This window comes from Sedimentitalea nanhaiensis DSM 24252 (assembly GCF_000473225.1).
Classification (GTDB): Bacteria; Pseudomonadota; Alphaproteobacteria; order Rhodobacterales; family Rhodobacteraceae; genus Sedimentitalea; species Sedimentitalea nanhaiensis.
This window is the reverse complement of the sequence record NZ_KI421509.1, coordinates 2320730-2433752: the sequence shown is the minus strand read 5'-3', so window position 1 is coordinate 2433752 and position 113023 is coordinate 2320730. Positions and strand designations below refer to the sequence as shown.

Annotated in this window: 109 protein-coding genes and 1 pseudogene (2 of these 110 cut by a window edge); 66 read left to right on the top strand and 44 right to left on the bottom strand. The window is 61.1% G+C overall.

From position 1 onward, the window contains the following. Positions 1-610, top strand: partial view of a M20 family metallopeptidase gene (locus NANH_RS0113755; RefSeq protein ID WP_027262560.1) — the final stretch only. The gene continues 776 nt to the left of window position 1, outside the view; only the last 610 of its 1386 coding nucleotides appear in the window; its start codon lies off the left edge, out of view; the stop codon is at positions 608-610. 131 nt (positions 611-741) lie between these two features. On the opposite strand, the gene NANH_RS26230 is transcribed toward NANH_RS0113755, so the two are convergent. Together NANH_RS26230 and bhcR are read right to left on the bottom strand one after the other, a co-directional pair. Next, positions 742-3144 (bottom strand): mechanosensitive ion channel family protein, encoded by a 2403-nt coding sequence (locus tag NANH_RS26230; protein WP_051372420.1) that lies wholly within the window; start codon positions 3142-3144, stop codon positions 742-744. 157 nt (positions 3145-3301) lie between these two features. Then, positions 3302-4120, bottom strand: a complete 819-nt coding sequence (gene bhcR / locus NANH_RS0113745) for an HTH-type transcriptional regulator BhcR (protein ID WP_027262559.1) — start codon at positions 4118-4120, stop codon at positions 3302-3304. Between the two features lie 194 nt (positions 4121-4314). On the opposite strand from bhcR, the gene bhcA reads away from it, so the two are divergent. From bhcA to bhcD, 4 genes are all read left to right on the top strand, one after another. Next, positions 4315-5505, top strand: coding sequence for an L-aspartate--glyoxylate aminotransferase BhcA (gene bhcA / locus NANH_RS0113740; protein ID WP_027262558.1), 1191 nt, complete (start codon positions 4315-4317; stop codon positions 5503-5505). Further along, a complete protein-coding gene (gene bhcB, locus NANH_RS0113735; protein ID WP_027262557.1) occupies positions 5505-6476 on the top strand; it encodes a beta-hydroxyaspartate dehydratase BhcB in 972 nt (323 codons plus the stop codon). Before bhcA ends, bhcB begins: the two co-directional genes overlap by 1 nt. A 16-nt stretch (positions 6477-6492) precedes the next feature. Beyond that, entirely contained in the window at positions 6493-7656 is a 1164-nt protein-coding gene (gene bhcC / locus NANH_RS0113730) for a 3-hydroxy-D-aspartate aldolase BhcC (protein ID WP_027262556.1), read from the top strand. Between the two features lie 67 nt (positions 7657-7723). Then, entirely contained in the window at positions 7724-8689 is a 966-nt protein-coding gene (gene bhcD, locus NANH_RS0113725; RefSeq protein ID WP_027262555.1) for an iminosuccinate reductase BhcD, read from the top strand. A gap of 212 nt (positions 8690-8901) precedes the next feature. Here the strand turns inward: bhcD and NANH_RS29585 are convergent, their stop codons facing one another. From NANH_RS29585 to NANH_RS0113710, 3 genes are all read right to left on the bottom strand, one after another. Continuing rightward, a complete protein-coding gene (locus tag NANH_RS29585; RefSeq protein ID WP_322786810.1) occupies positions 8902-9141 on the bottom strand; it encodes a PhnD/SsuA/transferrin family substrate-binding protein in 240 nt (79 codons plus the stop codon). Beyond that, positions 9074-9724, bottom strand: coding sequence for a phosphoglycolate phosphatase (gene gph, locus NANH_RS0113715; protein ID WP_027262554.1), 651 nt, complete (start codon positions 9722-9724; stop codon positions 9074-9076). The genes NANH_RS29585 and gph overlap by 68 nt, the downstream gene beginning before the upstream one ends. Before the next feature lie 68 nt (positions 9725-9792). Further along, positions 9793-11352, bottom strand: coding sequence for a winged helix-turn-helix domain-containing tetratricopeptide repeat protein (locus NANH_RS0113710; RefSeq protein ID WP_027262553.1), 1560 nt, complete (start codon positions 11350-11352; stop codon positions 9793-9795). Positions 11353-11491: 139 nt separating this feature from the next. Here NANH_RS0113710 and NANH_RS0113705 point away from each other — a divergent pair, with 139 nt between their 5' ends. The 3 genes from NANH_RS0113705 to NANH_RS28595 all read left to right on the top strand — a co-directional run bounded on the left by NANH_RS0113705 (position 11492) and on the right by NANH_RS28595 (position 13109). After that, positions 11492-11707: a tautomerase family protein gene (locus NANH_RS0113705; RefSeq protein ID WP_027262552.1), complete on the top strand. Its 216-nt coding sequence runs from the start codon at positions 11492-11494 to the stop codon at positions 11705-11707. 125 nt (positions 11708-11832) lie between these two features. After that, positions 11833-12912: a cysteine synthase A gene (gene cysK / locus NANH_RS0113700; RefSeq protein WP_027262551.1), complete on the top strand. Its 1080-nt coding sequence runs from the start codon at positions 11833-11835 to the stop codon at positions 12910-12912. A gap of 53 nt (positions 12913-12965) precedes the next feature. Further along, positions 12966-13109 (top strand): hypothetical protein, encoded by a 144-nt coding sequence (locus tag NANH_RS28595; protein WP_154665579.1) that lies wholly within the window; start codon positions 12966-12968, stop codon positions 13107-13109. Between the two features lie 217 nt (positions 13110-13326). Here the strand turns inward: NANH_RS28595 and NANH_RS0113695 are convergent, their stop codons facing one another. Both NANH_RS0113695 and NANH_RS28590 read right to left on the bottom strand, forming a co-directional pair. Beyond that, positions 13327-18699: a CHAT domain-containing protein gene (locus NANH_RS0113695; RefSeq protein ID WP_027262550.1), complete on the bottom strand. Its 5373-nt coding sequence runs from the start codon at positions 18697-18699 to the stop codon at positions 13327-13329. Positions 18700-18782: 83 nt separating this feature from the next. After that, positions 18783-18980, bottom strand: a complete 198-nt coding sequence (locus NANH_RS28590; RefSeq protein ID WP_139236287.1) for a hypothetical protein — start codon at positions 18978-18980, stop codon at positions 18783-18785. Here NANH_RS28590 and NANH_RS26225 point away from each other — a divergent pair. The 13 genes from NANH_RS26225 (at position 18979) to pssA (ending at position 33631) form a co-directional block, all read left to right on the top strand. Beyond that, on the top strand, positions 18979-20121 hold the full coding sequence (locus NANH_RS26225) for an efflux RND transporter periplasmic adaptor subunit (protein ID WP_051372418.1): 1143 nt from the start codon (positions 18979-18981) through the stop codon (positions 20119-20121). The genes NANH_RS28590 and NANH_RS26225 overlap by 2 nt on opposite strands. A gap of 3 nt (positions 20122-20124) precedes the next feature. Beyond that, positions 20125-23256 carry an efflux RND transporter permease subunit gene (locus NANH_RS0113685; RefSeq protein ID WP_027262549.1) on the top strand — a complete coding sequence of 1044 codons (3132 nt, stop codon included), beginning with the start codon at positions 20125-20127 and terminating at the stop codon, positions 23254-23256. Between the two features lie 111 nt (positions 23257-23367). Continuing rightward, entirely contained in the window at positions 23368-24210 is an 843-nt protein-coding gene (locus tag NANH_RS0113680; RefSeq protein ID WP_027262548.1) for a flagellar motor protein MotB, read from the top strand. Positions 24211-24305: 95 nt separating this feature from the next. Continuing rightward, complete coding sequence (locus NANH_RS0113675) at positions 24306-25607, top strand: flagellar hook protein FlgE (RefSeq protein ID WP_245601456.1); 1302 nt, start codon at positions 24306-24308, stop codon at positions 25605-25607. Between the two features lie 47 nt (positions 25608-25654). Further along, positions 25655-27094: a flagellar hook-associated protein FlgK gene (gene flgK, locus NANH_RS0113670; protein ID WP_027262546.1), complete on the top strand. Its 1440-nt coding sequence runs from the start codon at positions 25655-25657 to the stop codon at positions 27092-27094. 3 nt (positions 27095-27097) lie between these two features. Beyond that, positions 27098-28105 carry a flagellin gene (locus NANH_RS0113665; RefSeq protein WP_027262545.1) on the top strand — a complete coding sequence of 336 codons (1008 nt, stop codon included), beginning with the start codon at positions 27098-27100 and terminating at the stop codon, positions 28103-28105. A gap of 2 nt (positions 28106-28107) precedes the next feature. Beyond that, entirely contained in the window at positions 28108-29202 is a 1095-nt protein-coding gene (locus tag NANH_RS0113660; RefSeq protein WP_027262544.1) for a flagellar basal body P-ring protein FlgI, read from the top strand. A 326-nt stretch (positions 29203-29528) separates the two neighbouring features. Beyond that, on the top strand, positions 29529-29846 hold the full coding sequence (locus NANH_RS0113655; RefSeq protein ID WP_139236285.1) for a hypothetical protein: 318 nt from the start codon (positions 29529-29531) through the stop codon (positions 29844-29846). Then, on the top strand, positions 29843-31192 hold the full coding sequence (locus NANH_RS0113650) for a DUF6638 family protein (protein ID WP_027262542.1): 1350 nt from the start codon (positions 29843-29845) through the stop codon (positions 31190-31192). Before NANH_RS0113655 ends, NANH_RS0113650 begins: the two co-directional genes overlap by 4 nt. Then, positions 31193-31459 carry a hypothetical protein gene (locus NANH_RS0113645; protein ID WP_027262541.1) on the top strand — a complete coding sequence of 89 codons (267 nt, stop codon included), beginning with the start codon at positions 31193-31195 and terminating at the stop codon, positions 31457-31459. Between the two features lie 11 nt (positions 31460-31470). After that, a complete protein-coding gene (locus tag NANH_RS0113640; protein WP_027262540.1) occupies positions 31471-32115 on the top strand; it encodes a DUF1523 family protein in 645 nt (214 codons plus the stop codon). A 73-nt stretch (positions 32116-32188) separates the two neighbouring features. Continuing rightward, positions 32189-32881, top strand: a complete 693-nt coding sequence (locus NANH_RS0113635) for a phosphatidylserine decarboxylase (RefSeq protein ID WP_027262539.1) — start codon at positions 32189-32191, stop codon at positions 32879-32881. Between the two features lie 3 nt (positions 32882-32884). Next, complete coding sequence (gene pssA, locus NANH_RS0113630) at positions 32885-33631, top strand: CDP-diacylglycerol--serine O-phosphatidyltransferase (protein WP_027262538.1); 747 nt, start codon at positions 32885-32887, stop codon at positions 33629-33631. A 21-nt stretch (positions 33632-33652) separates the two neighbouring features. On the opposite strand, the gene NANH_RS0113625 is transcribed toward pssA, so the two are convergent. Then, positions 33653-35230 (bottom strand): DUF5928 domain-containing protein, encoded by a 1578-nt coding sequence (locus NANH_RS0113625; protein WP_027262537.1) that lies wholly within the window; start codon positions 35228-35230, stop codon positions 33653-33655. Between the two features lie 143 nt (positions 35231-35373). Between NANH_RS0113625 and NANH_RS0113620 the strand changes: the two genes are divergently transcribed. Next, positions 35374-36192 (top strand): sulfotransferase family protein, encoded by an 819-nt coding sequence (locus NANH_RS0113620; protein WP_027262536.1) that lies wholly within the window; start codon positions 35374-35376, stop codon positions 36190-36192. Between the two features lie 5 nt (positions 36193-36197). Here NANH_RS0113620 and NANH_RS0113615 read toward each other — a convergent pair whose 3' ends face one another. Next, a complete protein-coding gene (locus NANH_RS0113615) occupies positions 36198-37334 on the bottom strand; it encodes a lytic murein transglycosylase (RefSeq protein WP_027262535.1) in 1137 nt (378 codons plus the stop codon). A 141-nt stretch (positions 37335-37475) separates the two neighbouring features. Between NANH_RS0113615 and smpB the strand changes: the two genes are divergently transcribed. The 3 genes from smpB (at position 37476) to NANH_RS0113600 (ending at position 40107) form a co-directional block, all read left to right on the top strand. Beyond that, positions 37476-37952: an SsrA-binding protein SmpB gene (smpB, locus tag NANH_RS0113610; protein ID WP_027262534.1), complete on the top strand. Its 477-nt coding sequence runs from the start codon at positions 37476-37478 to the stop codon at positions 37950-37952. 116 nt (positions 37953-38068) lie between these two features. Then, the gene (gene sseA / locus NANH_RS0113605) at positions 38069-38923 is read left to right on the top strand and encodes a 3-mercaptopyruvate sulfurtransferase (protein WP_027262533.1); all 855 of its coding nucleotides are present in this window, start codon (positions 38069-38071) and stop codon (positions 38921-38923) included. Then, the gene (locus NANH_RS0113600; RefSeq protein WP_027262532.1) at positions 38923-40107 is read left to right on the top strand and encodes an amino acid aminotransferase; all 1185 of its coding nucleotides are present in this window, start codon (positions 38923-38925) and stop codon (positions 40105-40107) included. The genes sseA and NANH_RS0113600 overlap by 1 nt, the downstream gene beginning before the upstream one ends. A gap of 74 nt (positions 40108-40181) precedes the next feature. Here NANH_RS0113600 and NANH_RS0113595 read toward each other — a convergent pair whose 3' ends face one another. From NANH_RS0113595 to NANH_RS0113585, 3 genes are all read right to left on the bottom strand, one after another. Next, positions 40182-40688, bottom strand: coding sequence for a hypothetical protein (locus tag NANH_RS0113595; protein WP_027262531.1), 507 nt, complete (start codon positions 40686-40688; stop codon positions 40182-40184). Between the two features lie 223 nt (positions 40689-40911). After that, complete coding sequence (locus NANH_RS0113590; RefSeq protein ID WP_027262530.1) at positions 40912-42237, bottom strand: ammonium transporter; 1326 nt, start codon at positions 42235-42237, stop codon at positions 40912-40914. A gap of 29 nt (positions 42238-42266) precedes the next feature. Next, entirely contained in the window at positions 42267-42605 is a 339-nt protein-coding gene (locus NANH_RS0113585) for a P-II family nitrogen regulator (RefSeq protein ID WP_027262529.1), read from the bottom strand. Here NANH_RS0113585 and NANH_RS28810 point away from each other — a divergent pair. Together NANH_RS28810 and NANH_RS0113575 are read left to right on the top strand one after the other, a co-directional pair. Then, on the top strand, positions 42592-42936 hold the full coding sequence (locus NANH_RS28810; RefSeq protein WP_161631371.1) for a hypothetical protein: 345 nt from the start codon (positions 42592-42594) through the stop codon (positions 42934-42936). The two genes, NANH_RS0113585 and NANH_RS28810, sit on opposite strands and share 14 nt — an antisense overlap. Next, positions 42860-45079, top strand: coding sequence for a transglycosylase domain-containing protein (locus NANH_RS0113575; RefSeq protein WP_027262527.1), 2220 nt, complete (start codon positions 42860-42862; stop codon positions 45077-45079). Before NANH_RS28810 ends, NANH_RS0113575 begins: the two co-directional genes overlap by 77 nt. Before the next feature lie 19 nt (positions 45080-45098). Here NANH_RS0113575 and NANH_RS0113570 read toward each other — a convergent pair whose 3' ends face one another. Both NANH_RS0113570 and NANH_RS0113565 read right to left on the bottom strand, forming a co-directional pair. Further along, positions 45099-45707 carry an MlaC/ttg2D family ABC transporter substrate-binding protein gene (locus NANH_RS0113570; protein ID WP_027262526.1) on the bottom strand — a complete coding sequence of 203 codons (609 nt, stop codon included), beginning with the start codon at positions 45705-45707 and terminating at the stop codon, positions 45099-45101. After that, the gene (locus NANH_RS0113565; RefSeq protein ID WP_051372416.1) at positions 45697-46479 is read right to left on the bottom strand and encodes an MlaA family lipoprotein; all 783 of its coding nucleotides are present in this window, start codon (positions 46477-46479) and stop codon (positions 45697-45699) included. The genes NANH_RS0113570 and NANH_RS0113565 overlap by 11 nt, the downstream gene beginning before the upstream one ends. Before the next feature lie 205 nt (positions 46480-46684). Here NANH_RS0113565 and NANH_RS0113560 point away from each other — a divergent pair, with 205 nt between their 5' ends. The 6 genes from NANH_RS0113560 to NANH_RS0113535 all read left to right on the top strand — a co-directional run bounded on the left by NANH_RS0113560 (position 46685) and on the right by NANH_RS0113535 (position 52531). After that, positions 46685-48412 (top strand): type I secretion system permease/ATPase, encoded by a 1728-nt coding sequence (locus NANH_RS0113560; protein WP_027262524.1) that lies wholly within the window; start codon positions 46685-46687, stop codon positions 48410-48412. Continuing rightward, entirely contained in the window at positions 48409-49710 is a 1302-nt protein-coding gene (locus tag NANH_RS0113555; RefSeq protein WP_027262523.1) for an HlyD family type I secretion periplasmic adaptor subunit, read from the top strand. Before NANH_RS0113560 ends, NANH_RS0113555 begins: the two co-directional genes overlap by 4 nt. A gap of 72 nt (positions 49711-49782) precedes the next feature. Beyond that, positions 49783-50241, top strand: a complete 459-nt coding sequence (locus NANH_RS0113550; protein ID WP_027262522.1) for a RidA family protein — start codon at positions 49783-49785, stop codon at positions 50239-50241. Then, positions 50238-51008: a glycerophosphodiester phosphodiesterase family protein gene (locus tag NANH_RS0113545; RefSeq protein WP_027262521.1), complete on the top strand. Its 771-nt coding sequence runs from the start codon at positions 50238-50240 to the stop codon at positions 51006-51008. The genes NANH_RS0113550 and NANH_RS0113545 overlap by 4 nt, the downstream gene beginning before the upstream one ends. Before the next feature lie 45 nt (positions 51009-51053). Next, positions 51054-52241, top strand: coding sequence for a GNAT family N-acetyltransferase (locus NANH_RS0113540; RefSeq protein WP_027262520.1), 1188 nt, complete (start codon positions 51054-51056; stop codon positions 52239-52241). Beyond that, entirely contained in the window at positions 52238-52531 is a 294-nt protein-coding gene (locus tag NANH_RS0113535; RefSeq protein ID WP_027262519.1) for a 4a-hydroxytetrahydrobiopterin dehydratase, read from the top strand. The genes NANH_RS0113540 and NANH_RS0113535 overlap by 4 nt, the downstream gene beginning before the upstream one ends. Before the next feature lie 283 nt (positions 52532-52814). Here the strand turns inward: NANH_RS0113535 and NANH_RS0113525 are convergent, their stop codons facing one another. Next, the gene (locus tag NANH_RS0113525) at positions 52815-53303 is read right to left on the bottom strand and encodes a peroxiredoxin (RefSeq protein WP_027262518.1); all 489 of its coding nucleotides are present in this window, start codon (positions 53301-53303) and stop codon (positions 52815-52817) included. A 93-nt stretch (positions 53304-53396) separates the two neighbouring features. On the opposite strand from NANH_RS0113525, the gene NANH_RS0113520 reads away from it, so the two are divergent. Together NANH_RS0113520 and rsmD are read left to right on the top strand one after the other, a co-directional pair. Next, complete coding sequence (locus NANH_RS0113520; protein ID WP_027262517.1) at positions 53397-54608, top strand: NAD(P)/FAD-dependent oxidoreductase; 1212 nt, start codon at positions 53397-53399, stop codon at positions 54606-54608. Then, a complete protein-coding gene (gene rsmD / locus NANH_RS0113515) occupies positions 54605-55165 on the top strand; it encodes a 16S rRNA (guanine(966)-N(2))-methyltransferase RsmD (protein WP_027262516.1) in 561 nt (186 codons plus the stop codon). Before NANH_RS0113520 ends, rsmD begins: the two co-directional genes overlap by 4 nt. Positions 55166-55359: 194 nt before the next feature. Here the strand turns inward: rsmD and map are convergent, their stop codons facing one another. Both map and sfsA read right to left on the bottom strand, forming a co-directional pair. Next, positions 55360-56172 (bottom strand): type I methionyl aminopeptidase, encoded by an 813-nt coding sequence (gene map, locus NANH_RS0113505; protein ID WP_027262515.1) that lies wholly within the window; start codon positions 56170-56172, stop codon positions 55360-55362. A 68-nt stretch (positions 56173-56240) separates the two neighbouring features. Further along, positions 56241-56945 carry a DNA/RNA nuclease SfsA gene (gene sfsA, locus NANH_RS0113500; protein ID WP_027262514.1) on the bottom strand — a complete coding sequence of 235 codons (705 nt, stop codon included), beginning with the start codon at positions 56943-56945 and terminating at the stop codon, positions 56241-56243. 48 nt (positions 56946-56993) lie between these two features. Between sfsA and NANH_RS0113495 the strand changes: the two genes are divergently transcribed. Genes NANH_RS0113495 through NANH_RS0113480 form a run of 4 tightly spaced genes read left to right on the top strand, consistent with a single transcriptional unit; the run spans position 56994 to position 59949 of the window. Further along, positions 56994-57716, top strand: coding sequence for a competence/damage-inducible protein A (locus NANH_RS0113495; protein ID WP_027262513.1), 723 nt, complete (start codon positions 56994-56996; stop codon positions 57714-57716). Beyond that, the gene (locus NANH_RS0113490) at positions 57713-58444 is read left to right on the top strand and encodes a GNAT family N-acetyltransferase (RefSeq protein WP_027262512.1); all 732 of its coding nucleotides are present in this window, start codon (positions 57713-57715) and stop codon (positions 58442-58444) included. Before NANH_RS0113495 ends, NANH_RS0113490 begins: the two co-directional genes overlap by 4 nt. Before the next feature lie 6 nt (positions 58445-58450). Then, a complete protein-coding gene (locus NANH_RS0113485) occupies positions 58451-59023 on the top strand; it encodes a peroxidase-related enzyme (protein WP_027262511.1) in 573 nt (190 codons plus the stop codon). After that, the gene (locus NANH_RS0113480; protein ID WP_027262510.1) at positions 59020-59949 is read left to right on the top strand and encodes an OmpA family protein; all 930 of its coding nucleotides are present in this window, start codon (positions 59020-59022) and stop codon (positions 59947-59949) included. The genes NANH_RS0113485 and NANH_RS0113480 overlap by 4 nt, the downstream gene beginning before the upstream one ends. 17 nt (positions 59950-59966) lie before the next feature. Here the strand turns inward: NANH_RS0113480 and NANH_RS0113475 are convergent, their stop codons facing one another. Then, positions 59967-60872 (bottom strand): LysR family transcriptional regulator, encoded by a 906-nt coding sequence (locus NANH_RS0113475; protein ID WP_027262509.1) that lies wholly within the window; start codon positions 60870-60872, stop codon positions 59967-59969. A 212-nt stretch (positions 60873-61084) separates the two neighbouring features. Between NANH_RS0113475 and NANH_RS0113470 the strand changes: the two genes are divergently transcribed. Together NANH_RS0113470 and NANH_RS0113465 are read left to right on the top strand one after the other, a co-directional pair. Beyond that, positions 61085-61525: a DUF4399 domain-containing protein gene (locus NANH_RS0113470; RefSeq protein ID WP_027262508.1), complete on the top strand. Its 441-nt coding sequence runs from the start codon at positions 61085-61087 to the stop codon at positions 61523-61525. Positions 61526-61583: 58 nt separating this feature from the next. Further along, positions 61584-61931 carry an antibiotic biosynthesis monooxygenase family protein gene (locus NANH_RS0113465; protein WP_027262507.1) on the top strand — a complete coding sequence of 116 codons (348 nt, stop codon included), beginning with the start codon at positions 61584-61586 and terminating at the stop codon, positions 61929-61931. Here the strand turns inward: NANH_RS0113465 and NANH_RS0113460 are convergent. Beyond that, positions 61928-63955: an NADPH-dependent 2,4-dienoyl-CoA reductase gene (locus NANH_RS0113460; RefSeq protein WP_027262506.1), complete on the bottom strand. Its 2028-nt coding sequence runs from the start codon at positions 63953-63955 to the stop codon at positions 61928-61930. The two genes, NANH_RS0113465 and NANH_RS0113460, sit on opposite strands and share 4 nt — an antisense overlap. 125 nt (positions 63956-64080) lie before the next feature. Here NANH_RS0113460 and NANH_RS0113455 point away from each other — a divergent pair, with 125 nt between their 5' ends. Further along, entirely contained in the window at positions 64081-64581 is a 501-nt protein-coding gene (locus NANH_RS0113455; protein ID WP_027262505.1) for an RNA pyrophosphohydrolase, read from the top strand. 385 nt (positions 64582-64966) lie between these two features. On the opposite strand, the gene NANH_RS0113450 is transcribed toward NANH_RS0113455, so the two are convergent. The 5 genes from NANH_RS0113450 to NANH_RS0113430 all read right to left on the bottom strand — a co-directional run bounded on the left by NANH_RS0113450 (position 64967) and on the right by NANH_RS0113430 (position 68437). Then, complete coding sequence (locus NANH_RS0113450) at positions 64967-65389, bottom strand: DUF1036 domain-containing protein (RefSeq protein WP_027262504.1); 423 nt, start codon at positions 65387-65389, stop codon at positions 64967-64969. A gap of 318 nt (positions 65390-65707) precedes the next feature. Beyond that, on the bottom strand, positions 65708-66304 hold the full coding sequence (locus NANH_RS0113445; protein ID WP_027262503.1) for a GNAT family N-acetyltransferase: 597 nt from the start codon (positions 66302-66304) through the stop codon (positions 65708-65710). After that, positions 66304-67293 carry an adenosine kinase gene (locus tag NANH_RS0113440; RefSeq protein ID WP_027262502.1) on the bottom strand — a complete coding sequence of 330 codons (990 nt, stop codon included), beginning with the start codon at positions 67291-67293 and terminating at the stop codon, positions 66304-66306. Before NANH_RS0113440 ends, NANH_RS0113445 begins: the two co-directional genes overlap by 1 nt. Beyond that, positions 67290-67934, bottom strand: coding sequence for an endonuclease III (gene nth, locus NANH_RS0113435; RefSeq protein ID WP_027262501.1), 645 nt, complete (start codon positions 67932-67934; stop codon positions 67290-67292). The genes NANH_RS0113440 and nth overlap by 4 nt, the downstream gene beginning before the upstream one ends. Before the next feature lie 71 nt (positions 67935-68005). Beyond that, positions 68006-68437, bottom strand: coding sequence for a hypothetical protein (locus NANH_RS0113430; RefSeq protein WP_027262500.1), 432 nt, complete (start codon positions 68435-68437; stop codon positions 68006-68008). Positions 68438-68604: 167 nt separating this feature from the next. Here NANH_RS0113430 and NANH_RS0113425 point away from each other — a divergent pair, with 167 nt between their 5' ends. From NANH_RS0113425 to NANH_RS0113415, 3 genes are all read left to right on the top strand, one after another. Continuing rightward, positions 68605-69456 (top strand): methylated-DNA--[protein]-cysteine S-methyltransferase, encoded by an 852-nt coding sequence (locus tag NANH_RS0113425; protein ID WP_027262499.1) that lies wholly within the window; start codon positions 68605-68607, stop codon positions 69454-69456. A gap of 123 nt (positions 69457-69579) precedes the next feature. After that, positions 69580-70239 carry an OmpA family protein gene (locus NANH_RS0113420; RefSeq protein WP_027262498.1) on the top strand — a complete coding sequence of 220 codons (660 nt, stop codon included), beginning with the start codon at positions 69580-69582 and terminating at the stop codon, positions 70237-70239. Positions 70240-70303: 64 nt separating this feature from the next. Beyond that, a complete protein-coding gene (locus tag NANH_RS0113415) occupies positions 70304-70846 on the top strand; it encodes an NADPH-dependent FMN reductase (RefSeq protein ID WP_027262497.1) in 543 nt (180 codons plus the stop codon). Positions 70847-70870: 24 nt separating this feature from the next. On the opposite strand, the gene NANH_RS0113410 is transcribed toward NANH_RS0113415, so the two are convergent. Beyond that, positions 70871-71446: a hypothetical protein gene (locus NANH_RS0113410; protein ID WP_027262496.1), complete on the bottom strand. Its 576-nt coding sequence runs from the start codon at positions 71444-71446 to the stop codon at positions 70871-70873. Continuing rightward, complete coding sequence (locus NANH_RS0113405; RefSeq protein WP_027262495.1) at positions 71443-72483, bottom strand: NAD(P)/FAD-dependent oxidoreductase; 1041 nt, start codon at positions 72481-72483, stop codon at positions 71443-71445. Before NANH_RS0113405 ends, NANH_RS0113410 begins: the two co-directional genes overlap by 4 nt. A gap of 59 nt (positions 72484-72542) precedes the next feature. On the opposite strand from NANH_RS0113405, the gene mnmD reads away from it, so the two are divergent. Next, the gene (gene mnmD / locus NANH_RS0113400) at positions 72543-73211 is read left to right on the top strand and encodes a tRNA (5-methylaminomethyl-2-thiouridine)(34)-methyltransferase MnmD (protein ID WP_027262494.1); all 669 of its coding nucleotides are present in this window, start codon (positions 72543-72545) and stop codon (positions 73209-73211) included. Next, on the top strand, positions 73208-74095 hold the full coding sequence (locus NANH_RS0113395) for a DMT family transporter (RefSeq protein ID WP_027262493.1): 888 nt from the start codon (positions 73208-73210) through the stop codon (positions 74093-74095). The genes mnmD and NANH_RS0113395 overlap by 4 nt, the downstream gene beginning before the upstream one ends. On the opposite strand, the gene NANH_RS0113390 is transcribed toward NANH_RS0113395, so the two are convergent. After that, on the bottom strand, positions 74069-76027 hold the full coding sequence (locus NANH_RS0113390; protein WP_027262492.1) for a lytic transglycosylase domain-containing protein: 1959 nt from the start codon (positions 76025-76027) through the stop codon (positions 74069-74071). The genes NANH_RS0113395 and NANH_RS0113390 overlap by 27 nt on opposite strands. A 138-nt stretch (positions 76028-76165) precedes the next feature. On the opposite strand from NANH_RS0113390, the gene dapA reads away from it, so the two are divergent. After that, positions 76166-77041, top strand: a complete 876-nt coding sequence (dapA, locus tag NANH_RS0113385) for a 4-hydroxy-tetrahydrodipicolinate synthase (protein WP_027262491.1) — start codon at positions 76166-76168, stop codon at positions 77039-77041. A gap of 639 nt (positions 77042-77680) precedes the next feature. On the opposite strand, the gene NANH_RS28585 is transcribed toward dapA, so the two are convergent. Further along, on the bottom strand, positions 77681-77947 hold the full coding sequence (locus NANH_RS28585) for a hypothetical protein (RefSeq protein WP_139236283.1): 267 nt from the start codon (positions 77945-77947) through the stop codon (positions 77681-77683). A 535-nt stretch (positions 77948-78482) separates the two neighbouring features. On the opposite strand from NANH_RS28585, the gene NANH_RS26220 reads away from it, so the two are divergent. Next, positions 78483-78956: a hypothetical protein gene (locus NANH_RS26220; RefSeq protein ID WP_036049841.1), complete on the top strand. Its 474-nt coding sequence runs from the start codon at positions 78483-78485 to the stop codon at positions 78954-78956. A gap of 125 nt (positions 78957-79081) precedes the next feature. Here the strand turns inward: NANH_RS26220 and NANH_RS0113365 are convergent, their stop codons facing one another. The 4 genes from NANH_RS0113365 to NANH_RS0113350 all read right to left on the bottom strand — a co-directional run bounded on the left by NANH_RS0113365 (position 79082) and on the right by NANH_RS0113350 (position 84871). After that, positions 79082-79954 (bottom strand): dimethyl sulfoxide reductase anchor subunit family protein, encoded by an 873-nt coding sequence (locus NANH_RS0113365; protein ID WP_027262487.1) that lies wholly within the window; start codon positions 79952-79954, stop codon positions 79082-79084. Continuing rightward, on the bottom strand, positions 79954-80703 hold the full coding sequence (locus NANH_RS0113360; protein ID WP_027262486.1) for a 4Fe-4S dicluster domain-containing protein: 750 nt from the start codon (positions 80701-80703) through the stop codon (positions 79954-79956). The genes NANH_RS0113365 and NANH_RS0113360 overlap by 1 nt, the downstream gene beginning before the upstream one ends. 94 nt (positions 80704-80797) lie before the next feature. Then, positions 80798-83608, bottom strand: coding sequence for a molybdopterin oxidoreductase family protein (locus NANH_RS0113355; RefSeq protein WP_027262485.1), 2811 nt, complete (start codon positions 83606-83608; stop codon positions 80798-80800). Positions 83609-83731: 123 nt separating this feature from the next. Next, positions 83732-84871, bottom strand: coding sequence for a citrate/2-methylcitrate synthase (locus NANH_RS0113350; RefSeq protein WP_027262484.1), 1140 nt, complete (start codon positions 84869-84871; stop codon positions 83732-83734). Positions 84872-84904: 33 nt separating this feature from the next. Here NANH_RS0113350 and NANH_RS0113345 point away from each other — a divergent pair, with 33 nt between their 5' ends. Continuing rightward, on the top strand, positions 84905-85756 hold the full coding sequence (locus NANH_RS0113345) for a phosphate acyltransferase (protein WP_027262483.1): 852 nt from the start codon (positions 84905-84907) through the stop codon (positions 85754-85756). Between the two features lie 294 nt (positions 85757-86050). On the opposite strand, the pseudogene NANH_RS29895 reads toward NANH_RS0113345, so the two are convergent. The 3 genes and pseudogenes from NANH_RS29895 to NANH_RS0113330 all read right to left on the bottom strand — a co-directional run. After that, positions 86051-86239 (bottom strand): annotated as a pseudogene (locus NANH_RS29895) (thiamine pyrophosphate-binding protein); the annotation flags it as partial. A gap of 106 nt (positions 86240-86345) precedes the next feature. Further along, positions 86346-87821, bottom strand: coding sequence for a MocR-like pyridoxine biosynthesis transcription factor PdxR (pdxR, locus tag NANH_RS0113335; protein ID WP_027262481.1), 1476 nt, complete (start codon positions 87819-87821; stop codon positions 86346-86348). A gap of 151 nt (positions 87822-87972) precedes the next feature. Beyond that, positions 87973-88935, bottom strand: a complete 963-nt coding sequence (locus tag NANH_RS0113330) for a class I SAM-dependent methyltransferase (protein WP_161631370.1) — start codon at positions 88933-88935, stop codon at positions 87973-87975. Between the two features lie 139 nt (positions 88936-89074). Here NANH_RS0113330 and NANH_RS0113325 point away from each other — a divergent pair, with 139 nt between their 5' ends. Next, a complete protein-coding gene (locus NANH_RS0113325; protein WP_027262479.1) occupies positions 89075-89383 on the top strand; it encodes an ArsR/SmtB family transcription factor in 309 nt (102 codons plus the stop codon). Next, positions 89376-90407 (top strand): permease, encoded by a 1032-nt coding sequence (locus NANH_RS0113320; RefSeq protein ID WP_027262478.1) that lies wholly within the window; start codon positions 89376-89378, stop codon positions 90405-90407. The genes NANH_RS0113325 and NANH_RS0113320 overlap by 8 nt, the downstream gene beginning before the upstream one ends. Before the next feature lie 71 nt (positions 90408-90478). Here NANH_RS0113320 and NANH_RS0113315 read toward each other — a convergent pair whose 3' ends face one another. Continuing rightward, complete coding sequence (locus tag NANH_RS0113315; RefSeq protein ID WP_027262477.1) at positions 90479-91876, bottom strand: aminotransferase family protein; 1398 nt, start codon at positions 91874-91876, stop codon at positions 90479-90481. 391 nt (positions 91877-92267) lie between these two features. On the opposite strand from NANH_RS0113315, the gene NANH_RS0113310 reads away from it, so the two are divergent. The 6 genes from NANH_RS0113310 (at position 92268) to NANH_RS0113285 (ending at position 97065) form a co-directional block, all read left to right on the top strand. Then, positions 92268-93269 carry a taurine ABC transporter substrate-binding protein gene (locus NANH_RS0113310; protein ID WP_027262476.1) on the top strand — a complete coding sequence of 334 codons (1002 nt, stop codon included), beginning with the start codon at positions 92268-92270 and terminating at the stop codon, positions 93267-93269. Positions 93270-93386: 117 nt separating this feature from the next. Continuing rightward, complete coding sequence (locus NANH_RS0113305; protein ID WP_027262475.1) at positions 93387-94196, top strand: taurine ABC transporter ATP-binding protein; 810 nt, start codon at positions 93387-93389, stop codon at positions 94194-94196. Further along, positions 94193-95461: an ABC transporter permease gene (locus NANH_RS0113300; protein ID WP_027262474.1), complete on the top strand. Its 1269-nt coding sequence runs from the start codon at positions 94193-94195 to the stop codon at positions 95459-95461. Before NANH_RS0113305 ends, NANH_RS0113300 begins: the two co-directional genes overlap by 4 nt. Before the next feature lie 214 nt (positions 95462-95675). Continuing rightward, positions 95676-95942 (top strand): PepSY domain-containing protein, encoded by a 267-nt coding sequence (locus NANH_RS0113295; RefSeq protein WP_027262473.1) that lies wholly within the window; start codon positions 95676-95678, stop codon positions 95940-95942. Positions 95943-96004: 62 nt separating this feature from the next. Then, positions 96005-96544 carry a cytochrome b/b6 domain-containing protein gene (locus NANH_RS0113290; RefSeq protein ID WP_027262472.1) on the top strand — a complete coding sequence of 180 codons (540 nt, stop codon included), beginning with the start codon at positions 96005-96007 and terminating at the stop codon, positions 96542-96544. Between the two features lie 8 nt (positions 96545-96552). Then, on the top strand, positions 96553-97065 hold the full coding sequence (locus tag NANH_RS0113285; RefSeq protein ID WP_027262471.1) for a helix-turn-helix transcriptional regulator: 513 nt from the start codon (positions 96553-96555) through the stop codon (positions 97063-97065). Between the two features lie 73 nt (positions 97066-97138). Here NANH_RS0113285 and NANH_RS0113280 read toward each other — a convergent pair whose 3' ends face one another. The 8 genes from NANH_RS0113280 to NANH_RS0113245 all read right to left on the bottom strand — a co-directional run bounded on the left by NANH_RS0113280 (position 97139) and on the right by NANH_RS0113245 (position 105201). Beyond that, entirely contained in the window at positions 97139-97339 is a 201-nt protein-coding gene (locus NANH_RS0113280) for a CsbD family protein (RefSeq protein WP_027262470.1), read from the bottom strand. Between the two features lie 95 nt (positions 97340-97434). After that, complete coding sequence (locus tag NANH_RS0113275; RefSeq protein ID WP_027262469.1) at positions 97435-98580, bottom strand: iron-containing alcohol dehydrogenase; 1146 nt, start codon at positions 98578-98580, stop codon at positions 97435-97437. After that, a complete protein-coding gene (locus tag NANH_RS0113270; RefSeq protein ID WP_027262468.1) occupies positions 98577-99959 on the bottom strand; it encodes an aldehyde dehydrogenase family protein in 1383 nt (460 codons plus the stop codon). The genes NANH_RS0113275 and NANH_RS0113270 overlap by 4 nt, the downstream gene beginning before the upstream one ends. A gap of 90 nt (positions 99960-100049) precedes the next feature. Next, positions 100050-101414 carry a glutamine synthetase family protein gene (locus NANH_RS0113265; RefSeq protein ID WP_036050798.1) on the bottom strand — a complete coding sequence of 455 codons (1365 nt, stop codon included), beginning with the start codon at positions 101412-101414 and terminating at the stop codon, positions 100050-100052. Between the two features lie 81 nt (positions 101415-101495). Next, positions 101496-102533 carry a TRAP transporter substrate-binding protein gene (locus tag NANH_RS0113260; RefSeq protein ID WP_027262466.1) on the bottom strand — a complete coding sequence of 346 codons (1038 nt, stop codon included), beginning with the start codon at positions 102531-102533 and terminating at the stop codon, positions 101496-101498. 57 nt (positions 102534-102590) lie between these two features. Further along, the gene (locus NANH_RS0113255; protein WP_027262465.1) at positions 102591-103916 is read right to left on the bottom strand and encodes a TRAP transporter large permease; all 1326 of its coding nucleotides are present in this window, start codon (positions 103914-103916) and stop codon (positions 102591-102593) included. Continuing rightward, the gene (locus NANH_RS0113250) at positions 103916-104425 is read right to left on the bottom strand and encodes a TRAP transporter small permease subunit (protein ID WP_027262464.1); all 510 of its coding nucleotides are present in this window, start codon (positions 104423-104425) and stop codon (positions 103916-103918) included. Before NANH_RS0113250 ends, NANH_RS0113255 begins: the two co-directional genes overlap by 1 nt. Then, the gene (locus NANH_RS0113245; protein ID WP_027262463.1) at positions 104422-105201 is read right to left on the bottom strand and encodes an N-formylglutamate amidohydrolase; all 780 of its coding nucleotides are present in this window, start codon (positions 105199-105201) and stop codon (positions 104422-104424) included. Before NANH_RS0113245 ends, NANH_RS0113250 begins: the two co-directional genes overlap by 4 nt. A gap of 131 nt (positions 105202-105332) precedes the next feature. Between NANH_RS0113245 and NANH_RS0113240 the strand changes: the two genes are divergently transcribed. From NANH_RS0113240 to NANH_RS0113200, 8 genes are all read left to right on the top strand, one after another. Beyond that, positions 105333-106205: a MurR/RpiR family transcriptional regulator gene (locus NANH_RS0113240; protein WP_027262462.1), complete on the top strand. Its 873-nt coding sequence runs from the start codon at positions 105333-105335 to the stop codon at positions 106203-106205. 175 nt (positions 106206-106380) lie between these two features. Next, the gene (locus NANH_RS0113235; protein ID WP_027262461.1) at positions 106381-107442 is read left to right on the top strand and encodes an extracellular solute-binding protein; all 1062 of its coding nucleotides are present in this window, start codon (positions 106381-106383) and stop codon (positions 107440-107442) included. A 68-nt stretch (positions 107443-107510) separates the two neighbouring features. Beyond that, positions 107511-108605 (top strand): ABC transporter ATP-binding protein, encoded by a 1095-nt coding sequence (locus tag NANH_RS0113230; RefSeq protein ID WP_027262460.1) that lies wholly within the window; start codon positions 107511-107513, stop codon positions 108603-108605. Positions 108606-108608: 3 nt separating this feature from the next. After that, positions 108609-109466, top strand: coding sequence for an ABC transporter permease (locus NANH_RS0113225; protein WP_027262459.1), 858 nt, complete (start codon positions 108609-108611; stop codon positions 109464-109466). A 3-nt stretch (positions 109467-109469) separates the two neighbouring features. Beyond that, positions 109470-110321, top strand: a complete 852-nt coding sequence (locus NANH_RS0113220) for an ABC transporter permease (protein WP_027262458.1) — start codon at positions 109470-109472, stop codon at positions 110319-110321. 128 nt (positions 110322-110449) lie between these two features. After that, positions 110450-111946: an ABC transporter substrate-binding protein gene (locus tag NANH_RS0113215; RefSeq protein ID WP_027262457.1), complete on the top strand. Its 1497-nt coding sequence runs from the start codon at positions 110450-110452 to the stop codon at positions 111944-111946. A 29-nt stretch (positions 111947-111975) separates the two neighbouring features. Continuing rightward, entirely contained in the window at positions 111976-112923 is a 948-nt protein-coding gene (locus NANH_RS26215) for an ABC transporter permease (protein ID WP_036049837.1), read from the top strand. Then, positions 112920-113023, top strand: partial view of an ABC transporter permease gene (locus NANH_RS0113200; RefSeq protein ID WP_027262455.1) — the start only. 724 nt of this gene lie beyond the right edge of the window; 104 of the gene's 828 nt are visible here — the first part of the coding sequence; its start codon is at positions 112920-112922; the stop codon falls past the right edge of the window. The genes NANH_RS26215 and NANH_RS0113200 overlap by 4 nt, the downstream gene beginning before the upstream one ends.

Here is a 113023-nt window from a genome sequence, read left to right as displayed (position 1 = left end):
CCTGACTGACACGGTGCGCGACGCATTGCGCGACCTGCCTGTCGCGGGCGGTGACGGCCCCAAAGTCGACGCGGATTGGGGCGAGGCAAGCCTGACGCCCGCCGAACGCGCCTATGGGTGGAACAGTTTTGCGGTGCTGGCGATGACCTCGGGTGTGCCGGATGCGCCGGTCAATGCGATTTCGGCCAGCGCCCGCGCGACCTGCCAGCTGCGCTATGTGGTTGGCACGGATCCCGACGATATCCTGCCCGCGCTGCGCCGCCATCTGGATGCGAACGGGTTTCGGATGGTGCGCATCGCTCCGCATGATCGGGGGTTTTTTCGCGCCACCCGCCTGGATCCGAACCATCCCTGGGTGGGTTTTGTGCGCGACAGCCTGACCCAAACGTCGGGCGTCGCCCCGCATGTCTTGCCCAACCTTGCTGGATCGCTGCCCAATGACAGTTTTTCCGACATTCTGGGTCTGCCCACCGTCTGGGTGCCACATTCCTATCGCGGCTGCTCGCAACACGCGCCGGACGAGCACGTGCTGAAACCGATCTGCCGGGATGCATTGCGGCTGATGGCGGGGCTGTTCTGGGATATCGGCACCGGGCCGGTGCCGCGCTGACAATCGGAGGTTGACGGCAGTGCGCCCGCCTAAAGCGTTTCGACTTGAACTGGATCACCTACCCCCACCTGAAATCAAAGATTTCAACGCGATAGGCGATACCCGATGTCTCAAGTTAAAGTCGAAACGCTCTAGGCGATTCGGGTGTCGTCGCCGTCTTCGCCCGATGCCTCGGGTTGGAGCAGGGGCTTGAGTTCCGAGAGCGAGGCGCCGCGCAGGTTCACGTCGCGTTGGGGGAACGGAATTTCGATCCCCGCCTTGTTCAGATCGGTATAGATTCGGAACAAGAGGTCGGATTGCGTGCCCAGCAGGTTGTCGACGTCATCAAGGTAACAGCGCAGCTCAAAGTCCAGCGAACTGTCGCCCAGCCCGCGAAACAGTACCGTCGGCGCGGGGTACTTGAGCAGGGTCGGCTGGTCTGCCGCTGCCTGCTCCAGGATCTCTTTGGTTTTTTCGAGATCGCTGCCATAGGCCACCCCCACCGGAACGATCAGACGCCCATGCCGTGAGGACAAGGTCATGTTCTTGACTGCACCAGCGATCAGGTCCTGGTTTGGCAAGATCACGTCGTGTTTGTCGAAGGTCGAAATCTGGGTCGAACGCACTGCGATTTTTTTGACGATGCCGGAATAGCCAGACACCTCGATCCAATCGCCCTCGGCGATGGGCCGTTCGATCAAAAGGATGATACCCGACACAAAATTGGAAACGATTGTCTGCAGTCCGAACCCGATGCCCAGCGACAGGGCACCGGCCACCACGGCCAGGCTGGACATGCTCAACCCGGCTGCAGAGGCCGCGATCAGCGCCGACAGTGTCAGCCCGGCGTAGCCGATACCCGTGACCAATGCATTGCGCGCCCCGGGATCCAGACGTGTGCGCGGCAGAACGGTTTCGCGTAGCCCGCGTTGGATCCAGCGGGTTGCGATGGCGCCCAGAAAAAATACGACCACCAGCGATACGACAATGCCCAAAGACAGCGTGACGCCGCCCACCTCGACTCCTTCGGTAACCAACCGCCAAGTCTCGGCCACGTCGGCGGTACGCGCGCCCCAGATGATCGCCAAAACCGGCAATATGCCCAGCGACAGCAGAAATCCGACAACAAAGGGCAGAAGTGGCAAGGGATCTTCGGCATCGGCTTCTGCTGCACCGCGTCTGGGTATACTGCGGATACCCACGACGATGATGGCATAGACAAACAGGACAAAGCCGAGGAGGGCGGTGGTCATGACCATCGCATCCGATATATGCCGTGCAAGATTGACATATCCCGCCAGTATCATTGGCACGATCACAATCGCAGTGGCGCGAAGCAGGAAGATCAGGAGATTCACCAGTCCCTTGCTTGTCGCCCCGACTCCATCGCTCTCGCTCTCGCTCTCGCTCTCGCTGGTCTGGGCCATCTCCGCGGCCTGGCGCTGTTTTATTCCGCGCCGCAACAAAGCTGCGAGTTGCCACAACAGAATCGAGACAAGCAGGATGATCGGAACGGCAATGACAGAGATTGTTTCCTGGTTCACGAGGAGTCCGATGGCAAGCGCTTCGGCAAACAATTCGGCCGCCTCGACCAGACCGAGCGCGCGGCACAGGTGCAGGCCGCGTTGGGACATCTGATCGTCCAACTGCACCAGTCGGCGGCTGGGTGCGGTGGGGGCGAACACAGTCTGCCCCAGCCAGTTTGCAATCACGATCACCACCAGAATGTGCAGAACGAACTGTCCTGAATACTCGACGATGCGCGACACAATCCCCAATAATGGCACAATCGAAGCCAGCGCAGCCATACCCAATAGCGGCAATACCAGACCGGCTAGAGAAGACAGGACCGCCCAGAACAGCCGCTTGCCCCGGGCCGTGCGCTCAAAGCTGCGGTCCAGGAACCGGGACTGTACCCAGCGGACTCCGAACACGAGGGCCAGCCCGATCACGGCCAGAATTGTCGCTCCGAACAGGATTTCGCGTTTGCGGGCGCGAAAGTCGTCAGTCTGAAAGCCAGAGGCGATGTCATCGGCCAGCTCGTCGCCCGCCTCGGCCAGTTCGACTGCGGCTTTTGTAAGCGTGCCGGGCATCAGGATGCTGGGAAACCGTTGTAGCATCTGGGTGGTGGTTTTGCGCCGGATCAAACTATCCAATTCGTGAATCAACAGTTCGACCTGATTCAGCTGTTCCTGCGCCTCGCGAATCGGCTGATTGGCTTCAGCCAGTTGGTTTGTCAGTTCCGTCCGACGTATGGCGATGGCATCCGGTTCGGATTCACCTTCGGCTGGTGCCGGCCCCAGAGCCTCGATCTGAGCTTCGATCGTTCGCGCTTCGACACTGCCCGCGGACACAATGTCAGAGGCGGATTCTCGGATTGCATCCAGATCGGAGCGCAGTGCATTCAGCGCATCCACCGAGGCGCGTCCGGCCTCGATGGCGTTTTCTGCACGGGCGATCACGGCGGCGGGCTGATCGATCGGCGCGCTTTCCTGTGCGTTCGCCAACGAGAACGGCAGAAGCAGAAAAGTCAGTATCAGGAGTGTTCTGCGCATTGTTTGCCCTCAGAGTTGGTGCCGAAAGCGGACCTGCCATCCTGCTCGCCTAACGTCAAACCTGCATTGTTCCATTGTGCAAAGTCCAGACTTCTATCCCGACTTGGGTTCTGGCGTTGGGAACACCCGAATTTCCAACTGTGTTTGCCGGCGAGGGTCAGGTGTCCTCGGGGGCGCCCAGCCCGCGCGAAACGGTGTTGGCTGCCTGCTGTACCAAGCGCCCGATTTCCCGGATCCGGTCGGCTGGCATACGGTGAGTCGGTCCGGAAACCGATATACCGGCAATGGCCTCGCCATAAAGATTCAGGATCGGGGCAGCGACACAGCGCATGCCAGCGGTGCGTTCCTCGTCGTCAAAGGCATAGCCCTGCTGGCGGATGGCCGTCAATTCGGCCTGCAATGCCGGTGCCGTGCCGATTGTCTTGTCGGTGAACCGATTCAGCGGGTATGTGCGCAGGAAACGCCCAAGGCTGTCCGCGTCACGTTGGCTGAGCAGGGCTTTGCCGATGCCGGAGGCGTGCATCGGTGACAGGGTGCCTGGCGGAAAGAATGCCCTGATGGTCTCGGTGGTTTCGACCTGACCGATGAACATCACTTCGCCGTCGCGTTCAATTCCCAGGTTCGATGTTTCGCCGGTCGCCTCCATCAGATCCCGCATCACCGGACGGCTGCGGTCGACCACGCCGCTGCGGCGCAAGAACGCCGACCCCAACCGAAATGCCATGGCGCCGATGTGCCATGTCTGTGCTGCAGCGTCGATTTCGACAAACCCCCGGGCCTGCAATGTGGACAGAACACGGTACATTGTCGCCGGAGATTGCTTGAGCCGATCAGAGACTTCGGTCAGCGTCATGCCGTTTTCCAGTGCCAGCGTGTCCAGCACCTCGAGCGCGCGATCCAGCGATTGGATCGTGGTTTGTGTGGGCTTGCTGTCAAATGCCTTGGGGCGGCCCTTGCGCCGGGCAGTGGGTTTCATCGCGCCATCTCCGGTCGGTGCAGTAAGGACTTTCTGGATAGTATTGAAAATGGATTCTGGCCAGTGAAAAAATCAACATCTTGAAACTATTTGATTATTTCAGCCAATCCGTAAATGAAAAAAGATTTCAAAAAAATTTTCAACCGCCCTTGGTTGGGCTACTGTGGGTGCAACCGCCATAGGAGGGCAATCGTATGAGCTTTCAGAATCCCGTCTTTATTCCCGGTCCGACCAACATGCCCGAGGCTGTGCGCCAGGCGTGCTACATGCCAACGATCGACCATCGTTCGCCGGTGTTTGGCAAGATCCTGCATCCCTGCCTTGAGGGGGTTCAGAAGGTTTTGAAATCGGACTCGGCCCGCATCTTCATCTTTCCGTCTACCGGCACCGGCGGTTGGGAAACGGCGTTGACCAATGCGCTCTCGGCAGGCGATGGCGTTCTGGCGGCCCGCAACGGCATGTTCAGCCACCGCTGGATCGACATGTGCCAACGCCACGGGCTGGACGTTACCATCGTCGAGACCCCCTGGGGGCACGGCCTGCCCGCCGACCGCTACGAAGAGATCCTGCGCGCCGATACCGGGCACCGGATCAAGGCGGTGCTGGCCACCCATAACGAGACCGCGACCGGGGTCCGCTCCGACATCGCCGCGGTGCGCCGGGCGCTGGATGCGGCCGGGCACCCGGCCATGCTGTTCGTCGATGGCGTCAGTTCCATCGGGTCGATGGATTTCCGGTTCGATGAATGGGGCGTGGACGTGGCCGTGACCGGCAGTCAGAAAGGGTTCATGCTGCCAGCCGGTCTTGCCATCGTCGGGTTCAGCGACAAGGCCATGGCGGCGGTCGAGACTACCACCCTGCCACGTACCTTCTTTGACATCCGTGACATGGCCAAGGGCTATGCCGCCAACGCATTCCCCTATACCCCCCCCGTCGGGTTGATGAACGGGCTTAAACTGTCGCTGGACATGCTGTTGTCCGAGGGGCTGGAAAATGTCTTTGCCCGCCACCACCGCATTGCCGAAGGTGTGCGCCGGGCTGTTGGCGCCTGGGGGCTCGATCTGTGCGCCGCCTCGCCGGACCTGTATTCCGACTCGGTCAGCGCAATCCGCACCCCCGAGGGGTTCAACGCGACCGATATCGTCACCCGCGCAGCGAATGAATATGGCATGGCTTTTGGCGTCGGGTTGGGCGAGGTCGCGGGCAAAGTGTTCAGAATCGGTCATTTGGGCAGCCTGACAGATGCCATGATGTTGTCCGGGCTTGGCGTTGCCGAAATGGTCATGGTCGACCTCGGACTGGAGGTCAGGCTGGGGTCGGGCGTTGCTGCGGCGCAGGATTATTATCGCCACGGTTCCGGCAAGACGAACAAAGCGGCCGCGTAATGAAGGATGCGAGCGATATGTATATCCCGACCCTTGATGACATGCTGGCCGCGCACGAGCGGATCAAACCGTATGTCCATCGCACACCGGTTCTGACTTCGAGTTTTCTGAACGAACTGACCGGGGCCGACCTGTTTTTCAAGTGCGAGAACTTCCAGAAAGCGGCGGCGTTCAAGGTCCGCGGAGCCTCCAATGCAGTATTTGGCCTGACGGAAGAACAAGCCAAGCACGGCGTTGCGACGCATTCGTCTGGCAATCACGCGCTGTCGCTGTCCTATGCGGCTGGCCAGCGGGGAATCCCGTGCCATGTGGTGATGCCGCACACCGCGCCGCAAGCCAAAAAGGATGCCGTGATCGGATACGGTGGCATGATCACCGAATGCGAACCCTCGACCAGCAGCCGCGAGACCGTGTTCGCCGAAGTCCAGGAAAGGACCGGTGCCGACTTTGTGCATCCCTATAACGATCCGCGCGTGATTGCCGGGCAAGGCACCTGTTCGCGCGAGTTGCTGGAACAGGTGAGGGACCTGGATGCCGTGATTGCGCCTATCGGCGGGGGCGGCATGATTTCCGGTACCTGCCTGACCCTGTCCAATCTGGCACCCGGTGTAAAAATCTATGCCGCCGAGCCGGAACAGGCCGACGATGCTGCGCGCAGCTTCAGGGCCGGGCACATCATCGCCGATGACGCGCCGGTGACGGTGGCGGACGGGCTGAAGGTGCCGCTGAAGGAATTGACATGGCATTTCGTGTCAAACCACGTGACCGACATCCTGACGGCCAGCGAGCAGGAAATTATCGACGCGATGCGGCTGATCTGGGCGCGCATGAAAATCGTGATGGAACCGTCCAGCGCCGTACCGCTGGCGACGATACTCAAGAACCGGGACGTTTTCGCGGGCAAACGCGTGGGCGTGATCGTAACCGGTGGCAATGTCGATCTCGACAAATTGCCGTGGATGAACAGCTGATCTGGGAGAGACAAAAATGAACGCACCGACAAACTTCGACGACCTTGAGGTCGGCTTTGACGTGCCCGCGTTGCCGGGGATGGACGAGGCCGACATCCAGACGCCCTGCCTGGTTCTGGACCTGGATGCGCTGGAGCGCAACATCAAGAAAATGGGCGATTTTGCGGCGGCGCACGGCATGCGCCACCGGGTGCATGGCAAGATGCACAAGTCTGTGGATGTGGCCAAGCTGCAAGAGCGGTTGGGCGGTGCCTGCGGCGTTTGCTGCCAGAAAGTGTCCGAGGCCGAGGTCTTTGCCCGTGGCGGCATCAAGGATGTAATGGTGTCCAATCAGGTCACCGATCTGGCCAAGATCGACCGGCTGGCGCGGATGCCCAAGCTGGGCGCGCGGGTTCTGGTCTGCGTCGATGACCCTGCGAACGTAGCCGACCTGTCAGCGGCGGCGGTCAGACATGGGACCCAAATCGAGGCGCTGGTGGAAATCGACTGTGGCGCGGGTCGTTGCGGTGTCACCACCACGCAGGATGTGGTCAATATCGCCAAGCTGATCGACGTGGCCGAGGGGCTGAAATTTGCCGGGATTCAGGCCTATCAGGGCGCGATGCAGCACATGGAGAGCTATGCGGATCGCAAGGCCAAGTTGGATTTGGCCATTGATCAGGTTGCGGATGCGGTCCAGGGGCTGAAAGCCGTCGGATTGGCTTGCGATATCGTTGGCGGCGGCGGCACCGGGTCGTACTATTTCGAAAGCGACTCGAACGTCTATAACGAGCTTCAGTGCGGGTCTTATGCCTTTATGGACGCCGACTATGGTCGCATTCTGGATAAGGACGGCAACCGTATCGACAAAGGGGAATGGGAGAATGCGCTGTTCATACTGACCACGGTGATGAGTCACGCCAAGCCCGACAAGGCCATCGTCGATGCGGGTCTCAAGGCACAGTCAGTCGACAGCGGATTGCCGACCGTGTTTGGCCGCAATGATGTCGAGTACCTTAAATGCTCGGACGAGCATGGTGTGGTTGCCGACCCCGGAGGGGTGCTGAAGGTCAATGACAAGCTGCGACTGGTGCCAGGCCACTGCGACCCAACTTGCAACGTGCATGACTGGTACGTTGGCGTGCGGGGGGGCAAAGTTGAAACCCTGTGGCCGGTATCGGCGCGCGGCAAGGCTTACTAGGTCACCTCCCTGAACTGGCGGAGAGGGGTTGCCCGCTCCGCCTTTTTTAATGCGAAAGAGATAGTCGATGATCATTGTACCCGAGCGCGAAATTGCCAATCTGATGACCCGAGAGGCGGCTTTCGTTGCCGTCGAACAGGTGTTTGCCGCCATGGCAGCACAAGACGCCTATAACTTTCCGGTGATCCGCGAAGCTATTGGCCACGAGGATGCACTGTATGGATTCAAGGGAGGGTTTGACCGGGCGGGAAAGACCCTGGGCCTGAAGGCGGGTGGCTATTGGCCCAACAACCTGGACAAACACCAGATCATCAATCACCAATCGACGGTATTTCTGTTTGATCCGGATACCGGCAAGGCCAAAGCGATGGTCGGTGGCAATCTGTTGACGGCTTTGCGCACGGCGGCGGCCTCATCTGTGTCGATCAAACATCTGGCACGCAAGGATGCCAGGGTAATCGGCATGATTGGTGCAGGGCATCAGGCGACCTTTCAGTTGCGCGCTGCTCTTGAACAGCGTCAGTTCGAAAAGGTTATCGGCTGGAATTTCCACCCCGAAATGCTGCCGAATCTGGAAAAGGTGGCTGATGAGGCGGGGTTGCCGTTTCAGGCGGTCGACCTCAACGGGCTGCGCGACGCAGACGTGCTGATCTCGATCACATCCTCCTTTGAGGCAATCCTCCAGGCGGATCAGGTCAGCCCCGGCACCCATATTGCCTGTATGGGCACCGATACCAAGGGTAAGCAAGAGGTTGATCCCGCCTTGCTGACCCGCGCCACGGTGTTCAGCGACGAGGTGGCCCAGTCGATCAGCATCGGCGAGGCGCAGCATGCCATTGCGATGGAGTTGATCACCGAGCATGACATTACCCAGATCGGGGCGGTGATCAACGGTACCCATCCAGGGCGCACATCGGATGACCAGATCACCTTGTTCGACGGAACCGGAGTCGGATTGCAGGATTTGGCGGTTGCGGCCAGCGTCGTCGATCTGGCGGTGGCCAATGGCGTCGCGATCGAGGTCGATTTCTAAGATTTTGGCCGGTCCAGAATGAAATCGGACGCACTGCCCGACATTTGAATTGGTCTGCCGATGTCCTGCCTCGCAGAGAGCCCGTATCCGGCGGTCAGTTTGGTGCCACCCGGATAGATCTTGCCCGATGTCGGTCCGGCCAGGCGGTTGATGCAACGGATCAGTATTGATGTGCCTGTGCCCGACGGCCTGTCCGGGCCATGATCCAGCCTTCAGGTCCCCAATACCGACTTGTCATGCTTGCCAGAGAAACCCGGTTCGAAATCGGTTTCCGGAACCATGCTGTCGTCTGTTTTCAAGACCGTCGGCGGTGCTTCGAAGCCGGAATTTGACCTGGGCGCGGTAAAGGTCAGAGTGCATGAATTTACGTCGGCGGCGCGACGATCAAGATGAACAGAATTCCGACCAATGGTCAAATACCTGCGCGGTTCTAAGATCGGGGACCGCAGCATTCAGATAACCGCCAGAGAACAGTCGGAAATCGACCCCGGCGTTAAGCGCTGTGGCATGGTCCACAGTGCTGTCACCGACGTACAGGATTTTTTTGCCCTGCATTTCAAGCTGTGCGATAGTATTCATCAGGGGAGTCGGATCGGGTTTTTTTGGCTGCCCGTCTTCGGCCCCGACGATGGCGTCGAAATACCGTGTCAAATCCAGCCCATCACAAACTGCGTCGGCCGCACCGCTTGGCTTGTTGGTGCAGATCCCCATCGCGATATCGGACTCGTGCAGCCGGGTCAGGCATGCGACAACACCCGGATAGGGTCGCGTCAGCGTGGTTATGTTGGCGTTATAACTGTCCATGAAAATGGCCAGAGCCGTGACCTGAATGTCAGGCGAGCAGGGGCCGGTGGCCTGCAGGCAGCGCTCAATCAGTTTTCCCACGCCATTGCCGACAAATGACGTGACCGTTTCCAGATCAAGCGACGCACGCCCAAGCGCGGTCAGCGCGACGTTGGCGGCGGCGTGCAGGTCGGGTGCGCTGTGCACCAACGTGCCGTCCAGATCGAAAATGATGGCACCATATCTGCGCATGCGAAAGTTCTAGCCCGTCGCGATGTATTGCGAAACCGCATTTTGTTCGAACGATCGAATTCAATCCGTCAGCTTTCGGGAAACCCAAGTTCGGCGAGGGCGTGGTGCAACGGCGTGCGCACGACGATGCTCTCGAACGGAAAGGCGGTAAAGAAAGTACGGATCGAGGCGTCGGGGCGGCGGTCTTGCACCGTTTGCGCCCAGTGTTGTGCCCGGCTGCCGTTGCCGCGCATCTGGTGCATCGCCGCAGCAATAGCGCCGATCAGGAAATGCGCCCCCGGTGCGTGTGCGCCCCTGTCAGCCCAGATTGCAGCGGCATCCAGATCCCCCTGCAGCATATGCGCCAACGCCCGCGTCGCGAGCATGGCATAAAGAAACGGATCCAGCGGGCTGAGCGAAATGGCGCGGTCGACCTGGTCCAGCGCGGATGCTCCGCGCCCGGCCATAACATCCGCCCACCCATGTGCATAAAAGCCCTGGGCAAAATTCGGACTGAGGCTTATGGCGCGGTCGATCCAGGGCAACCCGGCTTCGGGATCGCCCTGCAGCCAATGCGCCCGGCCTAACGTAAAGTTTCCAAATGGGTCCAGCGGGTCCAGTTCCAGACAGGATTCGGCAAAGCGGCGTGCATTCTCAACCTCCCGAGCGCGGTCCGGCGCGTATTTCAGAAACGCACTTTGAAAGCTGGTGAACGAGCGCGCCGCATAGGCCCGCGCAAAATTCGGATCCAGCCGGGAAGCGTGTTCAAAGTGAAGGGCGGCCTGAAGATTGTCGGCCCGGTTAAACCGGTACATATGCTGCAGTCCCAGATGATAGATGTCCCACGCATCCAGGGTCTCGGGCGGTTGCAGCCGGGCGCGCCGGGCCTCGTTCAGCGGGATGTGCAGTTCCAGCGCAGAGATCACCTGATCGCTGATGCCGGTGCGGATCTGGTGAATGTCGCCGATACCGCCCGAAAAGCGATCGCTCCAGATCACGGCGTGGCTGCGGGTGTCAGCAAGCTCGACGGTGACGGCAAGGCGGGTTTCCATGACCTCGACGAGGCCGGACAGGCAATAGCCGGCCCCCAGCGAGGTTCGGATCACCTGCATGTCCGGGTCCGGGCCGCGAAACCGAAAGGTCGAGCCGCGCGCCACCACCTTGAGCCAGCGCAACCGCGACAGGCCCGAGATCAGTTCGGCGGGGATCGCGTCCGCAATTGCCCCGTGGGACGTGGCTTGACCCAACAACCCAAAGGGCAGGATTGCAATCGAAGGACGTGGCGAATGAGCAACCCTGTCGTCCGGGCCATCGTGCAGCGGATTGGCGGTGGCACCAATAATGGGGCGGGCCGCCCCGGCAAAGCGGAATCCGCGGCCGCGCACAGTGCGAATGTACTTTTGTACCGCACCGTCGTCCTTCAGTGCCCGGCGGGTGGTTTTGACCACCGTTGAAATGGCAGCGTCCGAGATGATGCGCCCGTCCCAGACCTTTTCGACGATCTCGTCGCGCGACAGCACCCGGTCCTGATTGCGGACGAGCAGCGACAACAGATCATAGGCGCGGGGTTCCAGTGCGATCTCGGTGTCGCCGCGATACAGCGCCGCGTGGTCCAGCCTTAGTATGAAATCGTCAAACTGGTAATCCATGGCCTGACCTTAGGCAATCCACCGGCAATCCCCAAGAAAAACCCATGCCGTCCCCAAGCTTGGGTGCCCGGCGTGCGATATCGTTTCGGCAGGTCTCCGTGTTGATTGGGATCTTGCGATAATCAGGAAAGGATATTTCATGCCATTGGTAGACGTTCAATTGATCGAGGGCGTATTCACCGCCGAACAGAAACAACAAATGATTCAGAAGATCACCGACACAATGGTGGACATCGAAGGCGAGGCGATGCGCCCGGTTACATGGGTTCGGGTGCAGGAATTCGCCTCGGGCAATTGGGGTATTGGCGGGCAGGGAATGACCACCGCTGACGTTAAGGCTCTGGCCGCTAAATAATCGGATAGATTTCGAGGCCGTGCCGCACCGCCGCCCAATTTTCTGGGGCGGCGGTGCGGAATCTGTTATGACCCTTGCACCACCGGCGACATATTGATTTTCATATATTTCGAAAGGACACGGGTATGGGTCAGGACGGCATCAGAACCACACAGGGGCGTGGCCGCCTGTTTGACAGCGTATTGGACACGATCGGCGACACGCCGGTGATCCGGGTCAACAATCTGGGTCCCAAAGACGTAACGATCTATGTCAAAGCCGAATTCTTGAACCCTGCCAGTTCGGTCAAGGATCGGCTTGCGGTTAATATCATCGAGGCCGCCGAGCGGGCGGGTATTCTGAAGCCGGGCCAGACCGTGGTCGAGGCGACCAGCGGCAACACCGGAATCGGGCTGGCAATGGTCTGCGCGCAAAAGGGCTATCCGTTGGTTGTCACCATGGCCGACAGCTTTTCGGTCGAGCGTCGTCGCCTGATGCGGATGCTGGGGGCCAAGGTGATCCTGACCCCGCGCGCCGAAAAGGGGTTTGGCATGTACCGCAAGGCAGTAGAATTGGCCGAGGCGCATGGCTGGTTCTTGGCCAGCCAGTTTGAAACCCAGGCCAATGCAGATATCCACGCCTCGACCACTGCGCGCGAGATTCTGGCCGATTTTGACGGGCAGCGGTTGGATTACCTGGTCTCGGGCTATGGAACCGGCGGCACAGTGACCGGAATTGGGCGGGTGCTCCGCAAGGAACGTCCCGAAACCAGGATCATCCTGACGGAACCTGCCAATGCCCAGCTGCTGGGCAGCGGTCAGGCCCAGGAGCGCGGCGCGGGCAATGCCCCTGCGGCCAGCCACCCGGCGTTTGAGCCGCACCCGATACAGGGCTGGACCCCGGATTTCATTCCGGCGGTGCTGCAAGAGGCCATCGACGAGGCGTATTATGACCAGCTGATCCCGATTGCTGGGCAGGACGGTATCGACTGGTCACGGCAACTGGCCCGCAAAGAAGGGATCTTCACCGGCATTTCGGGCGGTGCCACCTTTGCCGTGGCGATCAAGATTGCCCAACAGGCCGATCCGGGTTCGGTTGTGCTGTGCATGTTGCCCGATACCGGCGAGCGGTACCTGTCCACGCCGCTGTTTGATGGCATTGCCGAAGACATGGATGACGAAGAGCAATCGATTTCACACTCCACCCCCGGCTATCGGATGGGCTGAACCGACCATATCGAATTTCGCCGGCGATTGGTGAAGACACGATACGATCTGCCATGAAGTCCGATCTTCAGGCGGTTCGACGGCTGTCGGCGGTTCTGTACCTGGATGTCGTCAGCTATGCGGCGTTGCAAGGTTACACTCAGTGCTACGGCGCAAGAACATGCGGTGGTCGGGTTGATGCGATGTCTCGGGTCTAACTCGCCGATGGCGCGCATCTGCGGGCCGAGAAACATGATGGCGTCAAAAGCGACATGTGCAATTTGCAGGAGGCCATCGTCCGATAGGCGACTGGCGTGATGCAGCCGTCGATCCAGAAGGCCGAGTTTAAGCGCGCCTTCGGTCCTTTCGACGCCTGGTGCGTTTCGCCAATATAATTGACGCAACACGCCATAGGCTGGGGGATCGGACTTCGCCCTACTGCTGGGTCAGATCGCATACATGACGCTCGACCTTGTCCAACCATTCGGACCGTCTGCGGTCGGCTCCCCCGGTCATCAGTTTGACAAAAGCAATTTGGTCGCGCAGCGCCTGGGCCTGGCGGAATGCGCCGCCGCGCCGCCAGGCCCCGTCTATCTGTTGGCGGATCCCATCCAGCTGCTCTTCGGTCGCGTAGAGCGGGTCATGCAAGGCGCGAAGAATGTCGATCTGGGGGGGGACGACTGCGGTCCAGAAACCGGGTGCGGCCCGGTTTTGGTTGTTGCCTTCGGTCGCCAGCCGGTCCAGCCAGACAGCCACAGTCGCGGCATCGATGTCGCCTGCGCCGCTGACGATGCTACCGGTCAGCCAGTTCAGCGCCGCATACAGCTCGATACGGTCCGGATGCGTTTCAAAGGCGATCTTCATGGCCGAGCCATAACATCTGGCCATATCCGTGAGGGCCGATTTGCGCCCGGCCCCGGTTTGCACCAAGGCGAGCCGCTTCAGCGCCGATCCCTTGAGGCATTCACGTTTGGGGGTGAGGGTTCCATTGGCAAGATCGTCCAGCTTGGTATAGCAGCTCAGTGCCGCCTCGACGGCATCGCGCAGGCGCCCGGCGGCGGCCTTGCGCGCGCCGCCATCCTTGCTGGACTGCCAGATGCCAACGGCCTGCCGGACTCTCAGGTCCTGCAGTTTCTGGATGATGTACAGCGATCCTGCCGAGTCCGGCTGTGCCAGAGACCGTTCCAGATGTGGAATCGCCAGATCGAACGCGTCGATGCGCGCATAGGCCAATCCCATCGAGGCACACCATTCGCTGTCGGTTTTCCAGCCGTCCTTGGCGCTGGATTCGATACCGATCAGCTTGGCCAGCAGCGCGTCGCCGCTGGCACGTCCGGAGGCCGCGCTTTCGGCGATGTTCTGCGCCGCCTTGGAGGCGTGGCGTACCGAGTAATAGCGCAGCGCGCGGGGCCGCCCGCTGGCGCGACCCGATGTTTCGCGGAAGCGATAGTCCGGGTCGCCATAGCATTGATAGGCCCCCCATGTATTGGTCTTGAAATGGGTCTGGAACACCTGCCGCCGCGCGATGTGGACCGCCCGGCCAAAGCTGTCTCCGGCCAACATGGAACTATAGAAATTGCGGGCAAACAGGTTGGCTGCGGTGTCGTCCACCTCCCATCCGGCAGCGACCACGGCCCGGGCCCCGCGCTTGATGAAGGCGACCGACAGGCTCGCCGCGATCTCGTTCACCGCGGTGCCCACATGGCCGAGGTGACAGCAGTTCAGAAACACCATTTCGGGCACATAGCGCATCTGTTCGATCTCGGGAACGCTCAGATACAGGTCTTCGCCCAGAACCATGCCGGTGCGCTTGTGATCGTCTGAGGCATAGACGCCATGCCCGGCCAGGTGGATCAGCTGTGCGGGGCGCAGCATCATCTCTTTGATTACGTCAAAGCCGTTTTCCGGGCGATTCTGGTGATGGGTATTCCACCCGGCCTTGGCAAGCAACTCGGCAACTTCGGCGGCTTCGGCCTGCGCCCCGGGCAGGGCGGCCAGGTTGCTGACCGGATCACCAACCACCAGGGCCACCTTTGTCGTCGCGCGCGGTATTTTCGGACCCGGCTGGATCAGCTTGCGGATCACCGGCGCGCGGGCCACCAGGGGTTCCAGATCGGTGTCTCCTTGATCGGCTCCGCTGCGCTTTGCACCTGCAAAGTCATAGGCCCGGACATCATCCTCCATCAGCTCCCAGGGATAGGAGGCCGTGTGTTCGTCCAGCTCCAGCAGGATGTTCTGGTTGTCCCGCGCAAAGGTCTTGAGCCCCTGCGGCACCAACAGTTCGAACAACAACCTGCCCACGTCGCGGCTGGTGGCGGTGCCGTCCTTGCGCTGTGTCAGCAGGTGTTGCAGCGCCTTTGGCTGTACCACCGACACCTGGAATTCGGACCGTGCGCTTTCGGTCACCGCGACGTAGTCCAGCTGCTCTGCGTTGGCTGCGTTCTGGGTTACACTGATCCGTTGCCACCAGTCTGTCTGCTTGCCGTATCGGGTGCGCACGCGGGCGTCCTGCATGCGGCGGATTTCGCCGTCGAACTGGAACGCCTTGCTCATGCGCCCCAACGCGCGCACGTTGTCCAGCGCGCTGGCGGCCTGGTACGCGGTGTCGTCGTACAGTTCGACAAATTGCAGGTGCGCGATAGGGGTGGTGTCGAGGATCTGGTTGGCCTCGGCCACCGCCTGCAGGATCGCCTCGACGCTTTGCTGCACGGTCATGTTGGTGCCCTGATGCCCGATCAACAGCGTCGACAGACCAAGGGATGTCTCAGCGTCGCCCGAACCGGCACCCGTCTTGTGCCGTTCCTGCCAGGCCAGACCGTACCGCAGGACCGCCTTATGAAAGGTGTCTTTCAAATCGCCCGGCGTCAGCGACCCGAATTGCCCCAGCCCGATGATAATCGCGCCTTGCGGCGAGCGGTCGTTGCGCAGGATCACCTCGCAGGTTTCCAGTTTGCCGGGATACAGACCCAGATCGCGCACGCGGGACAGGTCGTGATCCAGACATTGATCCAGCGCCGCTTCGGCCCCCATCATCGGATCGTCGGCGTAATGGCCAACCGCGACCGGATAGGAGGCGAACCGCAGGTTTCCGTGCAGTACCGATACCCTGGTGCGCGGGGTGGAAACCGGCGTGGCGGGCGCGTCGGTCTTGCTGGCGCCCATTAAGGACTCCAGGATGTCCTGCTGGTCGGGGTATAATTCGATCGGCCTGTCCACAACGGGGGTTTCGGCGGCGACCGCCGCGCGCGACAGGCGGGGAGGCTGCTGGCTGAGCTGCGTTGTGGTGCCGGTTTCCAACAGATCCAGATAGGCCGGAAAGGCGTCTTTTGCGCGGGGCATATCGCCGTGGATCGCATTCACGTACCACGTCGGAACGTCCTTGGGGATACCGCTTTTCCAAGTCACGGTACCATCGCCTTGTGGGGTGGCAAAGAACTGAATCCGGTTGGCACCGTTGGCGGTCGGGTCCAGCCGCACGGATGAAATCGTGTTGTCGGTTCCGACGCCGGCAACATAGCAGGTCAGGTCCGGGTCCAACCGGTGTGCGGCCAGTACCCGCTGTCCGTCGCGTGCGATTTGCAAGGCGGAGCGCGGGGGTTTGACCCAGTTCTCGCCATGCAGCGCGTGGAGTTCATCCCAGAATTGATCGCTGACGAACCGCCCGTTCTCGTCGTTGGGAAGCAATTGCAGACCGCCATACAGGCCCGATACGATGCCCATCAGTTCCTTCAGGTCATGTCTGGTATCCGCGATTTCCAGCTTGCGCACCGCCTCGGCCCGGCCCAGCAATGTGTGCATCATCGAAAACGCACCGCAGTTCGGCGTTCCAAGCATGACAAAGCGGCTTCCGTTGCGCAGCTTGACCCGGTTCCACAGGTCGGGCCGGGCATGAAACATCGCCCGCACCACCAGTCCGCCCATGGAGTGGGCAAGGAACCGGATTGGCCGGTCGCTGCGCTCCAATTCCGCCTCGACCAGCGCGCTCAGCTTGGCCCCCGGCGAGGCGTGTCCTTGGTCCAGGATCGACAGGCGCCAGTCATAGTCAAATGGAATGACCCGATGGGTGCGGGTCATAAACCGGCACAGATCCCAATAGTAGCTGCCGATGGGCTTGGTCGAATTTACATCGTCCCGCTCGATCCGGATGCGGTCCATGCCGCCGAACATGATCTGTAGCGGGTTGGTCCAAATCCAGGTGTTGTCCTGATGCAGGTGGCTGCCCAAGATACCTGGCAGAATGAAGCACACCGGATCGTTGGAACCGCCGCGCGACACCAGATCGGGGAAATCGTCGGGCTCGGTTGCGTCGAGCGCCGGCATCCCGCGCGAGGTCGGCAGGGTCAACAGGTTGGCATGTTCCTCAATGGCCGCGGCGACGATTTCGCGTTGGGTGGCCGGATTGTAGAAATAACTGAAATGCGAAACCTCGGATCCCTTGGCCAGAAAGGGCTTGGTGGGCCTGCTGCGCAGCCCACCGCGGATCATCGAGGCTGTATCGACGACAAAATCGTGATCCGCGCGATAAAACAGATCGGCCGCCAGAACCCCCAAACGGTGCAGAATGCCGCCGCCTTCGGTATCGCCGCCGATCACCCGCAACCCGTTTTCATAGATTACGTCCGGCCGGTTCAACATTCGTGTCAGCGGGCTGGCTGGCATCATCGCCTCGAGGCCGGGCAGGGTCTGGGGATCGGCCTTGGTGCGGATACAGGCCATCAGGAAGGATTTTAGCAGATCCGCCGCGCCGGTACGCCGCAGGATCGGGATCAGTTCGAATACGTTCAGCGCGACCGACAGGTAGCGATCCAGTCGTTCAGACGCCAGCGTCGTGCCGGCCAGCGGTCCGGCGACACGCACCACCCGGTCGACCCGGGGGGTCTTTTCGGCCAGGGCATCGCGCAATGTCTTCAACTCGTTGATCTGCGCCGTACGCCCCTTGACCTTGTTGAAAATCTGCAAATCGATGTCGTCGATGGCACCCTGTTTGGTGACATCCCGACGTGCGGCCCGGCATACCAGTTCGGCAATCATGCCGCCACGCGAATGGGACATCAGGCTGACATGGGCCCCCTTTGGCAGGGCATTGACCAGGTCGGCGGCGTTCTTCACCGGGCTTTCCGTGACCGAACGATGTTCGAGCGCATATATCCCACCGGGATAGGCCGCCTCAAGCGGCCCCCAGACGTCGCGCGACGGGGCAATGGCAAGCTCTCCAAAGCTGCCGTCGGTGCTGGAAAACGTGCCGTGCACAAGCACCAGAATGCGGTCGTCCGCCGGGATGTCCTGGGGTTTGGCTGCGGTCAGATCAAAGGTTCCGACGCCATCCTTGACCTTGCGTGTACACCGGTAAAAGCCGGGATTGATCGTGTCTTCGATCTTGCGGGCAAGACTGAGCGCGGCGTTTTTTCCCAGCTTGCCAACCGGGTCGCCGCGCATGATGCGTATCGCGTGCACCAGATGGCTGCCCAATCCGCGGCTTTGCGAACCGGCGCCGCCAAAGGTCAGTTGCCGGGGCAGCAACAGGGCCTGATCCGCACCGGATCTGCTGATCCCATGCTGAAAATCGGTCTCGGTGCTTTCGACCGATTGCCAGATTTTCAGCCCGTCTTCCAATTCGATCTCGACGATGTCAGTCGGCCGGGCATTTTCGACGGCAAACACGCCGGGCTGATCATCCGCACCGCGTCCGCGCGGCACCTGTCCGGCACCAATGACCTTGCCGGTCATCACCCCGGACAGTTGTGGCGGCCAGAATACCTCATCTTCGATTTGCACAACGGGATGACCCGGCAGAAAAATCTTTGCCATATGTTCTCTCCTCGCCGGACCACGGACCAGGTGCCGGAATGTATTAACCAATGGTTAATTCTACTCACGGTGGTGAGGGTGCGTCAAATGTCACCTTGACCCTGCTGTTTGGCCGTCTCTTGGTTGACACCTAGAAAACGTGCTGGATTGCAACGTTTTCCGTCTGGCGGGCGCGACAAAGTTTTGCGCTGTTTGCGCCCGGAGAAACTGCCGTTACAGTATTGAAAACCATAACGAATCATTTGCAACCCGGTTTGCGCAACGAGAGGTTCCAGGACCATGAGTTTTTTCCACAAGGCCCGTTCGTGCTGCGCTGGTATCGGCCTGGCTGCGGGCTTGATCTGCGGACCGGTCGCGGCGCAACAGGATGCGCCACCGCCAAAAGTTTCGATCGCGGCAGCCTACAGCGAGGAAATTACCGATGAAGCTTTGATGATCGGCAAGGGCGAGGCCATCGACCAAGTCGATATTGTCGCGCGGGTCAGCGGATTTGTCGAGGAAATACTGGTTGCCGACGGCGCCGAGGTTGCCAAGGGCGATTTGCTGTTTCGGATTGAAAGCGATAATTATCAGGCCACGCTGGAGGCGCGTCAGGCGGACCTGGGACAGGCCGAGGCGAGCCTGGAACTGGCCAAGATCGAATTGTCCCGCAAATCCGAACTTCTGACGCGCGGCGCGGCACCGGAATCCGAGCGCGATATCGCGCGGGCCAACGAGCTGAGTGCCGAGGCGTCGGTGAAATCCGCCAAGGCAGCGATTCGGCAGGCCGAACTGGAGCTGAGCTATACCGAAGTCCACGCCCCGTTTTCAGGGCGGATCGGCCAAACACCGGTAAGCGTTGGTGAGCTGGTCGGCCCCAACACGCCGGCCCTGGTTTCGCTGGTACGCCAGACTCCGATCAATGTACGCTTTTCGCTGAGTGAAAAACAGCTTTCAGATGTGCTCGAAACCCTCGATACGACTGTTGCCGAACTGGAGGCCCGCGAAAATTCACCCCAAGTGTACGTCACCTTGCCCAATGGAACCCAGCTGGAAGAGCCGGGACGGATTGTATTCCTGGACAATCGGATTTCTCCGACGACCGGTACCATCGCGGTGTTGGCCGAGTTCGCGAACAGTCGCAAGTTGATCCTGGACGGGGCGTTCCTGCAGGTTCGGATAAAGGCGCTGGAACCGACGCTTACCCTGTTGGTGCCGCAGGCGGCATTGCAACGGGATCAAAGGGGCGATTTTGTGTTGGTGGTGAATGCCCGGCAGATGGTCGAACAGCGCTATGTACAGACCGGAAAACCCGTCGGCACCGCGATCGTCATCACCGAGGGATTGCAAGAAGGCGAAGGCGTGATCGTAGAAGGATTGCAACGGGTGCGGCCCGGCGTTCAGGTCGATGCGATCCTCACCGGTCAGCAAGAGGGGCAATAGGCGGTGTTTTCCTCGATCTTCATCACCCGCCCCAAGATGGCGATCGTCATTTCGGTGGTTCTGACCATCATGGGCGCCATCGGTTACAGCGTTCTGCCGGTCGAACAGTTTCCAGATATCACCCCGCCTGTGGTCAATGTAAGCGCGACCTATACCGGTGCAAATTCGGAGACCGTGGAAAACACGGTCGCGGCCCCGATCGAGGCGCAGGTGAACGGTGTCGATGACATGATATATATGTCATCGGACAGTACCGACACCGGGTCTTATTCGCTGAACGTGACCTTCGAGGTCGGAACCGATGCCGACATCGCTTCGGTTAACGTGCAGAATCGGGTGGCGCAGGCCACTGCCAGCCTGCCCAGCGAAGTCACCTCCTCCGGCGTCGTGACCCAGAAGGCCAGCAACAGCATGCTGCTGGTGACGGTGCTGACCTCGCCGGAGGGCACTTATGACGAGGTGTTTTTGTCCAACTATGCCTCGATCAACATCAAGGACGCGTTGGCCCGTATCAAAGGCGTCGGCAAGGCCGAGGTTCTGACCAATTTCGAATACGCAATGCGCATGTGGATGGATCCGGACCGGATGGCCGGATTGGGTATCACGCCGGGCGATGTGATTCAGGCCATCCGAGAGCAGAACCTGGAAGTGTCCGCGGGTCAGATTGGTGCGCCGCCAGTTCCGGGCGACCAGCAATTCCAGTACACGATTACATCAAAGGGTCGACTGACATCGGCCACGGAATTCGGGGATATCGTCGTTCGGACCGGCGCGGCGGGCAGCATCTTGCGCATTCGCGACATTGCGCGGGTCGAATTGGGGGCGAATTATTACAATGCTTCGGGGCGCTATCGGGGGCTACCGGCCACGGTTTTGGCCGTCTATCAGGCACCGGGCGCAAATGCCCTGACGGTGTCCGAAAACGTGCTGGACGAGCTTGAGCGCCTCTCGAATAGCTTTCCGGATGATGTGGAATACGAGGTGCCCTTCAACACCACGGATTTCGTCGAGCAATCGCTCAATGACGTGATTTCGACCCTGATCCTGACCTTTGTGTTGGTTATCTCGGTTGTGTTCATCTTTTTGGGCAACTTGCGGGCAACAGTGATCCCGGCTGTGGCGATCCCGGTTTCATTGATTGGCACTTTTGCTTTCTTGCTGGCTTTTGGCATGTCGCTGAACACGATTTCCTTGTTTGCGCTGGTGCTGGCCATTGGTATCGTCGTGGACGACGCTATCGTGGTGGTTGAGAATGTCGAGCGCATCATCGCCGAAGATGGGCTGAACCCGCCCGAAGCGGCCCGCAAGGCGATGGGTCAAATCACGGGACCGGTCATTGCCACCACTCTGGTACTGTTGGCCGTTTTTGTTCCCGTCACCTTCATGCCTGGCATAACCGGACGGCTGTACTCGCAATTTGCGGTCACAATCTCGGTTGCCGTGGTCATTTCGTCGATCAACGCCCTGACCCTTTCCCCGGCTTTGTGCGCGCTGATCCTCAAGGCCCGGTCAGGCCCGCCAACCGGGTTGTTGGCCGTGTTTGAGCGTGGCATCGACGGTGCACGCGGGGCCTATGTCGGCGTCGTGCGTCGTTTGGTGCGCTTGCCGCTGATCGGCCTGGCCGTTCTGGCGGCGTTGATTCTGGGCGCTGGCGGATTGCTGAAATCCCTGCCAGCCGGATTTCTGCCCGGCGAAGACAACGGCTATCTCTTTGTCGATGTGCAACTGCCCGATGCAGCGGCTCTCGGGCGCACCGAGACCGTGACCGAGCGGGTCAATGGTAAGATCCTGCAAATTCCGGGGGTACAAAGCTCGGTTCTGGTCAACGGGTACAGCCTGTTGGGTGGGGCCGGCTCCAATGGCGCGATGATCATCGTCAATCTCGCGCCTTGGGATGACCGTACGGCACCGGAATTGAGCGCCCAAGGCATTCTGAAACAGATCCTGGGGATCGCCTATCAGGAGGCCAGCGCGACCGTCATCGCCTTTAATCCGCCGCCGATTTCCGGATTGGGGATGAGCGCGGGTGTCGAAATGAAGGTGCAGCAGACCGGAGGAGGCAGCGCACAGGACCTGTCCGCCGCCATCGGCTCGTTGGTTTATGCGGTCAACCAGCGTCCCGAGATCGCGCAGGCCTATTCAACCTTCCGGGCCAATGTGCCCAAAGTCTTTGTCGATCTGGACCGCGAAAAGGCCAAGTCTCTGAATGTGCCGGTCAGCGAGGTGTTCCAGACGCTGCAGGCTTATATGGGGTCGTATTACGTCAATGACTTCAATCTGTTCGGCCGCGTCTATCGAGTGATGATCCAGGCCGATGGATCCTATCGCGACAAGGTCGAGGATATCGAGGCGCTATATGTGCGCGCCCAAAGCGGCGAGATGGTGCCACTGGGCACTTTGCTGGATGTCGAAAACGTTCTGGGGCCGGTGTTGTTGAACCGCTACAACATGTTCCGTGCGGCGACTGTCACTGCGGTGCCCGCCGCGGGCCTGTCGACCGGGGATGCCATCCGGGTGTTGCAGGAAGAGGCAAGCACGGCCCTGCCGCCCGGCTATGCATATGAGTGGACCGGCACCGCGCAACAGCAGTTGGCGTCGTCGGGGCTTGTGATCGTGATCCTGGGGATGGCAGTTGTTTTTGGGTATCTGTTCCTGGTGGCGCAGTATGAAAGCTGGACCATGCCGGTGGGAATTCTGCTATCGGTCACGGTGGCGCTGTTTGGAGCGCTGGCAGCGGTGGCCGCAGTTGGCAGCGATATCAACCTTTACACGCAGATCGGGATGATCATGCTGATTGGGATGGCATCGAAAAACGCGATTTTGATCGTCGAATTCGCCATGGAACAGCGCGCGGCCGGTCTGTCCACTCGGGAGGCGGCCCTGATGGCGGCGCAACAGCGCTTCCGGGCCGTGATGATGACGGCGCTGTCTTTCCTGTTGGGTGTTGTGCCTTTGATTATCGCATCGGGTGCGGGAGCGGCCAGTCAGAAAGCCATTGGCGTTGCGGTTTTTGGCGGCATGTTGGCGGCGACGGTGATCGGGGTGGTCCTGATTCCGGTCCTGTATGTCGTGATGCAAACTCTGCGCGAAACGGTAAAGTCTTTTGGCCGAAAGCCTGCTGAAACCAGATCCTAGCTTGGCTATATTCGTATGGAACGCGACGAATTCCCGGACAAATTTACCTGTTAGGCCGGTCTTAACGCCCTGCCTGATATCCCGGTTATGGGTGAATAAAAGGTGGTGGAGATGAGTGCGTCGACAAATGTCGCGCCGGTCATCATCAAACGGAAAAAGGTTATTGTCGCAGACGGGCACCATGGTGGGGCCTGGAAGGTCGCTTATGCGGACTTCGTGACGGCGATGATGGCATTTTTCATGTTGATGTGGCTGTTGAATGCGACGACTGAAAAGCAACGCAAGGGATTGGCGGACTATTTTGCGCCGACCGTACCGATCAACCGGGTTTCGGGTGGCGGAGATGGTGCTTTTGGGGGCACCAGCATGTTTTCCGAGGATGAAAAGCCGCAGGATGGCACCGGAGCGGTCAACAAATACCCCGACAATGCCGACCGTTCGCGCGGTGCGACCGGTGTTCAGGATGATGGGCGCGAGGCCGCCGAACAAGAAGAACTCCGGATCGTCGAAGAGGCACTGTCGGGCCGCAGTGGCGAAAGCATGGTTTCGGACGATTTGCTTAAGCATATCGTGACGCGGGTCACCGACGAGGGATTGATCATCGAACTGTTCGCCGTGGATGGCGCGCCGCTGTTCGAAGAGGGCGGTAACACACCGACGCCGCTGTTGCGCGATCTGACGCAGATAGTTTCGCGCGTCAGCGGGTTGGTGTCCAACGGCATTGCCGTCACGGGTCATATTCGTGCCCATCCGGTGGTTTTGGCCGACAGTCCGGTGTGGGAACTTTCCACCGCCCGCGCCGATCGGGCCCGCCTTTTGCTCGAGGCTGCAGGAACCGCTCCAGACCGGCTGCGCCGCGTGACCGGGCTTGCCGACCGTCAACCGGCAGTACGCAACCCGATGGCCAACCGCAACAATCGCATCGAAGTGATCCTGCTGCGCAATCCAAACTGACAACATAGAAAGGATTTTACCTGTTAGCGCGATATTAAGAGCGCGTCCGCTAGCTGTTGCCTCGAGAATTACAGATGCAGCAGAAAGGCGTATCCATGTCCATTTCCTCCTCGCTTAACGCGGGAATCGCCGGGCTTTCCGCGAATTCCTCACGATTGGCGTCGATTTCCGACAACATTGCGAACTCATCTACCTATGGGTACAAGCGCGTCGAGACTGATTTCCATTCGATGGTGATTTCCGGGTCGGGAGGGTCCTATTCAGCGGGCGGGGTCAGGTCAACGACACAGCGGTTGATTGACGAAAGTGGCCCGCTGGTGCCGACTTCGAATGCCACCGATCTGGCTGTACGCGGTGGCGGCATGTTGCCGGTTGCGAAGTATTCCGATGTGAACAGCGGTGATGGCAATCAGCAGATGCTGCTGACCACTACCGGATCCTTTCGCGCCGACGCGGATGGCTATCTGACCACCGAATCCGGCTTGGTTTTGCTGGGCTGGCCCGCGTTGGCGGACGGCACAATTCCTAACTATCCGCGCGATACGGCCGGCGGTCTGGAACCAGTGCAGCTGCTGGTGAACGATGTTGTCGGCGAACCGACAACCGAGATTGAAGTCAGCCTGAACCTGCCAGCATCTGACACAAAGTCGACGTCAACTGGCGATGTTCAATCGCTGTCGATAGAATATTTTGATAATCTCGGGCTTTCCGAAGGCATTTCGATCGAGTTGACACCGACGGTTCCGGCTTCGGGGGCGTCCAACGAATGGACCATGGTTCTGACCGATTCCGCCTCGGGTGGCGGAGTGGTAGGTGAATATGTCCTTACTTTTGACAACAGCCGAGCCGATGGCGGCATGCTTGCCTCCGTTTCGACGGTTTCAGGCGGAGCGTATGACCCCGCCACGGGCAGCCTGATCGTGAACGTCGCCGGGGGACCGATCGAGATCAATATCGGTGGTCCCGGTCAGGAGAGTGGGCTGTCTCAGCTTTCCGATACTTTTGCTCCGATCTCGATTCAGAAGGACGGTTTTCCGGTGGGTAACATGCTCGGAGTGGAAGTCGACGCCAATGGCATGGTTCAGGCCTTTTTTGACAATGGTGCAATCCGGACGATCTTTCAGGTCCCACTGGTCGATCTGCCGAACCCGAACGGAATGATTTCGCTCGATAGCCAGACCTACAAGCCCTCGACGGATAGTGGCGCCTACTTCATGTGGGATGCCGGATCAGGCCCCACAGGTGAAATTGTCGGGTTTGCGCGCGAAGAGTCGGCCACGGACGTTGCCGGCGAATTGACTGACATGATCCGAACCCAGCGCGCCTATTCCTCGAACGCGAAGGTTATTCAGACCGTCGATGAGATGTTGCAGGAAACCACCAATATCAAACGGTGATCCACTCCACACCGGTCGTCTTGGCCGCAGGTACAGGAACCACAGCCATGAGCCTAACCACGGCACTCAACAGCGCAATGTCGGGCCTGACGGCGGCGAGCCGGGCCACCGACGTCGTGTCACAGAACATCGCCAATGCATTGACGCCAGGCTACGCGAGGCGATCCCTCGAAGTGACGTCGGCCACTTCGACCGGGTCCGGCGTTCGGATCGTCGGGGTCCAACGCCATTCGGATCCGGTGCTCGTCTCGGACCGGAGAGGCGCCGATGCGGAACATTCCAATGCCCAGACGATCGCAAATTTTCACTCCCGCTTCGAAGCTCTGGTAGGAACGGCTACAGATCCGACATCATACAGTATGCGTCTCGCTGAGTTTGAGAACAGCCTAATTGCAGCGGCAAGCTATTCCGACTCGGCACAACGGCTGGACGCGGTAGTATATGCGGCCAAGGGTCTCGTCGCTTCGATCAACGACACTTCAGAAGGGCTGCGCCAGATGCGCACCGAAGCGGACACGGCTATTGGCTTTCAGGTCGATAGATTGAATGTTGCCTTGGAAGAGGTAAAAAAGCTGAACACGCGGATCACATCAGCGCAAGCTACGGGTGGCGACGTGTCAGGGCTGTTGGATCAGCGTCAACTTCTGATTGACGGGATCAACCAGATCGTGCCGGTGAACCAGGTCGATCGCGACTATGGTCAGATCGCACTTTATACTGACGGTGGTGCAATTCTGCTTGACGGTTCCGCAGCGACGCTGGACTTTACTCCGGTCATGGATACCGTTCCGGAAATGACCATTGGGAACGGTGGGCTTTCGGGCCTGACAATTAATGGAATCCCTGTCAGTGCCGACAAGATTACCGGCGGGACACTCGCTGCGAATTTTGAAATTCGCGATGAATTGTCGGTTTCCGCTCAATCCGATCTGGACGCCGTGGCACGTGATCTTATCGAGCGTTTTGAAACAGCATCACTCGATTCGACTACTGCGGCGGGCGTTCCCGGATTGTTCACTGATGATGGGGCCGCATTCGATCCACTGCTTGAACTTGGTCTGGCAGGGCGACTCCGTGTGAACGGATTGGTCGATTCGGACCAGGGGGGCGAGAGCTGGCGCTTGCGGGCCGGATTGGGCGCCTTGGACCCGGGAATGCCGGGAGATTCGCGCTTGTTGCGCGCCTTTTCGGATGTTCTGGCCGAGGCCCGGACGCCGGGTTCAACCACATTCGGAACCGGATCAGCAACGGCAGCGGATATGGGATCCAGCTTGCTATCACGTGTGGCTCAGAACGGGGCCAATGCCGAGCAGAGGCTGGGGTTCGCCTCTGCCACCCAGACCGAACTCAGCCGAATTGAACTGACACAGGGCGTGGATACCGACGCTGAGTTACAAACACTGATGCTGGTTGAGCAGGCTTATGCGGCCAACGCGCGAATGATTCAGGCGGTCGACGAAATGATGGAAACAATTCTGGGGCTTTGAAGCATGAACATAACATCCATAGGCGACCTGGCGCAGTCCCTGATGTTGCGCAACCGCAGCCAAGAAATCAGGCAGTCGATTTCGACCCTGACCCAGGAACTGAGTAGCGGGCAAGTCAACGACGTGTCCGACCGTCTTGGTGGCGACTATTCCTACCTGACCGATATTGATCGGAACCTGGCGCGCCTGGGTGGATTTTCTGTGTCCGCCAGCGAGGCCGCGTTTTTCGCTGACGCATCCCAGAATAGCCTTGGGCGACTGCATGACCTATCCTCGTCACTTAGCAGTTCGCTGATTTCGCTTAACCCCTACAGTCTGGAGCCGGTTCGAAATAACCTCGGCCAGCAGGCGGTAAACGATATCGAGACCGCAATCTCGGCGTTGAATACAACGATAGGGGGGCGCAGTCTGTTCGGAGGAACAGCTACGGATCGTGTGCCGCTGGCTTCGGCCGATGTGCTGATGACCGAGTTGCAATCACTGGTTTCTGGCCTAGGCTCAGCGGCGGCAGTACAGGCGGCGGTGGACATTTGGTTCGATGATCCGGCGGGGTTCACATCTGTGATGTACAACGGCGCCGATCAGACACTTGCGCCCATCCAGATCGGACCTGGACAAGAGGTGTCGCTGACGCTCAAGGCGGATGATGCTACCTTCCGAGATACGTTGAAGAACATGGCGTTTGTGGCGCTTGCTGGCGATCCGACCATGGGATTTGACCGGGCGACTCAGTCGGATCTGTTCATGGCAGCCGGGGCTGGATTGTTGTCCAGCCAGGATCAGTTGGCAGGTGTTCGCGCTGATGTCGGATTTGCCCAAGCCCGGATCGAGGAGGCCCAGATCCGGAATGCCTCGGCACGCACCGGTCTGGAGTATACCCGGGGGGCGCTGCTTGCGGCCGATCCGTTTGAAACGGCCACGCGTCTGGAAGAGGCACAATTCCAGTTGGAAAGCCTGTACACCGTGACCGTGCGCTCGTCGCAACTGTCGCTCCTGAACTTCATGAGGTAGTTATGCTGAGAGCGCTGATTTTATGTCTGCTATTGCCGGTGACGGTCCAGGCCGGTGCGATCCGTCTTAAGGATCTGGTCGAATTTGACGGTGTGCGCGGGAACGATCTGGTCGGCTATGGTCTGGTTGTTGGCTTGAACGGCACCGGGGACGGGCTTCGGAACTCGCCTTTCACCGAAGAGCTCATGCAGAACATACTTGAACGGTTGGGTGTCAACGTGAACGGCGAACAGCTGAGACCAAAGAATGTTGCCTCGGTGATCGTGACCGCCAGTCTGCCGCCGTTTTCGCGCGTTGGAGGTCAGATTGATACAACGGTTTCGGCAATCGGAGATGCGGACAGCCTGTTGGGTGGCACGCTGATCATGACCCCGCTTAACGCAGCGGACGGACAAATCTATGCGGTTGCACAAGGCACGGTTCTTGCCGGCGGCGTCGTGGCGGAAGGTGAGGCAGCATCGGTGACGCAGGGCGTGCCGACATCGGGCGTTATTCCATCGGGTGCGCGGGTAGAGCGCGAAATCGAGTTTGACCTTTCCTCGCTGACCACGATGCGCTTGGCGCTGCGCGAGCCCGATTTTACCACGGCAGGTCGGATCGAGCGGGCTATAAACAGCGAATTCGGCCGCTCTGTTGCGGCGATGCGCGATTCCGGAACCATCGATCTGGACATCACCGCCACGCGGGCGGCGTCGACCGCACATGCGATTGGGCGCATTGAAAACATCCTGGTTGAACCCCAACTGAAAGCGCGTGTAGTCGTGGATCAGCGCTCTGGTACGATCGTGATGGGAGACGATGTGCGCCTCTCACGTGTGGCGGTTTCGCAAGGCAACCTGACATTGCGGATCGAGGAAACTCCGGCTGTGTCGCAACCCAATCCGTTTGCCAGCGGTAGAACTGTTGTCGTTCCGCGTACCGGTGCTTCGATTGACGACGAAGAGGGCGTGTCGCTTGCAGAAGTCCCCGAGAGCACCTCGCTGGCCGAGGTTGTCGCGGGATTGAATGCACTTGGTGTCTCGCCGCGCGATATGATCGATATTCTCAAAAGCCTGAAGGCTGCGGGCGCTTTGCACGCCGAATTTGTGGTGCGATAACCGGGTCTCGCTGCGCCCTGTAGCCGAGCCCATCGCTCTATCCTCAAGCGGTGCGGGCGGCAAGGCGGACCACGAACAATCTCGGCAACGACACTTTAGAACGACCAAGACCCGCGGTCGGCTTGGACTGGTGTGATTGCGGGGGAAGACAGAAGGCACAAATTCGGCTGTGCGGCGTGCTCGGTCGTCCGGTAAGAAAATTTCGTCTGGTGCAAGTCGTAATCTGTCAGATATGACTATTCTTGAGAGCGGACAGGAAATTTTTCAGGTACAGCCGGACGGCCTTTCGTTGCGGTTTGGGCCAGGTGGCAAGCGGAGCGCGGCATGTGACGGTACTTTTCTTCTTCGCACAGCTGCTTCTGGTTTCTATTTTCGTAAGCGTCGTGATGGCGCACTTATCCGCGCGCGCGCCGTTTCTCAACACGATCGGTGCGTTTTCGACCGGGCTGCTAGGTCTCGCAGGTGGTTTTGCAATAGCCTTTGTCTTATTCCTGCTGCTGAATCCTGACCCAACGCGTGATCTGGATGCTCAGGTTCCCCTGCTGCTTCGGACCCTGCCGATTACGGGTTTTTCCGTGTTCTTTTGGGCACCGGCATATGTCGTACTTTTCAATCGTCTGCGCCGTCGGAAAACAGTTGCATGAAACGCCTGATCGAACGTGGGCTGATGTATGGCAACCTTTTGCATGTAAGCGCGCCAGCCTTGGTCGAACGTTATAACCGTGCCTTGCGGCATCTAACGGGAAAGCAGACCGCGCTGGCGGATTTCCATGTTGATATCTCGGGCTATTCGCCCGAGATCGGGGATGAACTGGGCGATCACTATTATCTCAACCATAATGGTGTGAACCGGCAATTCATCCTGCTTTCGACAGAACAGAAACGGGCACCGCTGTTGAATGCCACTTTTTCCTCCAGCCGGAAGATCCTGCGCGGCTTTATCGATGCCAACGATTCCCAGTTGTTCGCTTTGACTGCGACAGACGCCGTCGCAGGCGAGTTGGTGAACTCGGTGCTTCAGATTGCGGAACCGGCGCGGTTGTTCGATCTTCACAAGGTAGAAATCGAAGCGGACACTCCCGGCGGCAGATTGCGTCACAGCGACGAATTGGCCGGTTTGGTCCACAGGTTCCGCACCAAAGAGGATGGCTGGTTCGACGACGATCTGATCACGCGCATGATTGCTGTTGCGGGCCGGTCCGGCGATATCACCCGCAACCCGGTGCAACTGAAAAGCACAGAGTTCGAGTTGGGCAATTTCTGGACGGCCCTGTTTGACGGTTTGTATTTGTTCAAAACCGTGACCTATCCGGCAGCCATCTCGATTCGGGATGCCTCGGCGCTAGGTCCGATCCCGATAGACAACGCATTTGACTTGGGTGATCGCAACAGCATCGCCAGGTTCTTGGAACGCAACGGTCTGGTCGAGGCGATCGTCAAGGCGCCCGGATTGGACGCTGTGGCGGTCCTGCGCCAAAAACTGGATTTTATCGTGATCGACACCGCCGCCGGATCGGGATTGGATCTGAGCGGTTTGAACCGGTCCGATATGCGCCGCCTTGCACGTCAATCCGCAGATCGCTTGCCGCTCGAATATCACGGACTCGCAGCCCTGTTGAACTGGGCTGCGAACGGGGGGGGATGGCCGCGCATCACCTCGGAACATCCGGCCTATTTCTATACATTGCGCGCGGCCGACACCGAAGATCGGGATCTGGTCAATATGCTTTTGGCCGAACTGAGCCCGCTGGATCTGCGACAGCTTTTCATTTGCCACAAGGATCTATTCTATCGCCAATATGCGGCCTGGCCAGATGCCAAAAAGGCCTTTGTTGTCGAGTTCCTGGTGCGCGAGTATCAGGTCGATAAAGCTGGCGCGCGGGCGTCTCTGTTTGGGCATGAACCCGACATGAGTGGTGAGACGCCGCCGGATCCTGCCGCCGAGATGGTCCGGCGGGTTGGCCCCTGGGGCGCGGTCAGGAGAGGCTAGATGTTACCATTTTTGCGCCTGATGTTTATTCTGTCCATCGTTCTGTCGATCATCTATGTCGGGATATCGATCTATTCCCGCAGGGTGCGGCGCGGCAAGCTTCTGGCCCACTGGGAGCGCAAGGGCATGACCGGCGATCGCGAGGCTTTTGTCCAGCGTGGCCTTAAAAAATACGACCGCTCGTTTCGTCGAAAATTGATCCTGGGGGTTTACATCGTGCCTCTGTCGCTGATCGCGATCTTGGTCTATGTAACGAACTTCAATTGAGGGGCAGACCGATGGTCTATGTCAAATGGGTGTTCATATTCCTGTTTTGGGGACTGCTTGCAGCGGTCCTGAACTATACTTTGCCGCAGCAGGATGTCGGGCGGATTACTGACACCTATGAAAAGCGCATCGATCCGGGCGAAAACAGCTGGTTTTGGGCCACCCATGATGTGGGTAGTAACGCGATGGCAGAAAACCGCGATGTGTTCTTCATCCAGACGCGGCTGAACAACGGGAAGGTCATGGTCTATCGCAACGAAGACACTGGCTGGAGCTGGCCGCCGTATTTCAAAGTCAACAGCTCTAATCTGCAAGCCGAGGCGGTCGATCTGAAATCGACATCGGACAATCCGAAGTGGGTTGTGATTCGTCACTATGGCTGGCGCAATGAATTCATTTCGATCTTTCCGAATGCGGTCAGCATCCGCCAGATTGAAGATCCGGACATGCGGTTGGTTCCGTGGTTCAACATTGTTTTCCTGACTATACTGGCCGCAATTTTCTGGGCGATCTGGGTGCGTTGGCGGCGTTTTCGGCAGGCCCGGGTCGATCCGGTCTTGCAGGATTGGGGCGACAGCATGGATGCGGCTGGCGAAGCGATGAGCGAACGACGCGGTCGATTTCGACGGTGGCTGGAGAGTTGGCGGCAAAAGTGACGCTACAAGTGCATTGTACAGGGCCGGTCGGCTGGGATAGGAAGTCGGGGCACCTCAAGCGACTGGATTTAACATGACAATGCTGGGAACCTTTCTGAAGCCGATGCACCGCGAGGGCATCCGGTTTGTCGCCATTTTTGCCGTCGTTTCCGCGCTGCTGTTTCTTGTCACGGATGTTCTAGGCTGGATCGGCGTCGGATTGACCGTTTGGTGCTACTATTTCTTCCGCGACCCGGTACGCACTACACCAATCCGCGAGGGCTTGATTGTAAGCCCGGCGGATGGGGTCGTGTCCTTGATCGAACCGGCCGTACCGCCTGCGGAACTGGGCATGGCGGATGTGCCCCTGACCCGGGTCAGCGTGTTCATGAACGTATTCAATTGCCACGTGAACCGCGCGCCGGTGGCTGGCGAAGTGACTGCTGTGGCGTATCGTCCCGGCAAGTTTTTCAATGCGTCGCTGGACAAGGCGAGCGCGGATAACGAGCGTAACAGCCTGTGCATCACAATGCCGGACGGACGCCAAATCGCCGTGGTACAGATCGCGGGGTTGGTGGCGCGGCGAATCGTCTGTTTTGTTTCCAAGGGGCAGCCTGTGATGACCGGAGAGCGTTTTGGCCTGATCCGGTTCGGGTCACGGCTGGATGTGTATCTGCCCGATGGGGTGGCGCCGCTGGTCAGTGTCGGGCAAACCATGGTTGCAGGTGAAACTGTTCTGGCCGATCTGATCTCGTCCGAAGGCGTCCGAGCGGGGCGAACGGGCTAGGAGATGAAACAAGACCGACCGCCGCAACGCTCTGACATGCCCGTTGTCATGTTGCTGCCCAATATCGTTACGATTGCCGCCATCTGCGCTGGCATGTCGGCCATCCGGTTCGGATTTCAGGATCAGTATCACGCGGCGGTTATTCTGATTTTGGTGGCCTGTGTACTGGACGGTCTGGATGGCAAGCTGGCGCGCCTGCTGAAATCGGAATCCCAGATCGGCGCCGAGCTGGATTCTCTTGCGGATTGCGTCAACTTCGGGGTGGCTCCTGCTTTGGTGATATATGCGTGGGCGTTGCAAGGCACCAATAGCGGCGGCTGGATTGCGGTGTTGGTCTTTGGTATCAGCTGTGTGATGCGTTTGGCGCGGTTTAACATCGACAGCAAATCGGAATTGAGCGGCAAGCAGAGCAGCCGTTTCGTCGGCGTTCCGGCTCCGGCAGGTGCGTTTCTGGTTCTGTTTCCCATGTTCCTGTCGTTTCTGTTCGACGATCCCGACTTGATTCCGGCGGGCGTGATTGGGTTCTATATGATTGGTGTCGGTTTGCTGATGATCAGTCGCATACCGACATATTCCTTCAAGCGGGCGAGGGTATCGCGAACCAATGTTAAATTTCTGTTGCTTGGCTTTGCATTTCTTGCAGCAGCGCTATTGACCCAAACTTGGGCAACGCTGGTTGTGCTTGATCTGGCCTATGCCGCCAGCGTGTTCTGGGCGTGGCTCAACCGGAATGCCGCGACCAAGAACTGACCGGTCGCCCAGACCAATGGCTTAATCCGCAAATAGCTGTTCGGTGGTGGCAAGCTCCAGCGCTACATCGTGCGGAATTGTCAGGAACTCGGCCAATTTCAAGGCATTGGTTTCCGGGGGGTCACGTTCCGATATCCGGCAAAGGTCGGAAAACCCTGCATCGTTGATCAGATCGCTTTCGTGTATGATATCATTACGCAGCGTTGGCAGCAGTTGCTGCAGGGTCTCTTTGCCGGTCTGCTCACCGGCCAAGCCCAGGCGCCGGGCATGACCGATCAGATCGGCGTCCGAGAACAGACACTCGACTTCAAGAATTCGGGTGATCGAACGGTCCGAAAAAAAATCCTGTAACAGCTCCAGATTCCGCGAATCCATGCAGACGATCAACCGGTCGGTGTCGAAATAGTCATACAGCATCCGCATCAGCGCACGCCGATGGCGCGTGCGCTTTGCCAGGCTATTCTGAAGTCCACCCAAATCCGGCAGGGCCGCGTTCTCTTCATCGAACAGGTACTCGATGGCCGGCACGCTGGTCAGAAGCCCGAGGTGCGCCGCCAGACGCTTGGCCACATGCCACTTCTTGCAAACCACGATCATCAGTTCGCGATCACGGCCCAGCGTGCTTTCGGCTTCCCAGACCCGCATCGTGAACCGGCGTCCCACGCGGCCACGTCCTGTCAGGAACCGGAACAGGTTCTGCCCCTCGTTCGAGATCTGAAACCCGACCTGCCGTTCCGCATACAGCCGACCCAGGCGGGCTTTCAATTCCTCTGCCTCGGGGCTGATCTTGCGGGCAAACAAGAAATCCTGCGCAAGCAGCAGGTCATAATGATCATTGTAGAAGGTTACCGGCAGACCGTAGTCAGAGAACATCAGAAACGTCAGCGTCCGGGCCTGGATTTCCGTTTCAGGCACCAGATGCCGGACCAGGGTTTGAAAAAAGGTTTCATCGGGGATCCACGAGGTACGAAAAAACTGCATTACATCCGGACGCCGCCGGGTGAATTCCAGGATCCATTCGATGGTGCGACGGCGCAGACACCACCACTGGCTGCCAATCTGCACCTGGATATCTGTCGGGATCGCGCGCCGCAGGCCCAGGCGGCGCTGTAGCCCCAATGCGGCATAGAACAGCCATTTGTGTCTGCGTTCGTTCACCAGATGGCGATAGATCAGCCGGTCTTCCTTGATCCCGGTCTTGATCCAGTCGCTTTCGAAGAAATCAAAGCTCTCTATGAAGTCGGCGTCGTTTCCATCGAGAAAGCGATGGGCAAACTCAGCCGTCTTGATCGCCATACAGTCGCCCGACAGCATGTAGAAATGGGTCGCGTCGGGAAAGGCATCGATTGCGGCCTGAACGGCGTTCAGCGTGCCCTGAACCAAGGACCACTCGCCCCAGCCGCACTTTACCCGCTTGTGCGCAAAGGTAACGTTGGGATTGCCCGCAAGCGCCGTGCGGATCGTGTGAAAATCTTGTGGATCCGCACGGCGGTCGAAGTGGATCGCCATGTAGTCGCCCGCGGCGGTCAGCCGCTCGGCTTGCTGGATGATCGCTTGGGGATTCTTGTGACACAGCAGGATGTAAGCAATTTTCGCCATATCGGGAAGGATACACCTATTATTCGCACATTGATTATCTTGATAAAGATGAAGAGTGATTGAATAAACCGGCTCAGTTTGTTTTTTTGCCGGGAAGATGCCCGCCCTTTTTGGGGATGGATCGAGCCAAGGAGGCAAAATGAATGGGGTATCCCGGAATCTGGATGACCGAATCCGAAAGCATGGTGTACCGGGTGGTCCCCAAATGCGCCTGTTCGACCATCGGGCAAATCATGTATTATTCCGATCACGGCAGCTTTTATGACGGTGACATACACGATGCCGAGACCGGGTTGCACAAATGGGCCATAGAGGCCAGCCAGGATCCGATCACGCGCAATGTGCAGGGCCACAATTCGTACAACTTCACCTGTGTGCGAAATCCCTACGGCCGCATTCTCAGTTCGTTTTTTGACAAGATTTGCGGAATCCAGCGCAACGGAAAACGCTACCGGGGCAATCTGGTACCTATGCTGATTGCCAATTATGGCATCGAGGTTGGCGGCGACGATGGTAAGGAAACGTTTGACCAGATTCGTTCGTTCCGCCGGTTTCTGCTGTTTGTGCGCGACACGATCAAGTGGCGCAAACCCATGGACCCGGATATCCACTGGTCTGCCGTTTCGGGTCATGTATCGACTTTTATCGTCAACGGTGGCACCTATGACAATATTTTCTGGATGGAAAAGTTCGAAGACGGCATGGGGCAGGTTCTGAAGTCGGTCGAGGTGCCGAATGCAATCGATCTGGCCGCAATGCCGCGCTTCAACGAGAGCGAGGGGCACGGCCCCAAACGGGCTCACCCGGTCGAGGACTACTTCGACGATCTATCGATGCATCTGATCTATGAAATCTACAAGCGCGATTTCGATTTGTTCAAATACGACTTCGAGAATCCCGCCGACAAGTTGCCAACCGGTCAGATAGATCTGGACGAGGTGCACGCCAAGCTGGGCGATTGACCGCCCTAGCGAAGCCTGTTCAACAGAGCCGCAGAAGGCTCGCCCGTGGCGGGCAGGCCCAAGCTGCGCTGATAGGCGCTGATCGCGGCCTGTGATTTGGACCCAATGACCCCGTCCGCGCCGTCGGTATCGAACCCGGCAGCCGTCAGGCGCTTCTGCAATTCCTTTCGATCCGCCAGTGTCAGACCGTTCGCATCCGGCCCAAAGGGTGTTCGCAGTGGTCCACCCCCGGCGATCCGGTCTGCCAGATGGCCGACGCCGATCGCGTAGCTGTCGGAATTGTTGTATCGCTTGATGACGGAAAAATTCTTGAACACGACGAATTTCGGTCCCGGCACCTGTGGCTGGATAACCGCGACCGGCGTACCGGACCGGGCGGCGGTCGAACCCTGTTCGCCGCCCCACGGCTGCCCTGTGACCCAGCCCGAGCGTTTCAGATAGGCGGCGGTCGAGGCCAGTGCATCGGTTGGATTGTCCGACCAGATGTCACGTCGCCCGTCACCGGTGAAATCCACCGCATAGGCCAGATACGAGGTCGGAATGAACTGGGTATGGCCCATCGCCCCGGCCCAGCTGCCGACCATCCGGTCCGGCGTGGTATCGCCCGCCTGCAGGATTTTCAGCGCCGCCATCAACTGACTTTCAAAGAACGAGCCGCGGCGCCCCTCATAGGCCAAAGTGCTGAGGGCCGAGACCACCTGAATGTCGCCGCGTCGCGCGCCATAGCGGCTTTCCAGCCCCCAGATCGCGACCACGACATGTTTGTCGACGCCGTATTTGGCTTCGATCTGGGACAGGGTGGCGTTGTGTTGGCGCAATTTGGCGCGGCCAGTTTCGATCCGGTCGTCCGAGGCGGCAATCGCCAGATAGTCTTCGAGGGATCGTTTGAATTCTGTCTGATTGCGGTCGCGCTCGATCACGCCGGGCAGGTACCCGGCACCCTGAAAGGCGCGGCCGATGGTGGTTTGGGAAATCCCATTTGCCGCCGCGCGGGTCTTGAACCCGGCCACCCAGGCATCATAGCCTCTGTTTGGCACTGTCTGCATCCGAGATCTGGCCGATTGGGTCACCGCACCACCCGAACAGGCGGTTAATGCCGTTGCCGCAATACCCAGCGTCGCCATCCGTCGTGAAATCCGCATGTCTTCTGCCCTTTGCCTCTGGTTTTTCCAATTCATAGCGCACCGTGTGGCACAGGCAAACCGGATCCATCGGCAGCGGCGTAAAAAGACCTGTCCGGCCATGCTTGCACCTGCGCATCCAAGCGCCTACATCTGGCCGTCATGGCACAGACAAAATCCGACCCCAATTACAAGGTTATCGCGGAAAACCGGCGGGCGCGGTTTGACTATGCCATCGAGGATGACCTGGAATGCGGTATCCTGCTGGAAGGTTCCGAAGTGAAATCGTTGCGCCAGGGCGGTGCCAATATCGCCGAAAGCTATGCGACGGTCGACGATGGCGAGTTGTGGCTGATCAACAGTTATGTCGCGCCCTACGATCAGGCAAAGACGTTTCGGCACGAAGAACGCCGCCGCCGCAAGCTGCTGGTATCGCGCAAAGAGTTGTCCAACCTGTGGAATGCGACCCAGCGCAAGGGTATGACCCTGGTGCCAATCGTGATGTATTTCAATCACAAGGGTCTGGCCAAGCTCAAGATCGGCATCGCAAAGGGCAAAAAGAACCACGACAAGCGCGAGACCGAGGCCAAGCGGGACTGGAGCCGCCAGAAGCAACGGCTGCTCAAGGACAACCGCTGACGGCGGGTCCGAACCTTGGATATCCTGATGGATCCCTGCAAACAGCGGTGCGCAGGCTTGCAACGTATGCAGGGGCCGCGTAGCAAGGAACGCGATTCAACAGGGGGCTGCCCGACATGCAGGATGATCCAAAAACTCTGGTTTCCACCGATTGGCTGGCGACGCATCTAAAGGATCCGGATCTGCGGATTCTGGACGGGTCGTGGTATCTGCCGGCAGCGGGGCGTGACGCCAAAGCCGAGTATCACGAGGCCCATATTCCGGGTGCGCGGTTTTTTGACATCGACGAGATTTCCGATCACCGCTCCGACCTGCCGCACATGGTGCCGCCGGTCGAGAAATTCATGTCGCGCCTGAGGGCCATGGGCGTTGGTGACGGGCATCAGGTGGTGGTTTATGACGGCGCGGGCCTGGTGTCGGCTGCACGGGTCTGGTGGCTGTTCCGGTTGATGGGGCAGACCAATGTTGCGGTTTTGGATGGTGGATTTCCGAAATGGCAAGCCGAGGGTCGTGTGACCGAGGATCTGCCGCCGATGGTGCGTGACCGTCATATGACCGTGCGGGTGCAGAACAGCCTGGTGCGCGACGTGACGCAGGTCAGCCAGGCCGCCAAGCTGGGCGACCACGAAATCATCGATGCGCGGTCCGCAGCCCGATTCCGCGGTGACGAACCCGAGCCGCGCGAAGGGCTGCGTGCGGGGCATATTCCGGGGTCGCGCAATGTACCCTTTACTCAACTGCTGAACGACGATGGCACGATGAAGCTGGTGGACGAGACGCGCGCCGTGTTTCAGGCGGCAGGCGTAGACCTGTCCAAACCGGCGATCACCACCTGTGGTTCTGGCGTGACGGCGGCAATCCTGTCCTTGGCTTTGGAACGTATGGGCAAGATCGATCACGCGCTTTACGACGGCTCGTGGGCCGAATGGGGTGCATTCCCGACCCTTCCCGTTGCAACCGGAGACGCATGATGTTTGACAAATTACAGGCGCAGCCCGCCGACAAGATTTTGGCCCTGATGAAAGCCTTTCGCGAAGATCCGCGCACTGACAAGATTGATCTGGGCGTGGGCGTTTACAAGAATGCCGAGGGCGTCACGCCTGTCATGCGCGCGGTCAAGGCCGCTGAGTATCGGTTGTGGCAAGAGCAGGACAGCAAGGCCTATGTCGGCTTGGTCGGTGACCCGGCTTTCTCGGATGCAATGATCGCGCTGATCCTTGGGGATGCTGTGCCGCGCGCCAATGTCGGCGCGGCGGCTACCCCCGGTGGCACCGGTGCTGTCCGTCAGGCGTTTGAGCTGATCCGCATGGCGAACCCACAAGCGCGGGTGTTCGTATCCGACCCGACGTGGCCCAACCACCTGTCGATCCTGAAATACCTTGGCATCGAAACCGTCGCCTATCGCTATTTCGACAGCGAAACGCGGGGTGTTGATTTCGCTGGGATGATCGAGGATCTGGGCAAGGCAAAGGCTGGCGACGTGGTGCTGTTGCACGGCTGCTGCCACAATCCCACCGGTGCGAATTTGAACAATGTCGAATGGCAGGCGGTCATCGATCTGATGAATGAGCGCGCGTTGATTCCGATGATCGACATTGCCTATCAGGGCTTTGGCGATGGGTTGGATGCGGACGCCATCGCGACCCGAATGGTTGCCAGCAATGTGCCGGAGTGTCTGATCGCGGCCAGCTGTTCAAAGAACTTCGGCATCTATCGTGAACGCACCGGGCTGTTGATGGCGGTAAGTCAGGATGCCAGCCAACGCGGATTGAATCAGGACACGCTGGCCTTTCTGAACCGGCAGAACTATTCCTTCCCGCCCGATCACGGAGCGCGATTGGTCACGATGATCCTGAACGACGACGCCCTGCGCGCGGACTGGGCCACGGAACTGGAGCAGGTACGCCTGTCGATGCTGGGGCTGCGTCAGGCGTTGGCCGATGAATTGCAGCGCCTCTCGGGCTCGGATCGCTTTGCCTTTATCGCCCAGCATCGCGGTATGTTTTCACGTTTGGGAACCAGCCCCGAGATGGTTGAAAAACTGCGCGCCAATTATGGCATCTACATGGTGGGCGACAGCCGCATGAATATTGCGGGTCTGAACGCCACCACAGTGCCGATCCTTGCCAAGGCGATCATCGACGCCGGCATTTGATACCGCCCCGATAGTACACCGGACCGACCGCTTCGTTCCGAGGCGGTCGGTCTTGGTGTATTTTCAGGGATGTCTTAGCCGTTCAGCTCGGCATTGCATTTTTTTACCATTTCGATGGCTTTATAAGTGCCGGCCAAGTTTACCGAGAACGCGTACTCCTTTTCGGGGAAAACGGTCATGATGTATTTTTTTGCAACGTCTTCGACGAATTTGGGATCATCCGACAGCACATATCCACCGGAATAACCCTTGGTGATATTGCCGCGCATGCCCGTGGCTTCGCCGACATAGAGATCGCCGTCTATATCAATGACAACAGCTTCCTTGTCGCCGGATTTGATATCGGTTTTGGCCTTGGTGAACACCCCGACATAGGCCGCGCTTTTGTCACTGGTCAGGCCCATTTGAACGACGTTTTCCGCGGCATCCACGGCTTCAATCAGGCAGGACTGTTTTTCATTGTCAGCAAAAACTTTCCAACCTTCGACTTCGCCATATTTTTCAAAGGTATCGGCACCCGCTGAAGACGCCAGAAAGATGGCGCCGACGGCACTCAGTGCAACAGATTTTAGAACAGACATCGTATATCCTTTTAAGGTTCTGGGAAGGCGGGTTCGCCACATCGAATCGCGCGCCTTGCAACACAGTTTTGCCGGGTTGTTCTCCGACGCTGGCACTATGCACCCGCTAGGGTTGATTGCAAGCAGGGCATCGGCGAAACGCTGCAAGGTGAAAGCGGGATGCAAACATGAAAGAGCCCCGGTGCCGGTGTACCGGGGCTTTCTCTTGATCTGCGTTGACGAGCTAGCCTTTTGAGAACTCGGGATAGGCCTCCATGCCCAATTCGGCCATGTCCAAGCCGTTGATCTCATCTTCTTCACCAACCCGGATGCCCATCGTGGTTTTGAGAATGAGCCAAACGATGCCCGAGGTCGCCACGACGAAGACACCAACAACCAGGATCGAATAGAGTTGGGTCATCAGATTCGCGTCGCTGTTGGTAAAGACTACCGCGATGGTGCCCCAGATCCCCGCGAACAGGTGAACCGGAATGGCACCGACCACGTCGTCCACCTTAAGCCGATCCAGAAACGGCACCGCGAAAACCACGATCGCACCACCCACGGCACCGATCAGGGTGGCCGAGATCAGCGAAGGCGTCAGCGGTTCGGCAGTAATCGAGACCAGCCCGGCCAATGCGCCGTTCAGGATCATCGTCAAGTCAGGTTTCTTGTAGAGCAACTGCGTCAGGATCAGCGCGGCGGCGGCACCCGCAGCGGCTGCGGTATTGGTGTTGACCAGGATGCGGCTGATGTCAGCGACGTTGGCGGCCGTATCCATATAGAGTTGCGAGCCGCCGTTGAACCCGAACCAGCCCATCCACAGAATGAAGGTGCCAATTGTCGCCAGTGCCAGATTTGAACCTGGAATCGGGATTACCCGGCCGTCCTTGCTGTATTTTCCAATGCGCGGACCCAGAATGATTGCGCCGGTCAGAGCGGCCCAGCCGCCGACCGAATGTACCACGGTCGAGCCTGCGAAATCCAGGAACCCGGCCTGGTCCAGAAATCCACCGCCCCATTTCCAGCTGGCCTGGATCGGGTAAATAACGGCTGTCAGCACGACAACAAAGATCAGGAATGGCCCCAGTTTGATCCGCTCGGCCACGGCACCCGACACGATCGAAGCAGTCGCCGCACAGAACATCAGTTGAAAGAAAAAATCCGATCCGACCGAGGCGTAGGTCAGGTCAGGTTCGGCACCGGCCAGCCCGACCGGTTCCAGCGTCGTGAGCGAGAACGCGCCCAGAATGCCGGGAATGGTCCAGCCGTCTCCCGGGTACATCAGGTTGTAACCCAGGATGAAATAGAACAGCGAGGCCAGCGAAAACAGCGCCATGTTCTTGGTTAACTGCATGGTCACGTTCTTGGACCGTACCAGCCCTGATTCGAGCATTGCGAAACCGGCGGCCATCCAGAACACTAGCACGCCCATGACGATGAACATGAATGTGTTCAGGATGAACCCGATTTCGGCATTGACCGGTGTCGTGTCTATTTCTTGCGCCAGTCCCAGCGACGGCAACGCGATCAGCGCGGCGGCGGCGGGCAGTGGTTTAAATCGTTGCATATTGTCATTTCCCCTTGCTGGCCGCGTCATCACAATGCGTCCTCGTTGGTTTCGCCGGTACGCACGCGCATGGCCTGGTTCACATCCAGGGCAAAGATCTTGCCGTCGCCGATCTTGCCGGTCTTGGCGGTACGGGCGATGGTTTCGATGATTTCGTCGGCCATGGCAGCGTTCACCACCAGTTCCAATTTGACTTTGGGTACGAAATTTACAGCGTATTCCGCGCCGCGGTAGATTTCGGTGTGGCCGGACTGTGATCCGAACCCCTTGATTTCCGTCACCATCATGCCGCGCACGCCGGCTTCGGTGAGCGCTTCGCGAACCTCCTCCAGCTTGAACGGCTTGATTGTCGCAATGATGAGTTTCACCACTATTCCTTTCCCTTGGCAGGTTTCCCCGCATTTTGCAGGTGCAGAAAAAACCTCTGAGGCTTGGTTTGAAAGCAATCTGGCGGCGTCTGGGGGGCAGATTTCAGGTCGGATTGCACAATTTTTGCACAAACCTGCGGTTTTGAGTAAAAAACGGGCAAAATGCAAAGCCGAAACAACAGCACTCTTCCCCTCTACAATCGCTGCCGGGCAGGGTAATGTCGCGAAAACTCAAGGGCCGGGCAGGGCTGAGCATGACCAGAAAAACACCACGCAAACCACCGCTGGTGGCAGACAAGCGCTATTCGCGGACCGCAGGCGGCACCGCTAAATCGGCCCGTTCCAACGCCAAACCCAAGCCGACGAAAAAGGCACCGGCCAGCTCCAGGGCTCGCAAACGCCGTACAACCGCCCGTCGCAAGGGAGGCGGTGGTATCGGCGGTTTCTTCCGTCGGCTGATCGGTGGAATCCTGCGGCTGATCTGGCGTATCACCTGGCGCGTCGGTGCGGTGGTCTGCCTGATCGTCGGGCTGTGGGTTGGATATGTCTATACCAGCCTACCTGAGGTCAGTGCCCAACTGGATGGCCGCGCCCAAGGGTCGGTGACGATGCTGGACCGCAATGGCGACGTTTTTGCCTGGCGCGGCGATCAGTTCGGCGGTGTGGTCACAACCGAAACGGTTTCCCCCAATATCAAGAACGCTATCGTTGCCACCGAGGACAAGCGGTTCTATCGCCATTTCGGCGTCAGCCCACGCGGCGTGGCCAGTGCGGTTCGCATCAACCTGAGCGAGGGTCGTGGTCCGTTATCCGGACATGGTGGTTCCACGATTACCCAGCAGACGGCCAAGCTGTTATGTCTGGGTGAGCCATTCGATCCCAAATCCGGAATGACCGAAAGCCAATACGAAGCGAAATGTCGACGCGGCACCCTGCAGCGCAAGATCGAAGAAGCCATCTATGCCATGGCGATGGAACTCAAATATACCAAGGACGAGATCCTGACGATCTATATGAACCGCGCCTTCCTGGGGGCCGGTGCGCGCGGGTTCGAAGCCGCCAGCCAGCGTTACTTTGGCAAGGCGTCATCTGATGTCACGCCCGCCGAGGCGGCGATGCTGGCGGGACTGCTGGTTGCGCCTTCGCGGTTTGCACCGACCAACAACTTGACCCGGTCGCAGAATCGGGCCGATGTTATCGTCGGGCTGATGGAGCAGCAGGGTTATCTGACAGCGGCCCAGGCGCAACAGGCGCGTGACAACCCAGCCCAGTTGTCCCAGGCGGCGGCGGAACGGGCCGGGGGCTATTTTGCCGACTGGGTGATGTCCAGCGGACCCGAGTATTTTACCCGCAATACCACCGAAGACGTGATCATCCGCACCACCCTGGACCGGCGGTTGCAGGCGGCAGCCGAAGAGGCGATGCAGTTCATCTTTCAGGAAAAGGTCCGCCCGGGGTCAAAGGCGCAGGCGGCAATTGTGGTCATGTCTGCCGATGGCGCGGTCCGGGCCATGGTCGGCGGGCGCGAAACCAAAGTGGCCGGAGCCTTCAACCGTGCCATTCAGGCCAAGCGCCAGACCGGGTCGGCATTCAAGCCCTTCGTCTATGCCACTGCGCTGGATTTGGGGGCGTCGCCGCTGGATGTCGTGGTGGACGAACCGTTCTGCATGACCATTCCCGGTTCGGGCCAATGGTGCCCCAACAACTATACCAACCGGCACTATGGTTCGGTCACATTGACCGATGCCTTGAAGGATTCGCTGAATATTCCGGCGGTCAAGGTGTCGGAAAAGGCTGGGCGTGATCTGGTGCGTCAGGTTGCAAGCCAGTTCGGCATCGAGAGCGATCTGGCGCTTGGGCCTGCCTTGGCATTGGGGGCGTCGGAGAGCACGCTGATCGAGATGACCGGGGCCTATGCGGGCATCCTGAATGGCGGATCGGCGGTGACCCCCTATGGTTTGACCGAATTGAAACTGTTGGGTGATCGCGATCCGCTGATGGGAGCGGATGGGGGCATCGGCGAGCGGGTGATACAGAAACAGGCAGCAGAGCAGTTGATCTGGATGATGGAAAAGGTGGTTTCCGAAGGATCGGGCAAGCGCGCCGCGTTGCCCGGTTGGCAGGCTGCCGGAAAGACGGGCACGACCCAAGCGGCGCGGGATGCCTGGTTCATTGGCTTTACCGCAGAATACGTGACCGGTGTTTGGATGGGCTATGACGACAACACACCCCTGACCGGTGTGACCGGAAGCGGATTGCCAGCTGAAATCTGGCACGAAACCATGGTGCGGGTGCACAAGGGATTGGACCCTGTGCCGCTGCCGATGCGTGCCCCGATTGCCCCGACTCAGCCGCAACCTGCACCAAGCGGCAGAGGAAAATCGCTCGGCGACGTCGTCGACAATGTGTTGCGCGACATCTTTGGAGGCGGCGGTGGCGGAAACAACCGGCCACCGCAGGTCAACAACCGATAGAAAGCGTGCGGGGCTGGTATCAGCCTGCGCGTTTCAGATCTGCGGTCAACTCGTTGATATTGCCTTTGCGCCGGTCCAGCATCGCGCCGATTTCCGTGCGTTCGGTCAACAACATATTCACGCCTTCAATGAACATGTTGAAAAATTTCAGCTTGCCCGATTTGTCCGATACCAGGAACGTCACTTCAAACGGCGCTTCGCCGCGCAGGTTTGCAGTGCTGCGGATTTCATAGCCGCTCTTGATCTTGCGGGCCGATTTGACCTCGATCGAAGCGCCGATAAACTCGCGGAATCGCTTGCCATATTTACGCGAGATGTAACCGGTGAACGCGGCGGTAAAGGCTCGCATCTGTTCGGATGTGGCACCTCGTGCGTCACTGCCTAAAGCATAGCGCGCCATGATCGGAACATCGGCGTATTTTATGAAAATCTTTTCGAAATCGCGGATCATCGCGTTTTCCGACTTGCCCGAAGCGATCACCCGGTTGATGTCGGCCACAAGCTGGTCGATCAGGGACCGGGCCTGGGCTTCGGACAGCGCCAATACCGGCATCGGAAGCGCGGCAACACCGGCGAATACGGCGGCGGACATCAGAAAATTGCGGCGGAACAGGAAATTACTGGGCATAGGGATCCTCGTACGGGTCAGAGAATGGGTCGGCGTAAGGGTCTACATAGGAGTCCGAACTGTCGCCTTCCAGTTCAAAGCGGCGATTTTGCAGGTAGATCAGGCGCGCAACGGCATAGCTGTCCGCGCTCTGGTAAAGGATTGAATCAACCGTATCCGAATACCGGCCACGGTCGCTGAGACGTTCGAGGACATTTGCATAGAAACCTACGTTCTCAATTGGCCTCGCCGGGGCGAAGGTCAGCGGATTAGTAAAGAAGTCGACGAAAACTCCGACCGAATCACGCTGTGTCGAAGGCCCGAAGAACGGCAGTTCGATATATGCCCCTTCGCTGAATCCCCAAACCGCCAGGGTTTCGCCGAAATCGGTGTCGGTTTCCGGAATGCCGAAATCGCTGGCCGGATTGGCCAGACCGGCAAAGCCGATGGTCGAGTTCATCAAAAACCGTCCCAGGGAGATCCCGGCCTGTTTGAAATCGCCTTGCAACAGGAAATTCGCCGCATCCCCGGGTTCAGAGAGGTTTGCCGAAAAACTGTTGAAACTGTCTTCGATGGGATCGGGAATGAGGTTGGTATAGCCCTTGGATGCCGGGCGGAAAAACACGCGGTCAACGGCAAGGTTGAAGCTGTGAACGTTCCGGTTGGAGGACTCGTAGGGATCAAACGGCGCGTCGTTCTGCCTTTGACCGGGTTCGCTGACAGCACAGGCGGCCAGCACCAGCGTTGAAAGCAGGCCGAAAACGGTATTCCGGGATGGATGCGTCGGTCTCATTCAATTCCAGTCCAATGCAAAGAAAGACGGGCGGTGTCGTTCTGCTATCTAGATCAAACAATGATTGTACACACTTGGTGCAGGTTCACTTAATGAATTTGTGGCAGTTATGAAACAGGCGACTTTTGGCTGCGCGTGATTGCGCCGTGGCCCGGATGCACCTAGTAACCTCATCAAACGGTCGGCGAACAGCAAGGTGGAAGCGATGATGACGCGAGAACCGGGTCGTGAGGAACTGCGCATTGCCAGGCGGCAAAGCCGTGCGCTGTACTGGACTGTGGGTATTTTCAGCTTTTTTGCTAACCTGTTGATGCTGACCGGACCACTATACATGCTGCAGGTTTACGACCGCGTGCTAGGCAGCCGGTCCGAGGAAACGCTTGTTGCGCTGTCCCTGCTGGTGGCGTTCCTGTACGGCGTCATGGGCATTCTGGATTATTCGCGCGGTCGAATCATGGCGCGGGCCGGAGCGCGGTTTCAGTCGGCGCTGGACCATCGCGTGTTCGATGCCATGGTGCGGCGTTCTGCGGTGGCCCCCGATGCGTCGGCCCAGACGGGATTGGCCGATCTCGAATCGGTGCAGCGCCTGATCTCCTCGCCCGTGCTGATGGCGGCATTTGATCTTCCATGGACACCGATCTTTTTGGCGGGGATAGCACTGTTTCATCCCTGGCTTGGCCTGCTGGCGCTGGCAGGGGGGGCGGTGCTGATCGTCATCACGTTGCTGAACCAGGCGTTTTCCCGAGGTCCGCAAATGCAGGCCAATGCCACGTCGCACCGCGCGTCGTTGCTGTCCGAGGAAATCCGCTCTGAAGCAGAAATGGTGCAGAGCATGGGGATGCGCGATGCGGCCTTTGATCGCTGGAAGCAGTCCCGGGATTCGTCTTTGGAAAAGGCCATGGGTGCAAACGATGTCGGCGGCACGTTCACGTCGATGACCAAGACGCTGCGCCTGTTCTTGCAATCGGCGATGCTGGGGTTGGGCGCCTATCTGGTGTTGCAGAATGAGGTGACGGCCGGAGCAATGATCGCCGCCTCGATTCTGTTGGGGCGTGCGCTGGCTCCGATCGAAATGGCAATTGGTCAATGGCCGCTGGTGCAGCGTGCGGTCAAGGGTTGGAACAGCCTGGCCAACCTGCTGGAAAAGGTGCCGCCGGAAATCCAGCGGACCGCGCTGCCCGATCCCGCCGCCAAACTGGACGTCCAGTCGCTGACCATTGTGCCGCCAGGCGACACGCGGGCGGCACTGAAAACCATCAGTTTTCGGGTCGAGCCAGGCCAGGCGGTCGGGATCATCGGGCCGTCGGGATCGGGAAAATCGACCTTGGCGCGGGCCTTGACCGGGGTCTGGCGTCCCGCCGGTGGCACCATCCGGCTGGATGGCGCATCGCTGGATCAGTACGCACCTTCGGTGCTGGGCCGGCATATCGGCTATCTGCCACAGAGAGTGCAATTGTTTGACGGCACCATCGCGCAGAATATCGCCCGTCTCAGCAGTCATCCCGACAGCGCCAAAGTGGTGGCCGCCGCCAAGAAGGCCGCTGCGCACGATATGATCGTGCAGCTGCCGGATGGCTATGACACGCGTGTTGCCGCCGGGGGGGGGCGTCTGTCGGGGGGGCAGATGCAGCGAATCGCGCTGGCACGGGCCTTGTATGACGATCCGGTGATCGTGATCCTGGACGAGCCGAACTCGAACCTCGACAACGACGGGTCAATGGCATTGAATGCGGCGATCCGCGACCAGAAGGCCGAGGGGAAATCGGTCCTGATCATGGCGCATCGTCCTGCGGCGATTCAAGAATGCGATACGCTTCTGGTGCTGGATCATGGCACCCGTGCCGCCTTTGGACCCAAGGAAAAGGTGCTGCGCGAGATGGTGGCAAACCACGAGCAATTGCAAAAGTCCGCCGCTATGGGAGGCGTGCAATGAGCGATCAACGCTGGTCGGCACGCAAGCCCATAGTCTTTGGTCTTTTTGGTTTGCTCATTTTGCTGGGTGGTTTCGGCACTTGGGCCGTCGTGACGAATATCGCCGGTGCGATCATCGCCTCGGGGCGGATCGAAGTTGACCGCAACCGCCAAGTGGTACAGCACCCGGATGGCGGCGTCGTGTCCGAGATTCTGGTGGACGAGGGCGACACCGTGGCGCTGGGTCAGGTTCTGATCCGGCTGGATGCCAACCTTCTGAAGTCCGAATTGGTGATCATCGAAGGCCAGCTGTTCGAGCTGATGGCGCGGCGCGGTCGGTTGGAAGCAGAGCGCGATGGCACGGAAACGATTGATTTCGATCCGATCCTGCGAGATGCGGCCAAAGGCCGCCCAGAGGTTGCAGACCTGATCGAGGGGCAGAGACGCCTGTTCCTTGCCCGGCGCGACTCGGTCGCGCGCGAAAGCGAACAACTGCAAAAGCGCCGTGGTCAGATCGGCAACCAGATCGACGGTATCGACGCGCAACAGGACTCGTTGCAGCGGCAGATTCAGCTGATTGGCAAGGAATTGGCCAACCAGCAATCGCTGTTGGATCGGGGCTTGGCACAAGCCGGTACGGTGCTGAATCTGGAACGTGCCGCTGCCGATCTGGATGGCTCTCTGGGTGAATTGATTGCCAGCGAGGCCCAGGCAGAGGGGCGGATCACCGAAATTGATATCGAGATCCTGAAACTGGGCACCCAGCGACGCGAAGAGGCGATTACACGGCTGCGCGATCTGCAATATCGCGAGTTGGAACTGGCGGAACAGCGCCGCTCACTGGTCGAGCGGCTGAACCGGCTGGACATCACCGCCCCGGTATCCGGCATCGTTTATGGCATGCAGATCCATACGCCCCGCTCGGTTATCCGCCCGGCAGATGCGGTGCTGTATCTGGTGCCACAGGATCGTCCTCTGGTCATCGCCGCGCGAGTCGAGCCGATTCATATCGACAAGATTTTTGTTGGCCAGTCGGTCACGTTGCGTTTCTCGGCGCTGGATCAACGGCAGACCCCGGAACTGTTCGGGAAGGTGGTGCAGATCTCGGCCGATGCCTTTGAAGATGCCAACAGCCAGGTGTCGTTCTACCGGGCCGAGATTGTCCTGAACGAAGGCGAGCAGGAAAAACTTCCCGATGGGACCGTGCTGATTCCGGGTATGCCGGTGGAAACCTACATTCGCACCGACGACCGCTCGCCGCTGGCCTATCTGATCAAACCGCTGGCGGACTATTTCACCAAAGCATTCCGCGAATCCTGACATCGGGGCTTTTCGCGGGGTGCGAACCGGTTTAGCGTCCGGCCCAAACCAGCTTTTGGAAGGGACGCAGAGATGAGCATTGAAAGCAAATTGGCCGAACTGGGCGTAACTTTGCCAGACGCTCCGGCGCCTGCCGCAAACTATGTGCCATTCGTGCAAGTCGGCGATATCGTCTATGTCTCCGGCCAGATTTCCACGGATGAGTCGGGCCTGATCCTGGGAAGGTTGGGTGACACGATGGAGGTCGAGGCTGGTGTGGGTGCCGCACGCCGCTGTGCCATCAATCTGTTGGCACAGGTCCGTGCCGCCTGTGGAGGCGATCTGGACCGATTGGTGCGGGTGATCAAGCTGACCGGCTTTGTCAATTCCACGGCCGAGTTCGCCGACCAGCCCAAAGTCATCAATGGAGCGTCTGATTTTATGGTCGAGGCCCTTGGTGACGCCGGTCGGCATTCGCGCTCGGCTGTATCGGCGGCGGCATTGCCGTTGGGCGTCGCAGTTGAGATCGAAGGTATTTTTCAGATCCGATGACCCCGCCTCTGCCCTTGGGGTTCACGACCACGCCGCTGACTCACCGCGGCCTGCACGACATCACGCAGGGCCGACCGGAAAACAGCCGCGCGGGCATTCTTGCGGCAATGGCGCGGGGCTATGGCGTCGAAATCGATCTGCAGCTGTCGTCCGACGGACAGGCCTTGGTGTTTCACGATTATGATCTGACTCGCTTGACTCATGAAACCGGGCCGATCCGGCGACGTACTGCGGCAGAGGCTCAGCAGATCGCGTTGCGGCATGGCGATGGCGAGACCATTCCGACGCTGGCGCAGGTTCTCAATCTGGTCGATGGACAGGTGCCCCTGTTAATCGAGATCAAGGACCAGGACGGCAATATGGGCTCCGATATCGGCCCTCTGGAAACTGCAGCGGTACGGGCATTACAGGGCTATGACGGGCCGGTTGCCCTGATGTCTTTCAATCCGCACAGCACTGCCAGGCTGGCACAGCTTGCTCCCCACGTGCCCTGTGGGCTGGTGACTTGCGGCTATGATCCGCAGGACTGGCCGTTGACCGTAAAAACCTGCGAGCAACTGCGCGACATTCCGGATTTCGAGACGGTTTCCGCCAGTTTCATCAGCCATGACAAGGCCGACCTGGCCCGCCCGCGGGTGCGCCAGTTGCGCGACGCGGGAGTGCCGGTCCTGTGCTGGACGATCCGTTCGCCCAAAGAAGAGGCAGAGGCCCGCCGATACGCGGACAATGTCACCTTTGAGGGGTATCTGGCCGACATTCCGGGTTGAACCGTCGCGCGGCGCGCCCAGATAGTGTTTAGGCACGGGGACGAAATGGATCAGGCGCAGATCGAAATTCAGGTCATCAGATCCCTGTCGCAGATTGCCGAGCAGGATTGGGACGGCTGCGCCTGCCCCGAGGCGGCGACGGGTGGTCGCCCCGCCGATCCATTCACCACCCATCGTTTCCTGATGGCGCTTGAGCAATCCGGATCTGTCGGCCCCGGCACTGGTTGGCAACCGCAATATCTGACGGCCTTTCTGGACGGGAAACTGATCGCCTGCGCGCCGATGTATGCCAAGTCACATTCGCAGGGCGAGTATATATTCGACCATAACTGGGCGCATGCCTATGAACGTGCAGGTGGGCAGTATTATCCGAAACTGCAGATTGCCGTGCCCTTTACCCCGGCAACCGGGCGCCGGTTGCTGGTGCGGCCCGGCTATGACGAAATCGGGATGTCGGCGCTGGTGCAGGGGGCGGTGCAACTGGCTGCGAACAACGATATCTCGTCTCTGCATATGACCTTTTGTACCGCGCCCGAGGCCGAGGCGGGCGCACGGATGGGCCTGATGGCGCGCAGGACGCAACAGTTTCATTGGGTCAACCAAGGGTATGCCGATTTCGATGCGTTCCTGGCGACGCTCTCTTCGCGCAAGCGCAAGAACATTCGCAAGGAGCGGGCGCAGGCGCAGGGTTTCGGTGGCACGATCCGGGTGTTGACCGGCGATGAAATCCTGCCGGAGCACTGGGAGGCATTCTGGATATTCTATCAGGACACCGGCGCCCGGAAGTGGGGATCGCCCTATCTGACCCGGCAATTCTTTGATCTGGCGCAGCAGACCCTGCGTGAGGATCTGGCCTTGGTCATGGCGGAACGTGACGGGCGCTGGGTGGCCGGGGCGCTGAACGTGATTGGGCGGTCAACCCTGTTTGGCCGCTATTGGGGCTGTATTGAACATCATCCCTGCCTGCATTTCGAATTGTGCTATTATCAGGCCATCGACATGGCGATCGCGCGTGGCATGCAACGAGTCGAGGCCGGCGCGCAAGGCGAGCACAAGCTGGCTCGGGGCTATCTGCCGTCCCCGACGCACAGTGTGCACTGGATCGCGGATCAGGGCTTTGCGAATGCGGTCGGCAGCTATCTGCAGGCCGAACGCGAAGCCGTTGCGGAAGAGATCGAGATTCTGACCGAATACGGTCCGTTCAAGAAGACGCATGTGGAGGAACAGGAATGACCGAGAAACTGTCTGACGAAGCCCGCGGCCCGTTACTGGGTCCATTGCTGAAATCCGGCTGGGCGATGGTCGAGGGACGTGACGCGCTGACCAAAACCTTTGAGTTCAAGAATTTCATCGACGCATTCGGGTGGATGACTCGTGTCGCGATCTGGGCCGAGAAATGGAACCACCATCCCGAGTGGAGCAACGTCTACAAAACCGTGACGGTGGTTCTGGTGACCCATGATGTCGGCGGGCTCAGCGCGCTGGATGCCAAGCTTGCGCGCAAGATGGACAGCCTAACCTAGCGGTGCTCCGACCCGCTGGCAAATGCCATGTTTGCATCGCGTAACATTGTCGCGAATGCGATACCGGCGACATGGCCGTCGCTGGGGCCGGTGATGGCGGCAATGCGCACGGCATGGGACCGGAACCCGGCAGGGTCCCGTCGGTCGAATTGCACCACAGGCAACGGTTTTCGTAACAGTTCCTGCCGCCCTTCGGTTGGATCTCGGTCACAGCCGGGGTGCTGGTGCGGGCCAAATATACGGCACGGCGCGCCAGGATCGACCGATCCTGGCGCGCCGTGTTTTACATCGCTTGCAGCAGGCTCTCGCCGGCGGAAACTTCGCAAACGCCAGGCGCTTCTTCTTCGTTCAGGATCGTGACGGTGCCATCCTCGACCAACATCGCATAGCGTTTGGAACGCGCCATCAGACCGGCAGGCGGAGCATCGAAATTCATCCCGATTGCCGTTGTGAATGCGCTTTGAGCGTCTGACAGCATGGTGATCCCGGCGGCTTCGGCACCGGTAGCTTCGCCCCAGGCCTTCATCACGAAGGGATCGTTGACCGAAACACAAATGACTTCGTCCACACCCTTGCCGTCAAACTGTTCCTTGGTGCGTATGAAACTGGGCACATGCGCGGAATGGCAGGTGGGGGTGAACGCGCCCGGAACAGCAAAGATCACGACCTTGCGATCTTTGGTCTTATCTGCCAGCGACACCGGTCCGGGGCCGTCTGCGCCCATTTCGGCCAGGGTTACATCCGGCAACTTGTCCCCTATCGAAATCGTCATGGTTCGGCCCTTTCATTGAGTTTAGTTTGCTCTTACGGGGCATATAGGATTATTGCTGGGGCGAGAAATGATTTCAAAGCAGGTGGGCGCAGGATGAGCCACATTATCGTGATCGGGGCCGGCCAGGCGGGAGCGTCTTTGGTCGCAAAACTGCGCAACGAGGGGTTTGAAGGTGAGATAACCCTGATCGGCGCAGAATCCGTTCCCCCTTATCAACGACCGCCCCTGAGCAAGGCATACCTGCTGGGCGATATGGCGCTGGAACGCCTGTTTCTGCGCCCCGAGAGTTTCTATGCGGACCAGAATATCGCCCTGCGGCTTGGCCAGGCGGTGACCGGGATCGACCCCGTAGCCAAGACCGTGACGCTGACGGATGAGGTGATCGGTTATGACCAGTTGGCGCTGACCACCGGGTCCGCGCCGCGCCGTCTGCCGTCTGCGATTGGCGGTGATATGGACGGCGTGTTTGTCGTGCGCACCCTCGCGGATGTCGATGCGATGGCGCATCTGGTCCGCGAAGGGGCACGTGCACTGATCGTTGGCGGCGGCTATATCGGACTCGAGGCGGCGGCGGTGGCGGCCAAGCGCGGGGTCAAGGTGACGCTGGTGGAGATGGCGGATCGTATCCTGCAGCGTGTGGCCTGCTCGCAAACCAGCGACTTTTTTCGCGCGTTGCACACGGGGCACGGAGTCGACATCCGCGAAGGCGTCGGACTTGAGCGACTGACGGGCGAGGGAGGGCGCGTGACCGGCGCCGTTCTCAGCGATGGCAGTCAACTGGAGCTGGATCTGGTTGTGGCTGGGGTCGGCATCATGCCGGATACCGCTTTGGCGGAACAGGCGGGTCTGACGCTGGACAACGGCATCGCGGTGAATGAATTGGGTCAAACATCGGACCCTGCGATTTGGGCGGCCGGGGATTGCGCAAGCTTTCCGCATCGGGGCACCCGTATCCGTCTGGAAAGCGTGCCCAACGCCATTGATCAGGCCGAATGCGTCGCGTCCAACATGATGGGCGCGCAACAGGATTATGTTCCAAAGCCGTGGTTCTGGTCTGATCAATACGATGTGAAATTGCAGATCGCGGGGCTGAACACCGGCTTTGACAGGGTAGTCCGTCGCCGGGGCGACAAAGGGGCGGTGTCCTTTTGGTATTTTCAGGATGATCGACTGTTGGCGGTGGACGCGATGAATGATCCGCGTGCTTATATGATCGGCAAGCGGTTGATTGATGCCGGTAAAACCGCGCCGCCCGAGTTGGTCGCGGACCCTGACGCCGACCTCAAGGCCTTGTTGCGCGGGTGAGGATCGTCGCCGGAACTTTCCGTGGCCGTACGCTGGCGTCGGTGGGCAAAGGAGATATGGGTGCGCATTTGCGGCCCACAACCGACCGGGTGCGCGAAAGCCTGTTCAACGTGCTGACGCAGACCGGTGCGATCCCTCAGGCGCGGGTGCTGGACCTGTTTGCGGGCACCGGGGCGCTGGGGCTGGAGGCACTGTCGCGTGGCGCGTCGCATGTCACGTTTGTCGAGACCGGTCGGGTCGCCATGGATCTGATCCGCAAGAATATCGCTTTGACGGGCAGTGCCGGGCAAACCGGGCTAAGCCGACGTGATGCGGTCCGGTTGGGACCAAATCCGGAAGCGCCCTACGATCTGGTCTTCCTTGATCCTCCCTATGGCAAGGGGATGGGCGAAAAGGCATTGGCCCTTGCCGCGCAGGGCGACTGGATCGCGCCGCGCGCCCTGATTGTCTGGGAAGAGAACGCCCCCATGCCGGCACCTGCCGGATTTCTGCTGCGGGATCGGCGAAAATATGGCGATACCCATGTCACCATCCTTGAGTGGACAGAGCCGGTCTGACCCGATGCAATGGCGATGATCTGCTGGCGCGGTATTGGCCATGGCCTCTGCGGCGGTCTGGCAATGTGCCGCGCTCAACAACTCCAAGTGCGCTTGGTCCGCAATGACGCAGCAGCATCGACCGGAAAGACCAAACCGCAACCCAAGCTGTCGGTGTCCGATCTGGTCGGCAAATAGATCTGCAACGCATGCGATCAGTCGTAGGTGGGATGAAACCGATCTGACGGAGACAGCGTGAAAATCTCGCAACCATCGGCTGTTACGCCGACCGAATGTTCGAACTGCGCGGACAGCGACTTGTCTCGGGTGACGGCAGTCCAGTCATCGGCCAGGGTCTTGGTCTCGGGGCGTCCCAGATTGACCATCGGTTCAATGGTAAAAAACATGCCCTCTTCCAGAACCGCGCCGGTGCCGGGCCGGCCATAATGCAGCACGTTGGGAGGGGCGTGAAACACCCGACCCAGACCATGGCCGCAAAAATCGCGCACAACGCTCATGCGGTGCGCTTCGACATAACTCTGAATTGCGTGGCCGATATCGCCGAACGTGTTGCCGGGCTTGACCGCTTCGATGCCCTTCATCAGGGACTCGTAGGTGACCTGAATCAGACGTTCGGCCTTGCGTGGCAATTTCCCGGCCACATACATCCGGCTGGTATCGCCGAACCAGCCATCGACGATCACGGTCACGTCGACATTCAGGATGTCGCCGTCCTTGAGTGTTTTGGAGCCGGGAATGCCGTGGCACACCACGTGGTTGACCGAAATGCAGCTGGCGTGCTGATAGCCTTTGTAACCGATCGTGGCGGATTTTGCGCCTGCCGCTTCGACCATCTGGTTGATAGCGGTATCGATGGCCTCGGTGGTTTGGCCAATCTCGACCATCGGCGCGACGTCATCGAGAATTTGGGCTGCCAAAGCGCCCGCAACGCGCATTCCGGCAAAGTCCGAAGGTTCGTAAATACGAATGCCGTCCTTGGTCAGGCGACCGCGAAGTTCGTTTTTCACCAATTTGGCTCCGTCTTCATCTCTTTTCCCGCTATCTAATACTCTTGCTCCAAAAGAACCAGAGGGGGTCATGCCAGGGTCCGGATGGCCGGCCCCAGTTCGATTCCCCGGGGCGAGATGCGGGTGCCGTAGCACAGGGTTTGTACCCCCTGCGCGCGTGCGATTTCAAAGGCGGTCGCATAGCCGGGATCGATGTCGCGCGCAAGGTCGAAGGCCGTACAATCGGTGCGTTGCACCAGATACAGCATGATTGCGCGACGCCCGGACCGCGCCATATCCGCCAGTTCGTTCAGATGTTTGGTGCCGCGTTTGGTGACCGAGTCGGGAAATTCGGCCAGGGTCGGGCGACGGCACAGCGTCACGCTTTTGACCTCGACATAGGCGTCGGGCAGGCCGGACCCGCTGAGCAAGAAGTCGATGCGGCTGGATTGGCCGTATTTCACCTCGGCGCGCACCGTGTCATAGGCGGCCAGTTCGGTGATTTGCCTGTCTTGCAGCGCTGCGCGCAGGGCGCGGTTGGGAACCGAGGTATCGACGCCGGTGAAATGCCCGTTTTCATGATCGACCAGCCGCCAGCCGAATTTCAGTTTGCGTTTGGGGTCATCATTGGGTTCCAGCCAGATTTTCATTCCCGGCTCTGCCAACCCCAACATCGAGCCGGGGTTTGCGCAATGGGCAGTGACCTCACGCCCGTCCGCCAGCGTGCAATCGGCCAGAAACCGTTTGTAGCGACGGATCAGGCGGGCGGGTACAAGAGGGGTTTCAAAGCGCATGGCCATGGGCCTATACCTGCGCAGACTGCCATTCAAGGGAGCGAGATCATGGCCAACCCAACCGCCGCGATGCTTGTGATCGGGGACGAGATCCTGTCCGGTCGCACCCGGGACGCGAACATGCACTATCTGGCGGGCGAGTTGACCAAGCACGGGATCGACCTGAAAGAGGTGCGCATCGTCAGTGACGATCACCCGGCCATCGTCACGGCGGTTCAGGCGCTGTCCAAAGCATATGACACGGTGTTCACCAGCGGTGGTATCGGTCCGACCCATGACGATATTACAGCCGACTGTATAGCCGAGGCCTTTGGCGCGCGAATAGATGTGCGTGACGATGCCCGCGAGATCCTGAAAGCGCATTATGCCAAGACCGGGTTCGATCTGAACGCCGCGCGGTTGCGCATGGCGCGGATCCCCGACGGTGCGGCCCTGATCGACAATCCGGTGTCGATGGCACCGGGTTTCACCATTGGCAACGTTCATGTGATGGCGGGTGTGCCTCAGGTTTTTCAGGCCATGGTCGCCAGCGTTCTGCCAACGCTGACGGGCGGTGCGCCGCTGTTGTCGCAGACGCTGCGGGTGTTTCGCGGCGAGGGCGACATCGCCGAAACCCTGGCGCAGCTGGCCGAACAATATTCCGATCTGTCCGTCGGGTGCTATCCGTTTCAGAAGGACGGGGCCTTTGGGGCCAATATCGTGGTGCGCGGTTCCGAGGGTACGCGTGTAGATGCCGCGATCACCCAGCTGTCGCGGGACCTAAAGCTGTGACGTCGCCAAGTTGGTATGATGTGATCGATGGCACATGGCCTGCGGCGCGCCGGTTCAACGATGGCATCTGGACGCTGCGTCAGGGACAGGATGGCGGAAGCCGGGTGTCCGCCACGACGCTTGGCGTCGAAGGCGCGACCATAACGGACACTGAAATCGGCAGAGCAGAAACGGGCATGCGTGCCATGGGGCAGCCATTGATCTTCATGATCCGTCAAGGTGACGATGCGCTTGATGCAAAACTGCGGGATCGCGGTTATGCGATCAAGGACCCGGTGACTGTCTATGCCTGCGCGTCCGCTCGGCTGACGGACGTACCTCTGCCGCGTGTCACGGTTCTGAACGTCTGGGAACCGCTGGCCATAATGCGCGAGATCTGGGCCGCAGGCGGAATCGGCCCGGCCCGGTTGGAGGTCATGCACCGGGCGCAGGGGGCCAAGATCGGACTTTTGGGGCGCAAGAACGACAAACCCGCCGGGGCCGCCTTTGTCGCCATCCATCGGGGTGTCGCCATGGTTCACGCGGTCGAGGTGCTGGCCCATCAGCGCCGCGCCGGGATGGGGAGCTGGTTCATGCGCGCTGCGGCCTTTTGGGCTGTCGATAATGGCGCGCAGACGCTCTCGGTGATGTGCACGCAGCAGAATGTCGCGGCCAATGCGCTCTACGCTTCCCTCGGTATGCTGCCTGTGGGACAGTACCACTATCGCCACCTTCCAGACGGAGATTGAAGCCCAGTGACGGATAACACACTGCCCACCGCGCTTGACCTGCCCATGGTCGATCCGCTGCCCGAAGCGACGCAGAAATATTTCGACATCTGCACCGAGAAACTGGGCATGATCCCGAACGTGCTGAAGGCCAACGCCTTCGATGTCGACAAGCTGAACGCGTTTACCGGCATGTACAACGATCTGATGCTGGCCGACAGCGGTCTGAGCAAGCTTGAACGCGAGATGATCGCTGTGGTGGTCAGTGCAATCAACCGCTGTTTCTATTGTCTGGTGGCACATGGCGCGGCGGTGCGGCAACTGTCAGGCGACCCGATACTGGGCGAAATGCTGGTGATGAATTACCGGGTGGCGCCGCTGGATGCACGGCAACGCGGGATGCTGGATTTTGCCGCCAAGATGACGACCGCCAGCGCCACGATTCAAGACGCTGACCGCCAGGCTTTGCGCGATGTCGGGTTCACGGATCGCGATATCTGGGACATTGCCAATGTCGCGGGTTTTTTCAACATGACCAACCGGGTGGCCAGCGCCACCGCGATGCGGCCCAACGACGAGTATCACGCTCAGTTCCGATGATCCGACGCTTTGTCCCAGGCTGTGTCGCCCTGCTGTTGCCGCTCTGCGCCGCAGCGCAGGACCTGTCGTTGCCAGCGACGGCCCGGCAGCTTGCCAATCGGGTCAGCCCGCTGGACAGCTATGCGTTGCCGGTTGGCCCCTATGACGGGAAATCGGTGCCGTCGCGCCAGTTCGAAGGCAGGATCGAGCGACAGACTTGGCGCATTGACGGAGCCGCCCAGACCACGCTGCAGCTTTTGCAGCCGTTGCGCGACCAGGTCACGGCAGCCGGTTTTGATCTGATGTTCGAATGTCGCGATCGCGACTGTGGCGGGTTCGATTTCCGGTTCGAAACCGAGGTCGTGCCGGCACCGGACATGCAGGTGGACATTCGCAATTTTCGCTTTCTTTCGGCGGTCCGGGATCCTGATCAGGCGATCAGCTTGCTGGTCAGCCGCAGCCGGACGGCGGCGTATATTCAAATCATCCGGGTTGTCCCGATAGGGGACACTCCGCTTGCGGTGGTGCCAGGAGAGGGCGTGGTATCTGCCCCGACGGGCACCGATCCGACGGACCCGATCGCGGGATTGATGGCACAGGGGCACGTGATTCTGCGGGATCTCGATTTTGCCACCGGGGCGGATGCGCTGGGGGCCGGACCCTATGCGTCGCTTGACCGCTTGGCCGAGCATCTGCGCGACAATCCCGGTTTGCGCATCGCCCTTGTGGGACATACCGACAGCGCCGGTGCGCTGGATACCAATATCACCCTGTCCAAACGCCGCGCCGAGGCGGTACGAGTGCGGTTGATCAGGGACTACGGCATAACGCCCGCGCGTATCGAGGCCGAGGGCATGGGATATCTTGCGCCGGTGGCGTCGAACCTGACCCCGGAGGGGCGCGAAACGAATCGCAGGGTCGAAGCCATTGTGCTGTCGGACGGCTGACCGCCCGAGGGCGGGTGTTACCAGTTGGTTGGCCCTTTGTCGGCAAAGGCATGCACCAGAAAATCGATAAAGGCACGCACCTTGGGCTGGGTGAACCGGCCCGGCGGGTACACCGCGTAGATGCCCTGGGTCTCAACCGGCAGTGTGGGGATCGCATCCTCGACCAGTCCTTTGTGAAGCGCGCCGGAATAGAGATAGCTGGGCAGATAGGCGATGCCGAGGCCGGAAATCGCGGCGTTTAGCAGAGATTGCCCATCATTCACGCTGAGCCATCCGGCAGTGCGGACCTGACGTTTCTCGCCCGAGGGTGCGGTCAGCTTCCAGACATTGCCGCTGGGCTGGTTGGAATAATGCAGCAGCTTGTGTTCGTTCAGATCGTCGATCTTTTGCGGACGACCGTATTTTTCAAAGTAGCTGGGTGCGGCGATCATCCGCTTGTTGGTCTCGGTCAGCTTGCGCGCGCGCAGGGTGCTGTCTTCCAGATCGCCGATGCGCACTGCCAGATCGAACCCTTCGGAAATCAATTCGACATACCGGTTGTTCAGCACCATGTTCACCGTGATTTCCGGGAAATCCGACAGGAAATCGGACAGTACCGGCGACAGATGATTGACGCCGAAATCGGTCGCCACACTGATCCGCAACAGGCCCGAAGGTTCGGATTGCATCGACGTCACCAGCGCGTCCGCCTCGCCAGCGTCATTCAGAACCCGGCGGGCGCGATCGTAATAGGCCAGACCGATCTCGGTCGGGCTGACGCGCCGCGTGGTCCGGTTCAGAAGCCGCGCGCCCAGCCGCGCCTCCAGGCTTGAGACGTGTTTGGAGACAGCGGATTTGGAAATGCCCATCTTTTTGGCGGCATCGGTGAAACCGCCCTGATCCACGACATTGGCAAAGGCTTCCATTTCGGTCAGTCGATCCATCTGCGGTTCCTCGGGCATGTTCCGGTTCGGTTCTGTATCGGCGTCAATCTGGGCAAGAACGCGGCGACCATGGGATAATATCGCGGTTTTATCGCGGATCGTTGATGGCGGGGAAACACCGGGCGAGGCGATGATTTTCCTATGCGACTGGGGTCGGATGAGGCAAGGTCGCACTATCTGAGGTTGAACATGGCCGAATCCAAGGAGTCCTTATGAAAATTGCGTTGATCGCTGCCGTCGTCGCCCTGCTGGGTCTGCCTGTGCTGGCCGGGGGGGCGACCCCGGCCAACCCCGAGGCGCAGGTCTATTTTGTCAATCTTCAGGATGGCGACACGGTCAGCTCTCCGGTCACGGTGGTTTTTGGCCTGTCCGGTATGGGGGTCGCTCCTGCGGGGACCGAAAAGGAAATGACCGGGCATCACCACCTGCTGATCGACCGGCCGCCGTTGGGCCAGGGCGAAGACGGGGCCGAGGAGCTGGCCAATGGGCTGCCGTCGGATGAGCATCACCGGCATTTCGGCGGTGGTCAAACCGAGGTGACACTGGATCTGCCTGCTGGTCCCCATACGCTGCAATTGGTTCTGGGGGATGCCGGCCACGTGCCGCACGCCACGCCGGTAGTGTCCGATGTGATCGCCATCACCGTCGAGTAAGCTTGCGCATACGGCGGAATCGTCCGACCCTTGCCGCATTGCCGCAGGGAGAGAGACCATGATTGCCATCATTTTTGAGGTCGAACCCGCCGAGGGTCGCAAGGATGACTATCTTGATGTCGCCGCCGAGATGCGCCCATTGGTCGAGCAGGTCGACGGGTTCATTTCGGTCGAGCGATTTCAAAGCCTGACCAATCCGGACAAGCTGTTGTCAATATCGTTCTTTCGCGACGAGGCGGCGGTGCAGAGTTGGCGCAACCTGACAGACCATCGCCGCGCCCAGACCAAGGGGCGCGACGGGATTTTTAGCGACTATCGCATCCGCGTGGCGCAGGTCTTGCGTGACTATACCATGACCAACCGGGACGAGGCCCCGGCCGACAGCAAGGCCAGTCATCAGGGTTAAAGCGACGCCGCCAGCCGGGTGCCCTGATCGATGGCGCGCTTGGCGTCCAGTTCGGCGGCCACATCCGCGCCACCGATCACATGCGGGGTCTTGCCCTGGGCGATCAGCGCATCCGCCAGTGATCGCTCGGGCAACTGACCGGCGCACAGTACGACGGTATCCACTTGGATCAGCTGCGGGTTTTCCCGCGCCTCTCCAAAAGAGACCCTCAGGCCACCATCCTCGATGCTTTCATAGTTCACACCGCCAACAAAATTCACGTCTTTCATTTTCAATGCAGCGCGGTGAATCCAGCCGGTGGTCTTGCCCAGCCCCTTGCCATGCTTGCTCGCCTTGCGTTGCAGCAGGGTGATATCACGCGGCGAAGGGTGCGGTTGCGGGCCTTCCGGAGCCAGACCGCTGCGGTGCGTTTCGGGGTCGCTGACACCCCATTCCTGCATCCACAGGGGCAGGCTTTCGGTCGGGCTGGTGCCTTCATGGGCCAGATACTCCGAGACATCGAACCCGATGCCACCCGCGCCGATCACCGCGACGCGCTTGCCGACCTTGGCCTTATGGCGCAGCACGTCGATGTAATCGACGACGTTGGGCGCGTCCTGGCCGGGGATTTGCGGGTCACGCGGGATAACCCCGGTTGCGATGACCACCTCGTCAAACCCGTCCAGATCAGCCGCCGTTATGTCGCGGTTCAATTCGGTCTTTACGCCCGTTTCGGCGACCATGGTGCGATACCAATCGACCAGCCCCCAGAATTCTTCCTTGCCCGGGATCTGCTTGGCCATGTTCAACTGTCCGCCGACCTCTGCCGCGCGGTCAAACAAGGTCACGTCATGGCCGCGCTGCGCCGCGGTGATTGCGGTGGACAGACCCGCCGGGCCGGCCCCGATCACGGCCACCGATTTTGGTGCGTCGGTCGGGGCTATCACCAGTTCGGTTTCGTGGCAGGCCATCGGGTTGACCAGACAGCTGGTCAGCTTGCCACTGAAAGTGTGGTCGAGGCAGGCCTGGTTGCAGGCGATGCAGGGTGCGATCTGCTTGCCCTTGCCCGCCGCAGCCTTGGCGACAAAATGCGCATCGGCCAGCATCGGGCGGGCCATGGATATCATGTCGGCACAGCCTGTGGACAGGACGTCTTCTGCCACTTCGGGGGTATTGATGCGGTTGCTGGTAATGATCGGGATACCAACCTTGCCCATCAGTTTCTTTGTGACCCAGGCAAAGGCCGCGCGGGGCACGGATGTGGCGATGGTGGGAATGCGCGCCTCGTGCCAGCCGATGCCGGTGTTGATGATCGTGGCGCCCGCCTTTTCGATCTCTTTCGCCAGCTGCACTACTTCGGCGTGGGTCGAGCCATTGGGCACAAGATCGATCATCGACAGGCGGTAGATGATGATGAAATCGTCGCCGCAGACCTGTCGCGTGCGGCGCACCACCTCGATCGGCAGGCGCATGCGGTTCTCGTAGGAGCCGCCCCAGCGGTCGCTGCGCTTGTTGGTGTGGGTGACCAGGAACTGGTTCAGGAAATAGCCCTCAGAGCCCATGATCTCGACCCCGTCATATCCGGCCTCGCGGGCCTTGCGGGCGCATTCGGCGATGTCGGCGATCTGCTTCTCGATCCCGTCTTCGTCCAGCTCGGCGGGTGGGAAGGGCGAGATTGGCGATTTCACCGGGCTGGGCGCGACGCATTTGGGCGAATAGGCATAGCGCCCGGCGTGCAGGATCTGCATGCATATCTTGCCGCCCTCGTCATGCACGCGGCGGGTGACGACGGCGTGATGGTCAATGTCCTCCTGGGTCTGCATCCCGGCGGCTCCGGGCAGCACTCCGCCTTCTTCGTTGGGGGCGATGCCGCCGGTGACGATCAGCGCCACATCGCCGCGCGCGCGTTCTGCGTAGAATTCCGCCACCCGGTTCCAGTCGCGGGTTTCTTCCAGGCCGGTGTGCATCGAGCCCATGAGAACGCGGTTTTTCAAGGTGGTAAAGCCCAGGTCGAGCGGGGCCAGCAAATGCGGGTAATCAGCCATGGAAATCTCCTCTGTTGACGCAGCAATAGCGCAGTCGCGCCACTTGTCACGCCAAACGCCGCGTCACGCCCTTGTGTGTCGCTGCGGCCTTGCTAGACAGGGCGCGTCCCAACAGGAGTGCTGCGATGACCCCGCAAGAGATTGCCAACCTGCCCTATCGAAAATGCGTTGGAGTGATGCTGATGAACCCGGCGGGCGCGGTGTTTGTCGGTCAGCGCAATGACCGCCATGCCGAGGCCTGGCAGATGCCGCAGGGCGGGGTGGACAAGGGCGAGGCGGCCCGCGACGCGGCCCTGCGCGAGCTGTGGGAAGAGACCGGTGTGACGGCGGACCTGGTTGAGATCGTTGACGAAACCAAGGACTGGCTGCCCTATGATCTGCCGCATGATATCGTGCCGCAGATCTGGAAAGGGCGCTATCGCGGGCAGGAACAGAAATGGTTCCTGATGCGGTTCAAGGGCACCGACGATCAGGTCAACATTCAGACCGAGCACCCTGAATTCACCAGCTGGAAATGGCAGAGTGTCGACCGGCTGGCCGAGCAGATCGTGCCGTTCAAACGCGCGGTTTATGAACGAGTGCTGACGGCATTTGCGCCGCATCTGACGCAACGCCCGCGGGGCTGAATTTGCCTTCGGGGCGCGAAACCTCGGTTCACCGTTGCCGGGACGGCAAAACCGGCATCTGTATCGCGTGCATACCCTGTACATACCGCGACATACGCGGCGTGCGGGAGAGAGTGTTAAGCGAAGGTTGAAACGTGCGGCGAAGCGATGGCGCGGCTTTCGGTCGCCGCCTTGAGCCAGACCTGCCAGAGGCGTCAAGTCGCACATCCGCCATTCCGTGTCGAGCTGCGGACATCCGGTGGTTCCGGCCGGTTGATCGGTGCGAGTCCCGAAGCGGAGAAATAGCGCGTTTCGACCCGAACCTGATACCCGAGAGCCCGCGTTTAAGTCGAAACGCTTTGATAATCTTGCAAAAGAGGCATCGAGGCGGGGGACGCTTTTGCGATCAATCGCATTTGATGCTCAGGGTAAAGGTCCCGTCCCTGCTCTGACGAAGCTCTTTGCGCTTCATGTTCAGGACGGTGTTGCCCAGTCGCTTCTGATTGTCTCCGGACCATCTGGACCGCTTTCCGCCCGTTGTCTCGGCATAATAGTAGACGACGCGGTTATATGTGGCCACCCGCCGACCGGTCGAGCTGCGCTTCAGGTGGGACCTTTCATTCCCGGCGAAGTACCACCATCCGCCCGTAACCCAGCGGTCTTGCGTGTCCTTGTATCGCATCGCGAGTTTGACCGGGCGACGGCAGTTGTTGGTAAAGTGGACCGCCTGCGATTTGGGATTATTCCATTCGCTTCTGCGCTCGGAGGCATCGACCGTGGGGGCGGCGGCAAGCAAAATGGCTGCCAGGGCAATTGAAGTCGTTTTCATTTTCTGACTCCTTCAAAATAGGTTTCGATGCGGCCTGGTGCCGCTAAATCTACAATGTCTCTGGGTGAATGCCGCAGCACGGATCCTGTAAGTCTCGAAGATGCACGATCCGGTTCTACTGGCATCGAAGATGAGACTTTGCAGATATCAAGATAGCCGATTTCAGGCGCATTTTCTGTGAAGCGCGTCACATTGGCCGGTATTTTTCTGTTCGCCGGCCAGAAACCATGTCAACGAACGCATTGCGGGCCTTGGGTGCGATCACGGTCTGAGCGGGCTGTCCCGCGCGGTAAAGACCGGAGCACGCCGCGCCGCGGCTCAGCGGAAAATCGGCACCTGCCGCGCGGCGTCCTGGGGCAGTTTGCCGGTCAGGCGCGGGTCGTCGGCGATTTCGATCTGCTGGCGCACGGGCATAAATCCGCTGCGGCGGTAGAACGGCAGGGCGGCAGAGCTGTCAAGGGTGCAGGTGTGGACGTGAAAGCGGTGGATCGGGCGTTCCCATGCGCGGGTAATCGCGTGGTTCATCATGAAGCGCCCGGCCCCGGCCCCGATCAGGTCGGGAGTGACGCCGAAAAACGCCAGTTCGCAGGCGTCGGGCTGGCGAAAGTCGAGCTCCAGCAGCCCGACCGCGTGATCGCCGGCCATCAGCGCCCAGGTCTCGACCAGCGGATCGTGCAGGATGGCGGTGAGGTCCGCATCGGTCAGGTTGAGACGCGAGAACCACAGCCAGTCGCGCGCGCCGACGCGCCCGAACAGGTCGCGATACCAGTCCGGGTCGGGGGTCGGGATGCGTTTGAGGGTGACGCCCTTGGGGTCGGGCACCGGGCGGCTGGCGGCGGGGGCGCGCATTTCCAGATGGGTGACCACGGCGGCGACCTTGCCGGGCGGGATGTCGTGAAAGCCGTCGCCAAGCATCAGATCAACCCCTTGTCGTGCAACAGGGCGCGCAGGTCGGTCTGGGGGCGCGGACCGATATGGGAAATCACCTCGGCGGCGCAGACACAGCCGATGCGCGCACTGGTTTGCAGATCGCGCCCGGTGGCCAGCCCATAGAGGAACCCGGCGGCGAACTGGTCGCCCGCGCCGGTGGCATCGACCGGGGTGACCCGATCGACGGGGATGTCGATGCGCGAGGTGCCCTCCATCACCGTGACCCCGTCGCCCGAGCGGGTGCAAACCACCAGCGGACACAGGGCGGCGGTCAGCATCAGCGCGTCGTTCAGGTGGTCGGTTTGAAACAGCGACTGGATCTCGGCTTCGTTGCCGATGACAAAATCCAGATCGTGTTCGATCAGCGACAGGAAATCGCCCCGGTGGCGGTCGACGCAGAACGGGTCGGAGATGGCGATGCCTGCCTTGCCGCCGCTGGCGCGGGTGGCGCGGGCGGCCTCGCGAAAGGCGGTCTTGCCGGCGTCGTGATCGAACAGGTAGCCTTCGAGGAACATCAGCCGGGCGCTTCCCGAGACTTCGGGCGGCACGTCCCGCGATGTCAGCCCGGTGGAGATGCCGAGATAGGTGTTCATCGAGCGTTCGCCGTCGGGCGAGACAAAGATCATGCTGCGCGAGGTGGGCAGGTCGCCATTGGCCACCGGCGGGTTGACGAAATCGATGCCGACCTCGTTCATCGCATCGGCATAGAACCGGCCCAGGGCGTCGTCGCGCACCCGTCCGATGAATGCGGTGTCCAGCCCCAGCGCCCCGGCCCCGGCGATGGTATTGGCAACCGAGCCGCCCGGCGTCTGCACCCGGCTGTCCATCGCCCCATAGAGCCGTTCGGCACGGTCCTGTTCGATCAGCTGCATGATGCCTTTTTCGATGCTCATATGGGCCAGAAAGCTGTCATCGGCCTGAGCGATCACATCGACCACGGCGTTGCCGATGCCGACCAGTTGATAGGGTTTCATGGGGTCTTGTCCTCGTATTGGCACAGATCGCGGATCAGGCAGGCGGGGCATTTGGGTTTGCGCGCCACACAGGTATAGCGGCCGTGCAGGATCATCCAGTGGTGCGCGTGCTGCTGGAAATCGGCGGGGACGTTGTCTTCGATGGCGCGTTCGACGGCGACGACATCCTTGCCCGGCGCGACGCCGCTGCGGTTGCCGAAGCGAAAGATATGGGTGTCCACCGCCTGGGTCGGCACCCCCCACCACATGTTCAGCACCACATTGGCGGTCTTGCGCCCGACGCCGGGCAGCGATTGCAGGGCGGCGCGCGAGTTGGGCACCACGCCGTCATAGTCGTCGGCCAGGATGCGCGACAGCTTGATCACGTTTTTGGCCTTTTGGCGGAACAGGCCGATGGTCTTTATGTGTTCGGTCAGCCCGGCCTCGCCCAGATCGAGCATTTTCTGCGGCGTATCGGCGATCTGAAACAGGGCGCGGGTGGCCTTGTTGACGCCGGCGTCGGTGGCCTGGGCCGACAGCGCCACGGCGACGACCAGCGTATAGGCGTTCACATGCTCAAGCTCGCCCCGGGGTTCGGGTTCGGCGGTGTGAAAGCGGGTAAAGATCTCGCGGATTGTATGATAATCGAGCTGTTTGGCCATGGCAGCAGGATATGCCCGTCCTTTGGCCGCAGGGCAAGGGACCGGTGTTGCCCGGCCCCCCGGTTTTCCGCTCAGAACGACCAGACGATGGTATCTTCGGCCAACATGGCCGCCGCCATGGCCGGGGGTTGGGCAACACCGACGCCATCGATCAGGGCCGATGCGTCGGCCCCTTTGCCGGGCAGGTAGATGGCGCAGACCTCGACGGTGGCGCCCTTTTCGATCGCGGCCTGCAACAGGCCCTGCGGCGTGGCGCCTTTGGGAGGCTGCGGTGCGGTGGCGCTGGCGGGGGCCTCGATCAGCGCCATGTCGGCGGCGGCCCCGCACAGCAGGATGCGCGCCGGGTGGCCTTTGGCAATGGCCTGATGGGTCAGCACCATGGACATCAGTTGCACCTGCGGCTGATCCGAGGTGACGATGGTGACAAGGGCATCCGGGCCGCCGGCGCTGGCGGGTCCGGTCAGGCCGAGGGCGAGGGCGAGGCTGGCGAAGATCTTTTTCATCGGGAAAGCTCCAGTGGGGAAAGGGTGCGCGTTCGAGGGGTAGCTATAATTATATGCGAATTTTTAAATGTGTAATTCTGACGCGGCGGGCAGGGCGGTTGCGCAGGATTCGGGTCGTATTGCGCGGCGGAGGACGGTAGTTTGGGCATCAGGCAGAGGGTGTGGCGATGAATGTTCAGACACAGGAAGACGGCTATCATTACGGCGTGATGCGCCGGGCGATCGAGCTGATCGACCGGGACGGCGACGGGCTGACCCTTGAGGCGCTGGCGGCGCAGATGGACATGAGTCCGGCGCATTTCCAGCGTCTGTTTTCGCGTTGGGTCGGGGTGTCGCCGAAACGCTATCAGCAATATCTGACGCTGGGCCATGCCAAGGTGCTGCTGCGCGAGCGGTTCACCACGCTGGAGGCGAGCAACAATCTGGGCCTGTCGGGCACCGGGCGGCTGCACGATCTGTTTCTGCGCTGGGAGGCGATGAGCCCGGGCGAGTTTGCCCGCCGGGGTGCGGGGCTGACGATTTATTGGGGCTGGTTCGAAAGCCCGTTTGGCCCGGCATTGGTCATGGGCACGCAAAAGGGGCTGTGCGGCGTCGGGTTCGCGGCGGAAACCGGCGAGGAACACGCGATGCAGGATCTGCTGTCGCGTTGGCCGGATGCCGAATTTGTCGAGGATCCGATGATGTTGCGACCCTGGGTGCTGACGGCCTTTGGTGCCGAAAGCGCGGATCCGGGCAAGGCACCGCTGTTTCTGATTGGCGCGCCGTTTCAGATCAAAGTGTGGGAGGCGCTGCTGAGCATCCCGTCGGGGCAGGTCACCACCTATTCCGAGATCGCGCAGGCCATCGGCAAGCCCCGCGCGGTGCGCGCCGTGGGCACGGCGGTGGGGCGCAACCCGATCAGCTGGCTGATCCCGTGTCACCGGGCGTTGCGCAAATCCGGCGGGCTGGGCGGGTATCATTGGGGGCTGCCGGTCAAGCGCGCCATGCTGGCCTATGAGGCCGCCCGTGCCGGGGTCTGAGACCGGGGCGGGACAGGTTTCAGCCGATGTTCGATTTTGTGACTTGAGCGAGGGGGTGCGGGGTGTGTTATAGTGCCGTCAACAGTCCCGACCAACGGGATCCGAGCAGAAGGCACAGAACCCATGACCCTGAACCATCCCCTGATCGCGGCGGTTGCCGCCATTGCCCTGTTGGGCGCATGTAACGACCCGTCCCGGCTGGGCGGTCCGCCGGATCCGAATGCCAAGGCCAAGCAGGGCGCGCTGATCGGGGCGGCCGGCGGTGCGGCCCTGTCGGCGCTGACCGGGGGCGAGGGTGCCAATCTGGTGCTGGGCGCCGCAGCGGGCGCGGCTGCGGGCGGGTTGATCGGCAACCGGCTGGACAAGCAGGCGACCGAGCTGCGCAGCCAGCTGGCCAATGACGGCATCACCGTCACCAATGCGGGCGACCGGCTGATCGTATCCCTGCCGCAGGACATCACCTTTGACACCGACAGCGCCGCGGTGCGCAGTTCGCTGCGCTCGGAGCTGGTGAAAGTTGCGAACAACCTGAACAATTATCCCGCCAGCCGGGTGCAGGTGGTCGGGCATACCGACAATACCGGCGATGCGACCTATAACCTGGGTCTGTCGCTGCGCCGCGCCAATGCGGTGGCCGACATCCTGCAGGCCGACGGGGTGCGGTTTGACCGCATCAGCACGTCGGGGCGTGGTGAAGAACAACCGCTGGCGTCGAACCTGACACCCGAGGGCCGGGCACAGAACCGCCGGGTCGAAATCGTGGTGATTCCGCAAAACGGCTGATGCGACTGGCCGGGACGGATCTGTGCCCCTATGTGTTTTGAAACGCAAAGGGGCACAGGACATCATGAGCGAACCGATATTGCTGGGTATAGCAGGCGCGTTGCGCAAGGACTCGACCAATCGCAAACTGATCCGCGAGGCGGCGCGGCTGTTCGGGCGATGCCAACTGGTCGAGGCCGATCTGCGCCTGCCGTTGTATGACGCCGATCTTGAAGAGGCCGAGGGTATTCCCGAGGCGGTGCAACATCTGTCGGATCAGGTGGCGCAGGCGGATGCGGTGGTGATTTCGACGCCCGAGTACAACAAGGCCCCGCCCGGTGTGCTGAAAAACGCGCTGGACTGGATCAGCCGGACCAGCGGCAATCCGTGGCAGGACAAGCCGGTCGCAGTGATGTCGGCGGCGGCGGGCCGGGCCGGGGGCGAGCGGTCGCAAATGGTGTTGCGGGCCTGTATGGTGCCGTTTCAGCCGCGGATCCTGCAAGGGCCAGAGATGCATCTGGCCAATTCCCGCAATCAGTTCGATGATGCGGGGCGACTGAGCGGCGAACTGTATCAGACGACCCTGCGCGATCTGATGGAAAAGCTGCGGGCAGAAATCGGGCGTTAGGGCATTCAGATTTAACGCAATTTGCTATTGATCCTGCTGCCGGCCAGCGGGGTCTGGCATGCCCCCGGTCTGTGTGTTCAGGTACAGTTGCAGGCTGTAGAGAACCAGTTGCAAATGGTCCGGAATGGGGCCGAGACCGGTCGCTCTTCGCCACAGCTGCAATGGGTCCGCTGGCCGAATGCGGCGTTCGATCTGTCTTGGTGTCGCGGCGCTGCGAAATGGCGGATTGACGTCAGGGCGGAGCGATTTTGCAGACGGATCGGAGGGGCCGCAGCCGGGCTGCTGGCGCAGTCTTGCGTTGATGTTCTGCCCGTTGACGGTGCATTCCGCCAACCCGGTTTCCGAGACAAGGCATCGCACATGACCGGCGCGCAGAAAGGTGTTGAGCAGCGCCTTGGCGTTGCGGCCCGCATCGGTTGTCGGTTTGGCGCAGGTCACGTCGCGCAGGCGCAGCACATCGCCATCGACCTGTATCCGCTCGCCGCTCAGTGCGGACCAGATCCGCGGTTGATTGTTGCTGGCGCTTGCGGCCGGGTCGGCTTGCGCGCTGGCCGAAAGTGCGGTGATCGTGCAGACCGACGATAGGATATGGCGGATCACATTGACGCCTCGACGCGGAAATCCGTTGGAATCCCGTCGCGGTTGTCCAGGACCAGGTCGGCCATCACCTGTGCCACTTTGGGGGCCATGCCAAAACCGATCTTGAAACCGCCATTGGCGATGAAATGGCCGCGACGGTCGGGCCAGGGCCCCAGCATCGGCGCGCGGCTTCTGGCGCGGGGGCGCAGGCCGGCCCAGCGTTCGATCACCGGTGCGCCGTGCAGGATGGGCAGGGCGGTCAGGGCACGCTCGATCAGCACGCCGAGCGCTGCGTCGGTGCCGGTGGGGTCGGTGAAGTCACGCTCGCTGGTGGACCCGATGGCCAGGGTGCCGTCGGCATGGGGGATCAGGTGCAGCCCGTCGACGAACAGTTGCGGCGCATCGGCGGCGTCAAAGCGCAGCAGCGCGGCCTGGCCCTTGACCGCGTTGCCGATGGGTTTGCCCAGCTCCGCGCCCAGACTGGTCAGACCGGCGGCCCCGGTGGCGTGGATGACGGGACCGCGGTCGGGGGCGTCGGTCTCGATCGGGATGCCCATGGTGCCCAGCGCGGCCACCAGCGCGGCGCAGGCCTGACGCGGGTGCATCCGGGCGCTGAGCGTATCGTGGATGACAAGGCCGGTGGCGCTGGGCGGGGTCCAGGGGCCGACGTCCGATATCTTGCGGACCTGCCATGTGGCTAGGCCGCGCCACAGGTCCCGTGCGGTCCCGGCGCGCTGGCGGGCCAGTTCAAGCGCGCGGTCGTCGTTGATCGGCTGGAGGCGTCCGGTGCGGCCATAGCCGGGCGACAGGCCGCCGGTGGCCTGCACATCGTGCCAGAAGGGTTCGGCCATCAGCAGGCTGTCGAGCTGAAACGCCTTTTTGGCATTCCAGTTCTCGGGCACATGCGGGGCCAGCGCGCCGACCACTCCGCCCGAGGCTCCGGCACCGGGACCAAAGGGGTCGATCAGGCGCACCTTTGCGCCGCGCCGGGCACAGGCCCAGGCGATGGAGAGGCCAAAGATCCCCGCGCCGCGCACCGTTACATCCGTCATTGCCAATCCCTTTTGCCTGCGCCATTGATCGGAGCGACTCTTCATGCGTTTTACGGATTCTTATCATGCGGTACCAGCAGGCAGAACTGCAGTGGCGCGACGGGCGTGTGCCGGTCTCGACGCGGTTTGACGATCCGTATTTCAGTCTGGAGAACGGATTGGCGGAAACCCGGCACGTGTTTCTGGACGGCAACGATTTGCCGGGACGGTTCTGCGACGGGTTCCACATTGCCGAGCTGGGGTTTGGCACCGGGCTGAACATGCTGACGGTCTGGGCGGCGTGGGAACGGGCGGGACGCGTGACGCCGCTGAGGTTCACCAGCTTCGAGGCCTTTGCGATGGCCCCTGCGGACATGGCAAAGGCGCTGGCGGCGTTTGCCGAGCTGGCCCCGTGGCGCGACCGGTTCCTGAGCGCCTGGGACGGGTCGGGCATTTGCGATCTGGGCAGCCTGCGGTTGCAGGTGGTGCAGGGCGATGCGCGCGAAACCCTTGCGGATTGGGACGGGCGGGCGGATGCGTGGTTTCTGGACGGGTTTTCACCGGCCAAGAACCCGGAGCTGTGGCAGGGGGACCTGATGGCGCAGGTGGCGCGCCATACCGCGCCGGACGGTACGGTGGCGACCTATACGGCAGCGGGTTTCGTGCGCCGGGGATTGCAGGAGGCCGGATTCACGGTCAACCGTGTGCCGGGATACGGGCGCAAACGGCATATGACGCAAGGGATACTGGCATGAGCGCACAGGCAACCGATCCGCAGAGCAACAATGTGCCGCTGGGCATCGGGCTGATGATCGCCACCACGGTGGTGTTTGCGGTGCAGGATGGCATCTCGCGCCATCTGGCGGGCGAGTATAACACCATCATGGTGGTGATGATCCGCTATTGGTTCTTTGCCGCCTTTGTCATCGCCATCGCGTCACGCACGGCGGGGGGCGTCCGGGCGGCGGCGCGCACCGCGCAGCCGGGCATTCAGATCACCCGCGCGCTGTTGCTGGCGGGCGAGATCTGTGTTGCGGTCTATGGCTTTACGGTGCTGGGACTGGTGGACAGCCATGCGGTGTTTGCCTGTTATCCGCTGCTGATCGCGGCGCTGTCGGGACCGATTCTGGGCGAGCAGGTCGGTTGGCGGCGGTGGAGCGCCATCGGCGTGGGGTTTGTCGGCATGCTGATCATCCTGCAGCCCGGCCTGGGGGTGTTCGATCCGGCTGCGATCATCCCGCTGATCTCGGCGGTGATGTTTGCGATCTATGGGCTGCTCAACCGCTATGCGGCGCGGCGCGATACCACGGCGACCAGCTTTTTCTGGACCGGCACGGTGGGCGCGGTGGCGATGACCGTGGCAGGGGTCTGGTACTGGGAGCCGATGGCGGCGCGCGACTGGGGCTGGATGATCGCGCTATGCATCACCGGGGTGACCGGCCATTGGCTGTTGATCCGCTGCTACGAGGTGGCCGAGGCCAGCGCGGTGCAACCGTTTGCCTATTTTCAGCTGGTTTTTGCCTCGGCCATGGGCATTGTCGTGTTCGGCGAGACCCTGCGCAGCAATGTCGCCATCGGTGCGGCGATCATCGTCTGCGCCGGGCTGTTCACCCTATGGCGCGAACGCGTCAAGGGTTGAACCGGCCAGTTCGCGCGAGAACGGGATCGGCAGCGGTGTCATGCCCAGCCGGGCGCGATAGACCGGCAGGCTTTCGGTCACACGCATGACATAGTTGCGGGTCTCGTTGAACGGGATGAATTCGATCCAGTCGATCACGTCCACCGCATCGCCGCGCGGATCGCCGTAGTCCAGTATCCATTGCAGCGGGCGACCCGGCCCGGCGTTATAACCTGCGGCCATCAGCACCACATTGCCGTCAAACCCACCGGCCAGCCCGGCCAGATAGCGTGCGCCCAGCTTGGCGTTATAGTCCCATTCCTGGGTCAGACGACCGGTGGCATGGGCCGACAGGATGCCCATTTCGGTGGCCACCGCCTGTGCGGTGGCGGGCATCACCTGCATCAGGCCGCGCGCGCCCGCGCCGCTGATCACGGTGGGGTCGAATTCGCTTTCGCGCCGGGCGATGGCGAGGGTCATTTCCGGGGCCATCGGCAGATCCTGTTTGGCGACCGGGTGCAGCGGATAATAGGCGGCGGGCAGGACCATGGCCTGCCGCGCCGCGCGTTTGGCGATCATCACTGCCAGATGCGGCCGGTCCAGGTCTATGGCCATCTGGCCCAGCTGCGCGGCCTGGACCGGGTCGAGCGATTCGACCAGATGGGTCAGGAAGCGCTCGCCCAGCGCGGGTTGGTCGGCCTCCAGCAGCAGCAGGCCCGCCTCGAGCACGCTGGAGGACATGAATTCGGCCTGATCCCAGGGCGGCAGGTCGGGCGGGGTGGCCAGCACCGGATCGAACGGGCGGCCGATTCGTTCGGCGGCGAGCAGGCCGTAGAACGAAGTCTGGTGTTCGGCCCCCATCGCATAGGCGGCATGGGCGCCGTCGCTGTCGCCAAGCGCCTCATAGGCGCGGCCCAGCCAGTATCCGGCGCGTCCGCGCGAAATCGGCGAGGCGACCGAGGCTTCGAAGTTGCGAAAATGCCGCAGGGCGGTTTGCGGATCGTTCAGCTGGCGCAGGGCGATGAAGCCAGACAGCCATTCCAGATCGGCATAGATTGAACCGCCGGTGGTGAAATGGCGCGACGCGATGCGATAGGCCAGTTCACCGTCGCCCGCGCGCATGGTTTCACGCGCCAGGCTTGCGCGGCGATAGGCCCATTTGCCGGGTTCGCCCAGACCCGCGGCGCTGTCGCTGCGTTCCAGAAGCAGGGCGATGGCGTCTGTATTGCGCCCCTTGCGGTGACGCCAGACAAAGCGGTCATGGGCCAGCCCCGGGGTGTTCTGCAACGCCTCGGGTACGGCGGCGATGCGCGAGTCCACGCCCGGTTCCATGTCGCGCAGCGATATCCGCGCCTCGGCCAGCGCGCGGTGGCCATCGTCGACCATTGCCAGCATCCGCTTGGCGCTGACCATGTGGTTGTCCCACAGCATCCGGTCCAGCCGGGCGTTGTGATGCGGCGCCAGCAGTTTGCCGTACTGGTCGAGATAGGCAGACTGTATCAGCCGCCCCATCGGCATGGTGCGCCAGGCCAGCACCAGTTCGGCCTCGCCGTCGCCGGGGTTGCCGGTGGCGATCAGGGCGCGGGCATGGCCCAGGACGCCTTCGGGCGATTGCGGCGGCTGATCGGCGTAAAAGGCGAGCAGCTCGTCGTTGGACAGCACGTCCATCGCCGATTCGCTTTTGCGGCGCAGCCAGTCTAGCCCTGGCCAGTCGGGGCGGCGGTCCAGAAAGGCGGTGACCTCGGCCGCGTCGCCCAGCCCGGCCCGCAGGCGGTGCCATTCGATCACGTCGCGCGAGAGGGTGCCGGGCGTGCCGGCGGTGGACAGCGCATCGCCCCATCCGCCTTTGCGCATGGTGTCAAAGGCCGCGGACAGGCGGGCGGGATCCTCCGCCTTGGCGGGGCCCGACAGCACTGTGCAGAGGCAGAGCACAAACGCCAGAATGCGCGACATCACTTGCATTTCCCGAGCAACCAAGGCTAGAGCCTGAGACGATAATCCGTGGCCTGCCGGGATCAACACACAATCGCGGCACTGTCGCAAGGTCAGCATCGGAAAACTGCGACAATTGGACAGAAAAGGAGCGTGCCCATGTTCAAAGGCTCAATGCCAGCCCTCGTCACCCCGTTTCGAAACGGTGAGTTGGATCTGGAAACGCTCAAACAACTGGTCGAATGGCATATCGGCGAAGGGTCCAGCGCGCTGGTGCCGGTGGGCACCACCGGGGAAAGCCCGACGCTGACCCACGAGGAACACGAGACCGTGGTGGCCGAGGTGGTCAAGGCGGCGGCGGGGCGGATTCCGGTGATTGCCGGGGCCGGGTCCAACAACACGCTGGAAAGCCTGCGGTTCGCGCAGCACGCCCAGAGCGTGGGCGCGGATGCGGTTCTGGTGGTGACGCCCTATTACAACAAGCCGACCCAGCGCGGGCTGATCGCGCATTTCACCGCGATCCACGATGCCAGCGCGTTGCCGATCATCATCTACAACATTCCGGGCCGCTCGGTGGTCGACATGACTCCGGAAACCATGGGCGAGCTGGCGAAGCTGCCGCGCATCATCGGGGTCAAGGATGCCACTGGCGATCTGGCGCGGGTCTGCGATCAGCGGATCGCCTGCGGGCCGGATTTTGTGCAGATATCGGGCGAGGACGCCACCGCGCACGGGTTCAACGCACAGGGCGGCGTGGGCTGTATTTCGGTCACCGCCAATGTCGCACCCGGTCTCTGCGCGCAGGTACAGGCAGCGACCCTGGCGGGGGATTACGCCACGGCGCTGGAGTTGCAGGATCGGCTGATGCCGTTGCACAAGGCGATCTTTACCGAGCCGGGGCTGGTCGGGGTCAAATACGCCATGTCGCGGCTGGGTCTGTGCAGCGAAGAGGTGCGCTCGCCGCTGACCGGGTTGCTGGACGAGACCAGGGCGCTGGTCGATGCCGGTCTGCGTCATGCCGGGTTGCTGAACTAGCGCGGTTGCCGGGGGCGGGGGCGCTGCCCCCGTCTGTTCGTTATTCCCCAGTTTGATACCGGAAGCGACCTTCGGTCCGCGGCCTATCCGGGACCGCCCGGAATTCTGGATGCACTGCCGGATCATCTGCGGCTGCGTTTGGAGCGGTGCCACCGGGCGTGAATGGCGGGTTTCCTGACGTGGCGTTCCGGCGGAAAGTGGGTGGCGCAGTCCCTCGCATCCCGTACCGGTTCAGGTGTTTGAGCACGGTCACATCCGTGATCCGCAACCGGCGCGCGATATCGGCCATCCGCATGAGCGTGCCCGGCGGCGGGCGGACAACCGTGGCGACACGAGGGACGCCCGGCAGGGCGACCCAACTACCGTTTCTGGTGTCGGTTCAGGGCAATCCGTCGCCTCGGTCGCGTCATTCAGCGCGGCCAAAGCCGCTGCCAATTCCACGTCAGACAAACAAGTGTTTGCCTGGTCCGCAGCTGTCGTCGCATCCCGCACGGCCTTTCGGTTGTACGCGGCGATCCTAATTCCCTTTTTGCCGACACAGTCCCCGCGCGCGACATGCTGGATGCCGTCACATATCAAATCCCCGTCTTCGTCATAGGCCAGTGCATCTGCTGACAGATCATCGCGACCCAATAGGATCTATTTGCCTTTGCCATGATGGGGCAACGACGCGGCCCGCGTATCCGGGCCACCATAGACCCACGTATCCACCGTGATCCGCCCGTGCCGATTGACCGACACCGGCCAGTAGAATGGACTAGCCAGGTAAAGCTGCCGTGCCGTGGGATGGCGCTTGATCCGTTGGGCCATGCTGGCCTCGAACATCTGTTGATAGGACCGCCCGTTTGCGCCATGACTGCGGCGTTCCGCCGTCGGCCGATCGGAAAGCTGGACAGCGTGGAACAAGCCGCCATTTCCCAAAGACTCGACGATTTTGAGACCGTGCCGGGCAAGCCATTGATTGGCTGACGTTCGACGATTTGGAATACCCCCGACCCCAAGAATTCGCCGTGCCGCTATAACAGTCATTTTTCCAACCCGAGATCGCGGAGAATGCGCTCGACAAGTCTTGGCGCCTTGGGTCCATGCCAATGACCAGTAAGATCTGATGCCGCATTCTGACGGACCGTCCCCGGATCGCCGCAATAGGGGATAAAGGACAAACCCCTCAGGACAAGTACCGCGCGCACAGCCGTGAGAAGTTGTTCCGACGGCGTATTGTCCACAGAGATGTTCATGCAGTCGGCTTTGGTCGACATGCAGACTTTACACAGGCTGCATGATTCGGTCACGGGGGATCTGATGGGCGACCGCGACAAACCCGTGACGAACTATATCCAGAGTCTAAAGGAGTCGGTCGGTGCCGATACTGACCCGGATCTTGCGCGGCTTCTTTCCATAGACAAACGAACGGTGTCTGCTTGGCGATCTATGGGGGAGTGTGCCTCAACGTTTTCTCAAGCTGTTGAAAGGGGAAGATCCACCTGAAACTTTCATAGCCGCCTCTCAATTTACCGAACTGGACCACAGAACCTTTTTGCTCGCATTGTTCAGGCTCGCACGGGCGCAGGGAAAGGTAGCCATTGATGGAGCGTTTCGCCGGGTCCGGGACGTGTTCCATTCGGCGTTGCGCTTCCGGCCTGCTTGTTCAGGCCGCAAAGAGGGACATAAGGGAAGCCTTGAAAACGCCCTCGCGCTAGTCATGCTGGACGAGGTTGAGAACAATGAGAATGGTGCCCAGAGAGACAGGGCGATACTTCATGAAGCACCCGGCACAACGATTGATAAAGGCTGGTGCGGTTTGCGCAAATCACCGCACACCTTGCAAATTCACCCATTGAAATCATTTGATAATTTTTCGACTATCCAGATAAAGCGACTCAAGCTCCCGCAACGGTATCAAACCGGGGGATAATCCACCCATCTGACCCATTGATTTTGTGGACGCGACATTTCTGAGCGGTATCAAAGCGGATGATCGCCGTCACCGTCGCCCGGGGGCGACTCCTCCGGGGTATTTCCGGCAAGAGGAAAAGCGGGTCAGCGTTTGCCGTAGTAGAGGCCGACGACATGTTCGGCCTGGGCGAAGAACAGCCAGCGCGAGATGGCAACGCCGGTCAGGTGGGACAGCACCGCCAGCGCCGCGAAGATGTGGCTGAAGGGCAGAACAAGCAGGACGACCGGCAGGGCGATCATCAGGACCAGCGCGATCGTCCGCAGTTTCGCCGCATGTTTGCGTCCGACCACGTGGACGAATTCGCGCAGCAGGTAGTTGGTGCCGGTGTGCGGCGGCTCGAAGGCGCGCACGCTGCCGATTGCGCCCAGTCCGGTGGCGGTGGCCAGGGTGGTGCCCGATTGCGCCAGTGCGGTGTCGCCGCGCATCCAGTGGGCGATCTGGAGGGCACCCGCCAGGGCCAGCAGCCAGGTGGCGGCTGTGGTCTGTCCGGCCAGCAGCGCACCGCCTGCAATCGACAGCGACAGGAACAGCGCCGGGGTCAGGGGCGTGTGCCAGCGCGGGATGGTCGCAAGCTGGGTGTAGATCATCGAGGTGGTGAAAACGGTGGCCAGGCTGGCCGCGGCGCCAAGAATGCCGGGCAGGCTCCAGCGGGTATCGAGGAACACCAGACCGGCACCGTAGAGCGCCATCAGCAACAGGGCGGCGACGGCGCACCAGGCCTCGCGGCTGAGCCAGCTGCTGCGCCATTGGCTGAACGCCCTGGGCGCGCGTTCGGGGCGGCCAAGGTGGAAGGTCGAGGCCAGCAGCCCGCCCACCGCCAGCAGATAGGCGATGGCGAAGAAAGCGAAGGCGACCCGGCCGGTGACGGCGGGAAAGCCGAGGCCGAGCCAGATCAGCAGGCCAAAACCAAGGCCCGAGCAGGTGGTGAAGACGATGACGGAGGGGGCTGGATGCATCAGAGTTTCTCCAGCGCCTTGTCGAGCCAGCCGAGAAAGCCGCCGGGGTTTTCATCGACCGGGGCCAGCAGCGGGGCGAGTATGTCGATGCGGTCCTCGATGTTGTCCTTGGGCCGCGGCGGCAGGTATTTGTTGACCGGGCGGGTGCCCTGTTCGGGCATCAGGTCGATGCCGCCGCGTTCGGCGGTCAGGCGGGAAACGGTGCTGTCGGGATCGGCGAAATCGCCGAAATGGCGTGCGCCTGCGGGGCAGGTGCGCACACAGGCGGGCACGCGGTCTTCTTCGGGCAGGCTGTCGTTATATATGCGATCCACGCAGAGGGTGCATTTTTTCATCACACCGGCGGCCTGATCGAGCTCGCGCGCGCCATAGGGGCAGGCCCAGGCGCAGAGGCCGCAGCCGATACAGTCGCTTTCGTTGACCAGCACGATCCCATCCTCGACCCGCTTGTAGCTGGCGCCGGTGGGGCAGACGGTGACGCAGGGCGCGTTGTCGCAATGCAGGCAGGATTTTGGGAAGTGGATCAGCTGTGCCGCGCCGGTTTCGGGCTGAACCTCGTAGCTGTGGACGCGATTGAGGAAGGTTCCGGAAGGGTCGGCGCCATAGGGATCCTGATCGGACAGCGGCGCGCCGTAGTTTTCGGTGTTCCAGCCCTTGCAGCTGATCACGCAGGCGTGGCAGCCGACGCAGGTGTCCAGATCGATCACCAGGCCGAGTTTGCGGCCGCTCGAAGGGGGCAGGTCGGTCATGGGTGGGATACCTCGGTTCGGGTGGCGCGGGCGGGAGCGAGGGGCCAGCCCCTCGCGCTCCCCGGGATATTTTTGGCAAGAGAAAGGGGGAAGATCATTTTCCGACTTTCCAGCGCAGTTCGCGGGGGCCGTCGCCGACCGGCGAGCCGATGGGCGGGAAGGCGGGTTGGCTTTCGCTCGGGGCGGCGGTCTTTTGCAGTTTGACCTTGAGGTCGAACCAGGCGGCCTGGCCGGTGATGGGGTCGGAATTGGCCCAACGCAGCCCATCGCCCCTGGGCGGCAGGAGTTCGTGGATCAGATGGTTGAGCAGGAAGCCCCGGGTGGCTTCGGGGGCGGTGTCGTCCAGCGCCCAGGTGCCTTTGCGTTTGCCGATGGCATTCCAGGTCCAGACCGTGTTGTCGTTGAGCGCCGCCATTTCCATCACCGGCACGGTGATTTCGCCATGCGGAGAAGTCACCCGCGCCCAGTCGCCGTCGGCCAGCCCATGCTGGCGCATCAGTTCGGTCGGCACATAAAGCGGATTGCGCCCGTGCAGCTGCCGCAGCCAGGCGTTCTGGCTGCCCCAGCTGTGGTACATCGCCATCGGGCGCTGGGTCAGGGCGTTGATGGTAAAGCCGTCATTGCCGGTCTGGTCGGTTTCATACCAGATCGGCAGCGGATCCATGGTGGATTTCAGGCTGTCGCGCAAATGTTCGGGCGGCTGGTGCGGCCCGTGGCCTTCGGCGGCCATCTGGAACCGGCGCAGCGGTTCGGACCAGAGCGAAAACAGATAGGGTTGCGGGCTGTCGAACAGGCCGAGGTTCACCGCCCAGTCCTGATAGGCGGCGTTCCAGGGTTTGAAATATTGCGCTGCGTCGGGGATGTGGTGGATGCAGAAGCCGCCGTTTTCGATGTAGCGGTCCAGCTGATCGGGATTGGGCGCGCCGCGCCCCGTGGCTGTGCCATCGCCGCGCCAGCCCATCAGGGGGCCGATGCCCGGGCGGCGTTCATGGTTGACCATATAGTCGGCGTAATCGCGCCATTTCGCGGTGCCGTCGGATTCGACAAAGCCGGGCAATCCGATGCGGTTGGCCAGCTGCACCAGCACCGACTGAAATCCGCGCACGTCGCGGTCGGGTTCGACAACCGGCCAGCGGATGGCGTCGGCGGCGGCATCGGCCTCGCAGATCGGGCGGTCGAGCAGCGAGATGCAGTCGTGGCGTTCCAGATAGGTGGTGTCGGGCAGGATCAGGTCGGCATAGCCGACCATTTCGCTGGCATAGGCGTCGGAATAGATGATGCGCGGGATGACATAGCCGCCATCGTCGTTGCGCGCGGTCAGCATGTCGATGACGCCCGGGGTGTTCATCGACGAATTCCAAGCCATATTCGCCATGTACATCATCAGCGTGTCGATGCGGTAGGGGTCGCCGGCATGGGCGTTGGAGATCACCATATGCATGAGGCCATGGGCCGAGAGCGGATTTTCCCAGGTGAACGCCTTGTCGATGCGTTTGGGGGTGCCGTTGTCGTGCAGCAGCAGGTCTTCGGGGCCGCGCGGAAAGCCCAGGTGCGGGCCGTCCAGCGGGCGACCGGGGCGGCCCTGGCCATGTGGCGTCGGATGGGCTTCGACCGGTTTGGGATAGGGCGGTTTGAAGCGGAAGCCGCCGGGCGCTTCGACGGTGCCCAGCAGGATCTGCAACAGGTGGATGGCGCGGCAGGTCTGGAATCCGTTGGCATGGGCCGACACGCCGCGCATGGCATGCATGGCGACGGGGCGGCCGGTCATGGTGGCATGGGTGTCGCCGCGAAAATCGGTCCAGGGCTGGTCGATCTCAAACGACTCTTCGAACGCCGCATGGGCCAGTTCGGCGGCCAGCGCACGGATGCGCCTGGCGGATATGCCGGTGCGTTCGGCCACCGCCTCGGGGGCGTGGTCGGTGGACAGATAGCGTTCGGACAGGTGTTGGAACACGGTGCGGCAGGGGGTGCCGTCGATGTCCAGTGTGGCGGCCAGATCGGGGCGGATGCCCTTGGTGTCGAACGGCTTCAGGAGGCCGTCGCCGCGGTCGACCACCAGCAGCTTGTCGTCGGTGTCGCGGTGCAGCAGCCCGTCCGGGCGCACGATGCCCGGCGCATTGGTCCAGCGCGACAGATAGTCCAGATCGACGCGCCCGGCCTTGAGCAGGCAGTGGATCAGCGCCAGCACCAGCAGCCCGTCGGTGCCCGGCGTGATGCCGATCCAGTCGTCGGCCACGGCGTTATAGCCGGTGCGGATCGGGTTGACGCCAACCACCCGCGCGCCGCGTTCCTTGAGCCGGCCCAGCCCCATCTTGATCGGGTTGCTGTCATGGTCTTCGGCGACGCCGAACAGCAGGAACAGTTTGGTACGCTCCCAATCAGGCTGGCCGAATTCCCAGAACGCCCCGCCCATGGTATAGATGCCCGCCGTGGCCATGTTGACCGAGCAGAATCCGCCATGCGCGGCGTAATTCGGGGTGCCGAAATGCTGCGCCCAGTAGCTGGTGAAGGACTGGCTCTGGTCGCGCCCGGTGAAAAACGCCAGCTTGTGCGGCGCGGTTTCATGCAGCGGGGCCAGCCAGCCGACGGCGGTGGAAATCGCTTCGTCCCAGGAGATTTCGCGGTATTCGCCCGAGCCGCGCGGCCCGACCCGTTTCAGCGGTTTGCGCAGGCGCGAGGGGGCGTTGTGTTGCATGATGCCGGCGCTGCCCTTGGCACAGAGCACGCCCTTGTTGACCGGGTGATCGCGGTTGCCTTCGATATAGGCGACTTTGGGTTCTTCGTCCGGGCCCGTCTTCATGTGGACGTTGATGCCGCACCGGCAGGCGCACATATAGCAGGTGGTGCGGCGAATTTCGTCGGACACCTTGGGCGATGTGTCGAGCGCTGGCTGGTGTTTTGTCATCCGGGCCTCTTTCCTGTCCGGGGCAGGCTAGGCGCGTGGGGCGGTGCGGTAAAGTCTTTCCATACCTGCGGGTGCATTGGGGCGCGGGTTTGAAAACGTCCGGCTCGGGTAAACATTTGTCGGTCAGGCCGGACGGTTCGACATTGGCACATAGGCGCGCGGTGCGGGTCCGTCATACAGCGTCAGGGGGCGGATCAGGATATTGCCGCGCTGCTGCTCGATGCACTGGATGATCCAGCCGGGCATGCGCCCGATGGCAAAGATCGGCACATAGAGATCCATCGGGATGCCATGCAGCTGATAGATCACGCCGGAATAGAAATCGACATTCACGTTCAGCCCGTGGCGGGCATAGGGTTTCATCGCCTCGACCACGGCCTGCAGGATTTCATACCATTCGGGTGCGCCCATTTCCTGACCCAGCTGGCGCACGCCGTCGCGCATGTGCCGCGCGCGGGGATCTTCGCGGCGATAGACCCGGTGGCCAAAACCGGTGACGGGTTCGCGGGCCGCGCGTTTGGCTTTGACATAGGCGGCGGCCTTGTCGGCGGTGCCGATCTCTTGCACCATTTTCATCACGTCCTCGGCGGCCCCGCCGTGGGCGGGACCGGCCAGCGTGGACAGGGCGGTGACGATGGCACCGTGCAGGTTGGCTTGGGTGCCGATGGTGACGCGGGCGGCAAAGCTGCTGGCGTTGGCGCCATGTTCCGCGTGCAGGATGAAATCGACATCGGCCAGGCGGGCGGCATCGGCGCTGGGTTTCTCGCCCTTGAGCATCCACAGCCAGTTGGCGGCATGGCCCAGATCCGGATCCGGCGCGACCGGGGTGCGGCCGCCCCGGAGCGCGTCATGGGCGGTGACAATCATCGGCACCTGGCTGATCAGGCGAATGCCATTGGCGATGAACGCGTCCTCTCCGAGCTGCTGGCTTGCGGGTTCCAGCGCCGCCAGCGCCGAGGTGGCGGTGCGCAATACATCCATCGGGTGGCCATTTTTGCAGGCGGCGACGATATCGAGAATTTCCGGCGGCAGGGTGCGGGCGGCCCTGAGCCGGGCATCGAAACCGGCCAGGGCGTCGGCGCTGGGCAGCTCGCCGAAAATCAGCAGGTAACACACCTCTTCAAAGGTGGATTGGGTGGCGAGATCGTGGATCGAATAGCCGCGATAGGTCAGCGCGCCGGCGCCGCCGTCGATGTCGCTGACGGCGGAGCGTTCGAAATACACGCCCTTGAGGCCCCGGTTGATCTTGACGTTATCGGTCATCGCTGTCTCCTTCGGAGAAAAGAGGAAAATGAGATGTCTGCACTGGACCGGGCCCTGGACCTGGCAAGAGAGCGGAATGCGCGCGTGGTGTTTCCCGAGATGGAAGATGCGCGCATCGCCCGGGCGGCGGTCCGGTTGCGCGACATGGGTCTGGGCAGACCGGTGCCGGTGGCGGATGCGGATGCGGATATGGTTGCCGCGCTGGTCGAGGCGCGCGGGATGAAAGAGGCGCTGGCCCGGCGGATGCTGTCGCGGCCCTTGTACCGCGCTGCGGCCATGGTGGCGGCGGGGCAGGCCGATGCGATGGTTGCGGGCGTCGTTGCCCCGACCAAAAAGGTGATCGAGGCCGCCAGTATCGCCATCGGTCTGGACGATGGGGTGGCGTTGCCGTCGTCGTTCTTTCTGATGCGGTTCCCGGACGGGCGCGAGCTGATATTTGCGGATTGCGGGCTGAACGTATCGCCGGATGCCGATGCATTGGCGTCGATCGCGCGGGCCTCGGAGCGGTCGGGCCGGATGCTTTTGGGCGCGGCGCGGGTTGCGTTTCTGTCGTTTTCAACCGGCAGTTCCGGCAGCGGCGGCCGCGTGGACAAGGTGCGTGCCGCAGCCCGGGCAACCGGGTTTGACGGCCCGTTGCAGGGGGATGCGGCGTTGAACCCGGCGGTTGCGGCGAAAAAAGGGCTGGGGCGGGGCGATGCCAATGTGCTGATTTTTCCCGATCTGGATTCCGGTAACATCGCGTACAAGCTGTGCCAGGAGCTGGCCGGTGCGCAGGCGCTGGGGCCGATCCTGCAGGGGTTTCGCCGACCGGTCTGCGACCTGAGCCGTGGGGCGACGGTGGACGATATCGTTGCCGCCACGGCGGTTACGGTGGCCCTGGCATAGGGCGGATGCCCGGAAAGCCATGTATTTTCCGGGCCGGGGGGCATGTCAGCCGGCCTGCCGCGGGTTCATGCGGGCGGGGGTGATTGCGGCGACTTCGACCGGCCTTTTCATCGCATCCCGGCGGAAGGGTTGGCCCAGTTCCTGATTGACCATCGCTTCGATCGGGGTCTTGCGGCCGGCGCGGTCCAGCGTCTCTTGTCCGGCTGCGGAAGGTTCGAATTCGACGATTTCGGGCAGGTCGATGTCGATTGCCTGGGTCCGGCAGAAGCGCGGGATGTCGATCTGCGCCGGGGCGCTGACGCGGGTATATCCATCGGCCATCGTCCCGCCCGATCCTTCGTGGGCGCAATCCCAGAAGGTGATGCCTGTCTTGGGGGAAATGTCGGAAATCGGCATGAAGGCCGATCCGGTGATGCCAAAGGCCCGTTCGATCCCGTGCATTTGCCGAGGTTTCACAACGGCTTGTTCGGCGGTCATTTGCATCTGTTGATCTCTCCTGAGACGCGAAAAGCGGCACAAATGTCGTTTTGATCTGACGTGGTTCTAGGCCTGCGCGCGAGTGGCGGTTAGGTCCAGATGTGGTGCCCGGCTAGGGCCAGTTTGGGTGTTGCGGCGCAAGCCTTTTGGCGATTTGCCGGATTCCGGGGGCAATGCGGGCGGTGGGGATCGAGGAATAGCCAAGCCGGTAGAAATGCGCCGGGCGGTCGGGACCGGCAAAGAATGGCGCGCCGGGTTCGATCAGAACGTCATCGTCGCGCAGTGCCTTTGCCAGCCGGGTGGTATCGGTTCCGTCCGGCGCGCGCATCCACAGCGACGAGCCGCCATAGACACCGCGCCCGGCGATGGTCAGCCCGGTGTCGGCCACCGCCTGCTCCAGGGCCTCGCGCCGGGTGTGCAGGGCGTCGGACATGCGGCGGATCTGGGTGTCATAATGGCCAAGGGACAGGAAATAGGCTGCGGTGCGTTGCAGATGTCCCGGTGGATGGCGCAGTACGCTGGCACGCAGGGCGCGGGCCTGCCGGATAAAGGGTTCGGACCCGACCATGTAGCCCAGCCGCAAGCCCGGAAACAGCGACTTGGAAAAGCTGCCGACATAGATTACCCGGCCATCGCGATCCAGCGATTTCAGCGCCGGCGACGGCGCGGCCAGAAAGGCCAGTTCGAATTCGTAATCGTCCTCGACGATCAGCGCATCCAGCACGCGGGCCCGGTCCAGCAATGCGTGGCGGCGTGTCAGCGGCATGGTGGCGGTGGTCGGAGACTGGTGGCTGGGGGTGGTAAAGATCACGTCGGTTTCCGGCGGCAAGGCGTCGGGCGGCAGCCCGTCCGCATCCACGCGCAGGGCCTTTAGTCGGCAGCGGGCGGGGACCAGCAGATCGCGCAGGGCATAGTAACAGGGGTCTTCGACAACCGCGGTGCGGCCAGTGTCCAACAGCAGTTGCGCCGCCATCCACAGGGCGTTCTGCGCCCCCATGGTGATCAGGATTTCCTCGGGCCGGGCCGTGATGCCGCGCCGGGGCAGGGTGTGACGGGCGATGAATTCGACCAGCAGCGGATCGTCCTGATCGAAATAGTCGCTGGTCAGCGAGGCGATGTCCTTTTGTCCCAGCGCACGCAGGGCGCAGAGCCGCCAGTTGGCGTGATCGAACAGCGTCGGGTCGGTCTGACCGTAGATGAACGGATAGCGATAGCGCTGCCAGTCCCGTGGCTTTTGCGGCGTGTCGCCCCCGGTGTGGCGATGGCGGATGGCGCGGTCCCAGTCGACCCGGTCGTGTGGTCGCGGCGGCGGTGTGTAGACCGGCGGCACCGGGGCATTGTCGGAGACATAATACCCGGAACGCCCGCGCGAGGTCAGATAGTCGTTGGACAACAGTTCGGTATAGGCCAGCGTCACGGTGATGCGGCTGACGCCGAGATGGCTGGCCAGCTTGCGTGAAGAGGGCAGTTTTTCGCCGTGGTGAAACCGGCCCGACAGGATGCCCTCGGCGACCATTTGCTGGATTTGCGCCTGAAGCGAGCCCAGACTGTCGGGTTTCAGAAAGAAGGTATCGACGGAAATGGCCATGACGCAGAATATACTGGACTTAAGGTGGGTGCAATCTGGACTTAAAGGATTTCTGCCTCATGTTGGATCGCGATTTGCCGCTTCACGCCCTTGGCCTGAACGCGATTGACGATCCGGCATGGTTCTGCAAAAGCCGACACCGGCTAGGGGATCAGCCGCCGGTCTTTTTCCAGATGTTGCGGGCCGGATCCAGACAGTCCATGTTGGCGAACCGCGCCAGGTCCTCGGGCAGCACCGCGATCAGATAGGCAGAGGGGCGCAGCGTGGCGACAAGGTGCGTTTCATAGGCCGCCATCTTGTCCGGGTCGTGAAAGGGGCGGAAGGAATAGACCACATCGTGCCCGCCAAAGTCATAGGTCATGGCGTCGGCGACGCTCAGATTGTCCTGCAGGCCGAACAGGGTGCGCCCGGTTTCGACCTGTGCCGCGTTGATGTCGAAACCGGCCATGGTGTCGATGTCCAGCACACCGCAGTCGCGCAACAGCATCAGGGTGCGCCCGGTGCCGCAGCCAACGTCGAGAAAGGACACCGGGCGGTGCCGCCGGTCAGGGTGATCATAGTCCTGGTCCAGCGCCAGCAGGCGCTCCAGCGCGATCAGGCTGTCAAGGAACCGGGCCGGGTCGATCTGGATATAGCCATAGGACCCGTCATGGCCCGGCAGGCTTTGGCGTTCTTCGGCGCTGGGCAGGGCAGCATGGTCGCCGAATCCCCTATCCATCAACGCGCCAAGGGTTCTGGCCAGTGCCGCCTTGCAGCGTTCGGCATCGGCAAGGGCGGATTGGGCCGATTCCAGCGAATGATCGTGCCGGGCGTGAAAGGCGCTGTGGCGCTGGGCGGCCCGGTGATAGGCCTTGCGCGCGCCGGCATAGCCTTTGCGCGCGCGCTCCAGCGCTTTGCGCAGAACTTCGCTGCGGGCATTCAGTGACCGCAGGTTGGCCCCCAGATTTGCGGTCGGGGATTTGGCCGTGTTCATCAGCAGGGTTTCGATCCGGCCAGAGACCTGATCGAACTTGCGTTGCAGATCGTCGACTTCGATCATGGCCTCGTCCAGCGTGGCAAGCGCGATGTGAAACTCATCCGTGGCGCGTTCCATGCGGGTCGGTTGGTTGTCCAAGACAGCCTCCTTTGATCGGCAGTGCGGCATTGGTTCATTCTGCACAGGTTGCCCCGTGGGCAAAGACATTTTGGCGGTCGGGCTTGACGGCGCCTTTTATTCGATATAACTAGTTTAGTAGTTTTTATGGAGATTGGCGATGTGGGAAACAACCGCACAGGGATTTGCCGCCATGGGGTCAGAGGCTCGTTTGCTGGTTCTGAAAACACTGGTGCGTGCCGGTGAGGCCGGTCTGACCGTAGGTGAGATACAGGAGCGCACCGGGATCGCGCCTTCGACCCTGGCGCATCATCTGAAATTTCTGGCCGCCGGGGGGCTGATCGTGCAGCACAAGGCCGGGCGCAGCGTCATCAACCGCGCCGATTTCGATCGGCTGCGGGTTCTGGCGGATTTCATTCTGGACCAATGTTGTGCGGATGCGCCTGCAAAGGCGGCAAACGATGGCTGAGCTTTCACAGAGGCCGGCAAGCCCGGTGTCGCGCGGTTTGAAATTTCTGAAAACGCCCTGGGCGGTGATCGCCGGGGTGTTTGTCGGGGTTGCGATCCTGGATCCGGGCAATGTGCTGGCGACGGCGCAATTTGCGGTGCGGGCGTTGGCGCATACCGCGCCCTATATCCTGTTTGCGGTGCTGCTGCTGTCCTATCTCAAGGCGACCGGAGCCGAGACGATGGTGGCGCGGGCCTTTCACGGGCGTGAAACCCGGATGATTTTTCTGGCTGCGCTGTTTGGCGGATTGGCACCGTTCTGTTCCTGCGAGGTGATCCCGTTCATTGCCGGTCTGCTGGCGCTGGGCGCACCTTTGTCGGCGGTGATGGCGTTCTGGCTGTCGTCGCCGTTGATCGACCCGCCGACCTTGCTGATCACGGCCGGGGCGCTGGGCTGGCCGTTTGCCATCGCCAAGGCGGTCGCGGCGGTGGCATTGGGACTGTTTGGCGGTTTTGCCATCAAAGCGTTGATGGCAAAGGGCGCATTTGCCAGCCCGTTGCGGGCCTATCGGCGCAGCGGATGTTGCGGCAGCGGTCCCAGGCTGGACGGCAAGCCGCAATGGCGGTTCTGGACCGAAGCGCCGCGCCGGACACAGTTCAAGGCCGAATTCGGCCATAACGCGCTGTTCCTGTTCAAATGGCTGGCGCTGGCCTACACGCTCGAAGCGGTGTTGGTGCGTTATGTTCCCGCCGCCCTGATCGCCGGTATCGTGGGTGGCGATGGGATTGTTCCGATTGCCACCGCCGCGCTGATCGGGATGCCGGCCTATCTGAACGGCTATGTCGCGCCGCCGCTGTTGGCGGGGCTGATCGATCAGGGCATGAGCGTGGGCGCTGCGATGGCGTTCATGATCGCGGGGTCGGTCAGCTCGATTCCGGCCATGGCGGCGGTCTGGTCGCTGGTTAAACCGCGTGTCTTTGCCGTGTATCTGGGGTTGGGCGTGACCGGCGCGATCCTGTCCGGACTCGTTTACCAGTCGATCTGACCTGGGTCCAAAACAAAAGCGGCCCCGGTGTTTGACGGGGCCGCTTGCGCGTGTTGCGGTCGCTTTTCGTGTTAGCCGAACACCTTGCCCAGCGCGGTATCGACCGCGTCGGTGATCTGGTCGATGTCGTCGGTGGTGGCGATCAGCGCGGGCGAGAAGCACAGCACGTTGTTCTTTCCGGGCACCGAGCGGTTGGACATGCCGATGATGACGCCCTGCGCGCCGCATTCGGCGGCGACCTGGGCCATCTGTTTTTCGCTGACAGGATCCTTGGTGCTGCGGTCGGCGACCAGTTCGGCCCCCAGGAACAGGCCCTTGCCGCGCACGTCGCCAACGACTTTGTGCTTGTCCATCAGCGCCTGAAGATTGTCGAGCATGCGTGCGCCCATGTTGGTGCAGTTGTCCAGCAGGTTCTCGTCTTCGATGATGCGCATGTTTTCCAGCGCCGCGGCGGGACCGGCGGTGCAACCGCCAAAGGTCGAGATGTCGCGGAAGTAGTTCATCGGATCGCTGGCGTCGTCCTTGAACATGTCAAACACCGCCTCGGTGGTGACGCAGCAGGCGATGGCCGCATAGCCCGAGGCGACGCCCTTGGCCATGGTCACCATATCCGGCTGGATGCCGTATTGCTGATAGCCGAACCAGGTGCCGGTGCGCCCGACGCCGCAGACCACCTCGTCTATATGCAGCAGGATGTCGTATTTCTGGCAGATCTCCTGCACCCGCTCCCAATAGCCGGGCGGCGGGGTGATGACGCCGCCGCCGGCGGTCACAGGTTCCAGGCACAACGCGCCAACGGTGTCGGCGCCTTCGCGCAGGATCACCTCTTCGATCAGGTTTGCCGAAGCGACGCCGTATTCTTCGCTGCTGAGATGGTCCAGGCCCTGTTCATGGGCGCGGTATTGCATGCAATGGGGTACGCGTACGAAACCGGGGGCCAGCGGGCCGTACTGCATCACGCGTTCGTCCTGGCCGCCCGCCGACATGGTGGCCAGCGTGCCGCCGTGATAGTCGCGGTCGCGATACAGGATCTTGTGTTTCTTGCCGCCGTATTTCTTGTGGGCGATCTGGCGGACCATCTTGAACGCCTTCTCGTTCGCCTCGGAGCCCGAGTTGGTGTAGTAGACGCGGCTCATGCCGGGCATCTTGTCGATCAGCTTTTCGGCGTAGAGCGAACCGGGGATCGAGCCGGCGCTTTGGGCGAAATAGCACAGTTTCATCAGCTGGTCGTACACCGCCTTGGCGATGGTTTCGCGGCCATAGCCGACGTTGACGGTCCAGACGCCGCCGGACACCGCATCCAGATACTCTTTGCCGTTCTGGTCCCACACCCGCATCCCCTTGCCTTCCAGGATGATGCGCGGGTCGTTGGTTTCGAACTGCTTGTGCTGGATCAGGTGGTGCCAGACATGGGCCTTGTCGGCCTCGACCACGCGGGAAATATCGTTTTCGTTGAACGTGCCGTCCATGACAGCTCCTTTCCGGAATTGAGGGTCGGACATGACGGTGGAGGCAGGTGCCGCCAGAGTCGTCTGCCCCATGTTGAGCGTGAAAAGGCTGCAAGTCTTAGGTCCAGATGGATTTGTGAAATAAGTCCAAAATTATGGTTGGCCAGCGGCCATTTGCGGGGATGTGACATACTGCGTTGAAAATGAAAAATAAAAGTTGAATTTGCGATCCGTCAGCCGGGTGCGGTGGGCAAGCAATCAAACGACGGATCACATAAAATCATTGATCGAACCGGGGATTCGCGGTCGGATCAAGGGCAATTCGGTCAAGACCTGGCCGGAGCCAGAGGCGGATCACCGCCCGACGTTATCAAATCTGCCGATACAGGGCAGAGCAACAGGGAGAATATGAATGCAGATCAAATCCGGATTGATGGGGGCAGTGGCCGCATTGGCCGTTGTGGCGGGAACGCAAGGCGCGTTGGCGGCAGACGACGTGACCGTGGGCTATTTTCTCGAATGGCCGATGCCGTTCCAATACGCCAAGGTCAACGGCACCTATGACGAGGAAATGGGCGTCACGGTCAACTGGGTCAGCTTTGACACCGGCACCGCGATGAGCGCGGCGATGGCGTCGGGCGATGTTCAGATGAGCGTCAGCCAGGGGGTGCCGCCGTTTGTCGTGGCCGTCAGCGCCGGGCAGGATTTGCAGGTGATCGATGTCGCGGGCAGCTATTCGGACAACGACAACTGTGTGGTGCATGCCGATCTGGAGATCGACAAGCAGTCGGCGGAGGAACTGGCGGGCAAGAAGGTTGCCGTGCCGCTGGGAACTGCGGCGCATTACGGGTTTCTCAAGCAGATGGACCATTTCGGCATCGATCTGGGCAGTCTTGATGTCGTCGACATGGCCCCTGCCGAGGGCGCGGCCGCGCTGGCGCAGGGCGCGGTGGACATGGCCTGTGGCTGGGGCGGCGGTCTGAACCGTATGAAAGAGCACGGCAATGTGCTGCTGACCGGCGCGGAAAAGGAAGAGCTGGGCATCCTGGTGTTCGACGTGACCAGCGCGCCGGCATCGTTTGTGGCCGAAAATGCGGATCTGGTCGCCAGGTTCCTCAAGGTGACGGCGGACGCCAACGCGATGTGGAACTCGGGTGAACATACCGCCGAGATGCTGCCGGTGATTGCCAAGGATGCCGGCATGGACGAAGAGGCCACGGCCGCGGCGCTGGCGGCCTTCATCTTTCCGTCGATCGAGGAACAGTTGACGGCAAAATGGCTGGGCGGTGGCGCCCAGGGGTTCATGAAAGGCGTTGCCGATGTATTCGTGGAATCCGGCAGCATCGACGCGGCCAAAGACAGTTATGTCAATGCCGTGAACACCGGCCCGCTCGAGGCTGCAAACGGCATGTAAACCTGTCGCCCATGGCCGGATCCCTGTTGGGGTGCGGCCATGGTGCCGACGTGCGTACCGGGCCCTTTCGGGCTTTCCTTGCGGCCAGGCGGCTGCCCCAGTTGGCAAAGGAATTTCATGTCCGGATTGGCCATAGAAAATATCTCGATGCGGTTTGATCTGCCGGATGGAAACTCGGTTCAGGCGCTCAAGGATGTGTCGCTGCATCTGAAAGAGGGGGAATTGATGTCGGTGCTGGGGCCTTCGGGCTGTGGCAAGACGACATTGCTGAACATCGTCGCCGGGTTCCTGGCCCCGACCGAAGGGCAGATCGTGATGAACGGGCATACGGTTCAGGGCCCCGATGCCGAGCGCGGCATGGTGTTTCAGCAGGGCGCGCTGTTCGAATGGATGAGCGTGCGCCAAAACGTCGGGTTTGGCCCGCGCATGAAAGGCATGCCCAAACACGATATGGCCGAGACCGTCGATCATTTACTGAATGTCGTGGGTCTGCAGGATTTCAAGGACAAGGCGGTGTATGAACTGTCTGGCGGCATGCAGCAGCGTGTCGCGCTGGCGCGGTGTCTGGCCAATGATCCGGATGTGATCCTGATGGACGAGCCGTTGGGCGCGCTGGATGCGCTGACCCGCGAAAAGATGCAGTCGCTGGTTCTGAAGCTGTGGAAAGAGACCGGCAAGACCATCATTCTGATCACCCATTCGGTCGAAGAGGCGTTGTTGCTGGGAGAGCGGCTGTTGGTGATGGCACCGCGCCCGGGGCGCATTCACAAGGAATACCGCCTGCCCTTTGCCGACATGGGCGTGGGGCAGGATCTGCGCGAAGTCAAGAAACACCCCGACTATGCGCCGACCCGCGAAGAAATCCTGGCGATGATCTGGGACATGGAAGAAGAGATCATGGGGCGCACAGAGGTGGCGGGCGCATGATCCCGCTGCTGATATATATCGCGATCTTCGTGGCGTCGTATTATGTCGTCACCAAGGTCGTTCATCACGCGGCGCGCAACGATTACACCTCGCTCAAGACGGTGACGTTCGGCGACGAAAGCGCGGTCAGGCCGAACCGGGTGGCCTCGGTGGTTTCGATCCTGTCGTTGTTTCTGTTGTGGGGCATGTTCACCGGGTCGGCGCTGTTGCCCAGGGTCCTGCACATGCCCGGCCCCTATCAGGGGCTGGCGACGTTTGAATACACTGCCGAAACGCCGGATGGCCAGCGCGATACGGCGACGGTCAATGTGCTGGTTCATCCGGTCGATCAGGACGTGGAGCCACCCGAGGTCGAGCCGGGCGAGGGCTGGGCCAAGAATGACAGCGCCACCATCGGCGTCTGGCGCAGCGGGCTGATCAGGGTGGATCGCAACGATGAAGTCGGACGCGCCGAGGGTGCCAAGGTGATCATGGTCAATGGCGAACCGATCCAACCCGGCGGCGAGGTTCAGACCGAGTTCGGGCGCGTCGGCATGAGCCCCAAAGGCACGCTCAATTTTGAGCCGGCCAAGGGCTGGCAGATGGAGCCGATCTGGTTGCCGCCCCCCGAAGCGGTGGCCAGGCGTGTGGTCGAGATCGCCCGCGAAGGGTTTCGCGGCTCGACCCTGTGGGAGCATCTGGGGTTCTCGTTGTTTCGCGTCGTCGTCGGTTTCGTTTTGGGCGCGCTGGTGGGCATTCCGCTGGGCTATGCCATGGGTCTGTCGGACTGGTTTCGCGGCTGGTTCGATCCGATTGTCGAATTCATGCGCCCGGTGCCACCGCTGGCGTTGATCCCGCTGGTGATCATCTGGGCGGGAATCGGAGAAATCGGCAAGATCGTCCTGCTGTTCCTGGCGGCGCTGTGGATCATGGCCATCGCGGCACGGTCGGGGGTGTCCGGGGTCAGCATTTCAAAGGTGCATGCGGCCTATTCGCTGGGGGCCAGCAAGCGGCAGATCATGCGCCATGTCATCGTGCCCAATTCCTTGCCGGAAATCTTCACCGGCGCGCGGGTGGCGATGGGCGTCTGTTGGGGCACGGTTGTGGCCGCCGAACTGGTGGCGGCGGAAAAGGGAGCGGGCATGATGATCATGGTCGCGTCCAAGTTCCAGAACACCGATATCGTGATCATGGGAATCATCCTGATCGGCATCATCGGATTCGGTATCGACATGCTGATGCGGTGGGCCGAACGCATTCTGGTACCGTGGAAGGGCAAGGGCTGATCGGGAACCGACCGTCGTGTGCCGCGGGCGTTGAGAACGCCGCTGAGAGGGCCGAAACCATCTGAACCGCAGTTGCACAGTGCTGAACCGGAGATGTGCAAGCGCCATCTGCACCCTGTGGTGGATGGCGGAACTGTTCCTTGGGTCCGATGTCGTTGGCATGCCGCTGCACAGAATGCGCGGCGCCAATACGATGACCCTGAAAGGACATACCATGACGACAGGCTATCTGAAGACACTCGCGCTGTGCGGCGCGATGGCCCTTGCTGGCGGTACTGCATTTGCCTCCGGCGATTCCATCCAACTGACCGATGAGATCAAGGCGCAGATCACCGCCACCCTGACCGAACAAGGGTATGAGGTCAGCAAGATCAAGACCGAAGACGGGCTGTACGAAGCCTATGCCCGCAAGGATGGCAAGCGGTACGAGGTGTTCCTGAACGACAAGATGGAAGTCGTCCGTACCGAGAACGACGACTGATCACCCATCCTGCCGGAGTCGCGGTTCTGCCGTCGGCTCCGGCCTGAAAAAGGAGCGAAACCGTGCGCAAAATCAAGGTTTGGGATCCCTTTGTGCGGATCTTTCACTGGTCGCTTGTCATCCTGTTTGGTGCTAACGCGCTGATTGTGGACGACGATGGAAAACTGCATATCTGGATCGGCTACGCGGTTCTGGGGCTGGTACTGTTGCGCATGGCCTGGGGGGTTGTCGGCACCCGGTATGCGCGCTTTTCCAGTTTCCCGCCCAGCCTGGAGGCCGCAAAGGGGCAGTTGATGGATATTGCCACCGGTCGTCGGCGTGAACATGCGGGGCATACGCCGCTTGGGGCCTGGATGATCTATAACCTGCTGATCGCTCTGCTGGTGATTTGTGTTTCGGGATACCTGATGACTACGGATATGTTCTGGGGCAAGGAATGGCCGGAAGAGCTGCATGAATTTGCGGTTGCCTGGGCCGAAATTTCGGTGGTGCTGCACATCGCTGCGGTTGTGTTCGAAAGTCGCAGGCTGGGAACGAACCTTCCTCGCGCGATGGTAACGGGGTACAAGGAGGTGCATTCTGAACAGACGAGTGACCCTTGAAACCGACCATGCGATTCGCAACGCCACATGCCCTGATTTTTCTGGTCATTATTCAGGCGGTATGCGCTGCATTCTTTGCCGCCGACCTGATTGCCGATTTCAAGGAAACGGCAGACATGACGACGACGCACTGGCACCTGTATATCGAGTCCATTGCCACCTTGTCGCTGGTGGGCTCGATCATGTTCGAAACCCGGGTTCTGATGGACTTGCTGCGGCGCAAGGCCCATCTGGAGGCCAGCGTTTCCGTTGCGACCTCGGCCATGCACGATGTGATCGAATCCCATTTCGACCGCTGGCGGCTGACCCTGTCCGAGCGGGATGTCGCCACGTTTCTGGTCAAGGGCTTTGGCATCGCGGAAATCGCAGCCTTGCGCGGGAACGCCGAAGGCACGATCAAATCGCATCTGAATGCGATTTATCGCAAATCCGGCACCCATAACCGCGCCGAGTTGCTGAGTTTGATCATTGACGGCCTGATGGTGCGCGGGCGTATTGAAAATAATCAGACCGCCGCGTGAAACACGGGCGGTCTGCCTGCCTGTCTGGTTCAGCGGTGGGACGGTGTTCACCGCATCCCTGCGCGCCGGGTCCTTAGTCGAGCGAATTGGCCCATTGTTCGACTTCTTCGCGGGCCGCTTCCTTGGACTTGCCATAGCGTTCCTGAATCAGGCCTTCCAGCTTTTCGCGATTGCCTTCGATCTGGTCCAGTTCATCGTCTGTCAGCTCGCCCCACTTGGTTTGCGCCGAACCCTTGAGCTGTTTCCATTTGCCTTTGACTTGGTCCATGTTCATGGCGTTTCCTTTCAAGGTTGGTGTAGCTGCTCAACGTGTGTTCGGCCCCTTTTGTTCCGTGCACAGGAAGATTTTCCGGTTTTTGGGGTGCCTGCCTAAAAGCACTCCAGCAGCAGTGCGCGGGTGTTTTGCGCCGTCATCTCGACCGGGTTGCCCCCGGTGCTGGGATCGGAAAGGGCCGAGGCCACCAGCGCGTCGATGTCCGGATCGGTCACGCCCAGTTCGGTGAGGTTCTCGGGAATGCCCAGCCGGTCGGTCAGCTGACCGACATAGTCATAGAACCCGTCGTATCCGCCCTTGATGCCCAGATAGGCGGCCGCTTTGGCCAACCGGTCCTCGACCGCCGGGCGGTTGAAGCGCAGGACCGGCTGCATCACCACCGCATTGGTGGTGCCGTGGTGGGTATTGTAGACTGCGCCGATCGGGTGCGACAGGGCATGGATCGCGCCCAGTCCTTTTTGAAACGCGGTCGCGCCCATCATTGCCGCGCTCATCATTTCGGCCCGTGCCGTCAGATCGGTGCCATCGCTGAAGGCCGCAGGCAGGTTTTCCTTGACCAGCCGCAGCCCTTCCAGCGCGATGCCCTGGCTCATCGGATGATAATGCGGCGAGCAATAGGCTTCGAGACAATGGGCAAAGGCGTCCATGCCGGTGCCGGCGGTGATCGCACGCGGCATGCCCACGGTCAGTTCGGGGTCGGCAATGACCACCGCGGGCAGGATCCTTGGGTGAAATATGATCTTTTTCTCGTGGGTTTCCGAATTGGTCAGAACCGAGGCCCGCCCGACTTCAGAGCCGGTGCCAGCCGTAGTGGGGACGGCAATGATCGGCGCGATGGCGTCGGCGTCGGCGCGTCTCCACCAGTCGCCGACATCCTCGAAATCCCAGACCGGACGGTCCTGCCCGGCCATAAAGGCGACCATCTTGCCCAGATCCAGCCCCGAGCCGCCGCCGAATGCGATCACCCCGTCATGACCGCCATTGCGAAACATCTCGACCCCGGCGGCCAGATTCACTTCGGTCGGGTTGGGATCGACCTCATAGAACATCGCCCGGCCCAGCCCGGCGGAATCCATTACGTCCAGCGCGGTGCGGGTGATCGGCAGGTTCGCCAGCCCCTTGTCGGTGACCAGAAGCGGGCGGGTGATGTGCGCGGCGGTGCAGGCGTCGGCGAGTTCGGCAATACGTCCGGCACCAAAGCGGATTGCGGTGGGATAGGACCAGTTTGCGGTCGGTGTCATGACAGTTTCCTCAGGTGATAGGATTTGGGGCGGGTCAGGTTGTGATAGCCGATCACCGACAAGCCCCCGCCGCGACCGGTATCCTTGCAGCCGGTCCAGCACAGGCCGGGATCCAGATAATCGGCGCGGTTCATGAACACGGTGCCGGTTTCGATCTGCGCGCCGATGGTCTCGGCGCGCGCGGTGTCGCTGGTCCAGACGCTGGCGGTCAGGCCAAAATCGCTGTCGTTCATCAGCCGCGTTGCCTGGGCGTCACCGCTGACCGGCATGATGCCAACCACCGGACCGAAACTTTCCTCGCGCATCACGCGCATGGAATGGTCCACGCCGATCAGGATCTGCGGCATCAGATAGGCCCCGCCATCGTTTGCAAACAGTGCCGGGTCGATCAGCGCCCTCGCCCCTGCCGCGACCGCCTCTTGCGTCTGGGCGCGCACCAGATCGGCAAACCGGGCCTGCGCCATCGGGCCCAGCGTCGTTTCCGGGTCCAGCGGGTTGCCCAGCTTGTAGGCGCTGACGATGGCGACGGCCTTTTGCACAAAGGCGTCAAACAGCGACTCGTGCACATAGATGCGTTCAATTCCGCAACAGCACTGTCCGGAATTGAACATTGCCCCGTCAATCAGCGTGTCCACGGCCGCGTCCAGATCGGCGTCGTCACAGACATAGCCCGGATCCTTGCCGCCCAGTTCCAGGCCGAGGCCGGTAAACGTACCCGCTGCGGCGGTTTCGATCGCCTGACCGCCGCCGACCGAGCCGGTGAAATTGACAAAATCAAAGGCGCGCGCGGCGATCAGCGCCGATGTGGTGTCATGATCCAGAAACACATTCTGAAATACCTCCGCCGGGATGCCCGCGTCGTGAAAGGCCTGTGCCAAGCGTTCCCCCACCAGCGGCGTCTGGCTGGCATGTTTGAGGATCACCGCGTTGCCCGCGATCAGCGCCGGTGCAACGGTGTTGATCGCGGTCATATAGGGGTAATTCCACGGCGCGATCACCAGCACGACACCATGGGCTTCGCGGGCGATATAGCGTTTGAAGGCGTCGCTGTCCTCGATCACGATATCGGCCAGTGCGGTTTGCGCGATCTTCGCCATATAGCTGGCGCGTTCGTTGAAACCGCCGAATTCACCGCCATAGCGGACCGGACGACCCATCTGATGCGCCAGCTCGGGTACGATCTCGTCGTTCATCGCACCGACATTGGCGACGCCCTGCATCACCCGCGCGATCCGCTCGGCCAGCGGCTGTGCCGCCCATGCCTTTTGCGCCTCGCGCGCCCGCGAAACGGCCTGTTTTGCGGCCTCCCGGCCCAGCACCGGACGCTCTGCATAGACCGATCCGTCGATCGGTGAGATGCATTTTATTGTTTGACCCATGCCAAATCTCCATCAATCAGGGATCTTGCCCGTTCCTCTTGCCGTAAATACTCCGGGGGGCGCGGGGGGCTGGCCCCCCGTATCCGCCGATTACGCCCGTTCGAACCCACGAGCGATTTCATAGTCGGTGACCACCTTGTCGAACTCTTCGATCTCCCATTCTGCGGCCCGGCAGTAATGGTCGATGACATCATCGCCCATTGCCGTACGCAACATGGCCGAGCCGCGCAACGTTTCCAGCGCATCGCGCAGGGTGCGCGGGATTTCCCCGGCGCCCGCAGCATCATAAACATCGCCCGTAGTGGGTGGCTGCAGCGTCAGCTTTTCCTGCACACCGGCCAGCCCGGCGGCCAGTTGCGCGGCCATGGCCAGATAGGGGTTCATATCCGACCCCGGTATCCGGCATTCCACCCGCACCGCCTTTGATCCAGCACCGCACAGGCGGAACCCGGCGGTGCGGTTGTCCACCGACCAGACCGTTTTGGTCGGGGCAAATGTCGCCTTTGAAAACCGTTTGTAGCTGTTGATATAGGGGGCCATGAACACGGTCATGTCGGGCGCATAGCGGATCATCCCGGCCATGTATTGACGCATCAGATCTGACATGCCGTGATCCCCCTTGGGATCGTAAAAGACGTTTTCGCCGCCCTTCCACATGGATTGATGCACATGCGATGAACTGCCGACCCGGTCCGCATGCCACTTGGGCAGGAAACTGGCGGCATGGCCCTGCTGGTCGGCGATCTCCTTGGTGGCATGTTTGGCGATGGTATGGTGATCCGCTGTGTCCAGCGCGGCTGCGTATTTGATGTTCAGCTCTTCCTGACCGGCTTCGGCCTCGCCTTTGGTGTTCTCGACCGGAATTCCGGCGGCATAGAGATGATTGCGCAAGGGGCGCATCACATGCTCTTCGCGGCTGGTCTGCAGGATGTTGTAATCCTCGTTATAGATGCTGATCGGGGCCAGATCGCGGTATCCGCCCCTTGCAATCTCGCTGAACGACTTTTCGAACAGAAAGAACTCCAGCTCCGTTGCCATGACCGGGGTCAGGCCCATGGCCTCGCAGCGGGCGATCTGACGCTTGAGCACCGCGCGGGGGGAATGGGGCACCGGTGCGTGGGTGTGGTGATCCAGTACGTCGCACAGAACCATGACGGTCCCGTCCAGCCAGGGTGCCGGGCGGATCGTGGTCAGGTCGGGTTTCATCACATAGTCGCCATAGCCCGCTTGCCAACTGGTGCTGGCATAGCCATCTGGCGTGGCCATTTCGAGATCCGTGGCCAGCAGGTAGTTGCAGCAATGGCTTTCTTCCCAGGCGCTGTCGACAAAATGCTGCGCGACAAAGCGTTTGCCCATCAGGCGGCCCTGCATGTCCACGAGACAGGCCAGAACCGTGTCCACCGATCCGTCGTTCACGGCCGCCTTGAGGGTGTCAAATGTCATCAATCCGGGCATGTTCTGTCCTTGCTGGCGTAGGGTGTTGTGCCGCTGCCCCAAAACCGGTTCGGGGCAGCGGGGTATCATCTGATTGCTGGATCAGCCGTTGGTATAGGGCGGTCCGGCCTGGTTGATGACGCTGTTGTATTCGCGGAAGATACCGACAACCTTCTGCTGAATCTCGCCCTCTTGGGCGACTTCGGTCCAGAATTCCTTGGCGGCGTCCTCGACCTCGGCCCATTCGCCGGCAGGCACGGTGCGCAACGCCAGCTGGTCGCCCGTGGCGCGCAGGCGCGCCTCGCCGCCCCAGTACCACTGGTTGCGATAGGTGTGGCCCGCCTCGGTTGCGGCCATGACCAGCTGCTTGAGGTGGTCGGGCAGATCGGCCCATTGCCGCTGGTTGACAAACCAGGACCCGATCCAGGCCCCCGAGATGTTGTTGGTCAGGAAATAATCCGTCACACCGGCCCAGCCAACAGTGTAATCTTCGGTGATGCCCGACCAGGACATGCCGTCCAGCTCGCCGGTCTGCACGGCAACTTCAGCGTCTTCATACGGAATGGAAACCGACACGACGCCGAATTTTGACAGGAACCGACCCGCCGTCGGGAAGGTATACAGCCGCAACCCGTCCAGATCGGCGACCGAGGTGATTTCCTTTTTGGTGTTGAAGTTGCAGGGATCCTGACCCGCCGCCGAGATCCAGGAAACGCCGACTTTCTCGTATTCTGAGCGCCATATATCCGCCAGCCCGTACTGGTTGAACAGCACCGGAACGTCGAGAATATGCTTGGTCGCGAACGGGAAATAGCCGCCGAACTGGCGCAGCGGTGTGGGCGAGGCCATCGAGTCGTCGTCGGAATGAACGCCGTCGATGGTGCCGCGCTGCAGGGCCTGAAACAGTTCGCCCGTCGGCACGATCTGATCGGCATAGAACAGTTCGACCTCCATTTCGCCATTGGCCGCAGCATTGATGTAGTCGATCACCGGTTTGGTCACATGCTCGCCCAGGGCGGCACCCGCATAGGTTTGAAAACGCCATTTGATCGGGGCCTGGGCCTTGACGATGGCGGGGGTGGCCAGGGTCGCGGCCCCGGCCAGACCGGCTGATCTCAGGAATGTACGTCTGGTTGTCATGGTTTTCTCCTCGTGCTGGGATTTTCATGTTTCGCTCCGTTGACGGAGTTCTCGGGTTTAGTTTCCATATATCAGATCCGGCAGCCAGAGCGCGATCTGCGGAAAAACCATCACCGTTATCAGCGCCAGGGCCATGACAAAGACAAAGGGGCCGATAGACCGGTAGATGTCTTGTATCGTGATCTCGGGTGGGGCCATGGCCCGCATCAGGAACAGGTTGTATCCGAACGGCGGCGTCATATAGGCGATCTGGCAGGTGATGGTATATAGCACCCCGTACCAGATCAGGTCGAATCCCAGCGCCCCCACCAGCGGTACATACAGCGGCGCCACGATCACCAGCATGGCGGTGTCGTCCAGAAACGTGCCCATCAGCAAAAAGCTGAGTTGCATCAGGATCAGGATGACCCACGGCGACAGCCCCATCCGTTCGGTGAACAGATCTTCGATAGCCTTGACCGCGCCCAGCCCGTCAAACACCGCGCCAAAAGCCAGCGCCGCCAGGATGATCCACATGAACATGCAGGAGATGCCCAGCGTATTGCGCACCGAGTTCTCAAACACCTTCCGCGTCATCCGTCCCTTGAGCACCGCGGCCGCAAAGGCCGTCAGCGCCCCGATGGCCGAGCTTTCCACCAGCGAGGTCCAGCCGTTGACAAAAGGCACCATCATCATGGCGAAGATGCCCAGCGGCAGCAGACCGGCGCGCAGAAGGGCCAGTTTTTCGGCCATTGGAATGTCGCGTTCGGATGCATCCAGCGCGGGCCCCAGCGCCGGGTTAAGCCGGCAGCGGATGGCGATGTACAGGATGAACATGCCGGCCATCATCAACCCCGGCACCACCCCGGCCAGCCACAGCTGGCCCACCGGTTGGCGCGCGATCATTGCATAGAGCACCAGCACCACAGAGGGCGGCACCAGAATGCCCAGACTGGACCCGGCCTGTACCACGCCGGTGACCATGCGTTTGTCATACCCGCGTTTCAGCAGTTCCGGCAGCGCGATGGTGGCCCCGATGGCCATGCCCGCCACCGACAGGCCGTTCATGGCCGAGATCAGCACCATCAGGCCGATGGTGCCGATTGCCAATCCGCCGTTCAGCCCGCCCATCCAGACGTGGAACATCTTGTACAGATCGTCGGCGATCTTGGATTCGCTCAGCACGTAGCCCATGAAGATGAACATCGGCAGCGTCAGCAGCGGATACCACTTCATCAGCTTCATCGCCGCGGCGAAGCCCAGATCATATCCACCCCGGTCGCCCCACAGCAGCAGTGCGGCGACCACGGCGACAAACCCGATGGCCCCGAACACCCGCTGGCCGGTCAGCAGCATCAGCATCATGGACGAAAACATCAGGATGGCGATCAATTCATAGGACATCAGATGTCTTCACCTTTGAGGCGCAGGATGTCCTTGAACAGTTCGGACAGGGATTGCAGCAGCATCAGGAAGATGCCGATGCACATGATCACCTTGATCGGCCACAGATACGGCCGCCAGGCTGTCGGGCTGCGCTCGCCGCCGTATTTGAAGGAATAGATCGTACTGTCGATCCCACCCCACAGCAGGACCACAAGGTAGAAGATCAGGAACAGCACGGTGAAGGCGTCGGTCCAGGCCTTTCGACGCGGGCTCCATTCGCCATACAGCAAATCCATGCGCACATTCGCGCCCAGCTGAATCGAATAGGGACCGCCCAGGACGTAATAGGCCACCATGGCGAACTGGGCCATTTCCAGCGTCCACAGCGAGGGTAGGAAAAACGTCTTGGATACCGAGGACCAGATCAGGATGCCCATCATCACGAAAATGCCATACATCACGATCCGACCCAGCCGGTAGTTCACGGCGTCGATGGTGCGGGTATAACCTTTGAGAATCCGGATCATGCGTTGGCCTGCAACGTCAGCGGCGTGTTCAGGCTCTTGGTCGCGTCGGCGATCCATCGTGCCAGCAGGGCTGCAATATCGGCCTGCGATGCGGCGTCGGCAATCAGATCGTTGCGGATTTCCAGCATGATGTTCAGCGCGCCGATCGGCAAAGCATAGCGGCGCAGGGTGTGGGTGACGCCATGCCGGGGGCCGTAGGGGTCGTTCAGGGCGACCGTCAGATCGGTATGGGCTTTGGCGCGCTCCAGCATCGCGCGGGCCAGCCTGTCATCGGTGTCATGCAGCAGCCCGATCTGAACCGGGCGCGAAACGCCCAGATAGACCGGCGTGAAACTGTGCACGGTGATCAGGACGGGCAGAGCGGAAAAGCGCGCCCTGGCTTCGCTCAGCCCGTCGCGAAATGCGTCATGGATGCCTTGCACCCGTGCGGCGCGGTCCGTTTCGCTGAGCTCCCGATTGCCCGGAACCGGGTGGTTTTCGCTGCTTTGGGGGATGGCGTCGGGGGCCTCGGGCGGGCGGTTGCAGTCAAACAGCAAGCGTGACAGCCCGCCAGCCACCAGCGGCGCATCAAAAGCGGCGCTCAGATGCTGGGCCACGGGCAGCGCGCCGGGATCCCAGGCGATATGGCTGCGCAGCAATTCGGGGGTCAGGCCCAGGTTGCCATAGGTGCCGGGGATGGAACGGCTGGCGTGTTCGCACACGATCAGCGCGCCGCCACGTCCGCCGCGATTGTGAACCCTTACCGCCGGGTCTGTGTTGCCGTCCGTTTCAGACATGTTCTTTTCGAGTCACCCAACCCTGTCCTGAACAGAGTTCTTCACCGGCGGCGCCGTGTCAATCAAACTCTGAAAATATTTCTTCACGTCCAGGGCACCTGGAGGTAATGTAAACAAAACGGGAGTCGGGCGTGACGGAAACATCGGAAACCATTGCCGAACGGTTGCAGCATGCCTTTGATTCGCTGACCCGCGCCGAGCGGCAATTGACGGATTCACTGCTGCAGAATTATCCGGTGTCGGGTCTGTCTTCGATCACCCGGGTGGCGCAGAATGCCGAGGTGTCCACACCAACCGTGGTGCGCATGGTGCAAAAACTGGGGTTTTCGGGTTTCCCCGCCTTTCAGGCCGCGTTGCGCGACGAGTTGGAAGCCAAGATTTCGGATCCGATCAGCAAACGCAACACCTGGGCAGACAATGCCCCGGAGGCCCATATCCTGAACCGGTTCACCGATGCGGTGATCGGCAATATCCGCCAGACGCTGACGCAGATCGATCTTGAGACGTTCGAACGGTGCTGCGCCCTGTTGGCCGACCCGGCCCGCCGGGTTTATGTGGTTGGGGGGCGGATCACCCGGTCGCTGGCCGAACATTTCTTTCTGCACATGCAGGTGCTGCGCGCGGATGTGACCCATATTCAGTCGATCTCGAACGCTTGGCCGCATTATCTGCTGGACGTCAAGGCCGGCGATGTGGTTGTGATATTCGATGTTCGCCGGTACGAGAATTCGACGCTGAAGCTGGCGGAAATGGCCCGTGAACGCGGCGCGCAGATCGTGCTGTTCACCGACCAATGGCGCTCGCCGGTGCATGAGCTGGCCGATTGTACCTTTAGCGGGCGGATCGTGGTGCCATCGGCGTGGGATTCCTCGGTGACGTTGATGCTGCTGTTGGAAACCGTGATCGCGGATGTGCAGGAACGCACCTGGGATGTGACCCGCGACCGCATGGAGGCGCTGGAAGAGATGTTCGACCGCACCCGGTTCTTCCGCAAGTTCACGTAGCGAAAGGGGTGCAGCAAAATATTGACAGGGCGCGACAATTGCGCCTTGTTTGACCAAAGGATCAAAAACAAGGGTAGAGCGGGGGCAACCCGTCGCAAAACCGTTGCACGACACTGGCAGGTGTCGAGCCGTTATTTCAAAGATAAAACAGGGGTATGACATGAAAAACTCTCTTATGAACGGGACCGTCGGAACCGGCGTGGCGTTGTCGCTGGGTTTGCTGGCACACGGGGCGGCGGCGGAAAACCTGCGGTTGCTGACCTGGGGCGGCTACGCGCCCGAGAACGTCATCGAGATGTTCGAGGCGGAGACCGGCCACACGGTCGAGGTGACCAAATCCAACAATGAAGAAATGATTGCCAAGCTGCGCGCCACCGGCGGCGGCGGGTTCGATCTGGCCCAGCCCAGCCAGGATCGGATTGCCGGACCGCAGGCCGAATTCGGCATCTACAAACCCATCGACCTGGACCGCATCGACAGCGCGCAGTTCATCGGTTCGATGCTGGCGGCGACCAAGGCCAACACCACCGTGGACGGCGAGGTTTACGGCGTGCCGCATGTCTGGGGCACCAGCGGGCTGGTTCTGGATACGGCCAAGGCGGGCATGGTCAAGGATTACACCGATCTGTGCGGTGCCGACACGGCGGGCAAGGTATCGTATCGTCTGAAGCGCCCGACTTTGATCGGCTTTGCCTTTTCGATGGGCATGGACCCGTTTGCCGCCTATGGCGATCCGGCGGCCTATACCGAGATCATGGAGCAGGTCGAAGCCAAGCTGATCGAATGCAAGCCGAACGTCAAAACCTATTGGGGCGGTGGCGACGAGCTGATGGGCCTGTTGCGCTCGGGCGAAGTGGTCGCGTCGATGGCGTGGGACACTGGCGGATGGAAGCTGAACGCGGATAATGCCGATATCACCTTTGTCGCTCCGGCGGCCGGCGCATTGGGTTGGATCGATACGTTTGCGCTGCCCGCGAAGGGCAAGGCGGACGATGCCGCCTATGACTGGATCAATTTCGTGATGCGTCCCGAAGTGTCGGCGCTGATCACTGAATCCTCCGGCCAGTTCACAGCGTCGCAGGGCGCGGATGAATTTGCCTCGGACGAGCTGAAAGCCCGTTTCCAGGCCAGCTTTCCGCCCGAAGCGATCGACAACATCAAGTGGTATCCGCCGGTTCCCGCCGGGCTGGAAGCCATCGAAGGCGGCGTTCTGGACCGGGTCAAAGCGGCCAACTGAGCGTTGAAAATGCAATGCGGCACCTGCAGCCCTGCGGGTGCCGCTTTCTTTGGGGCAAGCGAAATACCATGACCACCGATCTGGACTGTAACAATCTTACCAAGCGTTTTGGCGACACCACGGCGGTGCGGGACGTGTCGTTTTCGGTCCAGCAGGGCTCGTTCTTTTCCATCCTTGGCCCGTCGGGCTGTGGCAAGACCACGATCATGCGGATGGTCGCCGGGTTTCTGGAGCCCACCAGCGGCGATATCCGGATCAAGGGCAAGTCGATGCTGAACGTGCCGCCCAACAAGCGCCCGGTGAACATGGTGTTTCAGCATCTGGCGTTGTTCCCGATGATGAACATTGCCGACAACATCGGCTATGGTCTGCGCCGCGCCGGCATGGCCAAACCCGACATCGCGCGCAAGGTCGGCGAGGTGCTGGAGCGGATCGGTCTGCCGGGCATCGAACATCGCAAGATTGATGAACTGTCCGGCGGTCAGAAACAGCGTGTTGCCATCGCCCGCTGCATGGTTCTGGAACCGGATGTGTTGTTGCTGGACGAGCCGCTGGGCGCGCTGGACCTGAAATTGCGCGAGCATATGAAGATCGAGCTCAAGGCGTTGCAGGCTGCGTTCGACACCACCTTTGTCTATATCACCCACGACCAGTCCGAGGCGCTGGTGATGTCGGACCAGATCGCGGTGATGAATGGCGGCGTTTTCGAACAGGTCGGTGCGGCACGGGATCTGTATTACCGCCCAGACACCGCGTTTGTTGCCGGGTTTGTCGGCGACAGCAACCGCTGGCGTGGAACCGTCGAACAGGCCGAAGGCGAGCGCATCGCGCTGCGCACCGCCGAAGGGTTGCTGATCACCAGTGCGACGCAGGGCCGTGGGCTGGTTCTGGGGCAGGGCGCCGAGATTTTCCTGCGCCCCGAAGCCATCCGGGTTGCGCATGACGCCGCCGATCTGGCGCAATTTGACAATCGGGTCAGCGGCGTTGTCAGCAGCCTGCTGTTCAACGGGGCCGCCAGCCGCATCCTTGTGCGCGACGAGGTGGGCGAGGAAATCGAGGTCACGCTGCCGCAGTCGGGCGAATTTGCCAACCTGACCAAAGGCGCGCCGGTGCATATCGGTTGGGCGGGCGATCAGACCACCTGTTTCGCGGACCGGGGCTAGACGATGCGCAATCAGGCAAGACTGGGGTTCTATCTGTTGCTGACGCCGCTGTTGCTGTGGCTGATCCTGCTGATCGTCATCCCCCATATCGACATGGCGCTGTTGTCGCTGCGCGAACGGGTGGGCGTTGGGAAATATGCCACCAGCATGGCCAATTATGGTACGTTTTTTGGCGAACCTCTGTATATGTGGACCTTTCTGCGCACGGCGATGATGTCGGTTCTGGCCACCCTGATCACCCTGATCATCGCCTTTCCGGTGTCCTATTACATCGCCAAGATGGCCAGGGGGCGCACCCAATCGGCGCTGTTCCTGCTGTGTCTGGTGCCGTTCTGGGTGTCCGAACTGGTGCGCACCTTTGGCTGGATGATCCTGTTGCGCGAAACCGGTCTGTTCTCGACCCTGCTGCAATGGGCCGGGCTGGTCGATGGGCCGGTCGAGATGCTGTATAACGACGCGGCGATGATGGTCGGGCTGGTCTATACTTCGATGTTGTTCATGGTGGTGCCGTTGGTGACCACACTTGAAAGCCTGGACGACGCGGTAATCGAGGCGGGGTACGATCTGGGGGGCTCGGGTTTCAGCGTGTTGCGTGAAATCGTCATTCCCCACGCCATGCCGGGCATCGTGTCGGGCAGTATCGTGGTGTTCATGCTGAGCCTTGGCAACTATCTGACCCCGACCATGCTGGGCGGCAAGGACAGCCTGTGGTTCACCGAACTGATCTATTCGCAGTTCATCGTGCGCTTTAACTGGGAACTGGGGGCGGCGTTTGGTTTCATGCTGTTGATCCTCTCGTCTGTCATCGTCTGGGGCACCCTGCGCCTGACCGGGCAAACGCTTGAAAAGACGATGGGCTAGGCGATGATACCTTCGATCCCCCAATCCCGCATGATCCGCACGGCCTATACCGCCTATATCGTGCTGTTCTTTCTGTACCTCGCTTTGCCCCTGGCGGTGGTGGCGGCCTTTGCCTTTAACGACAGCCAGTTCCCGTCGCTGCCCTGGGAGGGGTTTACCTGGAACTGGTTCTTTGGCGAAGAACGCCCGATGATCGGGGTGTTTCACGAACGTGGCATCCTGCGTGCCATTGGGACGTCGGCCTTTGTCGGGGCCAGCGTGGCGGCATTGTCGGTGGCTGTGGGCACATCCAACGCGTTTCTGTTCAACCGCTATCAGTTTCGGGGCCGCGGGGTGTTGTATGTGCTGATGCTGTTGCCGCTGGTCATACCGGGTATCGTGCTGGGCATTTCCATCCTGGTGTTTTCCTCGTCCGTGGCCAACGGGCTGTGGGATTCGGTGAAATACGACGCCGAAATCCTGCGTCCCGGTCTGGTGCTGGTGGTGTTGGGGCAGTTTTCCTTTATCACCACGATCACCACCCTGGTGATTTCCGCCCGGTTGCAGAAATTCGACAGGACCCTGGAAGAGGCGGCGCTGAATCTGGGAGCCGATCGGCTGACGGCGGTGCGCACCGTCACGTTGCCGTATCTGATGCCGGCGATGATTGGCGCGGTGGTGGTGGCGTTCCTGATGAGTTTCGAGAATTTCAACACCACCCTGATGCTGGTCGGTTCGGATGCACCGTTGACCATTGCCATGTTTGATCGGCTGAAAGAGGGCTCGACGCCGCTGTTGAACGCGGTTTCGCTGCTGCTGATGCTGGGCTCGTCGCTGTTGGCGCTGGTAATGATCGCCTTTCAGCGCAAGGCCTGATCCCGGCAGGGGCGTAATGACGTTGACAGGCTGGGTGCCACCGGGAACACTGGCCCGTGGGGGCTGCGGGTGTCATCTGTTCTTTTCATTCAAGGCCCATAGCTGGCGGAAATTTCGGGAGAACCTTCATGTTTACACGATTCAACACCGGCGCGGCCGCTTTGGCAGCAGTGGCGCTGTCCGGTACGCTGGCTGCGCAAACCGCCTGGGCCGAAAACGCGGTCTCGATCGGGTTCCAACAGGAACCGACCACGCTGGATCCGACCAGCGACGCCACAGCGGCCATCGACGGGATCGTCACCCATAACGTTCTGGAATCGCTGACCACCGTGAACGAGGCGGGCGAGGTGTTCCCGGATCTGGCGGAAAGCTGGACCATTTCCGACGATGGGCTGACCTATGTTTTCACGTTGCGCCAGGGGGTGAAATATCATGACGGCACCGATTTTGACGCCGAGGATGTGAAATTTTCATATGACCGGGCGATGGCCGAGGACAGTGAAAACCCGACCAAGGACATTTTCAAGCCAATTGCCGCGGTCGAGATCACTGGCCCGCACGAAATCACCATGAAGCTGAACAACAAGGACGCGTTCTTTCTGTTCAATATCGCACGCGGGGATGCATCCATCGTGGCCCCCGAAAGCGTCGATGCCAACAAGACCGCGCCCATCGGGACCGGCCCCTACAGGTTCGATGGATGGACCCGCGGCGACCGCCTGACGCTGGTCAAGAACCCGGATCATCGCGATGCGGACAAGGTCGCGATGGACAAGGTCACGTTCCGGTTTATCTCGGACCCGGCAGCGGCCAGCGCGGCCCTTCTGGCGGGCGAGCTGGATGCATTTCCGGGCTTTCCGGCACCCGAGATGCTGCCGCAGTTCGAGGCCGATCCGCGCTTTGTCGTGGTCGTCGGCAGCACCGAAGGCGAAGTGATCCTGGCGATGAACAATGCCAAGCCGCCATTTGACAATCTGCAGGTGCGTCGTGCCATCAGCCATGCCATCGACCGTGGGGCAATCATAGACGGCGCGATGTACGGCCGCGCCACCCCGATTGGCAGTTTCTATCCGCCGCATGGACCGGCCTATGTGGACCTGACCGGACAATATCCGCATGATGTGGCCAAGGCGCGCGAAATGTTTGAGGCCGAAGGGGTTTCCGGATCAACCATGACCCTGCGGGTGCCGCCGTTTCCCTATGCAATGCGCTCGGCGGAGATCATTCAGGCGCAACTGGCCGAGGCCGGGATCGACGCCAAAGTGGAAAATGTCGAATGGGGATTCTGGCTGGACGAGATCTATAAAAAGCAGAACTACGACATGACGATCATCGCCCACACCAGCCCCAACGACATGCGAAATTTCGCGCGGGGAAAGTCGTATTTCTATGGTTTCGAGGACCCGGAATTCACCGCGCTTTGGGACAGCATCAGCACCGAGGCGGATGATGCCAAGCGTACGTCGTTGTTGCAGGATGGACAGAAATATCTGGCCGAGAACGCGATCCACGGGTTTCTGTTCCAACTGCCGCAACTGGGCGTCTACGATGCCCGGCTGCAAGGCTATTGGAGCTCGTCACCGGTGCTGTTCGAGCCGCTGTCGAACCTGTCCTGGACCCAATAGGGTTAAACTGTTCCGTGGCGGGTAAATGAATGAGCTATTTTCTGGCCCGCCGCATCGCCGGATTCGTTCTGACCCTGTGGGCCGTGTCCATTGTGGTCTTTGCGGTGATGAACGTACTGCCGGGCGATCCGGCGCTGACCATTCTGGGGCTGGACAGCACCGACGAGGCGCGTGCCGCGCTGCGCGAACGTCTGGGGCTGGACGCGCCGGTGGTGCAGCGATACCTGGCCTGGGTCGGCGGGGCGCTGCGGGGCGATTTGGGGCAAAGCTATTCCTTTGGGGTGGCGGTGTCCGGCTTGATCGCCGAGCGTCTGCCCCTGACCGTATCGCTGGCGATTTCGGGGATGACCCTGACCGTCTGTCTGGCGCTGGTGATGGGGCTGACGGCGGCGGCACGGCATGGGCGGGCCGGGGATTGGGCGATCATGCTGTTTTCGCAGTTGGGCATCGCGGTGCCGGTCTTTTGGTTGTCGATGTTGCTGGTCCTGCTGTTTGCGGTGAAATTGCGCTGGCTGCCACCGGGCGGCTTTCCCGGATGGAGCGATCCGGTGGCGGCGGCGCGCGCGCTGGTGCTGCCCACCGTGGCGCTGGCATTGGTACAATCCGCCGTATTGGCGCGGGTTACTCGCTCTGCCGCCTTGGAGGTCATGCGGCTGGATTTCGTGCGCACCGCGCGGGCCAGCGGGTTTGCGCCCGGTCATATCATGTGGCGGCATGTGCTGCCCAATGCGCTGGTGCCGATCGTCACCATTGTCGGGTTGCAATTTGCCGGGCTGGTCACCGGCACCATTGTGATCGAGAACGTGTTCTATCTGCCGGGGCTTGGCCGGTTGCTGTTTCAATCCATCGCCAACCGTGATCTGGTCACGGTGCAGGCGCTGGTGATGTTGTTTGCCGCCATCGTGGTGACGGCGAATTTTCTGGTCGATATCGCCTATGTGCTGATCGATCCCCGGCTCAGGGCAGGACGCGCATGAACGCCCGGTTGCCTGTCAATATCCTGATCGGCGCGGCGCTGGTGGCGGTGGTCATGTTCGCAGCATTGCTGTCGGCGATCTGGACCCCCTATCCCTATGC

What these genes read in the sequence shown, in the direction of transcription:
- NANH_RS26230 (WP_051372420.1), bottom strand. Translation starts at nt 3,144, where the DNA reads ATGCGCAGAACACTCCTGATACTGACTTTTCTGCTTCTGCCGTTCTCG.
- bhcR (WP_027262559.1), bottom strand. Translation starts at nt 4,120, where the DNA reads ATGAAACCCACTGCCCGGCGCAAGGGCCGCCCCAAGGCATTTGACAGC.
- bhcA (WP_027262558.1), top strand. Translation starts at nt 4,315, where the DNA reads ATGAGCTTTCAGAATCCCGTCTTTATTCCCGGTCCGACCAACATGCCC.
- bhcB (WP_027262557.1), top strand. Translation starts at nt 5,505, where the DNA reads ATGAAGGATGCGAGCGATATGTATATCCCGACCCTTGATGACATGCTG.
- bhcC (WP_027262556.1), top strand. Translation starts at nt 6,493, where the DNA reads ATGAACGCACCGACAAACTTCGACGACCTTGAGGTCGGCTTTGACGTG.
- bhcD (WP_027262555.1), top strand. Translation starts at nt 7,724, where the DNA reads ATGATCATTGTACCCGAGCGCGAAATTGCCAATCTGATGACCCGAGAG.
- NANH_RS29585 (WP_322786810.1), bottom strand. Translation starts at nt 9,141, where the DNA reads ATGCTGCGGTCCCCGATCTTAGAACCGCGCAGGTATTTGACCATTGGT.
- gph (WP_027262554.1), bottom strand. Translation starts at nt 9,724, where the DNA reads ATGCGCAGATATGGTGCCATCATTTTCGATCTGGACGGCACGTTGGTG.
- NANH_RS0113710 (WP_027262553.1), bottom strand. Translation starts at nt 11,352, where the DNA reads ATGGATTACCAGTTTGACGATTTCATACTAAGGCTGGACCACGCGGCG.
- NANH_RS0113705 (WP_027262552.1), top strand. Translation starts at nt 11,492, where the DNA reads ATGCCATTGGTAGACGTTCAATTGATCGAGGGCGTATTCACCGCCGAA.
- cysK (WP_027262551.1), top strand. Translation starts at nt 11,833, where the DNA reads ATGGGTCAGGACGGCATCAGAACCACACAGGGGCGTGGCCGCCTGTTT.
- NANH_RS28595 (WP_154665579.1), top strand. Translation starts at nt 12,966, where the DNA reads ATGAAGTCCGATCTTCAGGCGGTTCGACGGCTGTCGGCGGTTCTGTAC.
- NANH_RS0113695 (WP_027262550.1), bottom strand. Translation starts at nt 18,699, where the DNA reads ATGGCAAAGATTTTTCTGCCGGGTCATCCCGTTGTGCAAATCGAAGAT.
- NANH_RS26225 (WP_051372418.1), top strand. Translation starts at nt 18,979, where the DNA reads ATGAGTTTTTTCCACAAGGCCCGTTCGTGCTGCGCTGGTATCGGCCTG.
- NANH_RS28590 (WP_139236287.1), bottom strand. Translation starts at nt 18,980, where the DNA reads ATGGTCCTGGAACCTCTCGTTGCGCAAACCGGGTTGCAAATGATTCGT.
- NANH_RS0113680 (WP_027262548.1), top strand. Translation starts at nt 23,368, where the DNA reads ATGAGTGCGTCGACAAATGTCGCGCCGGTCATCATCAAACGGAAAAAG.
- NANH_RS0113675 (WP_245601456.1), top strand. Translation starts at nt 24,306, where the DNA reads ATGTCCATTTCCTCCTCGCTTAACGCGGGAATCGCCGGGCTTTCCGCG.
- flgK (WP_027262546.1), top strand. Translation starts at nt 25,655, where the DNA reads ATGAGCCTAACCACGGCACTCAACAGCGCAATGTCGGGCCTGACGGCG.
- NANH_RS0113665 (WP_027262545.1), top strand. Translation starts at nt 27,098, where the DNA reads ATGAACATAACATCCATAGGCGACCTGGCGCAGTCCCTGATGTTGCGC.
- NANH_RS0113660 (WP_027262544.1), top strand. Translation starts at nt 28,108, where the DNA reads ATGCTGAGAGCGCTGATTTTATGTCTGCTATTGCCGGTGACGGTCCAG.
- NANH_RS0113650 (WP_027262542.1), top strand. Translation starts at nt 29,843, where the DNA reads ATGAAACGCCTGATCGAACGTGGGCTGATGTATGGCAACCTTTTGCAT.
- NANH_RS0113645 (WP_027262541.1), top strand. Translation starts at nt 31,193, where the DNA reads ATGTTACCATTTTTGCGCCTGATGTTTATTCTGTCCATCGTTCTGTCG.
- NANH_RS0113640 (WP_027262540.1), top strand. Translation starts at nt 31,471, where the DNA reads ATGGTCTATGTCAAATGGGTGTTCATATTCCTGTTTTGGGGACTGCTT.
- NANH_RS0113635 (WP_027262539.1), top strand. Translation starts at nt 32,189, where the DNA reads ATGACAATGCTGGGAACCTTTCTGAAGCCGATGCACCGCGAGGGCATC.
- pssA (WP_027262538.1), top strand. Translation starts at nt 32,885, where the DNA reads ATGAAACAAGACCGACCGCCGCAACGCTCTGACATGCCCGTTGTCATG.
- NANH_RS0113625 (WP_027262537.1), bottom strand. Translation starts at nt 35,230, where the DNA reads ATGGCGAAAATTGCTTACATCCTGCTGTGTCACAAGAATCCCCAAGCG.
- NANH_RS0113620 (WP_027262536.1), top strand. Translation starts at nt 35,374, where the DNA reads ATGGGGTATCCCGGAATCTGGATGACCGAATCCGAAAGCATGGTGTAC.
- NANH_RS0113615 (WP_027262535.1), bottom strand. Translation starts at nt 37,334, where the DNA reads ATGCGGATTTCACGACGGATGGCGACGCTGGGTATTGCGGCAACGGCA.
- smpB (WP_027262534.1), top strand. Translation starts at nt 37,476, where the DNA reads ATGGCACAGACAAAATCCGACCCCAATTACAAGGTTATCGCGGAAAAC.
- sseA (WP_027262533.1), top strand. Translation starts at nt 38,069, where the DNA reads ATGCAGGATGATCCAAAAACTCTGGTTTCCACCGATTGGCTGGCGACG.
- NANH_RS0113600 (WP_027262532.1), top strand. Translation starts at nt 38,923, where the DNA reads ATGTTTGACAAATTACAGGCGCAGCCCGCCGACAAGATTTTGGCCCTG.
- NANH_RS0113595 (WP_027262531.1), bottom strand. Translation starts at nt 40,688, where the DNA reads ATGTCTGTTCTAAAATCTGTTGCACTGAGTGCCGTCGGCGCCATCTTT.
- NANH_RS0113590 (WP_027262530.1), bottom strand. Translation starts at nt 42,237, where the DNA reads ATGCAACGATTTAAACCACTGCCCGCCGCCGCCGCGCTGATCGCGTTG.
- NANH_RS28810 (WP_161631371.1), top strand. Translation starts at nt 42,592, where the DNA reads ATGATGAGTTTCACCACTATTCCTTTCCCTTGGCAGGTTTCCCCGCAT.
- NANH_RS0113575 (WP_027262527.1), top strand. Translation starts at nt 42,860, where the DNA reads ATGACCAGAAAAACACCACGCAAACCACCGCTGGTGGCAGACAAGCGC.
- NANH_RS0113570 (WP_027262526.1), bottom strand. Translation starts at nt 45,707, where the DNA reads ATGCCCAGTAATTTCCTGTTCCGCCGCAATTTTCTGATGTCCGCCGCC.
- NANH_RS0113565 (WP_051372416.1), bottom strand. Translation starts at nt 46,479, where the DNA reads ATGAGACCGACGCATCCATCCCGGAATACCGTTTTCGGCCTGCTTTCA.
- NANH_RS0113560 (WP_027262524.1), top strand. Translation starts at nt 46,685, where the DNA reads ATGATGACGCGAGAACCGGGTCGTGAGGAACTGCGCATTGCCAGGCGG.
- NANH_RS0113555 (WP_027262523.1), top strand. Translation starts at nt 48,409, where the DNA reads ATGAGCGATCAACGCTGGTCGGCACGCAAGCCCATAGTCTTTGGTCTT.
- NANH_RS0113550 (WP_027262522.1), top strand. Translation starts at nt 49,783, where the DNA reads ATGAGCATTGAAAGCAAATTGGCCGAACTGGGCGTAACTTTGCCAGAC.
- NANH_RS0113545 (WP_027262521.1), top strand. Translation starts at nt 50,238, where the DNA reads ATGACCCCGCCTCTGCCCTTGGGGTTCACGACCACGCCGCTGACTCAC.
- NANH_RS0113540 (WP_027262520.1), top strand. Translation starts at nt 51,054, where the DNA reads ATGGATCAGGCGCAGATCGAAATTCAGGTCATCAGATCCCTGTCGCAG.
- NANH_RS0113535 (WP_027262519.1), top strand. Translation starts at nt 52,238, where the DNA reads ATGACCGAGAAACTGTCTGACGAAGCCCGCGGCCCGTTACTGGGTCCA.
- NANH_RS0113525 (WP_027262518.1), bottom strand. Translation starts at nt 53,303, where the DNA reads ATGACGATTTCGATAGGGGACAAGTTGCCGGATGTAACCCTGGCCGAA.
- NANH_RS0113520 (WP_027262517.1), top strand. Translation starts at nt 53,397, where the DNA reads ATGAGCCACATTATCGTGATCGGGGCCGGCCAGGCGGGAGCGTCTTTG.
- sfsA (WP_027262514.1), bottom strand. Translation starts at nt 56,945, where the DNA reads ATGCGCTTTGAAACCCCTCTTGTACCCGCCCGCCTGATCCGTCGCTAC.
- NANH_RS0113495 (WP_027262513.1), top strand. Translation starts at nt 56,994, where the DNA reads ATGGCCAACCCAACCGCCGCGATGCTTGTGATCGGGGACGAGATCCTG.
- NANH_RS0113480 (WP_027262510.1), top strand. Translation starts at nt 59,020, where the DNA reads ATGATCCGACGCTTTGTCCCAGGCTGTGTCGCCCTGCTGTTGCCGCTC.
- NANH_RS0113475 (WP_027262509.1), bottom strand. Translation starts at nt 60,872, where the DNA reads ATGGATCGACTGACCGAAATGGAAGCCTTTGCCAATGTCGTGGATCAG.
- NANH_RS0113470 (WP_027262508.1), top strand. Translation starts at nt 61,085, where the DNA reads ATGAAAATTGCGTTGATCGCTGCCGTCGTCGCCCTGCTGGGTCTGCCT.
- NANH_RS0113465 (WP_027262507.1), top strand. Translation starts at nt 61,584, where the DNA reads ATGATTGCCATCATTTTTGAGGTCGAACCCGCCGAGGGTCGCAAGGAT.
- NANH_RS0113460 (WP_027262506.1), bottom strand. Translation starts at nt 63,955, where the DNA reads ATGGCTGATTACCCGCATTTGCTGGCCCCGCTCGACCTGGGCTTTACC.
- NANH_RS0113455 (WP_027262505.1), top strand. Translation starts at nt 64,081, where the DNA reads ATGACCCCGCAAGAGATTGCCAACCTGCCCTATCGAAAATGCGTTGGA.
- NANH_RS0113450 (WP_027262504.1), bottom strand. Translation starts at nt 65,389, where the DNA reads ATGAAAACGACTTCAATTGCCCTGGCAGCCATTTTGCTTGCCGCCGCC.
- NANH_RS0113445 (WP_027262503.1), bottom strand. Translation starts at nt 66,304, where the DNA reads ATGCTTGGCGACGGCTTTCACGACATCCCGCCCGGCAAGGTCGCCGCC.
- NANH_RS0113440 (WP_027262502.1), bottom strand. Translation starts at nt 67,293, where the DNA reads ATGAAACCCTATCAACTGGTCGGCATCGGCAACGCCGTGGTCGATGTG.
- nth (WP_027262501.1), bottom strand. Translation starts at nt 67,934, where the DNA reads ATGGCCAAACAGCTCGATTATCATACAATCCGCGAGATCTTTACCCGC.
- NANH_RS0113430 (WP_027262500.1), bottom strand. Translation starts at nt 68,437, where the DNA reads ATGAAAAAGATCTTCGCCAGCCTCGCCCTCGCCCTCGGCCTGACCGGA.
- NANH_RS0113425 (WP_027262499.1), top strand. Translation starts at nt 68,605, where the DNA reads ATGAATGTTCAGACACAGGAAGACGGCTATCATTACGGCGTGATGCGC.
- NANH_RS0113420 (WP_027262498.1), top strand. Translation starts at nt 69,580, where the DNA reads ATGACCCTGAACCATCCCCTGATCGCGGCGGTTGCCGCCATTGCCCTG.
- NANH_RS0113415 (WP_027262497.1), top strand. Translation starts at nt 70,304, where the DNA reads ATGAGCGAACCGATATTGCTGGGTATAGCAGGCGCGTTGCGCAAGGAC.
- mnmD (WP_027262494.1), top strand. Translation starts at nt 72,543, where the DNA reads ATGCGGTACCAGCAGGCAGAACTGCAGTGGCGCGACGGGCGTGTGCCG.
- NANH_RS0113395 (WP_027262493.1), top strand. Translation starts at nt 73,208, where the DNA reads ATGAGCGCACAGGCAACCGATCCGCAGAGCAACAATGTGCCGCTGGGC.
- NANH_RS0113390 (WP_027262492.1), bottom strand. Translation starts at nt 76,027, where the DNA reads ATGTCGCGCATTCTGGCGTTTGTGCTCTGCCTCTGCACAGTGCTGTCG.
- dapA (WP_027262491.1), top strand. Translation starts at nt 76,166, where the DNA reads ATGTTCAAAGGCTCAATGCCAGCCCTCGTCACCCCGTTTCGAAACGGT.
- NANH_RS0113365 (WP_027262487.1), bottom strand. Translation starts at nt 79,954, where the DNA reads ATGCATCCAGCCCCCTCCGTCATCGTCTTCACCACCTGCTCGGGCCTT.
- NANH_RS0113360 (WP_027262486.1), bottom strand. Translation starts at nt 80,703, where the DNA reads ATGACCGACCTGCCCCCTTCGAGCGGCCGCAAACTCGGCCTGGTGATC.
- NANH_RS0113355 (WP_027262485.1), bottom strand. Translation starts at nt 83,608, where the DNA reads ATGACAAAACACCAGCCAGCGCTCGACACATCGCCCAAGGTGTCCGAC.
- NANH_RS0113350 (WP_027262484.1), bottom strand. Translation starts at nt 84,871, where the DNA reads ATGACCGATAACGTCAAGATCAACCGGGGCCTCAAGGGCGTGTATTTC.
- NANH_RS0113345 (WP_027262483.1), top strand. Translation starts at nt 84,905, where the DNA reads ATGTCTGCACTGGACCGGGCCCTGGACCTGGCAAGAGAGCGGAATGCG.
- pdxR (WP_027262481.1), bottom strand. Translation starts at nt 87,821, where the DNA reads ATGGCCATTTCCGTCGATACCTTCTTTCTGAAACCCGACAGTCTGGGC.
- NANH_RS0113325 (WP_027262479.1), top strand. Translation starts at nt 89,075, where the DNA reads ATGTGGGAAACAACCGCACAGGGATTTGCCGCCATGGGGTCAGAGGCT.
- NANH_RS0113320 (WP_027262478.1), top strand. Translation starts at nt 89,376, where the DNA reads ATGGCTGAGCTTTCACAGAGGCCGGCAAGCCCGGTGTCGCGCGGTTTG.
- NANH_RS0113315 (WP_027262477.1), bottom strand. Translation starts at nt 91,876, where the DNA reads ATGGACGGCACGTTCAACGAAAACGATATTTCCCGCGTGGTCGAGGCC.
- NANH_RS0113310 (WP_027262476.1), top strand. Translation starts at nt 92,268, where the DNA reads ATGCAGATCAAATCCGGATTGATGGGGGCAGTGGCCGCATTGGCCGTT.
- NANH_RS0113305 (WP_027262475.1), top strand. Translation starts at nt 93,387, where the DNA reads ATGTCCGGATTGGCCATAGAAAATATCTCGATGCGGTTTGATCTGCCG.
- NANH_RS0113300 (WP_027262474.1), top strand. Translation starts at nt 94,193, where the DNA reads ATGATCCCGCTGCTGATATATATCGCGATCTTCGTGGCGTCGTATTAT.
- NANH_RS0113295 (WP_027262473.1), top strand. Translation starts at nt 95,676, where the DNA reads ATGACGACAGGCTATCTGAAGACACTCGCGCTGTGCGGCGCGATGGCC.
- NANH_RS0113285 (WP_027262471.1), top strand. Translation starts at nt 96,553, where the DNA reads ATGCGATTCGCAACGCCACATGCCCTGATTTTTCTGGTCATTATTCAG.
- NANH_RS0113280 (WP_027262470.1), bottom strand. Translation starts at nt 97,339, where the DNA reads ATGAACATGGACCAAGTCAAAGGCAAATGGAAACAGCTCAAGGGTTCG.
- NANH_RS0113275 (WP_027262469.1), bottom strand. Translation starts at nt 98,580, where the DNA reads ATGACACCGACCGCAAACTGGTCCTATCCCACCGCAATCCGCTTTGGT.
- NANH_RS0113270 (WP_027262468.1), bottom strand. Translation starts at nt 99,959, where the DNA reads ATGGGTCAAACAATAAAATGCATCTCACCGATCGACGGATCGGTCTAT.
- NANH_RS0113265 (WP_036050798.1), bottom strand. Translation starts at nt 101,414, where the DNA reads ATGCCCGGATTGATGACATTTGACACCCTCAAGGCGGCCGTGAACGAC.
- NANH_RS0113260 (WP_027262466.1), bottom strand. Translation starts at nt 102,533, where the DNA reads ATGACAACCAGACGTACATTCCTGAGATCAGCCGGTCTGGCCGGGGCC.
- NANH_RS0113255 (WP_027262465.1), bottom strand. Translation starts at nt 103,916, where the DNA reads ATGTCCTATGAATTGATCGCCATCCTGATGTTTTCGTCCATGATGCTG.
- NANH_RS0113250 (WP_027262464.1), bottom strand. Translation starts at nt 104,425, where the DNA reads ATGATCCGGATTCTCAAAGGTTATACCCGCACCATCGACGCCGTGAAC.
- NANH_RS0113245 (WP_027262463.1), bottom strand. Translation starts at nt 105,201, where the DNA reads ATGTCTGAAACGGACGGCAACACAGACCCGGCGGTAAGGGTTCACAAT.
- NANH_RS0113235 (WP_027262461.1), top strand. Translation starts at nt 106,381, where the DNA reads ATGAACGGGACCGTCGGAACCGGCGTGGCGTTGTCGCTGGGTTTGCTG.
- NANH_RS0113230 (WP_027262460.1), top strand. Translation starts at nt 107,511, where the DNA reads ATGACCACCGATCTGGACTGTAACAATCTTACCAAGCGTTTTGGCGAC.
- NANH_RS0113225 (WP_027262459.1), top strand. Translation starts at nt 108,609, where the DNA reads ATGCGCAATCAGGCAAGACTGGGGTTCTATCTGTTGCTGACGCCGCTG.
- NANH_RS0113220 (WP_027262458.1), top strand. Translation starts at nt 109,470, where the DNA reads ATGATACCTTCGATCCCCCAATCCCGCATGATCCGCACGGCCTATACC.
- NANH_RS0113215 (WP_027262457.1), top strand. Translation starts at nt 110,450, where the DNA reads ATGTTTACACGATTCAACACCGGCGCGGCCGCTTTGGCAGCAGTGGCG.
- NANH_RS26215 (WP_036049837.1), top strand. Translation starts at nt 111,976, where the DNA reads ATGAGCTATTTTCTGGCCCGCCGCATCGCCGGATTCGTTCTGACCCTG.